The 113414-nt window shown below is 72.8% G+C and carries 103 protein-coding genes and 3 pseudogenes (1 of these 106 running past the window's edge); 61 read left to right on the top strand and 45 right to left on the bottom strand.

Going from position 1 to position 113414, the window contains the following annotated elements; all coding sequences use genetic code 11:
* Together LWC35_RS14860 and LWC35_RS14865 are read right to left on the bottom strand one after the other, a co-directional pair.
* Nucleotides 1–265, bottom strand: a pseudogene (locus LWC35_RS14860) (fumarylacetoacetate hydrolase family protein); the annotation flags it as partial.
* 56 nt (nt 266–321) lie between these two features.
* Nucleotides 322–1425 (bottom strand): cupin domain-containing protein, encoded by a 1104-nt coding sequence (locus LWC35_RS14865; protein ID WP_232870710.1) that lies wholly within the window; start codon nt 1423–1425, stop codon nt 322–324.
* 154 nt (nt 1426–1579) lie between these two features.
* On the opposite strand from LWC35_RS14865, the gene LWC35_RS14870 reads away from it, so the two are divergent.
* From LWC35_RS14870 to LWC35_RS14885, 4 genes are all read left to right on the top strand, one after another.
* Nucleotides 1580–2326 carry an IclR family transcriptional regulator gene (locus LWC35_RS14870; protein ID WP_232870711.1) on the top strand — a complete coding sequence of 249 codons (747 nt, stop codon included), beginning with the start codon at nt 1580–1582 and terminating at the stop codon, nt 2324–2326.
* A gap of 196 nt (nt 2327–2522) precedes the next feature.
* The gene (locus LWC35_RS14875; RefSeq protein ID WP_232870712.1) at nt 2523–3854 is read left to right on the top strand and encodes an MFS transporter; all 1332 of its coding nucleotides are present in this window, start codon (nt 2523–2525) and stop codon (nt 3852–3854) included.
* A 55-nt stretch (nt 3855–3909) separates the two neighbouring features.
* On the top strand, nt 3910–5031 hold the full coding sequence (locus tag LWC35_RS14880) for an LLM class flavin-dependent oxidoreductase (RefSeq protein ID WP_232870713.1): 1122 nt from the start codon (nt 3910–3912) through the stop codon (nt 5029–5031).
* 33 nt (nt 5032–5064) lie between these two features.
* The gene (locus LWC35_RS14885) at nt 5065–6309 is read left to right on the top strand and encodes a flavin-dependent oxidoreductase (RefSeq protein WP_232870714.1); all 1245 of its coding nucleotides are present in this window, start codon (nt 5065–5067) and stop codon (nt 6307–6309) included.
* 68 nt (nt 6310–6377) lie between these two features.
* Here the strand turns inward: LWC35_RS14885 and LWC35_RS14890 are convergent, their stop codons facing one another.
* Complete coding sequence (locus tag LWC35_RS14890) at nt 6378–7766, bottom strand: M24 family metallopeptidase (protein WP_232870715.1); 1389 nt, start codon at nt 7764–7766, stop codon at nt 6378–6380.
* Nucleotides 7767–7915: 149 nt separating this feature from the next.
* On the opposite strand from LWC35_RS14890, the gene LWC35_RS14895 reads away from it, so the two are divergent.
* A complete protein-coding gene (locus LWC35_RS14895; protein ID WP_232870716.1) occupies nt 7916–8767 on the top strand; it encodes an IclR family transcriptional regulator in 852 nt (283 codons plus the stop codon).
* A 131-nt stretch (nt 8768–8898) separates the two neighbouring features.
* Here the strand turns inward: LWC35_RS14895 and LWC35_RS14900 are convergent, their stop codons facing one another.
* Nucleotides 8899–9474: a TetR/AcrR family transcriptional regulator gene (locus tag LWC35_RS14900; RefSeq protein WP_232870717.1), complete on the bottom strand. Its 576-nt coding sequence runs from the start codon at nt 9472–9474 to the stop codon at nt 8899–8901.
* 204 nt (nt 9475–9678) lie between these two features.
* Here LWC35_RS14900 and LWC35_RS14905 point away from each other — a divergent pair, with 204 nt between their 5' ends.
* From LWC35_RS14905 to LWC35_RS14915, 3 genes are read left to right on the top strand one after another with little or no spacing between them, the layout of a single operon-like run.
* Nucleotides 9679–10131: a (2Fe-2S)-binding protein gene (locus tag LWC35_RS14905; protein WP_232870718.1), complete on the top strand. Its 453-nt coding sequence runs from the start codon at nt 9679–9681 to the stop codon at nt 10129–10131.
* The gene (locus LWC35_RS14910) at nt 10118–11092 is read left to right on the top strand and encodes an FAD binding domain-containing protein (RefSeq protein WP_232870719.1); all 975 of its coding nucleotides are present in this window, start codon (nt 10118–10120) and stop codon (nt 11090–11092) included. Before LWC35_RS14905 ends, LWC35_RS14910 begins: the two co-directional genes overlap by 14 nt.
* Nucleotides 11089–13272, top strand: coding sequence for a xanthine dehydrogenase family protein molybdopterin-binding subunit (locus LWC35_RS14915; protein WP_232870720.1), 2184 nt, complete (start codon nt 11089–11091; stop codon nt 13270–13272). The genes LWC35_RS14910 and LWC35_RS14915 overlap by 4 nt, the downstream gene beginning before the upstream one ends.
* A 257-nt stretch (nt 13273–13529) precedes the next feature.
* On the opposite strand, the gene LWC35_RS14920 is transcribed toward LWC35_RS14915, so the two are convergent.
* A complete protein-coding gene (locus LWC35_RS14920; protein ID WP_232870721.1) occupies nt 13530–15833 on the bottom strand; it encodes a hydantoinase B/oxoprolinase family protein in 2304 nt (767 codons plus the stop codon).
* A complete protein-coding gene (locus LWC35_RS14925) occupies nt 15833–17929 on the bottom strand; it encodes a hydantoinase/oxoprolinase family protein (RefSeq protein WP_232870722.1) in 2097 nt (698 codons plus the stop codon). The genes LWC35_RS14920 and LWC35_RS14925 overlap by 1 nt, the downstream gene beginning before the upstream one ends.
* A 146-nt stretch (nt 17930–18075) precedes the next feature.
* Between LWC35_RS14925 and LWC35_RS14930 the strand changes: the two genes are divergently transcribed.
* From LWC35_RS14930 to LWC35_RS14970, 9 genes are all read left to right on the top strand, one after another.
* Nucleotides 18076–19608 (top strand): FAD-dependent monooxygenase, encoded by a 1533-nt coding sequence (locus LWC35_RS14930; protein WP_232870723.1) that lies wholly within the window; start codon nt 18076–18078, stop codon nt 19606–19608.
* The gene (locus tag LWC35_RS14935) at nt 19605–21239 is read left to right on the top strand and encodes a (2,3-dihydroxybenzoyl)adenylate synthase (protein ID WP_232870724.1); all 1635 of its coding nucleotides are present in this window, start codon (nt 19605–19607) and stop codon (nt 21237–21239) included. Before LWC35_RS14930 ends, LWC35_RS14935 begins: the two co-directional genes overlap by 4 nt.
* Complete coding sequence (locus tag LWC35_RS14940) at nt 21236–21958, top strand: maleate cis-trans isomerase family protein (protein ID WP_232870725.1); 723 nt, start codon at nt 21236–21238, stop codon at nt 21956–21958. Before LWC35_RS14935 ends, LWC35_RS14940 begins: the two co-directional genes overlap by 4 nt.
* Before the next feature lie 22 nt (nt 21959–21980).
* On the top strand, nt 21981–22691 hold the full coding sequence (locus LWC35_RS14945; protein WP_232870726.1) for a TetR/AcrR family transcriptional regulator: 711 nt from the start codon (nt 21981–21983) through the stop codon (nt 22689–22691).
* A gap of 129 nt (nt 22692–22820) precedes the next feature.
* Complete coding sequence (locus LWC35_RS14950; protein WP_232870727.1) at nt 22821–23465, top strand: VOC family protein; 645 nt, start codon at nt 22821–22823, stop codon at nt 23463–23465.
* On the top strand, nt 23462–23710 hold the full coding sequence (locus tag LWC35_RS14955) for a hypothetical protein (RefSeq protein ID WP_232870728.1): 249 nt from the start codon (nt 23462–23464) through the stop codon (nt 23708–23710). The genes LWC35_RS14950 and LWC35_RS14955 overlap by 4 nt, the downstream gene beginning before the upstream one ends.
* Entirely contained in the window at nt 23707–24945 is a 1239-nt protein-coding gene (locus LWC35_RS14960; protein ID WP_232870729.1) for an alpha/beta fold hydrolase, read from the top strand. The genes LWC35_RS14955 and LWC35_RS14960 overlap by 4 nt, the downstream gene beginning before the upstream one ends.
* A 29-nt stretch (nt 24946–24974) precedes the next feature.
* Nucleotides 24975–26321 carry an MFS transporter gene (locus tag LWC35_RS14965; protein WP_232870730.1) on the top strand — a complete coding sequence of 449 codons (1347 nt, stop codon included), beginning with the start codon at nt 24975–24977 and terminating at the stop codon, nt 26319–26321.
* A gap of 48 nt (nt 26322–26369) precedes the next feature.
* Entirely contained in the window at nt 26370–26528 is a 159-nt protein-coding gene (locus tag LWC35_RS14970) for a hypothetical protein (protein WP_232870731.1), read from the top strand.
* A gap of 27 nt (nt 26529–26555) precedes the next feature.
* Here LWC35_RS14970 and LWC35_RS14975 read toward each other — a convergent pair.
* Both LWC35_RS14975 and LWC35_RS14980 read right to left on the bottom strand, forming a co-directional pair.
* Nucleotides 26556–27230, bottom strand: a pseudogene (locus LWC35_RS14975) (GDSL-type esterase/lipase family protein); the annotation flags it as partial.
* 295 nt (nt 27231–27525) lie between these two features.
* Nucleotides 27526–28299 carry an IclR family transcriptional regulator gene (locus LWC35_RS14980; protein WP_232870732.1) on the bottom strand — a complete coding sequence of 258 codons (774 nt, stop codon included), beginning with the start codon at nt 28297–28299 and terminating at the stop codon, nt 27526–27528.
* A 39-nt stretch (nt 28300–28338) separates the two neighbouring features.
* On the opposite strand from LWC35_RS14980, the gene LWC35_RS14985 reads away from it, so the two are divergent.
* The 3 genes from LWC35_RS14985 to dmpG are packed head-to-tail and all read left to right on the top strand — an operon-like array spanning nt 28339 to nt 31138.
* On the top strand, nt 28339–29160 hold the full coding sequence (locus LWC35_RS14985; protein WP_232870733.1) for a 2-keto-4-pentenoate hydratase: 822 nt from the start codon (nt 28339–28341) through the stop codon (nt 29158–29160).
* Nucleotides 29157–30116: an acetaldehyde dehydrogenase (acetylating) gene (locus LWC35_RS14990; RefSeq protein ID WP_232870734.1), complete on the top strand. Its 960-nt coding sequence runs from the start codon at nt 29157–29159 to the stop codon at nt 30114–30116. The genes LWC35_RS14985 and LWC35_RS14990 overlap by 4 nt, the downstream gene beginning before the upstream one ends.
* Complete coding sequence (gene dmpG, locus LWC35_RS14995; RefSeq protein WP_232870735.1) at nt 30113–31138, top strand: 4-hydroxy-2-oxovalerate aldolase; 1026 nt, start codon at nt 30113–30115, stop codon at nt 31136–31138. The genes LWC35_RS14990 and dmpG overlap by 4 nt, the downstream gene beginning before the upstream one ends.
* 352 nt (nt 31139–31490) lie before the next feature.
* Here dmpG and LWC35_RS15000 read toward each other — a convergent pair whose 3' ends face one another.
* Genes LWC35_RS15000 through LWC35_RS15025 form a run of 6 tightly spaced genes read right to left on the bottom strand, consistent with a single transcriptional unit; the run spans nt 31491 to nt 37078 of the window.
* Nucleotides 31491–31892 (bottom strand): carboxymuconolactone decarboxylase family protein, encoded by a 402-nt coding sequence (locus LWC35_RS15000; RefSeq protein WP_232870736.1) that lies wholly within the window; start codon nt 31890–31892, stop codon nt 31491–31493.
* Nucleotides 31889–32422, bottom strand: a complete 534-nt coding sequence (locus LWC35_RS15005; protein ID WP_232870737.1) for a type II 3-dehydroquinate dehydratase — start codon at nt 32420–32422, stop codon at nt 31889–31891. The genes LWC35_RS15000 and LWC35_RS15005 overlap by 4 nt, the downstream gene beginning before the upstream one ends.
* Nucleotides 32419–33375, bottom strand: a complete 957-nt coding sequence (locus tag LWC35_RS15010) for a hydroxymethylglutaryl-CoA lyase-like TIM-barrel protein (protein ID WP_232870738.1) — start codon at nt 33373–33375, stop codon at nt 32419–32421. Before LWC35_RS15010 ends, LWC35_RS15005 begins: the two co-directional genes overlap by 4 nt.
* A complete protein-coding gene (locus tag LWC35_RS15015) occupies nt 33372–34982 on the bottom strand; it encodes an AMP-binding protein (RefSeq protein WP_232870739.1) in 1611 nt (536 codons plus the stop codon). The genes LWC35_RS15010 and LWC35_RS15015 overlap by 4 nt, the downstream gene beginning before the upstream one ends.
* Nucleotides 34983–34984: 2 nt before the next feature.
* Entirely contained in the window at nt 34985–36010 is a 1026-nt protein-coding gene (locus LWC35_RS15020; RefSeq protein WP_232870740.1) for an LLM class flavin-dependent oxidoreductase, read from the bottom strand.
* A gap of 48 nt (nt 36011–36058) precedes the next feature.
* Nucleotides 36059–37078 carry an Ldh family oxidoreductase gene (locus LWC35_RS15025; protein WP_232870741.1) on the bottom strand — a complete coding sequence of 340 codons (1020 nt, stop codon included), beginning with the start codon at nt 37076–37078 and terminating at the stop codon, nt 36059–36061.
* Nucleotides 37079–37120: 42 nt separating this feature from the next.
* On the opposite strand from LWC35_RS15025, the gene LWC35_RS15030 reads away from it, so the two are divergent.
* Nucleotides 37121–37588 (top strand): MarR family winged helix-turn-helix transcriptional regulator, encoded by a 468-nt coding sequence (locus tag LWC35_RS15030; RefSeq protein WP_232870742.1) that lies wholly within the window; start codon nt 37121–37123, stop codon nt 37586–37588.
* 3 nt (nt 37589–37591) lie between these two features.
* Here the strand turns inward: LWC35_RS15030 and LWC35_RS15035 are convergent, their stop codons facing one another.
* Nucleotides 37592–38863: an MFS transporter gene (locus tag LWC35_RS15035; RefSeq protein ID WP_232870743.1), complete on the bottom strand. Its 1272-nt coding sequence runs from the start codon at nt 38861–38863 to the stop codon at nt 37592–37594.
* 206 nt (nt 38864–39069) lie between these two features.
* Here LWC35_RS15035 and LWC35_RS15040 point away from each other — a divergent pair, with 206 nt between their 5' ends.
* Nucleotides 39070–39576 (top strand): nuclear transport factor 2 family protein, encoded by a 507-nt coding sequence (locus tag LWC35_RS15040; RefSeq protein ID WP_232870744.1) that lies wholly within the window; start codon nt 39070–39072, stop codon nt 39574–39576.
* Nucleotides 39577–39617: 41 nt separating this feature from the next.
* Here LWC35_RS15040 and LWC35_RS15045 read toward each other — a convergent pair whose 3' ends face one another.
* The 3 genes from LWC35_RS15045 to LWC35_RS15055 form a co-directional block, all read right to left on the bottom strand.
* On the bottom strand, nt 39618–39917 hold the full coding sequence (locus LWC35_RS15045) for a hypothetical protein (protein WP_232870745.1): 300 nt from the start codon (nt 39915–39917) through the stop codon (nt 39618–39620).
* Between the two features lie 165 nt (nt 39918–40082).
* Nucleotides 40083–41579 (bottom strand): dihydrolipoyl dehydrogenase family protein, encoded by a 1497-nt coding sequence (locus LWC35_RS15050; protein WP_232870746.1) that lies wholly within the window; start codon nt 41577–41579, stop codon nt 40083–40085.
* A 1-nt stretch (nt 41580) separates the two neighbouring features.
* A complete protein-coding gene (locus tag LWC35_RS15055) occupies nt 41581–42153 on the bottom strand; it encodes a hypothetical protein (RefSeq protein WP_232870747.1) in 573 nt (190 codons plus the stop codon).
* Between the two features lie 316 nt (nt 42154–42469).
* Here LWC35_RS15055 and LWC35_RS15060 point away from each other — a divergent pair, with 316 nt between their 5' ends.
* From LWC35_RS15060 to LWC35_RS15115, 12 genes are all read left to right on the top strand, one after another.
* A complete protein-coding gene (locus LWC35_RS15060) occupies nt 42470–43822 on the top strand; it encodes an MFS transporter (protein WP_232870748.1) in 1353 nt (450 codons plus the stop codon).
* Nucleotides 43823–43853: 31 nt separating this feature from the next.
* The gene (locus tag LWC35_RS15065; RefSeq protein ID WP_232870749.1) at nt 43854–44480 is read left to right on the top strand and encodes a cysteine hydrolase family protein; all 627 of its coding nucleotides are present in this window, start codon (nt 43854–43856) and stop codon (nt 44478–44480) included.
* Nucleotides 44477–45229 (top strand): alpha/beta fold hydrolase, encoded by a 753-nt coding sequence (locus LWC35_RS15070; RefSeq protein ID WP_232870750.1) that lies wholly within the window; start codon nt 44477–44479, stop codon nt 45227–45229. Before LWC35_RS15065 ends, LWC35_RS15070 begins: the two co-directional genes overlap by 4 nt.
* Nucleotides 45226–46860 carry an FAD-dependent monooxygenase gene (locus LWC35_RS15075; protein WP_232870751.1) on the top strand — a complete coding sequence of 545 codons (1635 nt, stop codon included), beginning with the start codon at nt 45226–45228 and terminating at the stop codon, nt 46858–46860. Before LWC35_RS15070 ends, LWC35_RS15075 begins: the two co-directional genes overlap by 4 nt.
* A gap of 15 nt (nt 46861–46875) precedes the next feature.
* The gene (locus tag LWC35_RS15080; RefSeq protein ID WP_232870752.1) at nt 46876–48987 is read left to right on the top strand and encodes a hydantoinase/oxoprolinase family protein; all 2112 of its coding nucleotides are present in this window, start codon (nt 46876–46878) and stop codon (nt 48985–48987) included.
* Nucleotides 48988–48998: 11 nt separating this feature from the next.
* Entirely contained in the window at nt 48999–51302 is a 2304-nt protein-coding gene (locus LWC35_RS15085) for a hydantoinase B/oxoprolinase family protein (RefSeq protein WP_232870753.1), read from the top strand.
* Entirely contained in the window at nt 51299–52480 is a 1182-nt protein-coding gene (locus LWC35_RS15090; protein WP_232870754.1) for a cytochrome P450, read from the top strand. Before LWC35_RS15085 ends, LWC35_RS15090 begins: the two co-directional genes overlap by 4 nt.
* A 44-nt stretch (nt 52481–52524) precedes the next feature.
* Nucleotides 52525–53163, top strand: a complete 639-nt coding sequence (locus LWC35_RS15095; RefSeq protein WP_232870755.1) for a TetR/AcrR family transcriptional regulator — start codon at nt 52525–52527, stop codon at nt 53161–53163.
* Between the two features lie 278 nt (nt 53164–53441).
* The gene (locus LWC35_RS15100; RefSeq protein WP_232870756.1) at nt 53442–54239 is read left to right on the top strand and encodes an alpha/beta fold hydrolase; all 798 of its coding nucleotides are present in this window, start codon (nt 53442–53444) and stop codon (nt 54237–54239) included.
* 7 nt (nt 54240–54246) lie between these two features.
* On the top strand, nt 54247–55116 hold the full coding sequence (locus LWC35_RS15105; protein WP_232870757.1) for a VOC family protein: 870 nt from the start codon (nt 54247–54249) through the stop codon (nt 55114–55116).
* A complete protein-coding gene (locus LWC35_RS15110) occupies nt 55113–55361 on the top strand; it encodes an SDR family NAD(P)-dependent oxidoreductase (RefSeq protein WP_232870758.1) in 249 nt (82 codons plus the stop codon). Before LWC35_RS15105 ends, LWC35_RS15110 begins: the two co-directional genes overlap by 4 nt.
* Nucleotides 55361–55960, top strand: a complete 600-nt coding sequence (locus LWC35_RS15115) for a TetR/AcrR family transcriptional regulator (protein WP_232870759.1) — start codon at nt 55361–55363, stop codon at nt 55958–55960. Before LWC35_RS15110 ends, LWC35_RS15115 begins: the two co-directional genes overlap by 1 nt.
* Nucleotides 55961–56180: 220 nt before the next feature.
* Here LWC35_RS15115 and LWC35_RS15120 read toward each other — a convergent pair whose 3' ends face one another.
* The 8 genes from LWC35_RS15120 to LWC35_RS15155 are packed head-to-tail and all read right to left on the bottom strand — an operon-like array spanning nt 56181 to nt 63157.
* On the bottom strand, nt 56181–57020 hold the full coding sequence (locus LWC35_RS15120; protein WP_232870760.1) for an SMP-30/gluconolactonase/LRE family protein: 840 nt from the start codon (nt 57018–57020) through the stop codon (nt 56181–56183).
* A complete protein-coding gene (locus LWC35_RS15125; RefSeq protein WP_232870761.1) occupies nt 57017–58561 on the bottom strand; it encodes a class I adenylate-forming enzyme family protein in 1545 nt (514 codons plus the stop codon). Before LWC35_RS15125 ends, LWC35_RS15120 begins: the two co-directional genes overlap by 4 nt.
* Before the next feature lie 42 nt (nt 58562–58603).
* Entirely contained in the window at nt 58604–59320 is a 717-nt protein-coding gene (locus LWC35_RS15130; protein WP_232870762.1) for a GntR family transcriptional regulator, read from the bottom strand.
* The gene (locus tag LWC35_RS15135; RefSeq protein WP_232870763.1) at nt 59317–60399 is read right to left on the bottom strand and encodes a CaiB/BaiF CoA transferase family protein; all 1083 of its coding nucleotides are present in this window, start codon (nt 60397–60399) and stop codon (nt 59317–59319) included. The genes LWC35_RS15130 and LWC35_RS15135 overlap by 4 nt, the downstream gene beginning before the upstream one ends.
* Nucleotides 60389–61111: an SDR family NAD(P)-dependent oxidoreductase gene (locus tag LWC35_RS15140; protein ID WP_232870764.1), complete on the bottom strand. Its 723-nt coding sequence runs from the start codon at nt 61109–61111 to the stop codon at nt 60389–60391. The genes LWC35_RS15135 and LWC35_RS15140 overlap by 11 nt, the downstream gene beginning before the upstream one ends.
* The gene (locus tag LWC35_RS15145; protein ID WP_232870765.1) at nt 61108–61608 is read right to left on the bottom strand and encodes a hypothetical protein; all 501 of its coding nucleotides are present in this window, start codon (nt 61606–61608) and stop codon (nt 61108–61110) included. Before LWC35_RS15145 ends, LWC35_RS15140 begins: the two co-directional genes overlap by 4 nt.
* Nucleotides 61605–62759 (bottom strand): thiolase family protein, encoded by a 1155-nt coding sequence (locus tag LWC35_RS15150; RefSeq protein WP_232870766.1) that lies wholly within the window; start codon nt 62757–62759, stop codon nt 61605–61607. The genes LWC35_RS15145 and LWC35_RS15150 overlap by 4 nt, the downstream gene beginning before the upstream one ends.
* Entirely contained in the window at nt 62756–63157 is a 402-nt protein-coding gene (locus LWC35_RS15155) for a Zn-ribbon domain-containing OB-fold protein (protein ID WP_232870767.1), read from the bottom strand. Before LWC35_RS15155 ends, LWC35_RS15150 begins: the two co-directional genes overlap by 4 nt.
* Nucleotides 63158–63352: 195 nt before the next feature.
* On the opposite strand from LWC35_RS15155, the gene LWC35_RS15160 reads away from it, so the two are divergent.
* The 9 genes from LWC35_RS15160 to LWC35_RS15200 are packed head-to-tail and all read left to right on the top strand — an operon-like array spanning nt 63353 to nt 71489.
* Nucleotides 63353–64846: an aldehyde dehydrogenase family protein gene (locus LWC35_RS15160; protein WP_232870768.1), complete on the top strand. Its 1494-nt coding sequence runs from the start codon at nt 63353–63355 to the stop codon at nt 64844–64846.
* An 18-nt stretch (nt 64847–64864) separates the two neighbouring features.
* Nucleotides 64865–65980 (top strand): NDMA-dependent alcohol dehydrogenase, encoded by a 1116-nt coding sequence (locus tag LWC35_RS15165; protein ID WP_232870769.1) that lies wholly within the window; start codon nt 64865–64867, stop codon nt 65978–65980.
* 10 nt (nt 65981–65990) lie between these two features.
* Nucleotides 65991–66479, top strand: coding sequence for a nuclear transport factor 2 family protein (locus LWC35_RS15170; RefSeq protein WP_232870770.1), 489 nt, complete (start codon nt 65991–65993; stop codon nt 66477–66479).
* Between the two features lie 23 nt (nt 66480–66502).
* Entirely contained in the window at nt 66503–67270 is a 768-nt protein-coding gene (locus LWC35_RS15175; RefSeq protein WP_232870771.1) for an SDR family NAD(P)-dependent oxidoreductase, read from the top strand.
* Complete coding sequence (locus LWC35_RS15180; protein ID WP_232870772.1) at nt 67267–68556, top strand: MFS transporter; 1290 nt, start codon at nt 67267–67269, stop codon at nt 68554–68556. Before LWC35_RS15175 ends, LWC35_RS15180 begins: the two co-directional genes overlap by 4 nt.
* Before the next feature lie 27 nt (nt 68557–68583).
* Nucleotides 68584–69573, top strand: a complete 990-nt coding sequence (locus tag LWC35_RS15185; RefSeq protein ID WP_232870773.1) for an MFS transporter — start codon at nt 68584–68586, stop codon at nt 69571–69573.
* On the top strand, nt 69459–69995 hold the full coding sequence (locus LWC35_RS15190; RefSeq protein WP_232870774.1) for an MFS transporter: 537 nt from the start codon (nt 69459–69461) through the stop codon (nt 69993–69995). Before LWC35_RS15185 ends, LWC35_RS15190 begins: the two co-directional genes overlap by 115 nt.
* Nucleotides 69992–70765: an alpha/beta fold hydrolase gene (locus LWC35_RS15195; protein ID WP_232870775.1), complete on the top strand. Its 774-nt coding sequence runs from the start codon at nt 69992–69994 to the stop codon at nt 70763–70765. Before LWC35_RS15190 ends, LWC35_RS15195 begins: the two co-directional genes overlap by 4 nt.
* Complete coding sequence (locus LWC35_RS15200) at nt 70758–71489, top strand: SDR family NAD(P)-dependent oxidoreductase (RefSeq protein WP_232870776.1); 732 nt, start codon at nt 70758–70760, stop codon at nt 71487–71489. Before LWC35_RS15195 ends, LWC35_RS15200 begins: the two co-directional genes overlap by 8 nt.
* A 158-nt stretch (nt 71490–71647) precedes the next feature.
* On the opposite strand, the gene hmgA is transcribed toward LWC35_RS15200, so the two are convergent.
* Entirely contained in the window at nt 71648–72979 is a 1332-nt protein-coding gene (gene hmgA / locus LWC35_RS15205) for a homogentisate 1,2-dioxygenase (RefSeq protein ID WP_232870777.1), read from the bottom strand.
* A 225-nt stretch (nt 72980–73204) separates the two neighbouring features.
* On the opposite strand from hmgA, the gene LWC35_RS15210 reads away from it, so the two are divergent.
* Nucleotides 73205–74782, top strand: a complete 1578-nt coding sequence (locus LWC35_RS15210; RefSeq protein WP_232870778.1) for a Na+/H+ antiporter — start codon at nt 73205–73207, stop codon at nt 74780–74782.
* Nucleotides 74783–75435: 653 nt separating this feature from the next.
* Nucleotides 75436–75912, top strand: a complete 477-nt coding sequence (locus tag LWC35_RS15215; protein WP_232870779.1) for a GNAT family N-acetyltransferase — start codon at nt 75436–75438, stop codon at nt 75910–75912.
* Nucleotides 75913–76107: 195 nt separating this feature from the next.
* Here LWC35_RS15215 and LWC35_RS15220 read toward each other — a convergent pair whose 3' ends face one another.
* The 5 genes from LWC35_RS15220 to LWC35_RS15240 form a co-directional block, all read right to left on the bottom strand.
* The gene (locus LWC35_RS15220) at nt 76108–77010 is read right to left on the bottom strand and encodes an NAD(P)-dependent oxidoreductase (RefSeq protein ID WP_232870780.1); all 903 of its coding nucleotides are present in this window, start codon (nt 77008–77010) and stop codon (nt 76108–76110) included.
* A gap of 14 nt (nt 77011–77024) precedes the next feature.
* Nucleotides 77025–77240 (bottom strand): carboxymuconolactone decarboxylase family protein, encoded by a 216-nt coding sequence (locus tag LWC35_RS15225; RefSeq protein ID WP_232870781.1) that lies wholly within the window; start codon nt 77238–77240, stop codon nt 77025–77027.
* Between the two features lie 49 nt (nt 77241–77289).
* Nucleotides 77290–77682 (bottom strand): cupin domain-containing protein, encoded by a 393-nt coding sequence (locus LWC35_RS15230; protein WP_232870782.1) that lies wholly within the window; start codon nt 77680–77682, stop codon nt 77290–77292.
* Nucleotides 77683–77708: 26 nt separating this feature from the next.
* Nucleotides 77709–79067, bottom strand: a complete 1359-nt coding sequence (locus LWC35_RS15235; RefSeq protein WP_232870783.1) for an MFS transporter — start codon at nt 79065–79067, stop codon at nt 77709–77711.
* A gap of 66 nt (nt 79068–79133) precedes the next feature.
* A complete protein-coding gene (locus LWC35_RS15240) occupies nt 79134–80378 on the bottom strand; it encodes an alpha/beta fold hydrolase (protein ID WP_232870784.1) in 1245 nt (414 codons plus the stop codon).
* Nucleotides 80379–80476: 98 nt separating this feature from the next.
* On the opposite strand from LWC35_RS15240, the gene LWC35_RS15245 reads away from it, so the two are divergent.
* Entirely contained in the window at nt 80477–81379 is a 903-nt protein-coding gene (locus LWC35_RS15245; protein WP_232870785.1) for a LysR family transcriptional regulator, read from the top strand.
* 23 nt (nt 81380–81402) lie between these two features.
* Here the strand turns inward: LWC35_RS15245 and LWC35_RS15250 are convergent, their stop codons facing one another.
* Complete coding sequence (locus LWC35_RS15250; RefSeq protein ID WP_232870786.1) at nt 81403–82290, bottom strand: LysR family transcriptional regulator; 888 nt, start codon at nt 82288–82290, stop codon at nt 81403–81405.
* A gap of 390 nt (nt 82291–82680) precedes the next feature.
* Here LWC35_RS15250 and LWC35_RS15255 point away from each other — a divergent pair, with 390 nt between their 5' ends.
* Together LWC35_RS15255 and LWC35_RS15260 are read left to right on the top strand one after the other, a co-directional pair.
* Entirely contained in the window at nt 82681–83874 is a 1194-nt protein-coding gene (locus LWC35_RS15255) for a CaiB/BaiF CoA transferase family protein (protein WP_232870819.1), read from the top strand.
* A 108-nt stretch (nt 83875–83982) separates the two neighbouring features.
* Nucleotides 83983–84381: pseudogene (locus LWC35_RS15260) on the top strand (acyl-CoA dehydrogenase family protein); the annotation flags it as partial.
* A gap of 98 nt (nt 84382–84479) precedes the next feature.
* Here the strand turns inward: LWC35_RS15260 and LWC35_RS15265 are convergent.
* Entirely contained in the window at nt 84480–85322 is an 843-nt protein-coding gene (locus LWC35_RS15265; protein ID WP_232870787.1) for a helix-turn-helix transcriptional regulator, read from the bottom strand.
* A 223-nt stretch (nt 85323–85545) separates the two neighbouring features.
* Here LWC35_RS15265 and LWC35_RS15270 point away from each other — a divergent pair, with 223 nt between their 5' ends.
* Entirely contained in the window at nt 85546–86490 is a 945-nt protein-coding gene (locus LWC35_RS15270) for an SDR family oxidoreductase (RefSeq protein ID WP_232870788.1), read from the top strand.
* 239 nt (nt 86491–86729) lie between these two features.
* Here LWC35_RS15270 and LWC35_RS15275 read toward each other — a convergent pair whose 3' ends face one another.
* Both LWC35_RS15275 and LWC35_RS15280 read right to left on the bottom strand, forming a co-directional pair.
* Nucleotides 86730–87422: an SDR family NAD(P)-dependent oxidoreductase gene (locus LWC35_RS15275; RefSeq protein ID WP_232870789.1), complete on the bottom strand. Its 693-nt coding sequence runs from the start codon at nt 87420–87422 to the stop codon at nt 86730–86732.
* 97 nt (nt 87423–87519) lie between these two features.
* Nucleotides 87520–88566, bottom strand: a complete 1047-nt coding sequence (locus tag LWC35_RS15280; protein WP_232870790.1) for an alpha/beta fold hydrolase — start codon at nt 88564–88566, stop codon at nt 87520–87522.
* A gap of 119 nt (nt 88567–88685) precedes the next feature.
* Here LWC35_RS15280 and LWC35_RS15285 point away from each other — a divergent pair, with 119 nt between their 5' ends.
* Nucleotides 88686–89300 carry a cyclodeaminase/cyclohydrolase family protein gene (locus LWC35_RS15285; RefSeq protein WP_232870791.1) on the top strand — a complete coding sequence of 205 codons (615 nt, stop codon included), beginning with the start codon at nt 88686–88688 and terminating at the stop codon, nt 89298–89300.
* Nucleotides 89301–89303: 3 nt separating this feature from the next.
* On the opposite strand, the gene LWC35_RS15290 is transcribed toward LWC35_RS15285, so the two are convergent.
* Genes LWC35_RS15290 through LWC35_RS15315 form a run of 6 tightly spaced genes read right to left on the bottom strand, consistent with a single transcriptional unit; the run spans nt 89304 to nt 97734 of the window.
* Entirely contained in the window at nt 89304–91010 is a 1707-nt protein-coding gene (locus tag LWC35_RS15290; RefSeq protein WP_232870792.1) for a formate--tetrahydrofolate ligase, read from the bottom strand.
* A gap of 29 nt (nt 91011–91039) precedes the next feature.
* A complete protein-coding gene (locus LWC35_RS15295) occupies nt 91040–91954 on the bottom strand; it encodes a methylenetetrahydrofolate reductase (protein WP_232870793.1) in 915 nt (304 codons plus the stop codon).
* Nucleotides 91955–91967: 13 nt separating this feature from the next.
* Nucleotides 91968–92957 (bottom strand): electron transfer flavoprotein subunit alpha/FixB family protein, encoded by a 990-nt coding sequence (locus tag LWC35_RS15300; RefSeq protein ID WP_232870794.1) that lies wholly within the window; start codon nt 92955–92957, stop codon nt 91968–91970.
* Nucleotides 92954–93724, bottom strand: a complete 771-nt coding sequence (locus LWC35_RS15305; RefSeq protein ID WP_232870795.1) for an electron transfer flavoprotein subunit beta/FixA family protein — start codon at nt 93722–93724, stop codon at nt 92954–92956. Before LWC35_RS15305 ends, LWC35_RS15300 begins: the two co-directional genes overlap by 4 nt.
* A gap of 3 nt (nt 93725–93727) precedes the next feature.
* Nucleotides 93728–96271 carry a GcvT family protein gene (locus LWC35_RS15310; protein WP_232870796.1) on the bottom strand — a complete coding sequence of 848 codons (2544 nt, stop codon included), beginning with the start codon at nt 96269–96271 and terminating at the stop codon, nt 93728–93730.
* Between the two features lie 11 nt (nt 96272–96282).
* Nucleotides 96283–97734, bottom strand: coding sequence for a trimethylamine methyltransferase family protein (locus tag LWC35_RS15315; protein WP_232870797.1), 1452 nt, complete (start codon nt 97732–97734; stop codon nt 96283–96285).
* A gap of 96 nt (nt 97735–97830) precedes the next feature.
* Between LWC35_RS15315 and LWC35_RS15320 the strand changes: the two genes are divergently transcribed.
* From LWC35_RS15320 to LWC35_RS15365, 10 genes are all read left to right on the top strand, one after another.
* Nucleotides 97831–98601, top strand: coding sequence for an IclR family transcriptional regulator (locus LWC35_RS15320; RefSeq protein WP_232870798.1), 771 nt, complete (start codon nt 97831–97833; stop codon nt 98599–98601).
* Nucleotides 98601–99266: a cobalamin B12-binding domain-containing protein gene (locus LWC35_RS15325; protein ID WP_232870799.1), complete on the top strand. Its 666-nt coding sequence runs from the start codon at nt 98601–98603 to the stop codon at nt 99264–99266. The genes LWC35_RS15320 and LWC35_RS15325 overlap by 1 nt, the downstream gene beginning before the upstream one ends.
* On the top strand, nt 99266–100147 hold the full coding sequence (locus LWC35_RS15330; protein ID WP_232870800.1) for a dihydropteroate synthase: 882 nt from the start codon (nt 99266–99268) through the stop codon (nt 100145–100147). Before LWC35_RS15325 ends, LWC35_RS15330 begins: the two co-directional genes overlap by 1 nt.
* Nucleotides 100148–100149: 2 nt before the next feature.
* Nucleotides 100150–102033 (top strand): ASKHA domain-containing protein, encoded by a 1884-nt coding sequence (locus tag LWC35_RS15335; protein ID WP_232870801.1) that lies wholly within the window; start codon nt 100150–100152, stop codon nt 102031–102033.
* 7 nt (nt 102034–102040) lie between these two features.
* A complete protein-coding gene (locus LWC35_RS15340; RefSeq protein ID WP_232870802.1) occupies nt 102041–102634 on the top strand; it encodes a DUF1638 domain-containing protein in 594 nt (197 codons plus the stop codon).
* A gap of 166 nt (nt 102635–102800) precedes the next feature.
* Nucleotides 102801–104198, top strand: coding sequence for a YlbE family protein (locus tag LWC35_RS15345; RefSeq protein ID WP_372463051.1), 1398 nt, complete (start codon nt 102801–102803; stop codon nt 104196–104198).
* Between the two features lie 5 nt (nt 104199–104203).
* A complete protein-coding gene (locus LWC35_RS15350) occupies nt 104204–104938 on the top strand; it encodes an oxamate carbamoyltransferase subunit AllH family protein (RefSeq protein WP_232870804.1) in 735 nt (244 codons plus the stop codon).
* 26 nt (nt 104939–104964) lie between these two features.
* Entirely contained in the window at nt 104965–105633 is a 669-nt protein-coding gene (nthB, locus tag LWC35_RS15355; RefSeq protein ID WP_232870805.1) for a nitrile hydratase subunit beta, read from the top strand.
* Complete coding sequence (gene nthA, locus LWC35_RS15360) at nt 105630–106244, top strand: nitrile hydratase subunit alpha (RefSeq protein ID WP_232870806.1); 615 nt, start codon at nt 105630–105632, stop codon at nt 106242–106244. The genes nthB and nthA overlap by 4 nt, the downstream gene beginning before the upstream one ends.
* Nucleotides 106241–106636: a nitrile hydratase accessory protein gene (locus LWC35_RS15365; protein WP_232870807.1), complete on the top strand. Its 396-nt coding sequence runs from the start codon at nt 106241–106243 to the stop codon at nt 106634–106636. Before nthA ends, LWC35_RS15365 begins: the two co-directional genes overlap by 4 nt.
* A gap of 136 nt (nt 106637–106772) precedes the next feature.
* Here the strand turns inward: LWC35_RS15365 and LWC35_RS15370 are convergent, their stop codons facing one another.
* From LWC35_RS15370 to LWC35_RS15380, 3 genes are read right to left on the bottom strand one after another with little or no spacing between them, the layout of a single operon-like run.
* The gene (locus LWC35_RS15370) at nt 106773–107933 is read right to left on the bottom strand and encodes an MSMEG_0565 family glycosyltransferase (RefSeq protein WP_232870808.1); all 1161 of its coding nucleotides are present in this window, start codon (nt 107931–107933) and stop codon (nt 106773–106775) included.
* Nucleotides 107930–109462 (bottom strand): AllF/FdrA family protein, encoded by a 1533-nt coding sequence (locus LWC35_RS40275; protein ID WP_232870809.1) that lies wholly within the window; start codon nt 109460–109462, stop codon nt 107930–107932. The genes LWC35_RS15370 and LWC35_RS40275 overlap by 4 nt, the downstream gene beginning before the upstream one ends.
* Entirely contained in the window at nt 109459–110433 is a 975-nt protein-coding gene (locus LWC35_RS15380; protein ID WP_232870810.1) for a carbamate kinase, read from the bottom strand. Before LWC35_RS15380 ends, LWC35_RS40275 begins: the two co-directional genes overlap by 4 nt.
* A gap of 108 nt (nt 110434–110541) precedes the next feature.
* Between LWC35_RS15380 and LWC35_RS15385 the strand changes: the two genes are divergently transcribed.
* Nucleotides 110542–113414: the 5' portion of an ATP-binding protein gene (locus LWC35_RS15385; RefSeq protein WP_232870811.1), read on the top strand. The gene runs 304 nt beyond the window's last position; the window shows 2873 of its 3177 coding nt (coding positions 1–2873); its start codon is at nt 110542–110544; its stop codon lies beyond the right edge, outside the window.

The following is a 113414-nucleotide window of genomic DNA, read 5'->3' on the forward strand; positions in this document are numbered from 1 at the left end:
GGGTGGGGTGGGTGGGCAGGTCGCGGCCCATCTCGAGGATGTGCGTCCGGTAGTTCAGCCCGACGCACAGGATCTTGCCGGGACGCGGGACGACCGGGGCGACGTCCGCTCCGGCGATCTCGTGCCGGGTTCCGCCGGCCCTCTCCGCACGGGTGCGCCACCCCGGGTCGGCGAGCAGGGTCCCGACGTCCGGGGCGTCGATCTCGACCGCGTGCTCGCCGTCCGCCCGAGCGGCTCGGGTGCCTCCGCCGGTGCGCAGGGTCATCAGTCTCACGTGTGGTCCTCCAGGGCGTTCGGGGTCGGCGGGGTCGGCGCCGCTGCTCAGCCGACCTGGACGCGGTCGAGGTGCAGGCGCTCGAAGATCGGGGAGTCGGAGAAGCGGAAGAGGTCCAGGCCGGAGTCGGTGCCGATCGCCAGCGGCGCCCAGGACGGGACGACCACGAGGTCGCCCCGGGTGACCGTCCAGTCGCGCTCGCCGACGTGCACCTGGCCGGTGCCGTCGAACACCTGCCAGACGGCCGACCCGACCTCGCGGCGTGCTGCGGTCCGCGCACCGGGCGCGAGCCGGTGCATCTCCGCGCGCAGGGTCGGCATGACGTCGCCACCCGTCGTCGGGTTGGAGAAGCGGACCGCGGCGTGCCCGGGCTCGACGACCCCGGGATGCCCTTCCCGCTCCAGGGCGAGCTGGTCGTCCAGGGCGGCGTCGGTGTGCTCCCAGCGGTACGCCGCGATCGGCGAGTTCGGCAGCGGGTCGGGACGCGCGACCGGGCGCAGGCCGGGATGGGCCCACAGCCGTTCGGCCCGGGAGCGGTCGGGTGCGGAGCGGTCGCCGACCTGGTCCGGACCGGTCTCGAAGAACGCCGATCCCATGTGGTGGACGAAGGGGATGTCCAGGCCGTCCAGCCAGGCCATGGGCCGGTCGCTCTGGTTGTGGTGGCCGTGGAAGTGCCAGCCCGGCGTGAGGAGGAGGTCCCCGCGGCGCATTGCGACCGGATCGCCGTCGACGACGGTCCACACGCCCTCGCCCTCGACGACGAAGCGGAACGCGTTCTGGGTGTGCCGGTGGACCGGAGCGTCCTCGCGCGGCTTGAGGTACTGGATCGCGGCCCAGAGCGTCGACGTGGCGAAGGGGGCACCGCCCAGGCCGGGGTTCGCCAGGGCGATCGCCCGCCGCTCGCCGCCCCGTCCGACCGGGACGAGGTCGCCGGAGCGCTCGGCCAGGCGGAACAGCCGGTCCCAGCGCCAGACGTGGGGCCGCGCCGCCGGGCTCGGCGTCCGCGGCATCAGCTCGCCGATCTCGGTCCACAGCGGAACGAGCAGCTCGTCGGAGAACCCGCGGTAGAGGGCGTCGAGCTCCGCCGACGGCTCCGGCTGGCCCGGGCCCGCGCTCGCGCTCGGCGAGACCGGGGAGGAGAGGGAGGTCATGGTGAACGGTCCTTCCGGGCGACGGGTGTGGTCGCAGCGCCGACGCTACGGATGTTTTTCCCGTGGGTCGGTGATGTTCTGGAGTGAAGAACGGGGCAGCGCCGCCGAGCCCGACGCTGGACGGGTTCTGCCTGGCGCGAGTAGTAGTTCCGGCGTGCAGAACAAGCCGCGGTACAGCATCGAGTCGGTCAACCACGCGTTGATCCTGGCGACCGCACTCGCACAGGAAGGGCCGATGGGGGTCGCCGACGCGGCCACCCGCCTCGGCGTCGCCCGCTCCACCGCCCACCGCCTGCTGGCGATGCTCGTCTACCGGGGTTTCGCCGAGCAGGACGACGACCGTCGCTACGGGCCGGGGCCGATGCTGCGCGGGGAGCTCGGCGAGCCCGTGACCGAGCTGAGGCGCGTGGCGCTCCCGCTGCTCCAGGTACTGATGGCCCGGACCGGTGAGACCGTGCAGCTGCAGGTGGTCCGCGGCAGGCGCGCGCGGTTCGTCGCCTCCGTCGAGTGCGACCGGATCCTTCGTGTCGGCGACCGGGTCGGGCGCGAGCTGCCCGCCCATCTCACGTCCGCCGGGCGCGCCGTCCTGGCGTCCTGGCCGGAGGACCACGTCCGGGACCTGTACGACACGGGTGGCCCGCCGGAGGGCGGGCACCTCGACGTGCATGCCCTGATGCGCGACCTGCGCCGGGTCCGCAGGCAGGGGTTCGCGGTCAACGACGGCCTCACCGAGGAGGGGCTGACCGCCATCGGGCGCGCGGTGCAGGGGCTCGAGCAACCCCCCGTCGTCGGGATCGCCATCGCGATGCCGACCGCCCGCTACCGGGCCGCCCAGCTCACCGCCTACGTCGACGCCCTGACGGACACCGCCGAGCTCATCGAGGCCGCCCTCACCGGCTGACGAGGACCACATTCTTCAACGCAGAACTACGACGGGTGCCGCCCAGAACGTGGGTACCGTTCGATCCGGCCGAGCCGCACCACACCGCTGCGCACCCGCCGCCGGCGACGGCACCTCGGGCCGGCCCTCGCGGCCGCCCGGCCTCCCGATCGATGGTCCCTGCCACCACGCCCGATTGAGTCCAACGGAGTTCTCAATGACCAGAGTTCCGACCAACGCCGACGTCGCCGACGGCACGGCCCCGCCCAGCGCCCGTCGGCGCACGCTCATGCTCACCGCCGTCGGCAACGTCTTCGAGTGGTACGACTTCACGGTCTACGGCTTCTTCGCCCCCGCGATCGCCGCGACGTTCTTCCCCAAGCAGGACTCCCTCGCCGCCCTCCTCTCGACCTTCGTCGTCTTCGTCGTCGGGTTCCTGGCTCGGCCGCTCGGCGGCCTGATCTTCGGCCGGCTTGTCGACCGCAAGGGTCGCAAGGCGATCATGCTCTTCTCGATGTTGCTGATGGCGACCGGTTCGTTGCTGATCGCGCTCGCGCCGGGCTATGTCACCGCTGGTGTCCTCGGCACCCTCATCGTGGTCGTCGGCCGGCTGTGCCAGGGGCTCTCGGCCGGTGGCGAGCAGGGCTCCGCGGGGATGTTCCTCGTCGAGTGGGCCGGGACGGGGCGCAGGGCGTTCTTCGGCAGCTTCCTCAACTCCGCGGCGACGACCGGTGTCCTGCTGGGCGCGCTCCTCGGCGCCCTGCTGACCACCACACTCGGGACGGCGACCGTCAACGCCTGGGCGTGGCGCATCCCGTTCTTCCTCGGCGCCGCGCTGGCGCTGGTCGTCTTCTTCCTGCGCCGGGACGTCGAGGAGTCCCCGGTGTTCGAGGAGATCCGCGCCGCGCACCGCTCGGCGGAGGAGGCGCAGGCCGCTTCCTCGCCCGCGAATCGGCTGCCCAACGGCGCCGCCTTCTTCGTCGTCCTCGGGTTCATCGCGCTGTGGACCACGACGACCTTCATCACGCTGACGTACATGCCCACCTTCGCCTTTGCGATCGTGGGGGTCAACGCCTCTGGCTCGCTCTGGGCCACCGCACTCGGTGCCGGGCTGACGGCGGCGCTGATCCCGGTCGGCGGCTGGATCTCCGACCGGGTGGGCAGGCGGCCGGTGATCTTCTTCTCCGGCATCGGCTACCTCGTCCTGGCCGTCCCGCTCTTCACACTCGTCGCGACGACCAAGGAGTTCTGGGCGGTCCTGCTGCTCGAGTTCGTGCTCGCCTTCTTCTCGGCCCCCATCCTGGGCATGGGTGTCGCGCTGATCGTCGAGATGTTCCACGGGCGCAACCACGGCTTCCTCGTCACCGTCACCATGGCGGTCGGCGTCACCCTCTTCGGCGGCTTCGGTCCGTACATCTGCACCTGGCTGATCAGCATGACGGGCCAGCCGATCTCCGCGTCGTACTGGGTGGTCGCGGTGTCCGTCCTCACGCTCGTCTCGGCCCTCTTCATCCCGCGAGACCTGCACACGCGCCCGCTCTCACGGTGAGGCGCACCCCCCGCGCGGTCCGTACGCGCGCCGATCGACAAGGAGAGACGGCTACATGCTGAGCAAGAACGCCTTCCAGCTGGGACTGTTCGCCCTCAACTGCTCCAACGGCATGACCATGACCAAGGCCCCGGAGCGGTGGCAGAACACCTGGGACAACAATGTCCGGGCCGCGCAGCTGGCGGACGACGCGGGGCTGGAGTTCCTCCTCCCGGTCGGCCGGTGGCGGGGGTACGGCGGCGAGACGAACAGCCAGAACAGCAACTTCGAGCCGATCAGCTGGGCGACCGGCATCCTGGCCCACACCTCGCGGATCCGTGTGTTCAGTACCACCCACTGCGCGCTGATCCACCCCGTCTTCGCCGCCAAGCAGATGGCGACGGCGGACCACGTCGGCCGCGGGCGCTTCGGGCTCAACATCGTGGCGGGCTGGAACGCCGCGGAGTTCTCGATGTTCGGGCAGGCGCTCAAGGAGCACGACGACCGGTACGCCTACGCGCAGGAGTGGCTGGACGTCGTCAAGAAGGTCTGGACCGAGCCGGACCTGTTCGACCACCAGGGCCGGTTCTTCGATCTGAAGGGCGTGGAGGGCCAGCCCCACCCCGTCGGCGATCCGGTCATCATGAGCGCGGGCATCTCCTCCGCCGGGAGCGCCTTCGCCGCCCGCAACGCCGACGCGCTCTTCATGGTGATCAACGACCTCGACAGCATGGGGGAGAAGGTGGCCGAGGTGAAGCGCATCGACCCCGCCCGCCCGTTCGGTGTCTTCGCCAGCAGCCACCTGGTCTGCCGGCCCACCCGCAAGGAGGCGGAGGACTACTACCACTACATCGTCGACGAGATGGGCGACTGGGAGGCGGCGGACAACATGGCGGCCGGCCGCCTCACGGCCCAGTCGTCCACGGCGGAGCAGCTGCAGGCGCACGCCATGAAGCGGCGCAACATCGGCGGGTCCGGCACGTGGCCCGTCGTCGGCAGCTACGACGACGTCGTCGACATGTACGCACGGCTGAGCGCCGCCGGGCTGCAGGGCGTCGCCGTCGGGCTCGTCCACTACGTCGACGAGTTCCCCCACCTGCGCGACGAGGTGCTCCCGCGGATGGAGCGGATCGGCCTCCGGCAGCCGGTCGCTCCCCAGGGTCAGGACGACCCGGCGCGGACGAAGGCCTACGCGTAGGCGCCGGGACGAGGAGACAGGGAGGCCTCGCGAATGAAGGTAGTGGTTGTCGGCGGCGGCATCGGCGGGCTGACACTGGCGCTGTCGCTCCGGGCGCGCTTCGACGACGTGGACGTCCACGTCTACGAGGCGGCCCCCGAGTTCAAGCCGTTGGGGCTGGGCATCAACCTGATGCCGCACTGCGTCCGTGTCCTGACCCAGCTCGGCCTGGAGGACGCGCTCGCGGAGGTGGCCGTCGAGGCGCAGGAGTTCGTCTTCGCCACCCACAACGGTCAGATCATCTACCGCGAGCCGACCGGGCTGTACGCCGGGCACCCGTACCGGCACTTCTCGGTCCACCGCGGCGACCTGCACACGGTGCTGCTGAACGCCGTGCTCTCCCGGCTCGGGGGGGACCACGTGCACACCGACCACCGGCTGGTGGGCCTCACGCAGGACCAGGCCGGCGTCACGGCGACCTTCCAGGCCTCCGCGGGCAGCGCGATCGCGCCGGTCGAGGGCGACGTCCTGATCGGCTGCGACGGGGTGCACTCGGTGGTGCGCAAGACGTTCTACCCGGACGAGGGTGCCCCGGTCTTCCACGGCATCAACATGTGGCGGGGGGTGACCCGGATGCCGCCGTTCCTCAGTGGAGGGAGCGCGACCCGCATCGGGGCCCTCTTCCTGACGGGCAAGCTCGCCGTGTACCCGATCCGCAACGCCATCGACACCGAGGGCAACCAGCTCGTCAACTGGATCGCCGAGGTGAACACCGAGGTGCGGTCGCCCGTCGACTGGAGCGCGGCGGGCGACATCGACGACTTCCTGCACTACTTCGAGGACTGGAAGTTCGACTGGCTCGACTGCGGCGAGCTGCTCCGCAAGGGCGAGAACGTGCTCTCCTACCCGATGGTCGACCGTGACCCGGTCGACCGGTGGACCTTCGACCGCGTGACGCTCCTCGGCGACGCCGCCCACCCCATGTACCCGCGCGGCGGGAACGGTGGCGCACAGGCCATCCTCGACGCCGAGGCGCTCGCGAAGGCGCTCGAGGCGACGGCGGACCCGCGGGAGGGGCTGGTCGCGTACCAGGTGGAGCGGCTGCCGGTCGTCAACAACCTGGTGCTCACGAACCGCACCACACCGCCCGACACCATCATCGAGGTCGTGGAGCAGCGGACGAACGGCGAGCCGTTCGAGAACCTCCACGACATCATCTCGCAGGAGGAGATCGAAGAGATCAGCCACCGGTACCAGCGCGCGGCCGGCTACGACAAGGAGACCGTCGCGCGGAAGTGAGTCCGCCCCCGGCGAGAACGGAAGAGGGACGCAGCCTTCGGGCCGCGTCCCTCTTCCGTCCTCCGGGCTCAGCTGACCCCGAGCACCTTCGGGGGGTTCACGAGGACCTCGGCGCCGCCGGGACGGACGACCATGCTGCCGCCGTACATCAGGCCGACGTCGGAGCGCCAGGACCGGTCGTGGAGGTCGATGTTGTTGCCGAAGTGCATCCCCTCCTCGAGCACGAGGTGGCCGATCCGCGCGCCGTTGAGCGAGTCGGACCCGTATCCGGGCTGGTAGACGACGGTGGGGAACTCCGGCGAGGCCAGGCCCATCGCGTGGAAGCCGAGCTCGATCCAGTTGACCCCGGCCCGGTCGGCGGGCTCGCGGATCTCGCGCAGCGCCTCGTCGATCGTCCTGCCCGGCACGAGCGCGGCCCGGCTGGCCTCGAAGCACTCCAGCGCGATGTCGAAGAGCTTGTACAGCGGGTCGGGCACGCGGGACCCGATGTGGCAGCTGTACTCGGTGTGGACGAGGTAGCCGCCGTACTTGGTGTGCCACTCCGCGACGACGAGGTCACCCTCGTTCAGCGGCCGGGTCGTCGGGACCATCGGCTGGTCCGACCCGTGCAGCAGGTGCCAGAGCTCGCTGTCCGGGTGCTCGGCAGGGCCGGAGGCGAAGAGGTTGAAGATGTTCGGCTCGCCGCCGTTCGCGATCTGCGTCCGGATCATCTCGGCGTAGACCTCCGCCTCGGTGGCGCCGGCGCCCGCGGCGGTCACCAGGGCGTCGATGGTCTTCTCCGCGACCACCGCCGCGGAGCGGAGCATGCCGATCTCCTCCTCACTCTTGACCACGCGGAGCCGCTGGAACGCGTAGCCGAAGTCGACGAGCCGGGCGTCGGGGAGCAGCGCCTCCAGTGCCGCCTGCTCGCCGGACAGGATCGTGGAGGTGGTCTGGATGGTCGAGGAGAAGCCGACCAGGCCGATCCGCGCGCGACCGAGGCCCCGGTCCCTGAGCTCGGCGGCGAGCTCGGGGATCCCGTGACCGATCCGGATGTCGTCCACCCAGCCGTGCAGTGCCTCCTGGAAGTGGAAGGGCTGGCTCATGTGCGCCACCGCGTTGTACAGCACCGGGTCCCGGTCCAGGAAGAACAGCGCGCTCGAGCCCATCTTCGCGCCGGTGCCGGTGAGGTAGCGGATGTTCGCGATCCCCATGTCCCAGTAGATGTCGTTGCCGAGCAGGACGAGCGCGTCGACACCCGCCATCAACATGTCCTTGCGCAGCGCGTCCCAGCGCCGGTCCCGTTCCGCGAGGCTCAGGTGGGGGTGGTGGTCGCCGGGGACCTTCGACGGCCGTGCGCCCCGGGGGATCGGGTGGGGCGGGAACGGGGGGAGGAGGCCGAGCGCCGTGACCTCGGGTCCGAGGTTCGCCGGGATGCCGGTGACGAACTCGATGTTCTCGTTGCCTTCCGTGGCCATGGGTCCTCGTTTCCTGATCGATGTCGAGCCCTCTCATCGTGTCGGCGCGAGGGGTCGCGGGCGCCGAACTTCTGCTCGGTGGAATCGGGCCGGGGCCTGCCCTCGCGACGGCCCCGTCCTTGTCGCCGGGCCACCTGTGGGGGAGGATCGTGTTCACTTCCGGAAGGGAGGTCCGGGCCATCACGCAGGGCAACCTCGAGTACCACAGGCCGGCGTACGCCGTGAACTCGATCGACAACGCTCTCCGGGCCATCCACATCCTCCGCGACTTCGGCTCCGCACGGATCTCGGACGTCGCGAAGGTCCTGGGTGTCGCCGACTCGACGGCGCACCGGATCATGGCGATGCTCGTCTTCCACGGTTTCGCGGTGCAGGACGACGACCGGCGCTACCGCGCCGGCCCGGCCCTGAGCGCGCCGGTCATCTCCTCGGAGCTGGCCCGCGACATCCAGGAGCTCGCCCTCCCGACGCTCGGCGCGCTGGCGAACAGGTACGGCGAGACGGTGTGCCTCGCCACCCGCGTCGGCGTGCACACCCGCGTCCTCGTCTCCGCCGAGCCGGAGGATCCCGACCACGTGCCCGAGCGGACCGGGAACGTGCTCCCCGCTCACCTCAGCGCCGCCGGACGGGCGCTCCTGGCGCTGCTACCGGTCGAGAAGGTCGAGCACCTCTACCGCAGCACCGCCGCCGAGGCCCGCGGATCCCGCCTCTCGGACCGCGAGTACCGAATCCTGCTCGCCGAGTGCGACAGCACCCGCAGGCGCGGGTTCTCCCTCTGCCTGGAGAACATCAACAAGGGTATTTCGGCCGTCGCGGTCGCCGTCACCTCACCGCGTACGCCGCCCGTCGCGATCGTCGTCAGCACCCCGGCGGGCCGCCTGGTCGAGCTGTACCGGACGCCCGAGCGGCGCGCTCCGCTGTTCGACGCCCGGGACGAGCTGGCCGCGACGCTCGCGTTGAAGCTCGAGCTGAGGGAGCCGCCCTCGCCCCTGATCGCGTGAGGACCTTTCCCGGGACCGGCCCGTGAGACCCGCTCCGGCCCGCCTTCTACCGGCGACGGCGAGGATCGGCTCGGTGCGGATTCGGAGGAGCGCCCGGGTTCTGACGTGTCACCCCCCGCCGCGGCCCCGACTCAGTCGTCCGGGCGCAAGCCGCGCCACAGCAGGTCGACGAGCGCCTCGGTCTGACCGCGCCAGTCGCCCCGGGGGTCGAGGAACAGCAGGCCGCCCAGACCGCGCAGGACGGTCTCCGGGTCGAGGCCCGGGCGTACGGTGCCGGCCTCGACGTTGGCCTCGAGCAGGGTGCGCACCGCCTCGACCATGGCTTCGTACGCCTTGCCCGGGACGTCCTCGTCGTCGGCGCTCGTGGCGGAGCGCAGGGCGTCCGCGAGGCCGCGCTTGGTCATCATGTACCGCGCGAGGTGGTCTGTGGTCCACGCCCGGAGCGCCTCCGGCGGGGACTTCTCCCGCAGCAGGGAAGGGACCACGTCCAGCATCTGCTGCACCTCGTGCCGGTACACCGCGAGGACGAGGGCCCCCTGGGTCGGGAAGTGCCGGTAGACGGTTCCGACCCCCACCCCCGCCGCCTTGGCGATGGCGTTGAACGACAGCTCGCCCGTGTCGGCGAGCGATTCCGCCGCCGCCGCGACGATGCGCTCGTTGTTGCGGCGGGCGTCCGCGCGCCTCAGGTTCGCGGGTCCCGTCGTCATCGTCACCTCCCGGGCCTCCCGCAGGAATGTAATCCACGTCCGGCCGGGCGTCGGCCGGGGACGCTCGCCGAACGGATAGATATCCGCTAGGGTTCACCGGAGGACCGGATGATTATCCGGTTCCCAGTGTACGGACTGACGAGCCAGCACCCTCCGATGCCGCATCATCGTCTCGGCGGACATGCGGCGAGGAAGAGAATCCCCGTGGACATCTCACTCGAAGTGAACGGCAGGACCGAGAACCTCGACGTGGAGCCCGGCGTCACCCTGCTCGACGCGTTGCGCGAGCGGCTCGACGTGACCGGCCCCAAGAAGGGATGCGACCGCGGTCAGTGCGGCGCCTGCACCGTGCACGTCGGCGGCCGCCCCGTGCTGTCGTGTCTGACCCTGGTCGCGACCGTGCGCGAGCCGGTGACCACCGTGGACGGACTCGCCACCGGCGACGCGCTGCACCCGGTCCAGCAGGCGTTCGTCGACCAGGACGCGCTGCAGTGCGGCTTCTGCACCTCCGGACAGATCATGTCGGCGGTCGCCGCGGTGGAGCAGGACGTGGACGACGTCCGCGAGTTCATGTCCGGCAACCTCTGCCGCTGCTCGGCGTACCCGAACATCGTGGCGGCGATCGAGCAGGTGAGGAGGGCCGATGCAGTCGTTTGAGCTGACCGCGCCGACCACGGTCGACGACGCCCTTGCGGGCGCCGGCACCTTTCTGGCCGGGGGGACGACGCTGGTCGACCTGATGAAGCTCGACGTGCTGACCCCCCGGCACGTCCAGGACATCAACGCCGTCCCGCTGCGTGGCATCGACACCACCGACGGGCTGCGGCTGGGCGCGCTGGAGCGGATGAGCGACGTCGCCCGGCACCCGGGGGTGTACCCGATGATCTCCCGTGCTCTGCTGCAGAGCGCCTCCCAGCAGCTGCGCAACATGGCCAGCATGGGCGGGAACCTGTTGCAGCGCACCCGGTGCACCTACTTCCGCGACGTGTCGATGCCGTGCAACCGGCGCGTCCCCGGCAGCGGTTGCCCGGCTCGCTCGGGAGCCGGCCGGATGCACGCCGTGCTGGGAACGAGCGAGGCGTGCGTCGCGACGCATCCGAGCGACGTCGCCGTTGCGCTGGTGGCACTGGACGCACAGGTGTCCCTCGCGGACGCAGCCGGCACCCGCACGGTGCCGCTGCTCGACTTCTACCGCCTGCCCGGCGACACCCCGCACGTCGAGAACGACCTGCGTCCCGGCGAGCTGATCACCGAGATCGTGGTGCCGCGGTTGGACTGGGCGGCGAACTCGACCTACGTCAAGGTGCGGGACCGGCAGTCCTACGAGTTCGCGCTCTGCTCGGCGGCCGTCGCGCTGGACGTACGGGACGCCCGCGTCGTCGACGCACGCGTGGCCGTCGGCGGCGTCGCGACCGTGCCGTGGCGCCTGACCGCCGTCGAGGAGGCCCTGCGCGGCGCGCCGGTGACCGAGGAGGCCTTCCAGGAGGCCGCGGGAGTCGCGGCGGAGGGCGCGACGCCCCTGTCCGCGAACGGCTTCAAGGTCCCACTGCTGCGCCGGACCGTCGTTCGTGCCCTTTGCGAGCTGACCCAGGACGAACCGAGCGGGAGCCGAGGATGACCACCACACGGATCGACGCCCCGCTCAAGGTCACCGGCCGGGCCCGGTACGGGTCGGACCACAACCTTCCGGGCATGCTGTACGGCCACGTGATGACCAGCACGATCGCGAACGGCGAGATCGTGGCGATGGACGTGGCCGCGGCGCAGGCCGCGCCCGGGGTGGTCGCCGTCTACACGCCGTTCGATCCGCTCACGCTGCGCACCCCGACGACCCCCATGCTGGGCGACACCTGGGTGCCGCTGCAGGATCGGACCGTCACCCACTACGGCCAGCCGGTGGCTTTCGTCGTGGCGGAGACCTACGAGCAGGCCCGGGACGCGAGCGCGCTCGTCGAGGTGTCCTACGACGAGCGCCCCGCCCGCACGTCGCTGGCCGGCAACCTCGAGCTGGCCGAGGACGCGCCGCCCGGCCTGGACGGGGAGCCCTCGAGCTCCGTCGTCCTCGCAGAGGGGGTGGAGTCGATCGAGGACGCGCTGGCGAGCAGCCCGGTCGTGGTCGGTGGCCGGTACTCGACGCCCACCCAGAACCACGCGGCGATGGAGCCGCACTCCGCCGTGGCGCACTGGGACGCCGACGGCCTCACCGTCTACAGCGGCAACCAGGGCGCCTTCGTCCAGCAGGCGGACCTGGCAGCCGCACTGGAGGTCGACCCGTCCGCGGTGCACACGGTGAACCCGTTCGTGGGCGGTGCGTTCGGCGGGAAGGGGCGCACCTCCGTCCCGGCGTTCCTGGCCGCGGCAGCGTCGCGGGCCCTCGGGAGGCCGGTCAAGGCGGCGCTGAGCCGAGAACAGGTCTTCACCGCGACCGCCAACCGCCCGGAGACGCTGCAGGAGATCACGTTGGGGGCCGACCGCGACGGCACCCTGATCGCCGTGCGCCACGACTCCTGGTGCAGCGCGGACACCGACCGGTCGTTCGTGGAACCTACCTCGGCCACGTCCCGGGTGGCCTACCGCACCCCGAACCTGGCCGTCAGCCAGAAGGTGGTGCCGCTGCACATCCCCCGGACCACGTTCATGCGCGCACCGGGCGAGGCGCCCGGGTCGTTCGCGCTGGAGAGCGCGATGGACGAGCTGGCCGTCGCGCTGGACATGGACCCGATCGAGCTGCGGCTGCGCAACGGATCCCTCGGTCCCGCCGGCAGCGACCTGCAGTGGTCGAGCAAGTACCTCGACGACTGCTACCGGATCGGCGCCGAGCACTTCGGCTGGTCGAGCCGGACGCCCACCGGCAGGAGGGAGGGCGACTGGCTGGTCGGGATGGGGACCGCGACGGCGATGTTCCCGGCGCTGCGGTTCCCGACCACGACCGAGATCACGCTGCAGGCGGACGACACGGCCCTGGTCTCGGTCGGTGGCTCCGATCCCGGTACCGGCCTGCTGACGGTGATGGCGCTGCTCGGGGCGGAGGCGCTGGACCTCGGACCGGAGCGGATCACACCACGGCTGGGCCTGTCCGCCTACCCGCCCGGGGGCATGTCCGGCGGGTCGACCGCCACGGCGAGCGTGGGATCGGCGATCGTGGCCGCGGCCTCTGCGGTGCTCGAGGAGCTGCAGTCGCTCGCGAGCGCGCCGGACGCACCCTTCGCGGGCCAGGACGTGACCTACGCCGACGGCCGGGTGCTGGGTGGGGGACGGTCGATGACGTTCGGGGAGCTGCTGTCCGCGCTCGGCCGGGACACGATCTCCGCCATCGGCTCCGCGGCCCCCGGGGAGGAGATGACCAAGCACTCCTTCAGCTCCTTCGGCGCCCAGTTCTGCGAAGTCCGGGTGCACCGGTGGACGGGCGACGTGCGGGTGTCGCGGATGCTCGGCGTGTTCGACGCCGGCCGCATCGTGAACGACCAGGCCGCACGCAGCCAGCTGAAGGGCGGCATGATCTGGGGCGTCTCGGCGGCCCTGCACGAGGGGCTGGAGATCGAGGACGACGGCCGGCTCGCGAACGGCGACCTGGCCGGCTACCTGCTCCCGGTCAACGCCGACATCCCCGAGATCGACGTGCAGTTCGTGCAGCACCCGGACACGTTGCACAACCCCGTCGGCGCCCGGGGCATCGGCGAGATCGGCGTGGTCGGCATGGCGGCGGCCGTGGCCAACGCCGTGTACAACGCCACGGGCGTCCGGGTCCGACACACTCCCATCACCATCGAGGACCTCCTCGAAGGCCTGCCGTCCTAGGGCTCGCTCTCGCTCGTCGGGTCGGCGCGCACGGTCGAACCGAACCGGAACGCGCCGACTCGACGACCAGCGAGAGGCGCCGTACGTGCCGGTAGCCTCCGAGGACGGTTCACCGGCCGGTGGGATCGTCGGGCACCCGCCTCGTCGAGCTCCCACAGGTCGATGTCGTGGTCGGGAGCACCGCGTGGCCAGGGCGCCCGGGGGTGGGGGACGAGGGCGGGGTGGGGAGCGTGCCGCTCGCCCACCCCGGACCCGTGCTAGCCGGCGGTGACCGTCAGCCGCCCGAGGGTTGTGGCGGCGTCCGGGTGGTCGGCGGGAACGACCGCCGACGACAACGCGGTCCAACAGGACGGGCAGCAGTACTGCCGGAACACCACCGGCGCGTCGACGTAGTCGGCGGCGGTCGCGATGATCTGCGGGCCGGCATCCGTGGGGGCGCCGTCGTAGACCGCGAGGGCCAGTGGGCCGTCACCGGTGTCGCCCAGGACCTCACCGCAGTGCCTGCACGCGACGTCCGACCCCACCTCGACGAGGTTGTCGTCGATGCGCTTCGTCGACGCGAGGTCCACCGTGCCGCGGGTCTCGCCGACGATCCGGGAACGGTCGCGACGCGCATTCCGCAGCCGCGACCGCTCGGCCCGAGTGGCGGCGGTGTCCACCGAGCCGTCTCCCAGGACCACGCCGTAGACGGACTTCGCCGCCGCCTCGGTGATCTTCTCCTCCTGCACGTCCCGGGCGACTGCCTCGGGATCGCGGGTGAGCGGGTCGCCGTATCCACCGCCGCCCTGCCAGGTCATCGCGAAGACCTCGCCGGGGGCGAGGTAGCTCGACGCGTAGTTCTGGCCGGGCTCGAGGGAGTCCGACACCTCCTCCAGGGACGAGGGCATCGTGCCCGCCGCGAGGAGCGAGGCGATCCGGCTCTGCCGGGCCACGACGTCGAGCCCGGAGTTGCCCGGGTGTCCGCCCGACAGGCCGGTGTTCTGCGCGACGGCCTTGCCGTTCGAGGCGAGGACCAGGCCCATGGGAATGCTGGTGCCGTGCGGGGTGAAGGCCAGGGAGGCGCCGAGTCCACCACGGTGCCGCCCGGGGCCGCCGGAGTCCGGCACCTCGCGTCGCCACAGTGTCAGGAGCGGGTAGAGGAACTCGGTCATCTCGACGTCCGGCACCCGGCCCATCGGGATGCAGAACAGCCCGCCGGTGTCGATGCCGTCGGCGTGGGGGCGGGCGCCGTAGCCGCCGGCCATGGGCTCCATCATGATCGAGAGGAACGGGGCGGGTTGCTCCCCGCGCTCGTCGAGCCCGGCGATCACGGCGGTGTCCCAGGTGCCGCAGCAGGTGGCCTGGACGTTGCGGCCCAGCTCGAGGTCGCGGTCGAGCATCTGGGACAGGGTCTCGGCGATCAGGCTGCCGGTGAGCCAGGCCGGGCCGATCGGCCCGCGCCCGACGGCGGCGGGGAAGGTCGCGTTGTTGAGTGTGCCCTCCTCGGTGACCAGGTCGAAGCAGCGCATCAGGCCGCCGGCGGACCACGGGATGTCGTTGGCCAGGATCGGCAGCAGCGCGAGCATGACGCCGCCGCGCATGCCCGCGTAGGTGCAGTTGATGACGCCGGCCTGCGGGTCGGTGCCGGTGAAGTCGAAGGTCAGGTGGTCGCCGGTCTTGGTGGTGGTGACCGTGATCTTGTGCAGGCCGCGGTCGCCCTCGTGGGACTGGTCCTGATAGCCGGTGGCGCTCCACGAGCCGTCCGGGAGGGCGGCGAGCTTGTCGCGCAGGCGGTGCTCGGCGTCGGACATCATGCGCTTCATGACGGCCTTGACGGTGTCCGCGCCGTACTGGGCGATGAGTGCGGCCAGGCGCTCGCCACCGACGTTGTTCGCGCCGATCTTGGCCCGCAGGTCCAGCCCGACGAGCATCGGGACCCGCGAGCGGCGCACCCACAGGTCCGCGACGTCGCGCTGCAACTGCCCGCCCCGGACGACCTTCACCGGCGGGGTGGGCAGGGACTCGGAGAACACGTCCTGTGCCGCAGGGGAGAACGACCCGAGCCCTACCCCGCCGAGGTCCGGCTGGTGCGCGATCGCGCTGGTCCAGGCGAAGAGCTCGCCGTCGTGGAAGACCGGCTGGTAGACCATGACGTCGTTCTGGTGCAGTCCGCCGCCGACCCAGGGGTCGTTGCACAGGAACATGTCGCCGGACTCGATGCCGGGGTTGTCGGCCCGGTTGCGCAGCGTCCAGTAGATGGCCAGGTCGACGGCGCCGACGAGCATGGTGTTGTAGAGGCCGACCTGCACCTCCTGGCCGAGCTCGTCGGAGATGGCGAAGTCGAAGTCGTTGGCGTCGGTCACGATCGGCGAGCCGGACATGCGCTTGAGCGCCTCGCCCATCTCGTCGGTGACGGACCACAGGCGGTGCCGGACGACTTCGTAGGTCAGGGGGTCGAGCGCGTCGACCTGTTCCTGGGTGACGGTGTGGACCTTGAGCGACGTGGGCAGCGAGCGGGCGAGCTCGTCCGGGTCGACGGGGCGGCTGGAGAAGGCCTCCGAGCCGGGGATCGGCATGGTCATCAGGCGCTCCTGCGGATCGTGAGGTTGCCGAGCTGGTCGACGGTGCCGGTGGTCCCGTCGGGGACGACGACGGTGGTGGTCGGCACCTCGACGATCGCCGGGCCGGCCAGCACGTGACCGGCGCGGAGCTCGCGGTAGTCGTAGACCGGGGTGTCGACGTAGCCGAGGCGGGCGTCGAGCTGGACCGGGCGGGTCGCGAACGGGGTCGCGTCGCCCTGCGCCGCAGGCACTTCCGGGAGCTCGGGGCTGAACGGCAGCACGCCGACCGCGCGGACCCGGAAGGTGATGGCCTGGATGCCGGCCTCGCGGAACCCGGCGTCCTTGCCGAACAGTTCGGCGTAGCGCTTCTCGAACGCGGCCGCCGCGGCCTCGATCTCCGCCGTGCCCAGCGGGCCGTTCGCGACGGGGGCGGTGACCTCGGCGAGCTGCATCGAGTACCGCATGTCGATCTCGCGGAACAGCTCGACCTTCTCGAAGGTCACGCCCTGGCGCTGCAGGCCCTCGCGGACCTGCTGCTCCAGCTCGGCGAAGTTGCGCTCGGCCCGCTGCGGGTCGAACGGGACGACGGTCGGGTCGGACAGCTCCGCGGCCAGCACGATATCGCTCGAGGCCAACCCGAACGCGGAGAACGCGCTGGCCACCGGGCCGAGCGGGACCACCACGGTGTCGCAGCCGACCTCGGCGGCGTAGCCGGCGCAGTGCGCGGGGCCCGCTCCGCCGAAGGCGTAGAGCACGAACTCGCGCGGGTCGTGCCCGGCCTCGACGACGGTCTTGCGCAGCAGGTCACCGGTCTGCGCGTTCTGCACGGTGTAGATCGCGGCCGCGGCCTCCTCGACACTCAGGCCCAGCGGTTTGGCGATCTGGGTGTCGATGGCCTGCCGGGCGAGATCGAGCGAGAGCGGTTTGCGCCCGCCCAGCAGCCCCTTCTCCGGCAGGATGCCCAGCACGAGGTTGGCGTCGGTGTTGGTGGGCTCGGTCCCGCCATTGCCGTAGCAGGCGGGGCCGGGCACGGCCTGCGCGGAGCGCGGGCCGATCCGCAGGTTCCCGCCGGCGTCGAGCCAGGCGATGGCACCACCGCCGGAGCCGATCGCGTCGACCCGCAGCGTCGGGACGTTGATCGGGTGGTGGTTGATCACCGTGGTGGTGTCGCGGACCGGCTCGCCGTCCACGACCAGCCCGGCCAGGAACGTCGTGCCGCCGACGTCGGTGGAGATGATGTTGCGGTGGCCGAGCTGGCGGCCCAGCGCCACCGACCCGACCACGCCGCCGGTCAGCACCGACCCGACGGTGGAGATCGCCGCGGCGGGGGCCTCCTTGGCCGCCACCGCGCCGCCGTTGGACTGCATGACCAGCAGCGGGCCGGTGAGCCCGTTCTCGCGCAGCGAGGACTCCAGGGCGCCGAGGTAGTCCCGCAGGCCCGGCCCGATCTGGGTGGACATGATCGTGGTGGCGTTGCGGGCGAACTCCCGGATCCGCGGGCTGACCTCCGACGACAGCGCCACGAACAGGCCCGGCGCCTCCTGCGCGATCAGCTCGCGCAGCCGCCGCTCGTGCACCGGGTTGCGGAAGGACCACAAAAGCGACACGGCGATCGCCTGCACCCCGTCGGCGACCAGGGAGCGGATCGCCGCGCGCGCCTGCTCCTCGTCCAGCCCGACGACGACGGTGCCGTCGCGGTCGATCCGCTCGGTGACCTCGAGCGCGTGCCGCTTGGGCAGCAGCGCGTGGTCCTTGGACTGCCCGAGCACGTGCTGCAGCTCGTGCGGGGACCGGCCGAGGTAGCGGCCCTCCACGTTCATGATGAAGATCGAGTCCCGGTGCCCCTTGGTGGTGAGGAACCCGACCGGGGGCACGTTACCCATCACCAGCGCGTTGAGCGACGAGGTGGTGCCGTGCGCGATGTGGTGGGTCTCCGCCAGCATCTCGGGCAGGCTCTTCCCGAGCTGCTCGGCCAGCAGCGCCAGGACGTCGAGGACGCCCCGGGAGTAGTCCGGCGGGGTGGACGGGGACTTCGCGGCGAGCACGGTCCCGGCGTCGTCGTCGAGCACGGCGTCGGTGAACGTGCCGCCCACGTCCACGCCGATGACATAGGCCATGGCTGGCGCTCCTTCGCGCAATGAGGTGGCTGACGGTGGCGTAGACTATTAAACGCCAGAGATAAGAGTCAACCTTGACTTCAGGGCGTTCCTTGCCGTCGAATAGTCGACGCAACAGTCAATCGGACGCCATCGGAGGTTCGGTGATGCAGCCACGACGGGTCGCGGTGCTGGGCGGGGGCCCGGGCGGGCTCTACGCCGCGCGCCTGCTCAAGCTCGCGAACCCCGCCTGCGAGGTCCGCGTGTACGAGCAGGGCGATCCCGACACGACGTTCGGGTTCGGCGTCGGGCTCGCCGCGGGTACGCAGCGCAAGCTCGAGGCCGCGGACCCGGACACCTTGCGGGACATCGTCGCCGCGGGCCTGCGCCACGACATGACGATGCAGGTCGGGCGGCACGTGACCCGGGTGCGCAACGACCGGTTGATCGGCATCGCCCGCACCGAGCTCCTGGCCGTTCTCCAACGCCACGCCGAGAAAGCCGGCGTGGAGCTCGAGTTCGGCGTTCGCCGCGCCGCCGAGGAGCTGGACGCCGACGTGGTGGTCGCCGCGGACGGCGTCAGCAGCGCAACCCGCGAGAACGGCACGTTCGGCGGGCGGACCGAGGTCGGCAAGGGCCTCTACCTGTGGTGCGGGACCGAGTTCGCGCTCGACGCCGCCGTGTTCGCGCCGGTCGAGACCGAGCACGGCACGTTCGTCACCCACGCCTACCCGTACACGGGCGGCCGCTCCACCTTCCTGATCGAGACCGACGAGCAGACCTGGCGGCGCGCGGGATTCGACACCACGACCGCGTCGTTGGAGGCCCCCGGCACGCCGTTCGAGGCCTCGGACGAGACCTCCCTGCGCTACCTGGAGCAGGTCTTCGCCGAGCAGCTGCGGGGTCGGCCACTGATCGGCAACCGGACACGCTGGCTGCGCTTCCGCACCGTCCGCTGTGACCGCTGGGCGGAGGGGAACACGGTGCTGTTGGGCGATGCCGCGCACACCGCGCACTTCTCCATCGGCTCCGGCACCAAGCTGGCGATGGAGGACGCGATCGCCCTGGTGGACGCGCTGCGGGAGGCGAACGAGGCAACCGCCGCGTTCGCCCGGTACGAGGAGGTCCGCCGGCCCGCCGTCGAGCGGCTGCAGGAGCTGGCCCGGCGCAGCCAGCTGTGGTGGGAGTCGTTCCCCGCGCGGACCGGGCTGCCGGTGGAGCGGCTGATGGTGGCGTACATGTCCCGGGCCGGGAACGTCCCGCTGGACCGGTTCGGGCAGACCAGCCCGGACGTCGTCGGGGCGGCCGTGCGTCAGTACGGCGGCGGGCACCCGCCCGCGGACGATCTCGCCGGTTGGGTGCTGGACCGACCGCTCGCCCACGGGGACCGCGCGTTCCCGAACCGCACCACGGTCCCCGAGCTGGAGCGGCTGTGGGTCGACCTGGACGACCCCTGGTCGCCGGAGGGGGACGCGCTGGTGGCGCGGGCCCGGGGGACGGACGGCGTGCTGGTCACCGGCCCCGCAGCCCGCCCGTCCCTGCTCACCCGCCTCGACCTGGCCGAACGGGTCCGGCTGGAGACCGGCACGCTCACCGCGGTGGAGGGGCCGGCCGCGCTGCGCGACGATCTCGCCGCCGGGCTGGTCAGCGGCCGCACCGACCTCGTGGCGCTCACCGAGCTCACCGAGGAGACAGCATGACACTCGTCCCTTACCCCGAGCCCGCGGTCCGCCGCTACCGCGGGGCCGGCCTGTGGGGTACCGCCACGATCGCGACCGCGTTCCACCGGATCGCGCGCGCCAATCCGGGCCGCGACGCCGTCGTCGCGCTGGAGGGGCGGCTCACCTTCGCCGAGCTCGACCAGCGGACCGACCTCCTCGCGGCGGGGCTGGCCGGGTTGGGGCTGCGGCCCGGTGACCCCGTGCTGTTCCAGGTCACGAACCGGCTCGAGGCCGTGGTCGCCTGGTACGGCGTGCTCAAGGCCGGGCTCGTCCCCGTCGCCACCCTCGCCGCACACCGCGGCCACGAGATCGGCGAGATCAGCCGCCGCGTCGGCGCGGTCGCCCACCTGGTCGAGGCGGGAGTGCGCGGGTTCGACCTCGTCGGGTTCGCCCAGGAGCAGCGGCGGGACCACCCGACTCTGCGGCACGTGCTCGTCCTGGGCGACGACCCCCGCGGCGAGTCGCTCACCGCGCTCGGCCGCGACCAGGACGCCGCAGCGGCCCGCGCCCTGGTCGAGCGGATCCAGGCGGACATCGACCCCGACGCCGTCGCGGTCCACCAGCTCTCCGGGGGCACCACCGGGGTGCCGAAGGTGATCCCTCGTCGGCACGCGGAGTACTGGTACAACGCCGCGGAGTACGCCCGGTCCTGGGGCTGGACGGCGCAGACGCGGGTCGCGCACCTGATCCCCGTCATCCACAACGCCGGCATCGTCTGCGCGCTCCACGCCCCGCACAGTGTCGGCGCCTGCCTCGTCCTCGGCACCCCCGACCTCGACGAGGCGCTCCCGCTGATGGCCCGCGAGGGCGCCACCCACGTCCTGCTCGGGCACGGCCACTACCGCGCCGTCGACCATCCCGACTTCGACGCCGCCACCAAGGCGGTGACCCAGCTCGTCCTGTCCGGCAGCAAGGTCCCGCCCGCGCTGTTCGAGGCACTGGAGGCCCGCGGGCTCTGGTCGGGACAGCTGTTCGGGATGGGCGAGGGGCTGTTCCTGACGACCCGGCCCGGCGCACCGCGGGAGGCGCGCCTGACGACGGTGGGGACCCCGCTGTCCGTGCTCGACGAGGTGCGGATCCTGGATCCCGGTTCGGAGGCCGACGTCGCCGAGGGAGAGGTCGGCGAGCTGTGCGCGCGTGGCCCGTACACGCTGCCCGGCTACTTCGACGCACCCGAGCACAACGCCCGTGCCTTCACCTCCGACGGCTTCTACCGCACCGGCGACCTGGCCGCGTTCGTCAGGATCGAGGGCGAACGGTATGTCTCCATCGAGGGCCGCCTGAAGGACCTGATCAACCGCGGTGGCGAGAAGATCAACGCCGAGGAGGTGGAGCTGCTCCTGCTCCGGCACCCGCGAGTCACTGCGGCCGCGGTCGTGCCGATGCCGGACCCGCGGCTCGGCGAACGAACCTGCGCCTACGTGGTGGTGGAGGGCGCGCAGCTGACCCTGTCCGAGGTGCAGGAGCACTTCGCCGCGCTCGAGGTCGCCAAGTTCAAGTGGCCCGAGCGCCTCGAGCACCTTCCCGAGATCCCTCGCACCCTCGTCGGCAAGACGGACAAGAAGCGCCTGGCCGCCGACATCGCCCGGAAAGTGAGTGCCGCCCAGTGACACACCGGATCGGACTGGTCGTCCCCAGCTCCAACGTGACCGTCGAGACCGAGATCCCCGCCCTGCTCGGCCGCCACGCCGAGAGCTTCTCCTTCCACTCCAGCCGGATGCGGATGCACCAGGTGTCGCCGGAGGAGCTCAAGGCGATGAACGCCCAGCGGGAGCGCTGCGTCGACGAGCTGGCCGACGCCCACGTCGACGCCCTGCTGTACGCCTGCCTGGTCGCGTTGATGGCGCAGGGCCCCGGCGAGCACCGACGCGTGGAGAAGGCCGTCCGCGACCAGCTCCCGGACACCCCGATCCTCTCCAGCGCCGGTGCTCTGGTCGACGGGCTGGCCGCGCTCGGGGCGCGTCGGGTCGGACTGGTCACGCCCTACATGCGGCCTCTCGCCGAGCAGGTCGTCGCCTACATGGAGGCCGAGGGTCTCACCGTCGTCGACTGGGCGGCGCTCGAGGTCGGGGACAACACCGAGGTCGGGTGCATCCCCGGGGACCGGGTGATGGGGGCGGCCCGAGGCCTCGACCTCACCGGGGCGGACGCCCTGGTCATCTCCGCCTGCGTGCAGATGCCCTCGCTCGCCCTCGTCGTCCCGGCCGAGGAGGAGTTCGGGCTTCCGGTGCTCTCCGCCGCCACCGCCGGTGCGTACGCGCTGCTCACGGGCCTCGGCCTCGACCCCGTCCTGCCCGGTGCGGGACGGCTGCTCGCGAGGACGGGATGAGGTCGGCCCCTACCATCGGCACATGAGCGGCAACGGGACCGGGCGCAGACGCGGCGCGGCGAGCACCGCCCGCCGGGAGCTGGTGGAGAACGAGCTCTACGAGCACGCGACGCGGCTGTTCGCCGAGCGTGGCTTCGCGGGCACGAGCCTGCAGGACATCGCCGACGCCCTGGGCATCACCCGGCCCGCGCTCTACTACTACGTCAAGAGCAAGGACGAGCTGCTGGCCAAGCTGGTCACCGAGGTGACCAGCGGGCCGCTCGACGAGCTGACCGCGCTGGTCGCCCTGGACCTGGAGCCGATCGCGACCCTGCGGGGGATCGTCGAGGTCCTCGTGCGCCGCCGGGTGACCCAACCCGAGCGGTTCCGGCTGCTGATCCGCTCGGAGGCCGAGCTTCCGGAGGAGCTGACCGCGGCGTACGACGAGGGCCGCCGGGCGGTGCTGAAGACCATCGCCGGCGTGGTCGACGACGGGGTGCGCTCCGGCGTGTTCCGGCCGGTCGACGCCCGGGTCGCGGCGCTCGGGGTGCTCGGCATGTGCAACTGGGTGGCCTGGTGGTTCCACCCCGGTGGCCGCGACACCGCCGAGAGCGTGATCGAGCAGCTCTCCGACATGGCCGTCGCCGCCCTGCAGCGCCCCGACCACCAGGTTCCCGGCGGCGAGGGTCCCGCTGCGGCGATCAAGCTCCTGCGGCAGGACCTCGACCACCTCGAGCGCGTCCTCGACCTCTGAAGGCTCGCGCCGACGGGCCCAGGGACCCGTGCGCGCGGCCGATCGTCTTTCTTGTCAAACTATGGACTCAATCGTCAACACCGGCGTAGGGTCGTGGGTGAGCACCGCACGACCGTCATGGAGGTACTGATGACCGAGCTGGACCACCGGGTGCGGGGGGTCGACCACGTCGCGTTCCCGACGTTCGACCCCGCGGCCACCGTGCGCTTCTACCGGGACGTCCTCGGCTTCCCGGTGGTGCACTCGATCTGCGCCGCGGGCTGGGGCCCGGAGGACCACCCGGACTTCATCCACTTCTTCTTCGACATCGGCAACGACGACCGGATCGCCTTCTTCTACTACTTCGGGACCGATCCCTCGTTGGGTGGACCCGAAGGAGCGAAGGGCGACGTCCACGGCCGCTTCGGCGCCGACGTGCCGGAGTACTTCGTCCGCTCCCGGCACCTCGCGATCCACGTGGAGAACGAGGAGGACCTCCTGGAGTACCGTCGCCGGCTCGATGCCAGCGACTGGCCGGTGGAGATGCAGATCCAGCACGAGACGATCGAGTCGATCTACACCCACGACCCGAACGGGTACTTCTTCGAGATCACGAGGGCGATGCGGCCCGTCACACCGCAGGAGGACCTCGACGCCGCCCTCACGATCGACGCGCTGCTCGACGTCGTCGCACAGCCGGAGCCGACCTTCGGCAAGCTGCTGGCGCGCAAGGCCGAGCTGATCGTCGAGCGCGCCCCGGGCTGGGAGCCGGTCGGATCGGAGCCGGCGCGGTGACCGAGCTCTACATCCTCGACGTCCCGGAGAACACCGCCGTCGCGAAGGCCGCCGCCGAGGACCCGGCGGCCACCGTGGGGCAGGTCGGTCCGTACTTCGTGATCAGTGCGGAGGGCCCGATCGTGATCGACCGGCGCGCCACGGGTTGCCGGCACGCCGTCTGGTACTCGTGCGTCGCCGGGGTGGCCCGCACCGGCCGGATCACCCAGCACGACAAGGACGCACTGCGCGTGGAGCCGGCATGACCGGGCGGCTGGGTGCGGGCCGCTACCTCGCGGCGGGGGAGCGGCCCGCCTCGACGGTGACGTCCGTCCACGAGCTGACCACGGCCGACGGCGCCACCGTGCGCGGTGTGCTGGCCACCGTGCCCGGCGCGCGGACCGTGGTCTGCCTGATGCACCCGCGCCAGGACGTCACGCACCATCCGCTGGTCCCGCTGCTGCTGCAGGCCGGGGTCGCGGTGTGGACCCAGCACACCCGTTCGGTCAACAACGACCTGAACCTCGTCCACGAGCAGGCGCTGCTGGACGTCGCCGCGGGCCAGGTGTTCCTGCGCGAGCGCTACGACGACGTCGTGGTGCTCGGTCACTCCGGCGGCGGCACACTGTTCGCGTACTACCTGGAGCAGGCGGCGCTGTCGCCGTCGGAGCGGATCTCCCGGACCCCGGGCGGCCGGCCGGTCGACCTCGCGGGCGCGGACATGCCGGTCGCGGACGGCGCGATCTTCCTCGCCCCGCACCCCGGCCAAGGCCAGCTGCTGCTGGCCTGCATCGACCCGTCGGTCGCGGACGAGGCGGACCCGCTGTCCGTCGTCCCCGAGCTGGACCCGTGGAACCCGGCCAACGGGTTCGCGGAGCCGCCCGCGAGCTCGTCGTACTCCCCGGAGTTCCTGAAGCGCTATCGCGCGGCACAGCGGGCGCGGGTCGCCCGCATCGACGCGGTCGCCCGCGAGGCGTTGGCCCGCACCGCCGCGGCGCGCAGGGCGCACAAGGAGTCCGGCGCGGCCGCCGACCGTCGCCGTGCGCTGGCCCCCACCATCATGACGATCTTCCGCACGGACGCCGATCCGCGGAACGTCGACCTCTCGCTGGACCCGAGCGAGCGGCCGTACGGCTCGCTGTTCGGCAAACGCCCGGACCTGATCGACTACGGGCAGGTCGGCTTCGGCCGGCTCACCACGCCCGAGGCCTGGCTCTCCACCTGGTCCGGGCTCAGCTCGAAGGCGGACTTCGTCCGCTGCGCCGCCGGCGTCACGACGCCGACGCTGTTCATCGAGCTGACGGGCGACCAGGCGGCGTTCCCCGCCGACAGCCGCCGCATGATCGCCGCCCTCGGCTCGGCGGAGCTCACCGTCGCGCGCGTCCGAGGCCTGCACTTCGGCGGAGCCGTCGCCGACGGCGAGCCCACGGGCAACGAGCTGGCCGCCGAGGAGATCCGCGGCTGGCTGGACAAGCGCTTCCCCCTCGCACCGCCGGTCTGACCGGCCCTCCACGGAAAGGCACCGTCGCCATGTCCTCCTCTGTGCCCCCGTCGGCGGCCTCGCGGACACCGCCCGGCGTCCTGCTGCTCTGCCTCGCGTGCATGACGCTCGAGGGGTACGACGTCATCGCCTACGGCGCCGCCCTGCCGGCCATGCTCGCCGACCAGGACTGGGGCCTGACGGTGGCCCGGGCCGGGCTGCTCGGCAGCCTGACCCCGATCGGGATGCTGGTCGGCGCCGTCCTGGTCGGTCTGCTCACCGACCTGCTCGGGCGCCGACGGCTCGTCCTCGCCAGCGTCGCGGTCTTCTCCCTGGCGATGGTGCTGTGCGGCCTCGCCCCCGGGGTGACGCTGTTCGCGGTCGGGCGCGTCCTCGTGGGGATCGGCGTCGGGGGCGTGCTGCCCTCGATCGCGGCGCTCGTCTTCGAGTACTCGCCGCCGCAGCGGCGCAACCTCAACACGGCGCTCGCCTTCGTCGGGGTCGGGCTCGGTGGGGCGCTCGCCGCCGTCGTCGCGGCCACCCTCGTCCCGGAGCTCGGCTTCCGCGCCGAGTACCTCATCGGGGGCCTGGCCGCCCTCGTCGTGCTGCCCCTGGCGGTCCGCTTCCTTCCGGAGTCGCTGGTCTACCTGCGCGCGAGCGGCCGGGACCAGGCCGCCGAGCGGTGGATCCAGCGGCTCGGGCTCGACCCCGCCGTCATCGAACCCGCCGCCTCCACGATCGAGGAGCAGGCCGGGGGCCGTGGGCGGTTCGCCGCATTGTTCTCCCGTCGCCGCGCCGCGACGACGGTCCTGTTCTGCCTGACCACCTTCACGTCGCTGCTGGTGCTGTTCGGCCTCTACACCTGGCTCCCGCAGCTGATGCGCTCCGTCGGGTACGAGCTCGGCTCCGCGCTGACCTTCCTGATCGTGCTCAACGTGGGGACTGCGATCGGACCGGTCGCGGTCGGGCGCCTCGCCGACCGCATCGGCTCCAGGCCCGCGACGGCGGCGTCGTTCCTGCTCGCGGTGATCGGCATCGCGGTACTGAGTTACCCGCTGCCCCTCGGCGTGCTCTACCTCGCCGTCGTGCTCGCCGGTGTCGGCACGGTCGGGACGCAGATCCTGATCAACGTCTTCATCGCGAGCCGGTACCCGACCCGCGTCCGCGCCACCGCCATCGGCACCGCGCTCGCGGTCGGGAGGCTCGGCGGCATCCTCGGGCCGGTCTACGGCGGGATCCTGCTCTCCGCGCAGCTCCCCACTGCGGTGCTGTTCTACGCCTTCGCCGCGCCCGCGCTCCTCGGCGCGCTCCTCGTCGCCCTGATCCCTCGGGGGCACGCCGCCGCAGCCTCGGGCGAGGCCATCGAAGGCCCGACCACTGCTGCGCGCCTGTCGTGACATCGCGGCGCCCGAACCCCGTTCCATGACATGTAGGAGGGACGAGAGATGACCACCGCCCGTGACCTGCTGGACCTGATCGCCGAGTTCGCCGAGGCGCGGCGCTCGGAAGCGGACGAGTCGACGCTGCAGGCGATCGCCCAACGCTTCGACGTCATCTTGTCCGAGGCGATCGGGGACCGCGCCAGTATGCAGAGCGAGGCGTAACCGGACGAGCGGGACCGACGGTTCCGTTCAGCGCGGCGCACCGACCGATCCCCGGCCGAAAGGTCCGCCTTCCGCGAAGGCCGCGGCGGCGAAGCGCTCCCCGATGAGACGGTGGGTGGCGGGGTCGGGGTGGAGCGCGTCGGGCAGGGGGAGATCTCCCGCGTCGCTCTCGCCGTAGAGCCTCCGACCATCGAGGAGATGCAGGTGCGGGTCGTGCGGAGCGCGCTGCGCGACGATGCGGGCCAACTGCTCTCGCACCACCGCGAGGGTCAGTTTGCCCGCGGCTCGCTCGGCGGGATCCCCCGAGGCCCGAAACCTCAGGGTCCCGGTGGTGAGGTCGGCGACACCGGGCCCCGGAGTGTCCTCATGGATCGGGCAGAGCAGCGGGGACACCACGAGCAACGGGGTGTCGGGATGACCGTCACGGATGGTGTCGAGGAAGCCGTGCACCGCCGACCCGAAGGCCCGCAGCCGCATCACGTCGCCGTTGACCACGTTGATGCCGAGCTTGACACTGATCAGGTCCGCCGGGGTGTCACGGAGGACGCGAGCGGTGAACTGGTCCACCATGGCACTGCCGCCGAACCCGAGGTTGACGAGCTCGACCCCTCCCGCAGCGGCGGCCAGCGCGGGCCAGGTCGTCGACGCGCTCGCGGCGTTCGACCCGTGGCTGATCGAACTGCCGTGGTGCAGCCAGACCCGGTGCTCCAGCTCCAGCGCCCCGCGCACGAGCTCGGCGGTGATCGGTGTCGTCTGCATGGTCGTGTCGGTCACCTGGATCCGGGTCGGCGCGAGCGCTGGTCGCTGCCGGATGCCGAGTCGGTTCGGAGCGTCATCACAGACGGACCGTACGGCCCGCTCCCGTTGCCGCAGCGTGGAGGCCGTCCAGTTTCCGGCTCTGCTCCTGCACGAACGAGGCCGGCCGGGACGAGCAGGCTCGCCCGTGTGCGAGCCGGTTCGACAATCCTCGGCGCGGCGACCGGCTCGTTGCCGGGGATCAGCGGCGAGCGCCGAGAAGTGGGCCGCCGAGGGTCCGGGTCAGGGCACGTGCGGTGGTGGAGACGGCCGCTGTGACCCGCGCCGGCCTGAGCCGGTTCACCCAGCCGGCGATCGAGACGGCGGCGACCGCGGTCCCGGTCGGGCCGAGTACCGGCGCTGCGACACAGGCCACTCCGGGCGCGGATTCCTCGTGCTCCTCGGCGATCCCGCTGCGGCGGACCTCCTCGAGCTCACGGCCGAGAAGACCCGGGAGGATCACGGTGCGAGGGGTCCTCCTGGTCAGCCCGGCTTCGAGCACTGCCGTGAGGCGTTCCGGAGGCCCGAAGGCCAGCAGTGCCTTGCCGACGGCCGTGCAGTGGGCCGGCATGCGCCCACCGAGTCGCGACGGAATCTCCGGTGCGCCGGCAGCCGACAGCTTGTGGACGTAGACCACCTCGGCACCGTCCGGCACCGCGAGGTGAACGGTCTCGTGGGTGGCCTCGAACAGGTCCGCGAGGAAGGGACTGGCCGTCTCCTGCAGGTCGCGCTGCTGCGGGACGAGCTGGCCGAGCTCGAACAGCCGCAGGCCCAACCGATAGGCACGACCCACGCGCTCCACCATGGCCCAGCGCTCGAGCTCTCCGAGCAGGCGGTGCGCCGTCGGCTTGGCGATCCCGGTCCGCCTCGCGAGCTCCGCGAGCCCGAGCTCGGGCTCGCCCGGCCGGAATGCCGAGAGCAGGGTCAGCGCCCGACCGAGCATCGTCGGCGTACCGTTCCGTACCGTGGAATGCATTGCTTCAGGATGACCCGCGCCGCGGGGGAAGGTCCAGCCATGACCGGCACACTCCTCAGCAACGGAATCCGTGCCGCGGCCGATCAGCTCCTGCAGGCCGCGGCGACCGGGGTCCCGTGCGCTCCCGTCCGACAGCTCCTGCCCGAGCAGTCCGTCGAGATCGGCTACGCGGTACAGAGCACGCTCACACGGGCCCGCCTCGCTCAGGCGCGGCGCGTCACCGGGCGGAAGATCGGCCTCACCGCTGCTGCGGTCCAGGCGCAGCTCGGGGTCGACCGGCCCGACTTCGGCGTGCTCTTCGACGACATGGCCTGTGGGGAGGACGAGCCGATCGCCATCGAACGGCTGCTCCAACCACGGATCGAGGCGGAGATCGCCTTCGTCCTCGGCGCCGACCTGGCCGGTGAGGACATCGACACGGCGTCGGCCCGCGCGGCGGTCGCGGTGGTCGTGCCCGCGTTGGAGATCGTGGACAGCCGGATCGCGGGCTGGGACATCACGATCGTCGACACGATCGCCGACAACGCGTCGAGCGGCCTCTACGTGCTCGGTCCGGCGTACGGGCCGTTGGGCGACATCGACCTGACGACGGTGGAGATGACCCTGGTCGACGGCGAGGGCGACACCGTCAGCACCGGGACCGGCGCCGACTGCCTCGGCGACCCGGTCGCGGCACTGGTGTGGCTGGCCCGGACGGCGTACGAGCTCGGCGAGCCGCTCCGTGCCGGCGAGGTGGTCCTCTCCGGTGCCCTCGGCCCGATGGTCCCCGTCCGACCCGGTGCGTCCTACACCGCGACGCTCAGCGGCCTGGGCACCGTCCACGCCGCCTTCACCGCACCGACGACCGGAGGGCGAGCATGACCGACCAGGGAAGTGGCAGGACCCGCGTGGCGATCATCGGGTCCGGCAACATCGGCTCCGACCTGATGATGAAGGTCATCCGGCTGTCGGAGTCGCTCGAGATGGGCGCGATGGTCGGCATCGACCCGGCTTCCGACGGCCTCGCTCGGGCCACCCGCCTGGGCATCCCGGCCACGTCCGACGGTGTCGACGGGCTGATCGACCTGCCCGGCTTCGACCGGATCGACATCGTCTTCGACGCCACCTCGGCCCGCGCGCACGTCGCGAACGCGGCGAAGCTCGCGCCGTACGGCAAGGTCCTCGTCGACCTCACGCCCGCGGCGATCGGCCCGTTCGTGGTCCCGGCGGTGAACCTCGAGCAGCACGCCGGGGCGCGCAACGTCAACATGGTCACGTGCGGTGGGCAGGCCACCATCCCGATGGTCGCCGCCGTGTCGCGGGTCGCACCGGTCCGGTACGCCGAGATCGTGGCGTCCATCGCGTCGAGGTCCGCCGGACCCGGCACCCGCGCGAACATCGACGAGTTCACCGAGACCACGTCCAAGGCGATCGAGGTCGTCGGTGGGGCCGAGCGCGGCAAGGCCATCATCGTCCTCAACCCGGCCGAGCCGCCGATGATCATGCGGGACACCGTGCTCTGCCTGGTGGGCGACGCCGACCCCGAGGCGATCCGCTCGGCGGTGACGGCGATGGTCGAGGAGGTCGCGCGCTACGTGCCCGGCTACCGGCTCAAGCAGGAGGTCCAGATCACCGCGATCCCGGACGACGAGCCGCTGCACACCCTCGTCGGCTCCGAAGGACCGCGTCCGCAGTGGAAGGTGTCGGTCTTCCTCGAGGTCGAGGGGGCCGCGCACTACCTGCCCGCCTACGCCGGGAACCTCGACATCATGACGTCGGCCGCGCTGCGGACCGCCGAACTCCTCGCCACCGCCCGACAGACGGAGGTCGTCCGATGACCGCGAACGCGGCGCCGCTCCTCTACATCCAGGACGTCACGCTCCGGGACGGCATGCACGCCATCCGGCACCGTCTCGACCCCGCGGACCTGCGCAGGATCGCGGCCGCGCTCGATGCCGCCGGCGTCGACGCGATCGAGGTCGCGCACGGCGACGGCCTCGCCGGCGCGAGCCTCACCTACGGCCCGGGGAGCAACACGGACTGGGAGTGGATCTCCGCCGCGGCGGAGGTCGTCGAGCACGCCGTGCTCACCTCGCTCGTGCTGCCCGGCATCGCCACCGTCCACGAGCTGCAGAAGGCCTTCGACCTCGGCGTCCGCTCGGTCCGCGTGGCCACCCACGCCACGGAGGCCGACATCGCGATCCAGCACATCGGGAAGGCCCGCGAGCTGGGCATGGACGTCTCCGGGTTCCTGATGATGTCCCACATGGCGCCTGCCGCCGACCTGGCCAAGCAGGCGGTCATCATGGAGGACGCCGGCGCCCACTGCGTCTACGTGACCGACTCCGGCGGGCGGCTGACCATGGGTGATGTCCGCGACCGCATCCGGGCCTACCGTGACGTCCTCGACCCGACCACGCAGATCGGCATCCACGCCCACGAGAACCTGTCCCTGTCCGTGGCGAACTCCGTCGTCGCGGTCGAGGAGGGCGTGACCCGGGTCGACGCCTCCCTCGCCGGCCAGGGCGCCGGGGCGGGGAACTGTCCGATCGAGGCGTTCATCGCCGTGGCGAACCTGCACGGCTGGCAGCACGGGTGCGACCTCTTCGCGCTCCAGGACGCGGCGGAGGACATCGTCCGACCGCTGCAGGACCGCCCCGTCCGGGTCGACCGGGAGACCCTGACCCTCGGCTACGCCGGCGTGTACTCCAGCTTCCTGCGCCACGCCGAGCGCGCCGCTGCCGAGCACGATCTCGACACCCGGGACATCCTCGTCGAGGTCGGCAGGCGCGGTCTCGTGGGCGGGCAGGAGGACATGATCGTCGACGTGGCGCTGGACCTGGCCCGCCTCAAGGCATAGGTGTGGTGACACCGGGCGGCGTTCGAGGCCAGGTCGTGGTGGGTGAGCTCGGCGCCCTCGGGGTGCCCGTTGGTCCGGCGGAAGAGATGGGCGCTGATCCCGTCGTCGACGCCGGGCGCGCGCAGCATGCCCGGCGGAGCCGGCGGGGTTCGGCGGGGGCGGTGGTCGGCAACGTGGTCACCTTTCCGGCCGTCAGAGGGCCTTGACGATCGGGACGTGGCTGACCTCGAAGGCGCAGATCGCCGGTGAGCCCGCAGAGCAGGATGAAGGACATCGGGGAGAACGTCCCCTGAGTGCCGACGCGGCAGAGCGGTCGGCCGCACTGCGCGGCCGACCGCTCCGTCGTGGGTGGTCAGGGCCCCGTCGGACACTCGGCCTCGAACTCGGCCAGCGCCTCGGCGAGCAGGGGGTAGGCGACGAGGGGCACGTGGTAGCCGCCGGTCAGCCCGGTGAGCCGCAACGTCTCCACGATCTGCTCGGGCTCCACCCCGGCCCGCAGCGCCTCCAGCATGTGGAAGCGGCAGCCCCCGTGGAAGTGGGCGGCCGCGTCCAGGGCGAGCAGGACGAGCTGCCGCACCGGCTCCGACAGCGAGGTGCCGGGCCCCATCGCGTGCTGGTGGCTCGCGTGGAAGTCCAGCAGGGCCTGCGGATCGAAGCGGGCGGCGACCTCGAACACCTCGGGATGGTGTCCCCGGTCCTCGCGGATGCGGGCGAGGACGTCCTCGGCCGTGATCCCGTTGCTGATCGGGGTCACTCGGGCTTGGCGCCGAAGAAGGTCTCGTCGTCCAGTGCGAGCACCAGGGACAGCAGCGCGCCCGGGTAGCTGTACTCGCGCATGCCCATGAACTGGCCGGACACGTACGGGGTGAAGGTGGACTCGCCCGGGCCGTAGACCGGGCCGCGAGCGGTCGCCGCCGATGCCCTGATGTTGGCGAAGTGCACCTCGACCACGGGCTTGCCGGTGTCGTAGAGGGCGAACGGCACGGACTGGCTGGTAGTGGTCAGGCCGGCCGGGTTGACCAGGTAGCCGTCGACCCGATCACCCGACTCGTGGATGTATTCGAGGATGTCGCCCTCGTGGTTCGACAGGAACCGCTCGATCTCGACGCCGAGCCGCGCGCCCCACTCCTCGGTGAACTTCCCGAGGCCCTCCGCGGAGACGTCGGGGCCGTACATCCGCTTGCTCCGGCGCGCGAGGTTGGAGACGTTCGGTCCGTCGATCACCGAGATGAGGTAGCGCCGGTCTCCGGTCCGCAGGCCGTCGACGGTCGGGAGTGTCGTCACTGTGCTGGCTCGCTTTCGTGTGTCGGGTTGTTCCAGGCGAAGGTCAGTGCCGCCGGTGCCTGCGCCGATCGGGGCACCGGTCCGACGTGGCGGACGAAGCCCAGGCCGGGCACCCCGGCGTCCGCCAGCCAGTTGGCGGTGGCGACGAGGGCGGCGAGGTCGAGGCCGGTCTCGTGCCCGGTGAGCGCGAGGGCCTGTGCGGCGTCCTCGGTGCAGACCCCGCCGCCCCGTTGGCCCGGCATCGCGGGGTGGCCACCGCTCCCGGCGAGCGAGACGTCGATGGTGCCGACGCCGAGATCGGCGAGGGCGAGGACGTTCGCGACCCCGAGCCCCCGGTTGTCGTGGACCTGGACGGTGAGCGACTCCAGGGGCACGTGGCGGGAGGCCACGCCGACCAGCTCGCGGATCTGCGGCGGGGCGGCGTAGCCGAACGAGTCGGCGAGGACCCAGTCGGTGACCCCGACGTCGACGAGCCGGCGCGCGATCGGCTCGAGCTCCGCGGGGCCACGGGCGGGACCGGTGGGCCCACCCCACGCGAAGATGACGTAGGTGCCGAGGGCGATCCCCAGGTTCGCGGCGATGCCGGCGAGGCGTTCGAGCTCGACCAGGGACTCGGCGGTGCTGCGCCCGATGTTGGCCCGGGCGAAGCCCTCGTCCGCCGAGAGCAGGAAGGCGGCGGAGTCCGCGCCCGCGTCGGCGGCGGCGCGCAGACCGCGCTCGTTGCCGATGCAGCAGCCCAGGGTCAGCCCGGGCACCCCGCGCACCGCGCCGAACACCTCGGCGGCGTCGGCGAGGCCCGGGACGAGATCCGGGCGCACGAAGGAGGACAGCTCGAAGTCCCGGATCCCCGCGTGGACGAGCCGCCGCACGAGCTCGACCTTCAGCTCCGTGGGTACCGGATGGGCCTGGAAGGTCAGTCGGGGCGCGATCTCCCGCAGGCGCACGGGGTTCACCGGAGCCGGGTGGGGGTCAGGCCCGCGGCCTCGGCGTCCCACGAGTCGTCGGTGAGCCCGGTCTCCCGCAGCACCGCCTTGCGGACCTTGCCGGTGGGGGTGGCCGGGAACCGTTCGACGACCCGGTAGTAGCGGGGCACCATGAAGTGCGGCAGGGCCCGGTCGCAGTGCGCGAAGAGGTCCTTCAGGTCGAGCTCGGCGCCCTCGGCAACCTGGACCACGGCCATGACCTCCTGCTCCCCGAGGTCGGAGGCGACGCCGATGGCGGCGGCCTCGGCGACGGCGGGGTGGTCCAGCAGAACGGTCTCGACCTCCTGGGAGGACACGTTCTCGCCGCGGCGGCGCAGGGCGTCCTTCTTCCGGTCGACGAAGTAGAAGTAGCCGTCGGCGTCGGTGAAGCCGAGGTCCCCGGTGTGCCACCAGAGGTCGCGCGAGGTCTCCACGGTGGCCTCGGGCTGGCGGTGGTAGCCGGAGAACATGACGTGCGGGACGCGGGGTCGGTAGACGATCTCGCCGACCTGACCGGGCGGGACCGGGAAGCCGAGGTCGTCGTGCACCTCGAGCAGGGTCGTGGCGGACGGGAGGCCCATCGAGCCGATCTTGCGCTCCCGGATCGGGTTCCAGACGATCGTCTTGATCTCGGTGAGGCCGTAGCCCTCCACGACGTGCACCCCGAAGCGCTCCTCGGTGGCCGTGAGGACCGGGGGAGGGGCGGGAGCGGCGAAGACCTTCCGGGCAGGGTGGTCGCGGTCGCGGTCCGACCGGGGCCGGGCGAGCAGCATGGGCAGGATCGAGCCGAGGGCGTTGAACTGGGTGACCTCGTGCCGGCGGATCTCGTCCCAGAACCGGCTCGCGCTGAAGCGGCGGCCGAGCACGACGGTGGCGCCCGCGACGATGCCGTGCAGGGAGATGTTGACCTTCGCCGCGCCGTGGAACAGGGGCAGGCAGGTGTAGAGCCGCTCGTCGGCGGTGGTCTCCATCGCCACGGCGAACTCGTGGGCGGCGACGACGGGCATGAGCGACGGATAGATCGCGCCCTTGCTGCGGCCGGTGGTCCCGGAGGTCAGCATGATCCCCACGGGATCGTCGATGCCGACCTCGGGGAACACGCCTCCCGCGTCGCCGCGGGCGAGCATGGCGTGCCAGGTGAGGATCTCGACGCCGGGCAGCGACACCCCGGCCGGGACGGAGTCGGCGACGAGGACGACCGTGTGCAGGGCGGGAGGGCGCTGCGGCAGCTCGGCGACCAGGTCGAGCAGGCCGGGTTCGGTGAGCAGGACCTGCACGTCGGTGTGGCCCAGCGCGTGGTGGAGGAAGGTGCCCTTGTAGGCGGTGTTCACCGGGACCTCGACAAGACCCGCCCGGGCGATCCCGAAGTACGCGACGAGCGTCTCGACGCGGTTCGACAGGAACACCCCGACGGACGTGCCGGGCGCGACGCCCAGGCCGAGCAGGCCGCGGGCCACCGCGGACGCCGCGGCGTCGAGCTCGGCATAGCTGAGGTGCTCGTCCTCGAAGACCAGGGCCGGCTTGCCGGGAGTGCGGGACGCACGGTCGGCGAGCACCCCGCCGACGGTCCCGCCGCCCAGGGATTGCAGGTCGAGCACGGTCAGAGCTCCTTCTTGGCGCGCAGCAGGAAGTCCTCCAGTGCAGGATCCCAGCCGGCCTCCGCGCCGGTGGTCACCAGGAAGGTCCCGACCCCCAGGTCGTGGTAGGTGCCGAGGGTGTCCAGGACCTGCTCCTCCGTACCGACCAGCGCCTGGGAGTTGGCGAACCCGCCCAGCAGCTTGGTCAGCCCGGTCCAGAAGCAGGTGTCGTGCAGCTCCTCGTCGGTCAGCGCCAGCGCCCGCTGGCGTCCGACGGAGTTGTCGGTGGCCGAGGAGCGGAGGAAGGTGTGGCCGCCCTGGGCGTCGGCGATCTGCCGCTCGACGGCCCGGGCCTTCGCCCACGCGTCGTCCTCGGTCTCGCCGAGGAACAGCCGCAGGCTCAGCGAGAACTCCATCGGCCGCGCGTACCCGTCCGCGGCGGCGCGGACCCGGGCGATGCGCTCCCGCGTCCCGGCGAACGGTTCGCCCCAGAGCATGTACAGGTCGGCGTGCCGGGCGCCGAAGTCGATCGCGGCGTCGCTCTCCCCGCCCATGAAGATCGGGACCTGGCCCTGGACCGGCCGGGTGAGGATCTTGACGGCCTCCGCGCGGTAGAACCGGCCCTCGTGGTCGAACGACGACGGTTCGGTCCAGGTCCGGCGGACGAGATCGAGGTACTCGACCGCCCGCTCGTAGCGCTCGGACTTCGGGGTGTCGTCGCTCTCGCGGTGGAGGTCCCTGTCCGAGCCCCCGACCACGACGTTGATCGCCAGTCGGCCGCGGGCCAGCACGTCCAGCGTGGCGAAGTACCGGGCCGCCGCCGTCGGGGCCATCACCCCCGGGCGGTGGGCGACGATCGGCGAGAACTTCTCGGTCATCGCCAGCATGTACGGCGCCGTCGCATGGTTGTGCGGCCAGATCGACGAGTACCCGACCAGTACCCGGTCGATCGCCTCCGACGCATCGAGCTCACGGACCCGCTCGGCCAACCGGGCGGGGTCGCTCTCGCCCGGTTCGAGCGGCTGGAGCCCCGTGAAGAAGTCGACCATGACTCACCCTCCTTGTAGCAGAATGCTGTCACTATATAAGCATGCTGGCTATTTTTCGAGGGCCATCCGCCGCAGGGTGTCCACCACCGGCGCCGTCACCTCGATCGTCCCGCGGCGGCGGGTCGCCGTCCGGAGCGCGGCCGAGCGGTCGAAGGGAACCCGAACCGCCGCTCCGCCCTCGAGCGGACGGGTGGCGCGCACGGAGTCGGCGAAGGCCGCGGCGCGCGCACGGAAGTCCGCGGCGTCGCCGAGGGCGGCCGGGTCGACGATCACGGCCAGGAAGCCGCAGTCGGAGACGCCCTCGGGGGCCGCCGAGGCACCGGCGAGCATGCCGAGCAGGTGGACGACGAGGGCGAGACCGGATCCCTTGTGGCCGCCCCACACGGCGAAGGCGCCCTGCAGGGCCGCGGCGGGATCGGTGGTCGGGTGGCCCGCGAGGTCGTAGGCCTTCCCCTCGGGCAGCGGCTCGCCGACCCGCGCCGCGAGGGTGACCTCGGCATGGGTGATGGACGAGGTGCCGATGTCCCAGATGACTGGGCCGTCGGCGGTCGGGAAGCCGAAGGCGATCGGGTTGGTGCTGAACCGGGCCTCGCTGCCCCCGTACGGGGCGACGACCGCGGGGCCGCTGCCCGCGATCATCCCGACGAACCCGGCATCGACGACGCCCTCGAGGTAGTACGAGAACATCCCCGTGTACCAGGTCCGGCGGGCGCCGACCACGGCCATTCCCTGGGCGCGTGCCTTCTCCAGGCCGAGCTCGATCGCGTGGGCCGCGACGAGGTAGCCGACCTGGTCGCCGCCGTCCAGTGCCGCCGAGACAGGGGTCTCCCGCTCGACCCGGATCGGCTGCGGCGGCTCCGTGGTGCGGAGACGCTCGATGATCGACACCGCGCGGGCCAGTCCGGCGTAGGACAGCCCGCGCAGCTCGCAGTCCAGGAGATGGTCCGCGATGACGGCGGCCTCCTCCGCCGTGTAGCCGGCGGCGAGAAGTGCCTCGGTCAGGGTCCGGAGGGCGTCGTCGAGGGTGAGGTCAACCGTCGGTGCGGAGGTGGTGGTCGAGCCGGGCATGTCAGAACCTCCAGTTGTCAGGATGCTGTCTAAGCTTGTTGCGTGGACACAGCGGCGGGCCAGCCGGACTACCTCACCGATGCGGTCACCCGCCTCGAGAGGGCCGTGGCGAACATCGGAGCGATGCGGCTCAAGCCCTGGCGGATGACGCTGTCCGGCTATGCGGCCCTCAAGATCCTCGAGCGGCAGCCCAACCTCTCGCTGGCCCAGCTGTCCCGCCGCTGCTTCGTCAAACCCCAGACGATGACCCGGATCGTCGCCGAGCTCGAGCGCCGGGGGTGGGTGGACCGGAGCCCGCACCCCGAGAGCGAGCGGGCCATGTCGCTGGCGCTGACCGCGGAGGGCCGGACCAGTCTCACCGAGATGGCCGCCGAGGTCGACAAGATCGAGTCGACGCTCGGCGGCATGCTCGAGCCCGGCCAGTTCCCCGAGCTCGTCGCGACCCTGCGACGCTGTGCCGTGGCGGTCGAGACCGAGATCAAAGAGGCGCGCCGCGCGGGCCGCGACTGAGCGTCAGGCCCCCCCGGGCGCCACCGTCGCCGCCGTGCGCCGCACCCGGGGTGCCAGGACGGAGGGCAGAGCGAGTGCGGTCAGGCCGCTGAGCACGGCCGACCCGATCAGGACGAACGCGCCGGCCCGGTTGTCCCCGGTCGTCTGAACCAGCCACTGGGTCACGTACAGGACGGTTCCCCCGAAGACGGCGACCGAGATGTTGAAGGCCAGTGACACGCCGATGCCGCGGGCGTGCACCGGGAACAGCTCGATGTAGGTGATGGGGGCGATGCCCGTGTAGAAGGACGGGGCGGCGGCCAACAGCACCGCGAAGACCCCGAGCACCCACGGGTCGGTCGACGACGTCAGCCCGGCCATCAGCGGGTACGAGGCGACGATGATCACCGCGGTGGCGAGGAGCAGCGCGGGGCGGCGCCCGATCCGGTCCGACACCCGGCCTCCCGCGAGGACCAGCCCGATCCCGACGACCAGGGCGACGGCGATCACGACCGTCGCCGTGACGAGGGAGAACCTCAGCTGGATGATCAGGTTCTGCACGTAGGTGAACGCCAGGTAGAAGCCCACGGCGTGGGTGGCGGCCACGCCGACCAGCAGCAGGCCCCGCCACAGCTTCCGGTCGACCGCAGGTAGGTCCCGCGCGACCTCCTGGACCTCCGTGAACTCGGGGGTCTCGCCCAGCCGGCTCCGCAGGTAGAGCCCGATCGCCCCCAACGGGAGCGCCAGCAGGAACGGCACCCGCCAGCCCCAGGCCTGCATGGCCTCCGGCCCGAGGCCCAGGCTCAGCCCGACCACGATGATCGCACCGAGGAGCAGGCCGGTGAGGCTTCCCATCTGCACGCGGCTCGCCATCTCGCCCTTCCGGTTCGCGGGGGCGAACTCGGCGGCGTAGATGATCGCGGTGCCGTACTCCCCGCCGGCCGCGAGTCCCTGCATCGTCCGGAGGAGGACGAGCAGGACGGGCGCGGCGACGCCGATCGTCCCGGCGGTCGGCAGCAGGCCGATCAGCGTACTGACCACGGCCATGCCGACGAGCGTCAGCACCAGTGTGGGCTTGCGGCCGATGCGGTCGGCCAGCGGGCCCAGGAGCAGGGCACCGACCGGGCGGATCACGAACGCGGCGGCGAACACCGCGAACGTCGACAGCAGGGCGGCGCCGGGTGTCGAGTGGGGGAAGAAGTTCTTCGCCAGCACGGTGGCCACCAGGCCGTACACCGCGTAGTCGTAGTTCTCGACGGTGTTGCCGATCGCGGCGGCCAGGGTGGTGCGGCGCACCGTACTTGCACGTGGGGATTCCGCTTCGGACGGTGCCGACATGGCGACCTCTCCTTCGAGGCGATGAGGCAGGCGACGGGCGCGGCTGCACGGTCGACGGGACGCTAACCGAGCGGATACCCCAATGCAAGCATGCTTGTGATGTCTTCGGTAGCTGAATTAGTATCGCCGCGTGCCGACGGCACCCACGGAAGGAGAACGGCCGGATGACAGTCACCCCGTCGACGTCGACGAGAGCGGTGCAGGACGGCGACCTCATCGACCGGCTCGCCGTGCGCGAGGTCCTCGAGCGCTACACGCACGCGATGGACCGTCGGGACGAGGAGCTCATGCGGAGCTGCTTCACGCCGGACGCCGATCTGTCCTACTTCGGTGGTCTGCGCCGGTTCACCGGCCACGAGTTCGCGGACACCTTCGTGTCCTCCCTGGAGCCCTTCGGCTTCATCGACCACAGCATCAGCAGCCCGCGGATCACCGTCGACGGGGACACCGCGTCGCTGGACGTGCACCTCTGCGCCACGATGGCGCTCCGGGACGACCCGGTCGTGCTGGTGCGGTGGGTCCGGGTGACCGACGAGCTCGTCCGCGAGCCGTCCGGCTGGAAGGTCGCCAAGCGGCGGCACGTGCCGCAGCTGCAGTACGAGTCCCCGACCTCGCCGATCGACTTCCCCGGTGTCGGCGGCAAGGACCCGGCCGACGTCCCCGTCGTCTGACCGTAGCCGCGGCCCACCTGCCTGCGGGCCGCGGCCGCCGCTCACTCGATGTCGGAGAAGAGGCCCGTGAAGGTCACCTTGCTCTCCACGAGAGCGCCGAACAGCTGCGCCGCAGCGGGGGTGGCGGTGGCAGCGGACGCGTCGTCGTAGCTCTCGAAGTACAGGTCGAGCGTCCGGTACGCCGGCGTCGGCGTGCCGTCCTCCTTCGGCCAGACCTTGGCGGACTCGAGGCGCCGGAGCTTCGGGAACGTCGCCGCGATCGTCCGCACGTTCTCGTAGACGGGCTCGAACGCCCGGGGGGCCTCGGGATTGTCGATGACAAAGGTGATCTTGGTGGGCATGGCTCTCCCTCGATCTTCTGTGGATTGCGGTCAGTCTGAGCGGGTCTCGGCCCGCGACGGCGGTATCCGGGTCCGGAAGGGGCCGGTCGTCCGGGTACCGGCAACGGTGCCGGCCGGGGGCCGGAACCAGCCGGGGAGGTACAGGCTGCCCCGGGTGTGCCGGCGTCAGGCCGCCGCCGACTTCTTCTCGGCCCGGTCCGGCTCCTCGGCCCGGATCTGGCCCTCGTAGGTCTCGAGCAGCCGCAGCCAGATCTCGCTGACCGTCGGGTACGCGGGCACGGCGTGCCGGAGACGGGCGATCGGGACCTCGGCGGCGACGGCGATCGTCGCGGCGTGCAGGAGCTCCGCGACGTCGGGGCCGACGAAGGTCACACCGACGAGCACGCCGCGGTCCTCGTCGACGACCATCCGGGCCCGGCCGCGGTAGCCCTCGGCGTGCAGGACGGACCCGGCGACGGCGCCGAGGTCGTAGTCGACGACGCGGGTGCGCAGACCCGCGGCGGCCGCGCCGGCCGCGGTGAGGCCGACCGTGGCGACCTCCGGCTCGGTGAACACGACCTGGGGCACGGCCCGCTCGTCGGCGGTGACCGCCTGGGCGCCCCACGGCGCGTCGTCGATCCCGAGCCCTCGGGCGCGGGCGGTGATGATGTCGCCGACGACGCGGGCCTGGTACTTGCCCTGGTGGGTGACCAGGGCGCGCCGGTTGGCGTCGCCGGCGGCGTAGAGCCAGCCGTCGCCGAGCGGGGCGCCGGACTCGTCGAGGACCCGTAGGCTGCCGTCGACCGTGAGCCACTGGCCGGGCTCCAGGCCGACCGTGTCCAGGCCGATGTCCTGGGTGTTGGGCACGCGGCCGATCGCGACGAGGACCTCGTCGACGACGAACTCTCCGCCGTCGGTCACGGTGAGGTGCACCTCGCCGTTGCCGTCGCGGCGGACCTGGGTGACCTCGGCGCCCTCGTGCACCGAGACGCCTGCCTCGCGCAGCGCCGCCACGACCTGCTCGCCGGCGAAGGGCTCGTTGGTGGGCAGCACCCCGTCGCGGGCGAGCACGGTGACGGTGCTCCCGAGCGCGGCGAACGCCGTGGCCATCTCGCCGGCGACCACGCCGCCGCCGACGATGCCGAACCGGCGGGGCACCGACCGGGCGGAGACGGCCTCGCGGCTGGACCACACCTGGGCCTCGCGCAGGCCGGGGAGGTCGGGCAGCAGCGCGCTGCTGCCGGTGGCGACGACCACGGCGTGCCGGGCGGAGAGTGCCACGACACCACCGTCGGCATCGGTCACCTCGACGACTCGGGGGCCGGCCAGCCGTCCGTGGCCGCGGACGAGCGGGATACCCGCGCCGTCGAGCCAGGTGACCTGACCGTCGTCCTTCCAGTTCGAGGCGAACCCGTCGCGCCGGCGCAGCACGGCCGCGACGTCGACCTCGCCGGTGATCGCTTCGCGGGCGCCGGGGAGCCGGTTCGCCGCGCGCAGTGCCGAGGTGCTGCGCAGCAACGCCTTGGTGGGCATGCAGGCCCAGTAGGAGCACTCGCCGCCGACGAGCTCGCGCTCCACGACGGCCGCCGTCAGACCACTGCGGACGATCCGGTCGGCGACGTTCTCGCCCACGGGCCCCGCGCCGATCACGACGACGTCGAAGGTGGTGTTGGTGGTGCTCATGTCAGTGCTCCGGAGTGGTCGTGGGGCGAGCGGCGCGGCCGAGACGCAGCGCCGAGGCGAGGAAGAAGAGGCCGCCGAGCGTGGCGTAGCCGGCGATGCCCATCAGCGAGGGAGCCGACTGGCCGGCCATGAGGGCGAACGAGGCACCGGCGAGGACGGAGAGGGCACCGCTGAGGATCATCGGCCACTGCCCGCCCATCGCGCGGCGGCTGATGGCGACGATCAGCTGGATGAGGCCGGCGACGACGGCCCAGACACCCCAGACCCGCAGGACCGCGGGGATGCCGGAGGTCAGCGCGATGCCGAGGCCGATCGCAGCGAGCAGGCTCATCGCGATGTTCAGGTAGAGCCCGCGCGACGAGGGGCTGGACTTCGAGACCCGGGCGTCGACGACGGCGGCAGCGACGTCGAACAGCGGATACAGCACGACGAGGACGGCGACCACCGGCCCGAGGTGACCGCCGGTCAGGAACACGAGGACCGCCCACACGATGGCGAACCCGAACCGGACGAAATACAGCCGCCGCAGCGCGGGCGCGAACCCGGTGAGGGCGGGGGAGACGGCAGTGCTCACGACAGTTCTCCTTCGGTGAGGAGCGAGGCGGCGGGACGGCGAACAGCGCCGCATCGGCGACATGCGGGGAAAGAACGTTCTGTCTCGACCCTGGCAGAGCTGTTCGGCGCCTGTCAAGACCGAACGTTCTATCTCAACTGGACCTCAAGGGCTGGTCACGGGGACCGGAAGATTGTAGAGTGAGCGTTACATACAGAGGTTCGCCCTGCGTGTCGACCGACCTCCACCACCCGTGCTGCACCCGTGTGGCCCGGTTCCTGCGTCGCAACGAAGCGAGGTTCCTTTGAGCATTCTCGAGCAGGTCAAGAGCGCGCCCATGAGCAGAGCGCAGACCAGGGCGGTCGCCCTGTGCCTCGTGATGAACCTGGTCGACGGGTTCGACCTCCTGGTCACGTCGTTCGTCGGACCGACGGTCACCAAGGAATGGGGCCTGCAGGCCTCGCTGGTCGGGGTCCTGCTGAGCAGCGGCCTCGCGGGCATGGCGTTCGGGGCGCTGTTCCTGGCCCCGCTCGCGGACCGGGTCGGCCGGCGCAAGCTCGTGCTGGGCGGGCTGGTCCTGGCCTCGCTGGGCATGCTGGCCGCCGCGTTCGCGCAGAACTTCGGCCAGCTCGTCGCCACCCGCGTGGTGACGGGCATCGCGGTGGGGCTGATGGCGGCCTGCCTGCCGGTGCTGGCCTCGGAGTACTCGAGCCACAAGCGTCGTGGCCTCTCGGTCGCACTGATCACGTGCGGCTACGGGCTGGGCGCCATCATCGCCGGTATCGCCGCAAGCCTGCTGATCGGGCCGTTCGGGTGGCGCTCGGTGTTCGTCCTCGGTGCGGTGGCCACGGCCATCCTCTTCCTGGTCGGGCTGCGGGCCCTCCCGGAGTCGATGGACTACCTGGTCGCGGCGCGCCCGCGCGACGCCCTCGCCCGGCTGAACCGGATCCTCGTCCAGATCGGCCACGCCCCGGTCGAGGAGCTCCCGGCCGCGTCCGTGGCGCCGCGGAAAGTGGCTCTCGAGTCGCTGTTCCAGGGGCGCAACGCGGTGCGCACGGTGCTGGTGTGGATCGCGTTCATCGCGGCCCAGACCGTGTACTACTTCGCCAGCTCCTGGACGCCGACCCTGCTGCTGCAGGCGGGCCTGTCCGCGCAGCAGGGCATCAGCGGCGGCGTGCTGTTCAGCATCGGCGGAGTGTGCGGCGCGGCACTGCTCGGTGTCCTCGCCACCCGGGTCGAGCCCCGCATGCTCACCGCGGCCTACTTCGCCCTGGGGGCACTGGCGCTGGTGCTGTACTCGTTCTCGCTGGGCGCCCTGGCCACGGCGCTGATCGTCGGCGTGCTGGTCGGGCTGCTGCTCAACGGCACGGTGTCGGGTGTCAACGTCATCGTCCCGATCATCTACCCGGCCGAGTCCCGGGCCACCGCGCTCGGCATCGCGGTGGCGGTGAGCCGGCTCGGGGCGGTGTTCTCCCCGCTGCTCGCCGGGTTCCTGCTGCAGGCGGGCTGGGCGCCGGAGTCGATGTTCCGGTTCTTCGCGATCCCGGCGGTCGTCGGCGCGGTCGCGACGATCGCACTGCTCCGGGTCGCCCGGTCGAGCTCCTCCGCACCGACGACGCCCGCTGCGCCCTCGTCCGCGCCGACGACGCCCGCTGCGCCGGCGGTCGAGGGCACCCCGAGCCAGGCCTGAGCCCGAACCCACCCCTGACGAGGAGGTTGTCGTGAGCGCACCCGCGATCGACCCTGCGCGCACCGCATTGCTGGTCATCGACATGCAGAACGACTTCGTGGAGGAGGGCGCACCGCTGGAGTTCCCGGAGGGGCGGCGGATCCTGCCGACCCTCCAGAAGGTGCTCGACGCGGCCCGCACCGCAGGCATGCCCGTCATCTACCCCGCCCACGTGCACCGGCGGGGCGGGGCCGACATGGGGATCCACCGAGACCTGTACCCACCCGTCGGGGCGGGGCAGGCGCTGGTCGACGGCGAGCGCGGGGTGGAGATCTACCTCGAGGTCGCGCCGCGCGACGGCGAGCTGGTGATCAAGAAGCACCGGTACAACTCCTTCTACGCCACCGACCTGGAGATCGTGCTGCGCGGGCTCGGCGTCGACACCGTGGTCCTCACGGGAATGACGACCGAGTGCTGTGTGCTCGGCACCGCGCGCGGCGCGCTGGAGTGCGGGTTCCGCTCCGTGGTGCTCGCGGACGCCACCGCGTCCTGCGACTATCCGGACCTCGGTCTCGGCCCGATGCCCGCCGACGAGATGCACACGGCCGCGTTGCGGATCATGAGCCTGACCTCGTCCCGGGTCACCGACGCCGACACCGTCCTGGCCGAGCTGTCGTGACCGGATCGACCGAGCCCGTGCTGGTCCTGCTCCACGGCGGCGGGCCGGGGGTGGACGCCGCCAGCAACTGGGCGAGCGTCCTGCCCCGCTTCGAGAAGGAGTTCCGCTGCATCGCCCCCGATCTGCTCGGCTTCGGCACGCGGATCGGGGATGGCGGGGACCTCCACGGGCCGATCGCCTGGGCGCGGGCCCGCGCCCGCCAGGTGCACGAGCTGCTCGACGACCTCGGGCTCGCCCGGGTCCACCTGCTCGGCAACTCGGCGGCGGGCGGGGCGGCGGGCCTGGCCCTGCTCGCCACCGCTCCCGAGCGGGTCGAGCGGGCCGTCGTGATGGGCGGGGCGGGCACCGGTCCGGCCCCGCGCACCGTGCCGTTCTACGACGTCCCCACGAAGGCGTCCATGCGCGACACGCTCGCCCGCCTCGTCGCCGACGAGGGCGACCACACCGAGCTCCTCGACGACCTCGCGGACCTCCGGTGGGAACAGGCGCTACGACCTGGCGCCGAGAAGGCCTTCCGGTCCATGTTCGAGACGTCCGACGAGCCACCGGTGGATCCGGCGACCGTGCCCACCCCGGTGCTGGCCCTGCACGGGGAGCGCGACCGGGTCGGCCCGGTCGAGGTCTCCGCGCGCCTGGCCGCCGCGCTCCCGTGTGGGAGCCTCGGGGTCGTCGCGGGGGCCGGACACTGGATCCACGTCGACCGGCCGGACGAGTTCTGCACCCGCGTGGGGGAGTTCCTGACCGCATGAACCAGACAGACAACGGCACGAGCGGGACCGACACCGGCGTCCTGATCGTCGGCGCGGGACCCACGGGCCTCACCCTCGCCATCGACCTCGCCCGGCGCGGCGTGCCCAGCCTCGTCGTCGAGGCGACGACCGAGCGACCCGTGAATCCGCGGTGCAACACCACCTCGGCGCGGTCGATGGAGATCTTCCGCCGGCTCGGCGTCGCGGACGAGATCCGCCGGGCCGGCCTTCCCGAGGACTACCCCGGCACCATCCAGTACCGCACCACGCTGCTCGGCGAGGAGCTCTACCGCCTCGACCAGCTGTCGTCGGGCGAGGTGCTGGCGGGCAAGGGCCGGGAGGAGTGGCCGACGCCCGAGCCCCAGCACCGGGTGTCCCAGATCTTCATGGAGCCGATCCTCGAGCGGTACGCGCGGGGCCTCCCGGGGGTGACCGTCGAGCGCGGGAGCCGCCTGGTCGAGCTGCGCCCGCTCGAGGACCGGGTCGAGGTGGACCTCGAGTCGGAGGCCGGGACGGGGACCACGACACGGACCCTGAGCTGCGCGTACGTGATCGGGTGCGACGGCGCGCACAGCGCCGTCCGCCGGCAGCTGGGCATCCGCTACGAGGGCGTCGATGCCATCCAGAAGTTCGTCTCGACCTTCGTCCGCTCCCCGGAGCTCGGCCGGATCGCCGCCCGGGACCGGGCCTGGACCTACTGGACCTACGGCCGTCGCCAGGCCTCGCTGATCGCCATCGACGGCAGCGACCTGTGGCTCAACCACGTGGCCTTCGCAGCCGACCACGACACCGAGGCCGAGGACCCCGAGCAGCTGCTGCGCGAGGCCGTGGGCGCCCCGGTCGAGCACGAGGTGCTCGGCTCCGTCCGCTGGACGGGCCGTCAGCTGGTCGCGCAGCGCTACCGCGAGGGCCGGGTGTTCCTGGCCGGGGACGCCGCGCACATCTGGATCCCCGTCGCGGGCTTCGGCATGAACGCCGGCATCCAGGACGCGGCCACGCTCGGCTGGATGCTCGCCGCCGTGCACCACGGCTGGGCTCCATCGGAGCTGCTCGACGCCTACGAGCTCGAGCGCAGGCCGGTCGGCGAGCAGTTCGCGAGCGCGGTGGCGGCGGCGGCCAAGGTCTCCTTCGTCGAGGTCCCGCCGGAGCTCCATCTGCCCGGAGAGGAGGGGGAACGCGCCCGCGCCGCGATGACCGAGCGCCTCGCCGAGAACGAGCCCCGCCGCTACAACCCCAACGGGTTCAGCTTCGGCTATCACTACGCGGGCTCGCCGCTCGTCGTCGGTGCGACGCGGCAGGACGCGATCAGCATGGGCGGCTACGAGGACCGCGCGCAGGTCGGCTTCCGGCTGCCGCACGCCTGGCTCGAGGACGGCCGCGCCGTGTTCGACGTGCTCGGACCGGACTTCACCCTGCTACGGACGGACGAGTCCGCCGACGCGGCACCGTGGACGGACGCCGCCGCCGAGCTGGGCGTCCCGCTCACCGTCGTGGACCTGCCGGGGCTCCACCCCACACCCCTGCTGCTCGTGCGGCCGGACCAGCACGTCGCCTGGATGGGCGGTGCCGAGGGCCGGCCCGGCGAGCTCTTGCGGACAGTCACCGGGCGCGCGGCCGCCCACCAGCGGTAAGAGAGCAGGAGAGACATGCCCTACGCACTCGGCATCGACGTCGGCGGCACGTTCACCGACGCCGTCGCCTCGGACGGCGCCGGCCGGATCGTCTCGGCCAAGACGCCGACCACCCCGCCGCAGCGCGAGGTCGGCGTCATGCGCGCCATCGAGGAGCTGGCCGCGGAGCTTTCCATCGAGGTCGGCGAGATGCTCGCGCAGACCGACTTCATCGCCCACGGCACCACGGCGTCGATCAATGCCCTGGTCCAGGGGACGGTGGCCGACGTGGGGCTGATCGCCACCAAGGGCCACCGCGACTCGATCTACATCATGAACGCGGAGGGCCGCACCCTCGGCCGCTCCGCGGACGAGGTCCAGGACACCCTGCGTCAGCGCAAGCCCGCACCGCTGATCCCGAAGTACCGCGCGCTGGAGGTCACCGAGCGCGTCGACCACGCCGGCCGGGTCCTGGTTCCGCTCGACGAGGACGAGGTGCGCCGGGTCGCGCGCGCGCTCGTCGAGCAGGGGGTCGAGGCCATCGCCGTCTGCCTGCTCTGGTCGTTCAAGAACGGCGACCACGAGCGGCGGGTCCGAGAGCTGATCCACGAGATCGACCCGGACCTGTACGTCACGCTGTCGTGCGAGGTCAGCCCACGGATCCGGGAGTTCTCGCGGACGTCGACGACGATCATGAACGCCCAGATCGGGCCGCGGCTGCGGACCTACCTGACCCCGCTCCAGCGGCAGCTGGAGGAGGGCGGGCTCAAGGGCCCGCTGCTCGTCATGCAGAGCGAGGGCGGCACCATCACCGCCGACCGGGCGCCCGAGCACGCCATCACCACCGTCGGGTCCGTGCTCTCCGGCGGGGTGATCGGCGGCCAGCGGCTGGCCCGGCAGCTCGGGCACCGCAACGTCATCACCACCGACGTCGGCGGCACCACCTTCCTGGCCGGCCTGATCGTCGACGGCGAGCCGGTCATGGCGCCGGGCTCGATCGTCAACCAGTTCCCGATCAACGCGGCCACCATCCGCGTGCACACGATCGGCTCGGGCGGCGGCGCGCTGGCCTCCGTCGACGCCGGGGGGAACCTGCGGCTGGGCCCGCAGAGCGCGGAGGCCGTGCCCGGCCCGGCGTGCTACGCAGGCGGCGGCACCCGACCCACCAACACCGACGCCAACCTCGTGCTGGGCATCCTGAGCGAGCGCGGCCTGCTCGGCGGGCGCAAACCGCTCAGCACGGAGCTGGCGCGCGCGGCGATCCGTGAGCACGTGGCGGAGCCGCTCGGCCTGACCGTCGAGGAAGCGGCGATCGCGATCCACGAGGTCCAGAACGCGCAGGCGGGCGACCTGCTGCGCCGCGCCGTCGTGCAGGCCGGGTACGACCCGCGCGACTTCGTGGCCTACGCGTTCGGTGGGGCGGGCCCCGCCCACTGCGCCGGCTACTGCCAGGACCTCGGCGTGGCGGAGGTCGTCGTGCCGCTCGGCCCGGTCGCGTCCGCCTTCTCCGCCTACGGGCTCGCGGCGTCGGACGTCGCGCTCAGCGCGGAGCTGTCCGATCCCTCGTCGTTCCCGGTCGGGCACGACGTGCTCGCGGCGCACTTCGACCGGCTCGAGACGGACCTGCAGCGGGCGCTCGACCGGCAGAAGGTCAAGTTCCACGACGTGACGCTGCAGCGCGAGATCGACCTGCGCTACTCCATGCAGGTCAACGAGCTCGCGGTGACGCTGCCGGACACGGAGATCACCGAGGCCTCCGGGGACGAGATCGTGGAGCGCTTCGAGGAGCAGTACGAGCGGATCAACGGCTCCGGCGCGGGCTTCCGCGAGGCCGGGGTGCAGGCGATCACCTACCGGATGCGGGCGAAGGCCGGGCTGGGTTTCCCGGTCGTGCTCCCCGACATTCCCGAGGCGGACGGCCCCGACCCCTCGGCGGCCCTGCTCGAGGAGCGCTCGGTGTGCCTCGACTCGCAGATCGGCTACGTGCCCACCCCCGTCTACGACTACTCCCGGCTGCGGGCGGGCCACGAGCTGGTCGGCCCGGCCGTCGTCGACGTGCCGACCACCGTGGTCGTCGTGCCCGACGGCGTCACCGGCCGGGTCGACCGGCTCGGCAACCTCGTGCTGCGCTACCAGCGAGACCAGTGAGGACTGCTCCCATGACATCGAAGATCCCCGGGGCGGACGAGTTCACCAGCCGGCCCATGCCCCGCGCGGAGCTGCTCGCCCAGATCTCGCCGAGCCTGCCGCTGCACACCGGGGACGACGCCACCGAGGTCAACGCCCTGACCTACGAGGTCGTCCGGCACCGGCTGTGGGCCATCACCCAGGAGATGGGGGAGACGCTGCGCCGGATGTCCGGCTCGCACGTCGTCACCGAGTCCAACGACTTCAACTTCTCCATCTGCGACGAGCTGGGCGAGCAGGTCCAGGTGGGCACCTACAACATCGGGCTCATCGGGTCCATGGACCTCGCGATCACCTGGACCCTGCGGCACCGCAGCGACAACCCGGGCATCGAAGAGGGCGACATGTTCCTTTGCAACGACCCGTGGATCGGCGGCGGGCTGCACCAGAACGACGCCGCCGTCCTGGCGCCGATCTTCCACGAGGGCAGGCTGTTCGGCTGGACGACGGCCATCGCCCACCAGGTCGACCTCGGCGGCCCGCGGCCCGGGTCGTTCGACCCCGCCGCGCAGGACGTCTTCGGCGAGGCGCTCCCCACCCCGCCGATGAAGGTCGTGCGCGGCGGGGTCCTGCAGCGGGACGTGGCCGATGCCTGGGTGCGTCGTTCCCGGCTGCCGCACCTGGTCGGGCTCGACCTGCGCGCCAAGATCGCCGCGAACAGAGGTGCGGCCGAGCAGATCCTGCGGCTGATCGACAAGTACGGCGCCGACACCGTCAAGTCCGTGATGCGCCGGATGACGGACGACGCCGAGCGTCGCCTGCGGGCCAAGCTCGAGACCCTCCCGAACGGCACCTGGAGCGCGGTGGGCTACCAGGAGCAGTCGCGCTCGGGCGACCGCGGCCTGCACGCCATCAAGGTGGCGATGACGAAGGAGGGCGACAAGCTCGTCTTCGACTTCCGCGGGACCGCGGAGCAGACCGGCATCATCAACTGTCCCTACCCGGGGCTGCGCGCCGGGATCGTGTTCACCATGCTGCCGCTGCTGGCCGGGGACATCCCCTGGGCCGCGGGCGGGCTGATGCGGTGCTTCGAGATCGTCACCGACGAGGACACGATCACCAACGCGTCCTTCCCGGCCGCAGTGGGCAAGGGCCCCTTCGGTCCGGCCTGGGGCTCGGGCAACCTGGTCGCCGAGGTGCTGGCCAAGATGCTCGACGCCGAGCCGGACCACCGCACGGACGTCCAGTCCATCTGCAACGGCACCACGGACCTCTGCGTGGTGTCCGGGGTGGACACCCGGGGAGGTGGCAGCAAGGGCTTCGTCTCGCCGGTCTTCGACGTCATGGCCGGCGGCTACGGCGCACAGGTGCACCACGACGGTGTCGACACCGGCGGCCGGCTGATCATTCCCTCGGCCCGGGCCCCCGACGTCGAGATGACCGAGTACCTGTACCCGCTGGTCGCGCTGTGGCGCCGGGAACAGACCGACTCCGGCGGCCCCGGCCGCCAGCGGGGCGGGATGAGCGGCTCCGTCTGCTACGTGCAGCACCCCGATCAGCGCTCGTCGCTGTCGCTGGTGGTGTCGGGGACGGGCAAGGTCGCGAACCAGAACGTCGGGCTCGCCGGGGGCTACCCGGGCAACTCGCAGCTCGACCTCGTGGTCCGCGGCATCGGCGACCCGCAGCTCGCGAGCGCGTCGGCGATCCCGGCCGAGCTGGACGACCTCGGGGGCGAGATCGAGGTCCTGCCCTGCGAGGGGACCTCGAGCCTCGGCGCCGGGGACGCCCTCTACCTGCACTGGCAGGCGGGCGGCGGCTACGGCGACCCGCTGCTGCGGCCCGCCGAGGCCGTGCGCGACGACGTCGTGGCGATCCGCGTCTCGGCCGACGCCGCGCGGGAGGTCTACGGCGTGGTCGTGACCGACGGCGAGGTGGACGCCATGGCGACCGCGGAGACCCGCGAGAAGCTGCGCCGGCGCCGGGCGACCGGTGCGGGACGCGCCGACGCGGCCCCGGTCCCGGTGACCGAGCCCGCGCTCGCCGGTTCCCGGCGGCTCGACGACAACCTCGCGGTGCTGGACACGACCGTCGTGTGCACGCATTGCGGAACCGGCATCGGCCCGCTCGCGGGCGGTGAGTTCGTGGGGGCGCTGGCCCGCCGCGACACCGCGCCCACCGAGGCCGGCCCGCACATCTGGCGGGACCCGTCGGTGTACGTCGACGCCGAGATGGTGTTCCGGCAGCTGTTCTGCCCGGGCTGCCTGACGGCCGTCTACTCCCGGGTCGTGCCGGTGGACCATCCGCTGCCCGACGACGACTACGGCAGCCGGGCATGACGGCCGGCGAGACGCTCGCCCCGTTCGACCCGCTGTCCGGGGGCCCGCCCGGGCAGGTGCGCGAGGAGCTCGCGCGCCTGCGGGGCGGGTGCCCGGTCCACCGGGCCGGACCCGGGCCCGGGTTCGTCGGTCGGCACGAGCTGGTGCGGGAGGCGCTGCTCGATCCCGGGACCCTGAGCAACCACGGCAACTTCGTCCTCGACGCCGACGACGACGGTGGCGGCGGGCATCCCGAGCTGATCACGCAGAGCGACCCGCCCGCCCACACCGCCCTGCGCGCGCTGCTCCGCCCGGCCTTCACCCGGTCCGCGATCACGAGCGCCGCACCGTGGATCCGGGCGATCGTCGACGAGATCCTCGACGGCCTGCCCCCGGGCGGGCCCGCCGAGATCGTGGGGGACCTGGCGTTCCCCCTGACCTCCCGGGTGATCGCCCGGCTCGTCGGCGTCCCCGCCGCCGCCGGCGAGATCACCCGCCTCTCGCAGGAGATCTCCGACGCCCTGCCGGCGCCCTTCGTCGGGACGCCGGCCTGGACGCGGATCGAGGAGTATTTCGCCGCCGCCGCCCGGGAGCGGCGGGCGGGCCCCGGGACGGACGACGTGATCGGCCTGCTCGCCCGCGGGCGGGTCGACGGCCGGGCACTCGAGGACCGGGAGGTCGCCTTCCACGCGTGGCAGGTCTTCGTCGCCGGGCTGAAGACGACGGCCTTCACGATCGGCTCCACGGTGGCGCAGCTGCTCGCCGACCCGGGCCGGTGGGCGGCGCTGGTGGCCGACCCCACCCTGGTCGAGGGCGCGCGGGAGGAGGGCCTGCGGCATGCGACCGCGCTGCGCGGCGTGCTGCGGACCGTGGGCGCGCCGGGCGACATCGGCGGCGAGCCGGTCGCGCCGGGGGAGCGGATCCTGCTCAGCCTGGAGTCCGCGAACCTGGACGAGTCCGTGTTCGGTGCCGACGCGGCCGACTTCGTCCTGGACCGCCCGACGGCCCGGCGGCACCTCGCGTTCGGCTTCGGCATCCACCACTGCCTCGGTGCCGAGCTCTCCCGCACGGAGATCTCCTGCGTGCTGGAGGCGCTGGTCGAACGGATGCCCCGGCTCGCGCCGGCGCCGGGAACGCGGACCGGGGACACGGACGGCGCGATGTTCCACGAGCCCGGCCGGGTGGAAGTGGTGTGGTGAGCCGGCGTTCTCCCCCCGCGCGCCGGCGCGTCTATCATGGCGCCGTGGCCAAGGGTTCGGGTACGGCGTCGGCTGCTCGATCCGTGGCCACCGCGAGCAGCCGCGAGCTGATCCTCGACGCCGCGCGCGAGCTCATCGCGAGCCGCGGCTACGACGGGATGGTCATCTCGGACCTGTGCGCGCGGTCCGGGCTGCCGGCCAGCTCGATCTACTACCACTTCGGCAACAAGCTCGGTGTGCTCGCCGCGCTGCTCGACCGCACGTTCGGCGAGCTGCACGCGGCCTTCCCGGACCCGACGTCCTACGGCCCCGGCGATCCGCTGGAACACTTCGAGGCCTGGTTCACGGCGGCCTGCCGCTCGCTGGACCAGCGGCCGGAGTACCTGCGGCTGCTGCTCGCCATCAGCGTCGGCTCGCACAAGGACACCCAGCTGGTGGGGGACACCGTCCGGCGGATCCGGGACTACGCCCACGCGTCCTGGGTGGCCGCGCTGACGCCGGTCTTCGGCGAGGACGAGGCGGCGTTCGTGGACCAGCTCGCCGTGCTGGGCCGGGCGGTCACCGACGGGCTCGCGGTGACGAACAGCTTCGACGGCAAGAGCTACAGCTCGCACGTGGCGCCGTTCGTCGCCATGATCCGCGGGCTGGCCGAGCAGCGGGGCCGCGGATCCGTTCAGGAGTAGGGCGCTCAGCAGTCCGCCGGACCATCCCAGGGCCGGGCCGGTGCCGTTCGTGCCGTTCGTGCCGTTCCTCGGAGGACCCTTCGTGAGGTGAGGGCCCTAGCGGCCGTTCTCCCCGACCGACGTCAGGGAGCGCCCTTCTCCTCTCGCGGCGAGCCCGGTCCGACCGCGCTCGCCGTTCGCCGTGCTGGTCGAGCGGGGAGAAGGGCGCCGTCGCCGCTGTTCGATCCCCACCACGCGGCCTATAGTGAGCGTTACATACACGGAGACGGTGAGGTCTGATGACAAGTACCGTGGACGTCGGCGACGGAGTGCTCGCCTACACGGAGTCCGGCGCGGGCGATCCGGTCGTGTGGTTGCACGGCTCGGGCCCCGGGGCGACCGGCATGAGCAACTTCGGTGGCAACCTGGCGGCCTTCGCCGACCACCGCAACATCGCGGTCGACCTGCCGGGCTGGGGGGAGTCCGCGCGACCCGAGACGGACCAGCCGTTGATCTTCCATGCCGCCGAGCGGGTGGTCCGCGCGATGGCGGCCCTCGGGATCGAACGCGCCCACCTGGTCGGCAACTCCTACGGCGGCGGTGTCGCCATGCGGATCGCGGTGACGGAGCCGGAGCGGGTCGGCCGGCTCGTCCTGATGGCGCCCGGGGGCGTGCTCCCGACCGACGCGCCGCCATGGCCGGTCGGCCTGCAGCACCTGTTCGACTACATGGCCGCGGAGAAGCCCTCGCGCGAGGCGATGGCGGAGTTCGTGAAGCTGATGGTGTACGACGAGGCGCTGGCGACCGACGCGCTGGTCGACGAGCGCTACGAGTCCAGCCTGCGGGTGCACCCCGAGCTGCCCATCCCGCCGAACTTCGGTGATCTGACGCCCGACCTGCCGAAGATCTCCGCGCGCACCCTGCTGGTGTGGGGTCGCGAGGACCAGACCGTCCCGCTGACCTGGGCGCCGAGGATCCTGCACGGCATCCCGGACGCGGAGCTGCGGGTCCTGCCGCGCAGCCGACACTGGGTGCAGTACGAGCGGGCGCCGGAGTTCAACCGGATCGTCCGCGAGTTCCTCACGGACGAGGGGTAGGCGCACGGTGGGTATCCGCAGACTCGGGTATGTCGGCCTGGACGTCACCGACGTCGACGCCTGGACCGAGCTGCTCGGCCGCACCCTGGGCGTCGGCGTCACGGCCGACAAGATCGGTTCACGGGAGGTGCTGCTGGCCGAGCTCGACGAGTTCAAGTACCGCCTGGCGCTGTACCCCGCGGCCGAGGACGTCCCCCGGCAGATCGGCTGGATCGTCGACTCGGCCGGCGAGCTGGACCGGCTGACCCGTCGGCTGGAGGAAGCCGGGTACCCCGTCCGGGACGGCTCCCCGGAGGAGGCGGAGCTGCGCGGCGCGACCCGGCTCCGCTGGTTCACCGACCCGGTCGGCTACCGCGTGGAGCTCGCGGTCGGCGAGGCGAAGATGCGCTCCGCCCCCGCCCGCCCCGCCGACGGGGGCCGCGGGATCATCGGTCTCGGCCACCTCGTGCTGGCCGGGCCGGCCCTGGCCGAGCTGCGTGAGCTGTACGAGACGGTGCTGGAGTTCCGCCTCACCGACTACCGGGCACCGGGCCTCTACTTCTACCGGTGCAACCGGACCCACCACAGCATTGCGCTGGCCCGGGCGGACGCCCCGTCGATCCACCATCTCGAGCTCGAGCACGACTCCCTCGACGACGTCGGCCGCTCCTACGACCGGGCCCTGGCCAACGAGGTCCCGATCTCGATCAGCCTCGGCCGGCACATGAACGACAAGGCGATCTCGTTCTACGTGCAGAATCCCAGCGGCTTCCACCTCGAGATCGGGTGCGGCGGCATCGAGGTCGGCGACGACTGGGTCGCGCACGATTTCGGGACCTCCGACGTCTGGGGTCATCACCACTCCGCATCGAATCCGTTCGCGGGACCGGCGTCGTGAGCGCGTCCCTCGCCGGCCGCCGGACCGTCGGCACCGGAGCCGCGAGCGGCCTCGGCGCAGCGACCGCGACCCGGCTCGCCGAGCTCGGTGCGTCCGTGGTCGTGTGCGACGTCGACCGCACCGGGGCGGCGCGGACGGCCGAGCGGATCGGTGGCGAGCCGGACCAGGATGTCGGTGGCGGCCTCGGCGACGGGCGGCACCCGACAGGTGCGATACCGAACGTTCTATCTGATAACGTGGGGTGATGAAGGGTAGCGCGAGTACTCGGCCGTCCGAGGCGCGGTTGCGGCTCCTGGGTACGGCGAGCCGGATCTTCTACTCCGAGGGACTGCATTCGGTCGGGGTCGACCGCATCATCACGGAGGCGGACACGACCCGGGCCACGTTCTACCGGCATTTTCCCGGGAAGGAGGACCTCGTCGTCTCGTACCTGGAGGAGGCCGACCGCGCCCTGCGGGCCCGTTTCGCCGGGGCCCAGGAGACGGACGGGTCGGCCGAGGATGTGTTTCGCGCGGTCGCCGCGGACATCGCAGGGGACATTCGGGGGGAGGGCTTCCGGGGATGCGCCTTCCTCAACGCCGCCGCCGAGTATCCCGATCCCGAGCACCCGGTGCGCCGGCGCGTCGCCGCGCACCGCGACTGGTTCCTCGGCGCGGTGACCGACCTGTTGTCCCGGATCGGCGAAGGCCCGGCGGAGTCGGCGGGCCGGCACTTCGTCATGTTGCGGGACGGTGCGATGGCAGCCGGCTGTCTGGCGGACCCGGAGGTCGTGAGCAGGACCTTCCTCGACGGCGTCGAGGGGCTGTTGTGGTCCCGCTCGGTGCCCGGCACCCACCGGCCCTGAGCGCGCCCGAACAGCTCGGCTACCGCAGCTCCTCGTACGCCCGCATCAACTCCGGCTCGTTCCGGCGGAGCTCCTCGTAGCGCCCCCGGCCGGTCCGCGTGACGCACTCCAGCGCCATCGTGGTGAGGTCGCGGGGGTGGGCGGGTCTGCAGGCCTTCGGACCAGCCGATGCTGCGCACGGCCGCGCGCTGGAACGCCTCGGCGGTGGTGGACAGGTCCGTCACCCGGCCGCCCGCGCACCGAGAGGACGGCCCGGCGCGGCGCCGGGCCGGTCGAACGCGAGCACCCGTCCGCCCTTCGCCGCCGTCACGACCAGGACGTCCAGCCCGGGGCCGGCGAAGCAGAGGTTGGTGGGGAAGGTCGGCTCGGCGAAGTCGAGGCGCTGCGCGAAACGGCCCTCGTCGTCGAAGACCAGGATCGCGTCGGCGTCGGGGGCCGCGGCGTACACCCGGCCCTCGACATCCAGGGCGAGGCCGTCCGGTCCGCCCGCGGGCAGGACGAGGTCCGGACCGTCGGGTACCAGGCCGGTGCCGGTCCAGCGGTGGCGGGTCACCCGGCCCTCCTCGGTGTGCGCGAGGTACAACCGGTCGCCGGCGAAGGCGAGGCCGTTGGGGTAGTCGACGGCGGCGAGGACCACCTCGGTCTCGCCCGTCCCCGGGTCGAGCGCGCACAGCCGGCCGTCCGCGGTCGCGCCGGGCGGTCCCGGGTCGGTGAACCAGATCCGGCCGTCCGGACCCAGGGCCAGGTCGTTCGGCGCCTGCGCGCGGGCGACCGGGAAGTCCGTGACCGCCGTCCCGTCGATCCGGTGCAGGCCCGCGACCGCGGGCCGCGCCGATCCGCTGGCGCGGACCGCACCCCCGTTCTGCGCCACCCAGATCTCGCCCGCCGGGCCCTCGGCCAGCCCGTTCGGGCCGCCGCCGGTCTCGACGGAGCCGAGCACACCGCCGTCGAGGTCGATCTCGACCACCCGTCCCCGGGACATGGCGACGACCAGCAGCCGCCCGTCCCGGGTCCAGACCGGACCCTCGGTGAAGCCGATCCCGGCCGCCAACGTCCTCACGACAGACGCTTCCTGAGCAGCCGCTTGCTGATCTTGCCGGTGTCGGTGAGCGGGAGCTGCTCCTGGGCGAGCACCTCGATCCGGGACGGGACCTTGTAGCTCGCCGCGCGGCCGCGAACGTGGGCGACCAGGTCGACGGCCAGGTCCGGCGGCGGGCTCCCGCGCGGCACCACGGCCGCGACCATCTCCTCGGTGCCGTGCTCGTCCTCGACGCCCACCACGAACGCCTGGTCGACGGCCGGATGGGTGCAGAGCAGCTCCTCGACCTCGATCGGGGCGATGTTGATGCCCTTGACCTTGAGCATCTCCTTGCGCCTGCCCACCACGCGGAGCCTGCCGTCCGCGTCGAGCGTGCCGAGGTCGCCGGTGCGCAGCCAGCCGCCCTCACGGAAGGCGCCGTCGTTCAGCGCCGGGTCGCCGAGGTAGCCGTCCATGACGCAGCCGCGGAGCTCGATCTCGCCGGTCTCCCCGGCCGGCACGGGCCGGCCCGCGTCGTCCGTGATCCGCAGTTCCTGGGTGTCCAGTACCCGTCCGGCGGTGTGGAGCAGGACATCGAGCGGATCGTGTGCGTCTGTCATCGCGGAGTGGCCGTAGGCCTCGGTGAGCCCGTACACCCCACACACTTCGGTCACCCCGAGCTCCTCGCGGACCAGGCGCTTGTCCTCGGTGGTGAAGCCCGTGGTCCCGGTGCGCAGCGAGGAGATGTCGTGCTGCGCGAAGCCGGGCGCCGCGAGCAGGTTCCGCGTGGTCGGCCCGAAGCCGTAGTACACGGTGCACCGCTCCCGGGCGATGAAGGCCAGCGACGTGTCGCCCGCCGGGCGCTCCTCGACGCAGAGCGTGACGCCGTGGGTGAGGGCGACCGGCAGCGCGTTGGAGCAGCCGTACCCGAAGAAGAAGGGCGCCGAGAACCACAGCCGGTCGCCCCGGACCAGGTGTTGGCGGCCACCGATCGCACGGGCGTTGCGCATCAGGCGGTCGTGGCGCAGCGGGACCGGCTTCGGGCGGGAGGTGGAGCCGCTGGTGAACAGGACGTAGGCGAGATCGTCCGGGCGGGCGCCGGGCAGGTCCCGGGGCGGACCCGCCGGTGTCGGGTCCCCGGCTCGCCAGACGAGCGCCCGGTCGCCGGGCAGTCCGGCCGCCGCGAGCTCGGCGAGGGTGTCGCGGCCGAAGACCTGCTCCTCCGTCACGACGAGGCGCACCGCTGCTCCGTCGAGAACGTGCGCGATCTCGGCGGAGCGGTACCAGGTGTTGATCGGGACGACGGTGGCGCCGGCGCAGTGGGCGGCCAGGGCCGCGACGATCCACCGCAGGCCGTTCGGCAGCAGGACGCCGACCCGGTCACGGGGGCGGACCCCCCGGGCGACGAGGGCGGAGGCGCAGGCGTGCATGTCCTCGGCCAGCTCGGCCCAGGTCACCCGGCCCTCGGGGGCGACGATCGCCTCACCGGTCGGGGAGCTCGCCGCCAGGAGGCCGACGAGTGCGGGCAGGGTCTCGCCGATGTCGGTCGCGCCGGGTTCCTTCTCGTGCAGCGCATTGGGCACAGGACACCTCTGATCTTTGATACGTCCCGGGGGACGAAGAAGTCAGTCGGACAGGATGCCGCGGCGCTTGAGGGCGGCGACGACGTCGTCGCCCTCCGCGCGCACGTGATCCTGGTTGAGCCGGTCGGCGGCGGCGGCGTCGCCCGCGCGCAGCGCCGCGATGATCGCCGCGTGCTGGCGGTTCGCGGCCGCGCTCGCGGCCTGCGGGATGCGGTAGACCTCGCGGGGGAGGTTGTGCGAGAGCTGGCGGAGCACCGACAGGGTGCGCCGGCTGGCACCGGTGCGGTTGACCAGCGAGTGGAACTCCCAGTTGAGGTCGTGCACGAGATCCGTGTCGCGGCTCTCGGACATCCGGGCGTGGAGCTCGTCGAGCCTGGTCAGGACGGGTTCGGTGATCCGGCGGGCGGCGCCGGCGGCGGCGAGGCCCTGGGCCATGCCGTAGAGCCGGTAGTGGTCCTCGATGTCCTCGGCCCGGATCGGGACGACGAAGGTCCCGCGGTGGGGCTCGGAGGCCACCAGCCCGTCGGACTCCAGGGTGATCAGGGCCTCGCGAACGGGCAGCCTGCTCACCCCGAGCTCCTCGGCGATGGCGTCCTGCGGAACGCGCTGCTCGGCCTTCAGTCGCCCGTCGAAGATCATCGAGCGGATGTGCTCGGCGACCTCGACGGCCAGGGAGCGGCGCCGCATGCGCGGGCTCGCGGCCATCATCGCCTCCCGCCCTCGGATCGCCAGGTCCGGATAAACTATCAGCCCCCTCATCGCGCACCGGCCACGGCGAGCCCCCAGCGGTCGAGCGCGTCGCCGAGGTTCCCGGCCTCCCGCGCGCGCAGCGGGGTGCGGTCGAGTCGGGGGGCTGCGGCGGGCTGTGGGCCGTCGGGCCGCGGTTCGAGGGTGCCACGGGCGGCGAGGTGGGCGTCCCGGGGCGCTTCGGCGAGGCTCAGCACCGGGGTCACACAGGCGTCGCGGTCGGCGAACACGGCGGTCCAGTCGGCGCGGGTGCGCGTGGCGAAGGTGGCCGCGATCCGGGCCTTCATCTCCGGCCACCGCGCGCGGTCCCACTGCTCGGGGAAGGAGAGGGCCAGCCCGTCGAGCAGCCGGGCCCAGAACTGCGGCTCGATCGCGCCGACGGCCATGTACTCGCCGTCTGCGGTGGCGTAGACGTCGTAGAAGGGGGCGCCGGTGTCGATGTCGTTGGTGCCGGGGACATCGGACCAGCGGCCCTGCGCGGCGCGGGACCAGATCCCGGTCATCAGCAGGCTCACCCCGTCGACCATCGCGGCGTCGACGACCTGCCCGCGTCCGCTCGTCGCGCGTTCCAGCAGGGCGGTGACCAGGCCGAATGCGAGCATCATGCCACCCCCGCCGTAGTCGCCCACCAGGTTCAGCGGCGGCACGGGCGCCTCGCCACGGCGGGCGATGGAGCGCAGCGCCCCGGTGAGCGCGAGGTAGTTGATGTCGTGGCCCGCCTCCCGCGCACGCGGCCCGTCCTGTCCCCAGCCGGTCATCCGGCCGTAGACCAGGCGCGGGTTCTCGGCGAGGCACTCCCGAGGGCCGAGGCCCAGCCGTTCCATGACCCCCGGCCGGAAGCCCTCGACGAGGACGTCCGCGCGCCGGACCAGGTCCCAGGCGGTGGCGAGGCCCTCGGGGGCCTTCAGGTCGAGGCCGATCCAGGGCCGGCCGCGGGTGAGCGCGCCGCCGTCGACCGGACCGGCCGGGCGGTCGACGCGAATCACGTCCGCGCCGGCGTCGGCCAACAGCATGGCGGCGAAGGGCCCGGGACCGAGCCCGGCGAACTCGACGACCTTGAGGCCCGCCAGGGGCCCGTTCTCAGGCGACATGGGGATCTCCGATACTGCGGCCGCCGCAGGCGACCAGGACCTGTCCGGTGACGTAGCCGGCGCCGGCGAGGTAGGCCACCGCACCGGCGACGTCCTCGGGGGTGCCGGCCCGGCCGACCGGGATGGCGTCCAGCGTCCGGCGGCGGATCTTCGGTGGGAGTGCGTCCGTCATCGGGGTGTCGACGAACCCGGGGGCGACTGCGTTGACCGTGATCCCGGCGCCGCCGAGCTCGAGCGCGAGCGACCGGGTCGCCCCGACCAGCCCGCCCTTCGCCGTGGAGTAGGCGGTGGAGCCGAACGTGCCCAGCCAGGCGCGCGAGGCGAGGTTGACGATCGCGCCGCGGCCCCGCCGGGCCATCCCCGGCGCGACGAGCCGGGTGAGGGCGAGCGGGCCGAGCAGGTTGATCTCGGTGAGCCTGCGGAACAGCCCCGCCTCGAGCTTCCCGATCCGGGCGTCCCGCAGCACGCCGGCGCAGTTGACGAGCAGGTCCGTGTCACCGAGCTCGTCGGCGCGGGCCACGGCCGCCCGGCGGGACAGGGGGTCGGTGACGTCGAGGACCTGCGGCACCGCCCCGAGCTCGGCCGCCGCGGCGTCCGGCTCGAGATCGGCGAGGACGACGGTGTACCCGTCCGCGGCGAGTCGTGCGCAGATCGCCCGCCCGATCCCGCCTGCACCGCCCGTGACCAGGGCGATCCGTGATGTCGTGGTCATGGCCGCAACCTCCCCAGGTCCGCGCCACCGGTCAGGTAGATCTCCTGCCCGGTGACGCCCTCACCGCCCTCGCCGAGGAGCGCGCCCAGCTGCGGGCCGAGGCCCGCGGGATCGCTCACCGCCAGCACGTTCACGGTCACCTCGTCCCTGGCCAGCTCGATCGCGAGCGTGCGGGCCATCGACAGCACCCCGTTCGCGACGGCGGAGGCGCCTGCCTGGCCGGCGGCTCCCATGAGTGGGGTGGCGGGAAGGACGAACACCAGCCTGCGAAGGCCGTCGAGCACGGCCCGGACGTCCGCGAGGACGGCGTCGAGGCCGTCCCCGACGTCGGCGGCCAGCCGCTCGTCCGTCAGCTCGGCGAGGGGGGTCGGGTCCGGGACCGCGGGCACGACGACCGCCGCCCGGGCCACCGGGCGGATCCCCACCAGCGCCTCCCGGACGGCGGGGACGAGCGCGCCGATCCCCCGCAGCTCGACGTCCCTCGTGGAGAGCGTCACCGGGCCATCACCACCGTCGTGACGGAGCCGCCGTCCGTGCCGTTGACGGTGCCGCCCTTGCAATACGCCAAGCCGCTCCGCGCCCCCTCGACCTGACGGCCGCCCGCGGTGCCGCGCAGCTGCCAGGTCAGCTCGCAGACCTGCGCCGCGCCCGTCGCGCCGACGGGATGGCCGCGGGAGAGCAGTCCGCCACTGGGGTTGACCGGCAGCCGCCCACCGAGGGCGGTGCGCCCGTCGGCGGTCCATGCGGCGCCCTGCCCGTGCGGGACCAGTCCGAGACCCTCCATGCGGACGATCTCGGCGATGGTGAAGCAGTCGTGCATCTCGACGAGGTCGATCTCGTCCGGCCCGACGCCGGAGAGCTTCCAGGCCTCCTCGCCCGCCCGCCGCGACACGTCCTCGGCGTTCAGGTCGCCGGTCCCGGTCAGCACGGACCCGCTCACCAGGCCGACCCCGAGAACCCGGGGCACCGGGCCGACGATCCCGAGCCGCCGCAGCCCGCCCGGGCTGCACAGGACCACCGCCGCGGCGCCGTCGGAGATCGGGCTGCAGTCCAGCAGGCCCAGAGGTTCCGCGATCGGCCGCGCTCCCAGGACCTCCTCCAGGGAGATCGGCTTCTGGTACTGCGCGTACCGGTTGTGCACCGAGTGCGCGTGGTTCTTCACGGCCACCGCGGCGATCTGCTCGCGGGTGGCCCCGTGGTCGGCCATGTAGCGGCGGGCGCTCATCGCGTGCCCGGCCGCCATGACGTACCCGACGGCCGCGTCGAGGTCGCCCGGATCCGGCCGGACCCCGCCGGCGACGCGGTCCGTCATCTTCTCGACGCCGATCACCAGCACGACGTCGTGCAGGCCTGCGGCGAGCGCGACCCAGGCCTCCCGGATCGCGGTCGCACCGCTGGCGCAGTAGTTCTCGTGGTTCGACACCGGGGCCCCGTCCAGCCCGAGCTGGGCCGCGATCCGCTGTCCCGCGACGGGGCCGCCGAACACGTGGCCCACGTAGAGTCCGTCGACTGCGGTCAGCGCGGCCCCGGCGTCGGCCAGCGCCTCGCGGGCGGCGCCGGCCGCCATCCGCTCGAGCGTGACGTCCGCGGGGTACTTGCCGAACCGGACCATGCCGACCCCGGCGACATGGGCGGGCGCGAGGGTCATGCCGCCACCCCCGCCCGGAACCGGAAGCCGAGCAGGCCTTCGTCCGCGTCGCCGAAGGGTGTGAGCTCCAGCTGCACGGGCATGTCGAGCGCGACCTCCTCGGGCGCGGTGCCGACGACCTGCGCCATCAGCCGGACGTCGTCGGCGGGCAGGTCGACCCAGGCGAGCACGTACGGCACCTCGACCCCGGGCGGCGCCTGCCGAACCACGGTGAACGAGTGCACGCGGCCCTCCGTCGACAGCTCGGCCCGCTCGACGCCCTCGGCAGCCCGGCAGCCCGGACAGAAGTCACGGGCCGGGAAGGACGTGACAGTGCACGCGGGGCAGCGGGATCCGAGCAACCGCGGCGGATCGAGGGAGAGCAGACCCTCCCGGAAGGGGCGGGGTTCGCGGGGCATCGAGAGCCTCCTGACAACTGGTGAGGACCGTTCCGAAAGTAGATACTTGATACAACTTCGGCAAGATGCAAGGGTGCTTCCGGTCGCCGCAGGACTCCAGGCCGGTCGATCCTGCCGTTGAACGCAGCTCGAACCGACCCTTGTGCAGTACGCCACATCCGTGTTTTCGTATCAAATATCTACGAAGGGACGCTGATGACCCTCGCCACCGAGGTGCCACACCTCTCCTCCGCCGTCGCGGCCCGCCTGGCGCTGCCGCCCCACGTGTTCGTCGACGGGCAGGCGGTCCCCGCGCTGAGCGGGCGGACGATCCCCGTACTGGACCCGGCTACCGGCAACCGGATCGCCACCGCCGCGGACGGCGACGCCGTGGACGTCGACCGCGCCGTGCAGGCCGCGGTCCGGGCCTTCGATCCCGCGTCCCCGTGGCGGACCATGACCCCGCTGGAGCGGGGCAAGGTGCTGCACCGCATCGGGGACGCCATCCTCGAGCGGGCCGACGAGTTCGCCGAGCTCGAGGTGCTCGACGCCGGCAAGGTCCGCGGGGCGGCCCGCGGGATCGACGTCGACTTCGCGGCCCGCTGCTTCCACTACTTCGCCGGCTGGCCGACCAAGATCGTCGGCTCCACCGTGCCGACCTCGCATCCCGGCATCCACGTCGCCACCGAGAAGGACCCGGTCGGCGTGGTCGGGGCGATCACCGCGTGGAACTTCCCGCTGCTGCTCTGCGGCTGGAAGCTCGCACCGGCCCTCGCCGCGGGGTGCACCGTCGTGCTCAAGCCCTCGGAGGAGACCCCGCACTCCGCGCTCTGGCTCGCCGAGCTGGCCGTCGAGGCCGGGCTGCCCGCGGGCGTGCTCAACGTGGTCCCCGGGCGTGGCGCCGAGGCCGGCCGGGCGCTGGTCGAGCACCCGGGCATCGACAAGATCACCTTCACCGGCTCGACCGCGGTGGGCAAGGAGATCGCTCGCCGGGCCGCCGACCAGGTCAAGCGGGTCACCCTCGAGCTGGGCGGGAAGAGCGCGAACATCATCTTCGCCGACGCGGACCTGGACGCCGCCGTGACGGGTTCCGCGGGTGGCCTCTTCTGGCACTCCGGCCAGACCTGCTCCGCCCCCTCCCGGCTGTTCGTCCACCGCTCGGTGCACGACCAGGTCGTCGGGAAGCTCCGCGCGATCGCGGACGGGCTGCGTCCCGGCCACGGTCTCGACGCCGCCACCGAGCTCGGACCGCTGGTCAACGCGGCCCAGCAACACAAGGTCGAGGGCCACGTCCGGCTCGCGAGGGAGCAGGGCGCGACCGTCCACGTGGGACCCGCGGTGCCCTGCGCCGGGTTCTTCCACCCGGCCACGATCATCTCCGACGCGCGGGACGACATGGCCTGCGCCACGGAGGAGATCTTCGGCCCGGTGCTGACCGTCCTGCCCTTCGACGACACCGACGAGGTCCTCCGCCGCGCCGACGCCAGCGAGTACGGCCTGGCCGCCGGGATCTGGACCACGGACGTGGCCACCGCCCACCGCGCCACCAAGGCGCTCCGGGCCGGGACCGTCTACGTCAACGGGTGGGGCCTCACCGACCCCGCCGCGCCCTTCGGCGGCTACCGGCAGTCCGGCTACGGCCGCGACCTCGGTCCGGACAGCCTCGAGGGCTACCTCGAGACCAAGTCCGTCTGGACCTTCCACGGCTGAGAACAGGAGACCCGAGAGATGAAGACACGAGCCGCCGTCCTGACCGGCTACCACAAGCCCTTCGAGATCCGCGAGGTCGAGCTGGACGAGCCCCGCGCGGGCGAGGTCCTGCTCAAGATGTCCGCTGCCGGCCTGTGCCACTCCGACCTGCACATGGTCGACGGGGACAACGTCGTCCGGTTCCCGATCGTCGGCGGGCACGAGGCTGCCGGCATCGTCGAGCGGGTCGGCCCCGGGGTGACGAGGGTGCAGCCCGGCGACCACGTCGTCTGCAGCTTCATCCCGTCCTGCGGGGTGTGCCGCTACTGCTCCACCGGCCGGCAGAACCTCTGCAACCAGGGCGCGACGATCCTCGAGGGCTCGATGCCCGACGGGACCTTCCGCATGCACGATCCCGAGCTGGGCGACATCGGCGCCTTCTGCATGCTCGGTGCCTTCGCCGAGTACTCCACGGTGTCCGAGCTGTCCTGCGTGAAGGTCGACGAGTGGCTGCCGCTGGACAAGGCGGTGCTCGTCGGTTGCGGCGTCCCGACCGGCTGGGGGAGCGCGGTCAACGCGGGCGGGGTCAAGCCCGGGGACACCGTGGTGATCTACGGCCTGGGCGGCGTCGGCATGAACGCCGTCCAAGGCGCGGCGCACGCCGGCGCGAAGTACGTGATCTGCGTGGACCCGGTGGCGTTCAAGCGGGAGACCGCCCAGGAGTTCGGCGCCACGCACGTCTTCGCCACGGCCGAGGAGGCCGCGAAGGCCGTCACCGAGCTGACCTGGGGCGACGGCGCCGACCAGGCGATCTGCGTGGTCGGGGTGATGACCGAGGAGGTGATCAGGGACGCGTTCGACGTGATCGGCAAGGGCAGCACCGTCGTCGTCACCGGGGTGGCGAACCCCGCCGACCTCACCGTGCACGTGTCCGGGTCCGACATGGTGTTCAACCAGAAGACGATCAAGGGCACGCTGTTCGGCTCGTCGAACCCGCAGTACGACATCGTCCGGATGCTGCGCCTCTACGACGCCGGCCAGCTCAAGCTCGACGAGCTCATCACCCGGCGCTACACGCTCGACCAGATCAACGACGGCTACCAGGACCTGCGCGACGGAAAGATCATCCGCGGCGTCATCGACTACTCGAAGTGAGGACCAACCCATGAGCGACGTCGACCTCCGCCTCGATCGGCTCGAGAGCACTCTCGCGGTCCACCGCCTGATCTCCCAGTACGCCCACGCCTTCGACAGCCAGGACCTGGCCCTGCTGCGCTCGATCTGGCACGACGGCGCCGAGCTGCGCCTCGGCGAGCCCTTCGGCGACTTCGCGGGCATCGACGGCATCGTGGAGGCCGCGCACCTGCTCTGGTCCCAGAGCCCCCGCATGCACCACTGGATGAGCAACGTCGTCGTCGATCTCGGTACCGACGGCGACGACGCCACCGCGATCTCGGCGCTCGACTGCCTCGTCACCAACGTCGAGCTCGGACCGACCCAGGTCGGCGGCGTCTACCGCGACCGGTTCGAACGCCGCGACGGCCGCTGGGGCCTGACCGAGCGTGTCTTCGACCTTCACTACTTCACCCCGATCCCGAACTGGACCCCGGCCCACGGCAGCGAGACGGCCCCCCTCGTCGTCCCCAGCCGGTAGCCGGACCCGACGGAAAGCAGGCCATGAGCACTTCCCCCGCCGGACATCTCGCCGACCTGACCGGCAAGGTCGCGATCGTCACCGGCGCAGCCAGCGGAATCGGCCGGGCCACGGTCGAACTCTTCGTCGAGCGCGGCGTCCACGTCGTGGCGGAGGACCGCGATCGGGCCGTCGAGAAGCTGGCGGGCCCATCGGTCGCGCCCCTGGTCGCCGACGTCACCGAGGAGGACAGCGCCCGACACGCCGTCTCCCTCGCTCGGGACCGATTCGGCCGCCTGGACGTCCTGGTCAACAACGCCGGCGTCATCATCAACAAGACGGTTGCCGACATGACGCTCGACGACTGGAACGCGGTCCTCGCGGTCAACGCGACCGGCGCCTTCCTGCACTCCCGCGAGGCGGTCCGGGCAATGCTCCCCCAGGGCTCGGGGGCGATCGTGAACGTGGGCTCCTACGCCTGCTTCCAGGCCTTCCCGACCATCGCGGCCTACGCCGCGTCGAAGGGCGCACTCGCCCAGCTGACCAGGACGCTCGCCCTCGAGGTCATCGGGCACGGGATCCGGGTCAACGCCGTGGGCTCGGGCGACACCGTCACCCACATCCTGGACCACATCCACGACGACGGGCCCGGGTTCCTCGCCGAGCACGGCAGCGGGACCCCCATCGGGCGCGCCGCCCAGCCCCGCGAGATCGCCCAGGTGATCGCGTTCCTGGCCTCCGAGCAGGCGGCCTACCTCGTCGGGTCGATCGTGATGGCGGACGGCGGCATGAGCGTCGCCGCGGGCTCATGACGGCCGCGGTGCCGCGCCGGGTCGTGGTCGCGACCCTGGTCGGCAACTTCACCGAGTGGTTCGACTTCGCCGTCTACGGGGCGGTCGCCGTCACACTCGGCAAGGTCTTCTTCCCCTCGACGGACGCCGTCGGGTCGCTGCTGGCGTCCCTCGCCGTGTTCGGTGTCGCCTTCGTGTTCCGCCCGCTGGGCGGGGCGGTGCTGGGCTCGGTCGGGGACCGGTACGGCCGCCGGGTCGCACTGTCGGTCGCGGTGCTCGGCATCAGTGGGGCGACGACGCTGATCGCCGTGCTGCCGTCGTACGCGGCGATCGGGTTCTGGGCGCCGGTGCTGCTCGTCCTGCTGCGCTGCGTCCAGGGGCTGTCGGCCGGCGGCGAGTGGACGGGGGCCTCGGCGTTCCTCGCCGAGTACGCCCCGGCCGACCGGCGCGGTGCGCGGGCCGCGTTGATCTCGGCGTCGGGCGGGCTCGCGATCGTCGCGGGCACCGTGTCGGTGCTGGTCCTGGAGTCGTTCCTGGACCCGGCGCAGATGCAGTCGTGGGGCTGGCGGCTGCCGTTCCTGCTCGCCGCCCCGCTCGGGCTCGCCGGGCTCTACCTGCGTCTGCGGCTGGCGGAGACGCCGGTCTACCAGGAGCTCCGCGCCCAGGACGACGTCTCCGCCCGCCCACTGCGCGAGGCCCTGCGCACCGAGCGCAAGGCTCTGCTCATCGCGTTCGCGTGCGCGTCGATCACCGGCGTCGGCTTCTACTACCTGGCGACGTACTTCGCGAACGCGATGTCCGTGGGTGACGGGTCACGGCGGACCGCGCTGGTCGTCAGCTCCGCCGCCCTGCTGGTCTACGTGGTGCTCTGCCCGCTCGCCGGCCGGCTGTCCGACCGGATCGGGCGGCGCCCGGTCTACGTCGGCGGCGCGATCGCGCACGCAGTGCTGGCCGTCCCCGTCCTGCTGCTCGTCGGGTCCGGGTGGCCGTGGCCCGCCCTCCTGGGCATGGTCGTGTTCGCAGTCCCGCAGGCCGGGCTGAACGTCATGTCCTCCATCGTGCTCGTGGAGCTGTTCCCGGCCCGGACCCGCTCCAGCGGGGCCGCGCTGGCCTACAGCCTCGGGGTCGGCCCGATCGCCGGGACCGCCCCGCTGGTCGCCGCGGCGCTCGCCGCGGGCACCGGCAGCGCGGTCGCCCCCGCGCTCTACCTCGCCGCGATCGCCCTCGCCGTCGGGATCGTCCTGGCGCGGGTGCTCCCGGAGACCGCGGGCCGGTCGCTGACCGACCCGGTGCCCGTCACCGCCTGAGTCCCCACTCGACCAACGGAGGTCGACATGTCCTCGGATCCTCGGATCGTCGCGCGCCTCGAACGGCTGCCGATGGCCCGCCCGCAATACGGCATCCTGCTCGCGGGCGGCCTCGGGCACCTCTTCCAGGCGCTCGACATCGTGATCATCGGCTTCATGCTCCCGTACCTGAAGGTCGAGTTCGACCTGTCGAACGGGGAGATCGGCCTGATCGGCGGAGCCGCCCCGATCGGCATGATCATCGGCGCGGTCGCCGCCGGTCTGTTCGGCGACCGCCTCGGCCGCAAGAGCGTGATGCTGTACGCGCTGCTGCTGTTCTGCGCGGCCTCGGTCTCGATCGCGTTCGCGAACGGACTGGTCTTCATCATCGTGGCGCGGATCGTCGCCGGGCTCGGCGGAGGCGCCGAGGCCGCGATCGTGTCGCCGTACATCTCCGAGTTCGCCACCGGGCGCAACCGCGGCCGGTTCGTCAGCGGCGTCACCCTGTTCTTCTCGCTCGGCAACGTGGTCGCCGCGCTGCTCGGCTCGTTCGTCGTCCCGCTGGACGACGGCTGGCGGATCACGTCCGTCCTCTGCGGACTGCCCGTCCTCGTCCTGCTGTGGTGGCGGCGTTCGTTGCCGGAGTCCCCGCGCTGGCTGCTCAGCCAGGGCAGGGTCGCCGAGGCGGACGCGGTGGTCACCCGGCTCGAGGAGCGGGTCGTCGCCGCCACCGGCGGCCGCCCGTTGCCCCCGGTCCCGGCCATGGTCGACGTCCCGGCGGCACCGCGGGTGTCCACCTCGCCGTGGGAGGTCTGGCGCAACGGGCTCGCGCGGGTCACCACCGCGACCTGGCTGTCGTCGTTCGTGTTCCTGTTCGCGTTCTTCGGCTCACCTGGATGCCGTCACTGTTCCTGGAGATCGGAGTGGCCCCGGGGGTCGCCTCGCTCTACAGCTTCCTGCTGTTCGTGGCGCAGCCGGTCGGCTACCTCGCCGCCCTGGCGGTCAGCGACCGGTTCGAGCGGCGCACGCTGCTGGTGACGTTCTTCTCGGTCGCGACGGTCGCGTCCGTCGCGCTCGCCCTGGTACCGCGCGACAGCGTGGCGCTGCTGTTCATCGGCATGGCCCTGTCGATCTGCATCACGTGCATCTCGGGGATCTTCTTCCCCTACTCCTCGGAGGTGTACCCGACGGCGGTGCGTGCCACCGGTGCCGGGCTCGTCTCCACCGCGGGCAACGTCGGTGCGCTCGCCGCGCCCGTCGCGATCGGGTACGCGTTCGGGACCGTGGGTTTCGGCGGGGTCTTCCTGGCGATGGCGGCCCTGCTCGCGGTCGGCGCCCTGGTGATCCGCACGCTGGGCCCGCGGGTCACCGGCAAGACCCTCGAGCAGGTGTTCGCCGACGAGGCCGGCGAGGTGCCCGCGGCGTCCGCGCCGGTCGTCGAGAAGGAGGCGACGGCATGACGCTTCCGGAGTCCGACATCGCGGACGTCGGCCGGGGCCCCGCGGTGCTGTTCAGCCACGGCACGCTGCTCGACCGGACCATGTTCGCGCCGCAGACCGCGGTACTGGCGGAGCGCTACCGGACCCTCGCCTACACCAGCCGTGCCGGGACCAGCCGGTACGGCACCGAACGATCGCTCGACGACCTGGTCGACGACTGCCTCGCCGTCGCCGACGGCGCGCGGATCGAGCGGTTCGTGCTGGTCGGCATGTCCGTCGGCGGGTTCATGGCGGTGGAGCTGGCGCTCCGGTACCCGCAGCGCGTCGCGGGGCTGGTCCTCATGTCCACCCAGGCCGCGGCGTACACCGCCGAGGAACACGAGACGTTCGGCGCGCTGCTCGAGCCGCTGGACCGCGACGGGCCGATCCCGGAGCACGTCGTCGAGGCCTTCGTGCCGGTGATCTTCGGCAAGCAGGCGCCGGACGAGCTGGTCGAGCGCTGGACCACCCGATGGCGGCAGCGCCCGGCGCGGTCGCTGTACGGCGAGTACCGCTCGTGGATCGACAAGCCCGACCGGCTGCCGGACCTCGAACGGCTCACCGTGCCCACACTCGTGGTGCACGGCGAGGGGGACGACGGCATCGCCATCCGGCATGCCCACGACATGCACGCACGCCTCCCGCGGTCGACCTTCGTCCCGATCGCGGACTCCGGGCACCTCGTCACCGAGGAGCAGCCCGAGGCCGTCACGAGGGCGATCGCGAACTGGCTGGGGGAGATCCATGAGTGACCTCACGGGCGAAATCGCCGTCGTCACCGGCGGGAGCCGGGGGATCGGTGCCGCCGTCGTCATCGCGCTGGCCGGGGCGGGCGCGAGCGTCGTCGTCGCCGGGGGCTCGGAGAAGCACGGGCGAGCCCTCGCCGACGACGTCGGCGCCTGTTACCTCGCGCACGACGTCAGCTCCGAGGAGTCCTGGGAGCGTCTGCTCACGCAGGTCTCCACGGACCTCGGCGAGGTCACCGTGCTGGTGAACAACGCCGGCGTGCTCGACCCGGGGCCCGACATCAGCGACACCACCGTCGAGAACTTCGACCGGCACTACCGTGTCAACCAGCTCGGGGTGTTCCTCGGCATGCGGGCGGTGGCCGGGGCGATGAAGCGTGCCGGCTCGGGCTCCATCGTCAACCTCTCCTCGATCGGCGGGCACCGCGGCTACGCCAACCAGATCGGCTACTCGACCACCAAGTGGGCCGTCCGGGGCATGACGAAGTGCGCCGCCGTCGAGCTGGGCCCATACGGGGTGCGGGTCAACTCGGTGGCCCCGGGCTTCATCAGCACCACGATGATCGACGTCATGCCGGGGGAGCAGATCGACGCCGTCACGGCGGCCACGCCGCTCGGCCGCCGCGGCACCGCCGAGGAGATCGCCCGCGCCGTGCTCTTCCTGGCGTCGAAGGACTGCCCTTTCGCCACCGGAACCGAGCTGGTGGTCGACGGGGGCCTGGCCCTCTAGCGCGTCGTCCGCGGAGCCGGCGTCGTTGCAGAACTGAACCTGGACGAGCACTACCCGGACCAGAAGCTCGCGACGGTTCAGTGGCGCCGGAGCCCGGACTCACCCCGAAAGGCCCGCACCGTCCGGACGACCGAGCGAGGCGGAGGCGGGGCGAGGGATCAGCCCGTGAAGCCTCGCTCGATCCCTCGCCAGACGCCGTCGTAGTCGGCCTGGCGGTGGACGGCGGCGTGGGCGAAGTCGGGGACGGTGATGGGCCAGCGGGTCTCGAACATGAAGGCGAGGGTGTCGGTGATCTTCTGTGGGGCGAGCTCGGCGCTGCTGGCCTTGCGGTAGGTCTCGGCGTCGGGGCCGTGGGCGCTCCACATGTTGTGCAGGCTGGCGCCGCCGGGGAGGAAGCCTTCGGCCTTCGCGTCGTAGACGCCGTGGACCAGGCCCATGAACTCGCTCATGACATTGCGGTGGTACCAGGGCGGGCGGAAGGTGTCCTCGCCGACGAGCCAGCGCGGGGCGAAGACGACGAAGTCGGCTCCTGCCTGCCCGGGGGTGTCGGTGGGCGAGGTGAGCACCGTGTAGATCGACGGGTCGGGGTGGTCGTAGGAGACCGTGCCGAGCACGTTGAACCGTGCCGTGTCGTACTTGTAGGCCGAGTGGGTGCCGTGCCAGGCGACGACGTCGAGCGGGGAGTGGTCGTAGTCGGCGGCCCAGAGCTGACCGGCGTACTTCTGCACGACCTGGACGGTCTCCTCGCGGTCCTCGTAGGCGGCGACGGGGTAGAGGAAGTCGCGGGGGTTGGCCAGGCCGTTCGCGCCGATCGGGCCGAGCTCGGGCAGCACGAAGGGTTGGCCGTAGTTCTCGCAGACGTAGCCGCGGGCGGGCCCGTCGGGCAGCTCGACGCGGAAGCGGACCCCGCGGCCGATCACGGCGATCTCCCCGGGGGCGGCGTGGAGGCGGCCGTACTCGGTGTGCAGCAGCAGCGCGCCCTGCTGGGGGACGAGCAGGAGCTCGCCGTCGGCGTCGACGAAGTAGCGGTCGGTCATCGAGCGGTCGGCGGCGTAGAGGTGGATCCCGATGCCGGCACGTTGGCGGACGTCGCCGTTGGTGCCGACGGTGTAGAGGCCGTCGACGAAGTCGGTGGGCTGTTGCGGGAGGGGCAGTGGGTCCCAGCGCAACCGGTTGGGGTCGGTGATCCCGGTGGTGTCCGGGGCTGAGCGGAGCAGACCGGTGTCGATGCGGCGGAACGGCGGGTGCGCGGCCGAGGGCCGGATCCGGTAGACCCAGCTGCGCCGGTTGACCGCGCGAGGCTCGGTGAACGCGGTCGCGCTGTGCTGCTCGGCGTAGAGACCGCGCGGGGCCTGTTGCGGGGAGTTGCGCCCGACGGGCAGGGCGCCGGGGACGGCCTCGGAGGCGTGCTCGTTCCCGAAGCCCGACGAGTAGGTCAGCTCGGCTCCGGTACCGCGCGCGGCGGCCGGTGAGGGCAGTGTGCTGGTCATCGACATCCTCCTCCGTCGGTCGAATGTGCGAGTCGGTCCGAGGGTCTCAGAGGTGCGTGCCGGCGTCGACGACGATCTCGGTGCCGGTGGCCGGCCGAAGCCGGGTGACCGCACCGAGGACGGCGACGGCTCCGACGTCGGCGGTGGGGTGTGCGCAGCGGGCTGTTCGCCGCGCGACGGGAGAGCTCGACCGTCCCCGGCGCGCAAACCCGTCAGGATGTGTGCGTGCTGGGACTGGAGATGGCGGTCGTCCTCGGCGTCGCCTTGGTCATGTGCGGTGCGCTGGCGCGCCGCTACCCGATCGCGCCGGCGATCCTGCTGGTGCTCGTGGGTGTGCTCCTCGGTTTCGCGCCACACCTGCGGGAGGCCCAGTTGCCGCCGGAGGTCGTGCTGCTGGTGTTCCTGCCGGTGCTGCTGTACTGGGAGAGCCTGACCACCTCGCTCCGCGAGATCCGCAACAACCTCCGCGTCGTGGTCCTCACCAGCACCGTGCTGGTCTTCGCCACCGCGGCGGCGGTGGCGGCCGTGGCACACGCGATCGGCCTGGCGTGGGGGCCGGCCTGGGTGCTCGGTGCCGCGCTCGCGCCGACGGATGCGACCGCGGTCGGGGTGCTGGCCCGGCGGCTCCCTCGCCGGACCGTGACCGTGCTGCGCGCGGAGAGCCTGGTCAACGACGGCACCGCGCTGGTGATCTACGGCCTCGCGGTCGGGGTCACCGTCGGCGAGGAGTACCTGACGCCGCTGCACGTGAGCGGCCTGCTGGTCCTGGCCTACGGCGGAGGGGTGCTCGCGGGCGCGGTGACGGGGCTGGTGAGCTGGCAGCTGCGCCGCCGGATGGACGATCCGATGCTGGAGAACATCGCGATGCTGGTGACGCCTTTCGCGGCGTTCCTGCTGGCCGAGTCGGTCCACGCCTCCGGCGTGCTGGCGGTCGTCGTGTGCGGGCTGTTCCTCAGCCAGGTGACCCCGCGCATCACCAGCGCGGTCACCCGGCAGACCTCCGTCCCGTTCTGGACGGTCACGACGACGGTGCTCAGCAGCGCCCTGTTCGTGCTCGTCGGTCTCCAGGCCCACACCGCGATCCGCGGGCTCTCCAGCGTCTCGCCCCTGCGCGCGCTGGTCGACGTCCTGCTGGTCACCGCGGTGGTGATCGGGGTGCGCTGGGCGTGGATCTACACCACGCCGTACATCATCCGCGCGCTCGACCGGCGGCCTGTGCAGCGGTTGCGCCGGATCGGGGCCCGGCAGCGCTCCGTCAGCGCCGTGGCCGGGTTCCGCGGCGCCGTCTCGCTCGCCGCGGTGCTCGCCGTGCCGCAGACCCTGGACTCCGGGGCGCCCTTCCCCGACCGCGACCTCATCGTCGTGATCACCTCGGGAGTGATCGTGTTGACCCTGCTTCAGGCACTGCTGCTTCCGCGCGTGGTGCGGTTCGCCCGGCTCCCGGCCGACAACTCCGTCGCGGAGGAACGGCAGTACGCCGAGGTGTCCATCGCCGACGCCGCGATCGACTCGATCGCCGACACCGCGGCCGAGCTGGGCACCGACGAGCGCGTCGTCGCGCGGGTGCGCACCGAGATCGAGAAGCGGCGCACGCTGCTGGCGGCCGACGAGGCCGACGACGACCCGGTGACCCGGCACGACGACCAGTACGCCGGCCTCTGGCTCGCGCTCATCGCCCGTCAGCGCGAGGCGCTCCTCGAGCTGCGTGACGAGCAGCGGATCGACGACATCGTGCTGCGCCAGGTCCAGGCTCGTCTGGACATCGAGGAGGTCCGGTTCTCCCGGGCCAACCCGGGCGACTGAGCGGCGTCCCGACCACCCCGCCACGGCAGGCACGACGGGTCGGCGGTGCAGGGCGGCGGAGGTGAACCGGACGAGGACGACGGTCATCCGCGACGGCTCCCGGCCGCTGGAGACGGGATGATGGAGACGTCGCCGCTGAAGGTTCCTGCCGGTCGGGCCGACGGTCTCGAGCCCCCACGGGTACTCCTCGGCGGGGGAGCTCAGGGGTGCAGGAGGGTCTTGATGGCGCGGCGCTCGTCCATGGTCGCGATAGCCCTCGGCGGCCTCGTCGAGGGGCAGTTCGAGGTCGAAGACCTTCCCGGGGTCGACGGTCCGGTCGTAGACGAGGTCGATCAGGTCGGGCAGGAAGGTTCAGTGGGTTCGGAAGCGCTGCTCGGCCACGGTGATCAGGCTGCGTTCCTCGGGCGTGCGGTCGGTGCGCGGCCGGACCTGCCCGAACAGCACGTCGTCGCTCAGGCGGACAGCTCGGGCGCGACGTCGCGGAACGCCTTCGGCCCGCCGGACGGCTCGCTCTGGTCCTGCTCCTGTGCCGTGTCTGCCATGGGGTCGTTCCTTCCCGGTGGCGTCGGGTTCAGTCCTGCGGCGTTCCCGCGCGACGGCCGTGGCCGGAGATCCGTTGGTCCGCCACGACTCGTCCGACGCTAGGGTCTGCCATGATCACGACACGGCCGGCAGAGCGCCGGGACGTCGACGCAGCCGCGCGTCTGGCGCACGACGCCTATCAGCACTACGCGGCGCGGATCGGCCGACCGCCGGCGCCGATGGAGGCCGACTATGCGGCGGCAGTCGGCGACGGGACGATGTGGGTCGCGGAGGACGACAACGGTCTGCTCGGCTTCATCGTGCTCCTCGACGCCGATGACCACCTCCTGCTCGACAACGTCGCCGTGGACCCGCTCGCCCAGGGGCGGGGAGTCGGCGCGCAACTCCTCGCCTTCGCCGAGGTCGAAGCCTCCCGCCGGGGGTACGACCGGATCAAGCTCTACACGAACGAGGCCATGACGGAGAATCTCGACTACTACCTCCGGAAGGGCTACGTCGAGACCCGTCGTGGCGAGCAGGACGGATATCGCCGGGTCTTCCTCACCAAGACCCTCGGCGGTCGCTCCGAGGAGCGCCCGGAGTCGTAGGGTGTCACCCCTCCCGCGGCTCCTCCCGATCGAGGCGTCCGGCCGGTGTGGCCGCGACGAGGGATGTGCCGCCCGACGACGACGTGAAGTTCGCGCTCCGGCAGGTGAAATCGGGTCTTCGGGAGGAGCCCGAGGTTCCCGGTGTGGTCGTGGTGCCGGTGCGTCAGGACGACGTCGTCTCGTCGGTCTCGCCGTTCACGGCACGTCGCGCCCGGCGGCACGGACCTCGACCCCGGCCCACTCCTCGACGAGCCGGGCGATGCTGGTGAAGTCGGAGTCCGCGCCGAGCTGGTCACGGGCCTGCCGCCACATCTGGTGCACCACCGAACCGACCCAGGTCGGGACCCGGAGGTTCGCGGCCTCCTCGGCGAACAGCCCGAGGTCCTTCTCCATCAACCCGGTGGCGAAGCCGAAGTCGAAGCTCCCGGGCAGGACCGACCGCGGGAACTTGTCCTGGGTCGCGCTGTTGCGGCCCGAGCCGGCGTTGAGGACGTCGAGCATCGTCCGCGGATCCAGACCGGCCTTGGCGCCGACCGCCATCGCCTCCGAGGTGGTCGCCAGTGCCGCAGCGGACAGGTAGTTGTTCACCAGCTTCATCGCCTGCCCGAGGCCCGGCTCCATGCCGACGTGGAAGACCTTCCCGAGGACGGAGAGCACCGGCTGCAGCGCCGCGAAGTCCGCGGCCGGGGCGGACGCCATCACGGCGAGCGTGCCCTTCTCCGCGCCGCTCGTACCCCCGCTCACCGGGGCGTCGATCGCGGTCACGCCGCGGGAGCAGAGCTCCCCGGCGATCCGGCGGGCCGTGCGGGTGCCGGTGGTGGACAGCTCCACCACCCGCCGGACCGCGCCGCCCTGTGCGAGCCCGTCCGGCCCGAGCACGACGTCGAGCACGATCGCGGGCGTCGGCAGGCTGGTGAGCACCACCTCGGCACGGTCCGCGACCTGCTCGGCCGAGCCCGCCGCCGTCGCTCCGAGGGCGACGAGGGCCTCGACCGCCTCGGCGTCGACGTCGTGGACGACGAGGTCGTGCCCGGCGTCGACGAGCCGGGTCGCCATCCGTGATCCCATCCGGCCGAGGCCGACGAACCCGAGTTCCATCTCGCTGCCCTCCGTCAGGGAGTCGGGGCCGGGCGGGCGACGGGTCCGGTCTCGGCCTCGAGGATCGCCTGCCGGGTCTCGAAGCCGTCCGGTGTCGCCGGGAAGCCGCAGTACGCGGCGACCTGCAGGAGGACCTCGCGGATCTCCGCCGTGAGCGCGCCGTCGACGTACTCGTCGCCGACGACCGCGCGGCGGATCCCCATGCCCTGCGCGTAGGTGCTGTCGTTCATGATCCTCCTCGTCGTGGTCGGCGGGGCGGCTCGAGCGCGCGGAGGCGATTCACCACGACGCCGCGCGGAGGGCGCGTTCGTAGTCCTCGTCGGACACCTCGTGCAGCCATTCGGTGGCGCCGAAGGAGTACGCGGTCTGGGTCAGCAGGCTGTCCGGGCCGGCGCCGTGCCAGTGCACTTCGCCGGCCGGTGTCCAGACGCTCTGCCCCGCTCGGATCGGCCCGCCGAGCCCGTCCTCCCTGACGACGAAGCCGCTGCCGTGGGTGGCCAGGATGAGCTGGCCGCCCTCGTGCCGGTGCCAGTAGGTCCGGGCACGCGGGGCGAAGGCCACCAGGTTGACGACGGGGTCGTCGCCGGAGATCGGGTCGGCCCAGACCTCGCCGGTGAACGTCTCGGTGCGGCGGACGCTGGGCTTCCCCGAGCGTCCCGGGATCAAATGCATGCGTGCTCCCTGTTCTTCGGTGGGGATCAGGAGCGTGTCGTCGCGTTGTCCGGTGCGGACGCGGCGATCGGCCCGCGCTGCTCGCTCGGGCCGAGGTCACGCCGGCGCGTCTCCGGCAGCACCCGCCACAGAACGATCGTGCAGACGAGGGCGACGCCCGCCATGTAGACGGCCGGGAGCCCCACCCCGGCGCCCGCGGCGGCGAGCGCGGCGGCGATCAGTGGTCCGGGCCCGGCGATGAGGGCGGCGCCCAGGTTGTAGCCGATGGCGCTGCCGGTGGAGCGCATGTGCGCCGGGAACAGCTCGATGAGCATCACCGTCGTGGTGCTGTTGTGCATGGCCTCGAAGAGGCCGAAGAGCACCAGGCCGAGGACCGCGACGACCGGGTTGCCGGTCGCCATGAGCAGGAACGCGGGCACGGCGAAGAGCGCCAGACCTGCCCCACCGATGAGGGAGACCGGTCGCCGGCCGACCCGGTCGGACAGGGCGCCCATGACGGGGCACAGCGCTGCGTACAGCAGTGCCCCGACGGCGACGACGACCAGCGCCGCGAAGCGGTCCATCTTGACCGTGACCGTCAGGAAGGTCGTCACGTACGTCGCGATGTAGTAGAAGCCGAGCACCGTGATGGCGGAGAGGGCGAAGGAGATCGCGACGCTCCGGCCCTGCGAACGTCCCACCTCCCGGATCGGGGCGTCGGCGATGTCGCCGCGGGCCTTCAGCGCCTGGAAGACCTCGGTGTCCTCGAGCTTCATCCGCAGGTAGAGGCCCACGAGGGTGAGCGGGAACGCGGCGAGGAACGGGATGCGCCAACCCCAGCCGACGATGTCCTCGGGTGCGACGGTGGACTGGATGAGCAGCGCGGAGCCGGCGCCCACCGCGACGGCGAGGGCGGCGGTCATCGGGATGACGCTGGCGGTGACGCCCCGCCGGTTCGACGGCGCGCTCTCCACCAGGAACGCCGCCGAACCGGTCCACTCGCCACCCGCGCTGAAGCCCTGCACGCAGCGCAGCAGAACCAGCAGGACCGGCGCAGCGACACCGATCGCGGCGAAGGGCGGCAGCAGTGCGATGAGGGCGGTCGCCAGGCCCATGAGGACGACGGAGAGCATGAGCGCGAAGCGGCGGCCACGGCGGTCGCCGATGGCGCCGATGACGAACCCGCCCACGGGCCGCATCAGGAACGCGACGCCGTACACCGCGAGGGTCGAGAGCAACGACGCCGTGGGGCTGGAGCTGGGGAAGAAGTTCGCACCGATCGCCGTGGCGAAGAAGCCGTAGATGGCGAAGTCGAACCACTCCATGAAGTTGCCGACGGCGGCGGCGACGAGGCGCCGGCGACGGTCCGGCCCGGCGGTGCCGGTCCGGGTGACGGATGCTGACAAGAGACTCACCACTTCTCTGGGATGGCCTGGGGGCAGCGGCCGGCGGCGGAACCGCCGCCGGGTCGATCAGCGCTCGTACTTGTCGTGCAGCAGCGCGAGGACGGGGAAGAAGTACTCGGCGAAGCTGGCCGGGTCCTCGGACATCGGGAAGTGGCCCTTCCCCTCCATCTCGACCAGCTGCCCGCCCAGGCGCTCGGCCGCCGTCCGGCTCATCTCGGTGGTGGCCGAGTAGTCGTACTCACCGCTGAACACGTAGAGCGGGCAGCGGGCGGTGCCGAGGGAGTCGGCCACCCGGGGCAGGTCCTGCGAGTAGAAGTACGTGTCGCCCTGGTAGATGCCGGGGCCGGACTGCGCGTAGCCCCACAGGGTCTGGGCGGCCGGGCCCGCGGGGCTGGTGGGCGCGATCAGCCCACCCACCCAGCTGGTCAGGAACGACGAGTGGTCGACGTCCGTCCGGTTGGTCCAGTCGACGAACCGCGACGGGTTGCCGAGGCCGCCCTCCAGGGCGCACACGCCGGTGAACCGGTCGCCGTGCTCGGCGGCCAGGTACAGGGCGATGGCGCCGCCCATCGAACAACCGGCGAGCACCGGCCGCTCCAGCCCCAGGCCGTCCATGAACGCCAGCACCGTCGCGGCGTAGGTGGCGGTCGTGAGCCGGTAGGTCTGCCGCTGCCAGTCGGCGGGTGGCTCGGAACGACCGTGCCAGGGCATGTCGAACGCGTAGACGGTCCATCGTGCGGTGAGCTCCGGGTCCTCCAGCAGGTACCGGAACTGCCGCGAGTCCGCGCCTGCGGTGTGCAGGCACACCAGCGGGGGCCCGGTGCCGGCCGACTCGAAGTACAGGCGCTGGCGGCGGCCCTCGACCTCGACCGTGAGGTAGCGCCCGACGACCGGGCTCAGCCCGGCCGCGGGAGCTTCGGGATCCGGGCGGCGCTGCGGGGCCGGGGTCACCGTGTCACGCAGGGCGCCCAGGAGGCGGTCGACGACGAGCGCGGCGCGCGCCCACACCGCCCGGTCGCCCCGCACCGGCGCACCACCCGCGGTCGCGACGAGCGCCTGTGCAGTGGTGAAGCCGCGCGGGCACGGGCTGCTGCAGAACGCCGTCCACTCGGATTCGCCCACCAGGAACTCGAAGTCCCAGGCGTCGTTGATGCCGGTGGCGGGACGGACCTCGACCTCCGACCCGGTGCAGCGCAGTCCGAAGGACAGACCCGGCAGCTCGAACAGCGCGCTCCAGCGGCCGGTGGGCGGGAGGCCCGCGAGCAGGGTGCCGAGGTCGAGGCTGTGCAGGTCGTCGCGGCTGATCGCCATGGGTTCTCCTCGTCGCTGAGTTCGGCGAAAGGTTGCGACACATAGCTGCGACGTGTCCAATAGAGGAATTCTGTCGTATCCATAACTCGGAGTGATGCGTGGAGACCCGCCAACTGCAGCACTTCCTGGCGATCGCCGATGCCGGCACGTTCACGGCGGCGGCCGAGCAGTTGCACATCTCCCAACCCGGCCTGTCCTCGTCGATCCGGGCCCTCGAGCGTTCCCTCGGCACCCGCCTGTTCGTCCGGACCCGCAAGCGGGCGGAGCTGACCGAGGCAGGCCGGGAGCTCTACTCGGGCGCCCGACGCGCCCTGGCCACGCTCGAAGCGCTCGAGAGCCAGGTCCGCCGCGGGCCCGGCGTCACCAAGAGCACGCTGCGGGTCGGGTGCATCCCGTCGTTCGCGGGGCTGGACCTCGCGGCTCTGATCAGCCGGTTCATCGCGCGCAATCCGGATGTCGACGTCGACGTGGTCGTCGGCATGCCCTTGAGGCACTTCGCCGATCTCGCGAACGAGACCATCGAGCTGGCCTTCGTGACGATGCCGCTGGAGCCTCCCGAGGGCATCCGCCTGACTCCGCTGGCCACCTACCCCATGGTGCTCGCCTGTCCCGCGGGCCACCGGCTCGGCAAACAGACCTCCGTCGAACTGGCCGACCTCGCGGACGAGGCGTTCGTCGACTTCGACGTGGACCTGGCGGCGCGTCAGGTCACCGACCAGGCGTTCGCCGCCGCGGACATCACGCGCACCGTCCGCGTGACGTGCAACGAGATCGGTTCCCTGCTGGAACTGGTCGCGCACGGCCTCGGGATCGCGGTCGTCCCGCGTCCGCTCGCGATCGCCACCCGCGTGCCGGTGGCGATGGTGCCGCTGGCGAATGCCTCTCTGGTGTGGACGGTCGCTGCCGCCACCCGCCCGGCCGGGGTGACGACGGAGGCCGGCCAGGCCTTCTGGAACCTCATCGCCGACACCGCCACCCCGGTGAGCCAGAAGCGCGCCTGAGGGGCCGCCGCGTCGGGCTCACCTCACAACGCCGCCCACTCCTGCGCGACCACGAAGTTCCGGAAGCGGCGCACCACCGGTGTCTCGGGCTGGTCCGCCCGCCAGACCAGCCCGAGCACCCGGTGCGCCGCGTCGTCGGTCAGCGGGAGGTAGACCGCGTTGGGGTCGGCCCGGTGCGGCCGAGGCCGGGGTACGACGGTGACGCCGAGCCCCGCTGCGGCGAGGCTCTCCATCGTCGCGATCTCGGCGCTCTCGAACGCGATCTCCGGCTCCACGTCGGCGCGCCCGAGCAGGTCGTCGGTCAGCCTGCGGAGCCCGAAGTCGGGGCCCAGCATGACGAACGGCTCGCCCGCGGCCTCCGCGACCCCGACCCGACCGCGGTCGGCGAGCCGGTGACCGCGGGGGACGACCAGACACAGCTGCTCGGTGTGGATCGTGTGCCACGCCAGCTCCGCGGCGGCCGGCCGCGGGCCGGTGACGGCCAGGTCGACGATGCCGTCCGCGACCAGCGCCTCCAGTTCGTAGGTCGCCGCCTGGGTCAGCGCGAACTGCACCTGCGGCGCCCGGGCGCGGAACCCGCGGATGAGCTCCGGAGCCAGCCAGGTGGCGACCGAGTGCAGGAACCCGAGCCGGACCGTGCCGTGCTCCGGATCCCGCAGGGCCTGGATGTGCTCGGCCGCCGCCCGCAGCTCGAGCAGGCTGCGCCGCGCGTGCCGCAGCAGCACCTCCCCGGACGGGTTGAGCCGCAGGCGCCGGTTGACGCGGTCGAACAGGGGCGCCCCGATCTCGTGCTCCAGTCGTGCCAGGCTGCGCGACAGTGTGGGCTGGGTCGTGTTCAGCCGCTCCGCCGCCTGTGTCATGTGCGGGGTCTCCGCCAGCGCCACGAACCACGCGAGGTCCTCGACGTTCATGCGTCGAGCGTATCGACCTGATGAGAATGTTTCATTTCACGTATTGCCTCTGCTCGGTCACGATTCCCGGGACGTCGCCGAGGTCGACCGACGGAGGAGCAGCATGACCACACCGCACACCGACGGCGCCCTCGCCCGTTCCTGCCGCCGATCCCGGGCCGCCGACGGATGTTCGTGACCGTGCGCCACGAACTCTCCGCCGACGGTCGGCCGGTCGGGGCCGAGGAGCAGGGCGTCGTCCACCGGTCCGAGCCGGAGGGCGCCCCGCCGCGGACCATGACCCGCCCGGACGGCGACGGGCCGGAGCCCGCGGGGGAGTGGCGGCGCAGCCTGGCCCCCCGATCCGTCGCCGACCGCCTCGATCCGCCTCGCCGGAAGGACCCGACCTCGATGACGACCGAGACCTCCCTCCCGCCCCTGCACGGTCTGACCGTGGTGAGCCTCGAGCAGGCCGTGGCCGCGCCGTTCGCCACCCGCCAGCTCGCCGACCTCGGTGCGCGTGTGATCAAGATCGAGCGGCCCGGGGCCGGGGACTTCGCCCGCGGCTACGACGAGGCCGTCCACGGCAACTCCAGCTACTTCGTGTGGCTCAACCGCGGCAAGGAGTCGCTCACCCTCGACCTCAAGTCCGCGGACGGGCGGTCGGTCCTGGGCGAGCTGCTCGACCGCGCCGACGTCCTGGTCCAGAACCTGGGCCCGGGCGCCGCGGGACGGCTGGGCGTCGACGCCGGCTCCCTGGCCCGGACCCATCCCCGCGTCGTCCCGTGCACCGTCTCGGGTTGGGGCACGACCGGGCCCTGGGCCGACCGCAAGGCCTACGACCTGCTCGTGCAGTGCGAGACCGGGCTGCTGTCGATCACCGGGACCTGGGACGAGATGGCCAAGGTCGGGATCTCGGTCGCCGACATCGCCGCGGGCATGTACGCGTACTCGGGCATCCTGACCGCGCTGCTGCGCCGCGCGACCACCGGGCAGGTGTCCGCGGTGGAGGTGTCCCTGTTCGAGGCACTCGCCGAGTGGATGGGCTCGCCCGCCTACTACACCCGCTACGGCGGACGCCAGCCCGCCCGTGCCGGCGCCCAGCACGCGACCATCGCCCCCTACGGCCCGTACGACACCGCGGACGGCAGGCTCCTGCTGGCCGTGCAGAACGACCGCGAGTGGCGCGCGCTGTGCGCGGTGGTGCTCGCCGATGCCGCCGTCGCGACCGACCCCCGCTTCGCCTCCAACTCCGCGCGCGTCGCCCACCGCGAGGAACTCAACGAACTGATCGGCGGCCGGCTCGCGACGCTGCCGACCGCGGCTGCCGGGACGCTGCTCGACGAGGCCGGCGTGGCCAACGCCCGCATCAACCGCATCGAGGAGTTCCTCGACCACCCGGTGCTCGCCGGACGCGAGCGCTGGCACGAGGTCGCCGTGCCCGGCGGCACGGTCGCCGCGCTGCGGCCCCCGGCCGACCTCGCCGGCGTCGAGCCGGTGATGGGCGCGGTCCCCGCGCTGGGCGAGCACACCGACGCCATCCTGCGCGAGCTCGGCCGCACCGACGCCGACCTCGCCGACCTGCGCGACCGTGCCGTCGTCTGAGCCGTCCTCCGTGCCGTCGTCCGAGCGGTCGTCCGAGCTTCCCGAACCCCCGAGAGGACCCACATGAGCACGTTGAGCAGCGAGGAACGCGACGTGGTCGCCACCGTGCGCTCCGAGCTGATCGCGCTGCTGTGCAAGACCGACCCGAAGGCCGAGCCCAAGCACCGCGGCATCTCGGTGCTGCTGGTCGAGCACGGCCCCGGGCTCACGGTGTCCGAGGAGCTGCCCAAGCTGGGCTACAAGGGCGTCGAGTCCTGCGAGCTGATCTTCGACGACATGCGCGTGCCGACCGACGCGGTGCTCGGGGAGGCCGGGATGGCCAAGCTGTTCGCCTCCGAGACCGCGATGGAGATCGCACTGAACGCGGTGCGGATCCACGGCGGGTACGGCTACTCCACCGAGTTCGACGTGGAGCGCTGCTTCCGCGACGCGCCGCTGATGATCGTGAGCGAGGGCACGAACGAGATCCAGCGCAACGTGATCGCCGCACAGCTGGTCGAGCGGGGTGCTCGACTGATGCCCGGTGACGGGCGCGGTCCGCCGCTGCTGTTCTGCGACCGGGTGGCCGGCCGCGATGGGGCGCCGGCACCGAGCCCGGCTCGCGGCTAGGGGAGCGACTGCGCGCCGATCACGGAGAGGAGCTGCAGCTTCTCGTAGCTCTCGGTGCCGGGAACGGCCGTGTAGACCAGCAACGAATGGGACTGGTCAGGGTCGATCAGCCGCTGGCAGTGGAGCTCCAGCCGGCCGAGCTCGGGATGGACGTAGCGTTTGACCTCCCGCGGACGGATCCCCACCTCGTGGTCGTCCCAGATGCGCCGGAACTCCTCGCTGCGTGCGAGGAGCAGGTCGGCGAGCTCTGCCGCCCGGGATTCCCGGCCTCGGAGGGCGACGACCTCGCGCAGCCCCCCGGCGAACATCCGCGACAGGAACGCGTGGTCTTCCGGCGCGTGGAGCCGCCGGGACGACGGATCGGTGAACCAGCGGTAGCCGCTGCTGCGGGCGGGACCGGTGAAGCGGGTCGTGTCGCCGGTGAGCGCGACGCCCAGCGGGCTCTGGCGCAGCGTCTCGCCGAGTTCGGTGGTGATCTCCGCGGGCGTGTCGTCGAGCCGGTCGAGCACCCGCAGGAGGCCGGGGCTGACGTGCTCCCCGGCCGCGCCGCGGGTGGGCGGGTGGTGCCCGGCGAGCCGGAAGAGGTGGTCGCGCTCGTCGAGGGACAGGTGGAGCCCCTGCGCGATCGAGGCGATCATCTGCTCCGAGGGCTGCGGCCCGCGCTCACGCTCGATCCGCGCGTAGTAGTCGGTCGACATGTGACACAGCGAGGCCACCTCCTCGCGGCGAAGGCCGCTGGTGCGGCGGCGTCTCCCGCGTGCGAGGCCGACGTCCTCGGGCTGCAGCGACTCGCGACGGCGCCGCAGGAACTCCGCCAGCCCGCTCCGGTCGATCACCATCCGCTGCCTCTCCCCGTCGTCGTGCTGTTTCTACCGTCCCGGCGATGCGCTCAGCCACGGCCTGTCGATCCCCCCGTCCCGGCCGAGGACGGCCCCGCGAGCCACGGTTCGACAGGCCGTGGCTATCGCGTCCGCGACCTCGGAATCCTGGTGGGGTCACCTCGACACAGGGCCGCACGCCGCGAAAGCGGGGGCGGCCGCACCGACCGAAGGAGTCCGGAGCATGCCCCGTCGCCGCCCCGACATCGCCGTCCCCGACCTCTCCGGCAGGCGTGTCGTCCTCACCGGAGGCAGCGACGGGGTCGGCCTCGGTCTGGCCGTGCGGCTCGCCGCGGCCGGCGCCGAGCTGATCCTGCCGGTCCGCAACCCCCGCAAGGGCGAAGCGGCGCTGGCGAGGATCCGCGCGCAGGCTCCCGGCGCGCACGTCTCGCTGCGCGAACTGGACCTGTCCTCGCTCGGCTCCGTCGCCGCCCTCGGGGAGACCCTCCGCGGCGAGGACCGGCCGATCCACGTGCTGATCAACAACGCCGGCGTCATGACCCCACCGGACCGGCAGACCACGGCCGACGGGTTCGAGCTGCAGTTCGGCACCAACCACCTCGGGCACTTCGCGCTCGTCGCGCACCTGCTGCCCCTGCTCCGCGCGGGCCGCGGACGCGTGACGTCGCAGGTCAGCGTGGCTGCGGCCCGGGGCGCGATCCACTGGCCGGACCTGAACTGGGAACGCGCCTACGACGGCCGGCGCGCCTACGGCCAGTCGAAGATCGCCCTCGGGCTCTTCGGGCTCGAGCTCGACCGGCGCAGCCGGGCCCTCGGCTGGGGCATCACCAGCAACCTCGCCCACCCCGGCGTGGCGCCCACCAACCTGCTCGGCGCCCGGCCCGAGATCGGGCGCGCCGGCGAGACCGCAGGCCGCAGGTTCATCGGCGCCCTCTCGGCCCGCGGCATCCTCCTCGGGACGGCGGACAGCGCCGGCCTGCCCGCCCTCCACGCCGCCACCTCGCCCGGCGCCGAGCGCGGGCGGCTCTACGGCCCGAGCGGGCCCGGGCACCTCGGCGGCCCGCCTGCGCAACAGAAGCTCTACACCCCGTTGCGCGACACCGACGCAGCCACGCGCCTCTGGGAGATCTCCGAGGAACTCGCGAAGGTCACCGTCGCCGGCGCGTGAAAGGAGCTCCGCCGCCTCCGGCCGCTCCGGCCAAGGCCGAACGTTCTCTCTGGCACCGTCGACCCCATGGGGCGCACTGCCGGTGAGCGGCCGTCCGCGGCGCGTTCGCGGCTGCTCGGCACAGCGAGCCGGATCTTCTACGCCGAGGGACTGCACACCTCGACGGCGTCGCGGGGCCGCTGTGGTCCCGCACCGTCCCGGGGGCGCCACGAGGCTGAGCCTCGCACCGGGGCCGGTCCCTAGGCGTTCCCGTAGACCGGGATCCGGGCCCCGCTGATCGGGGCCGCGTCCGGGCCGGCGAGGAAGGAGATCACCCGGGCGATCGCTTCCGGGCTGACGGCGCGGGCGGCGAGGTCCGGTGACATCCAGGTGCGGTTGGCCGGGGTGTCGATCACCGACGGCAGCACGGCGTTGACCCGGATCCCCTGGGGGCGGAGCTCCTCGGCGAGGAGCTCGGTCATCCGCACCACCGCCGCCTTGCTCGTGGCGTGGGCGACCGGGGCGGCACCGCTCACGGCCGTCTTGGAGCCCACGGTGACGATGGCGCCCCCGCCTGCCGCGCCGAACCGGGCCGCCGCCTCCCGGGCGCACCACACCAGCGAGGCGACGTTGGACTGCCACATGGCGTCCCACACGTCCTCGGTGAGGTCGGCGAGCGAGCTGGGCCGGAACCCGCCGGCGAGTGCCACCAGGACCTGCGGGGTCCCGATCGAGTCGATCGTCTTCCAGGCCGTCGCCACGTCCTCGGACCGGGACAGCTGCGCCGCCACCGGGTGGACCCCGTCCTGGCGGCCGACCTCGTCGAGAGGGTCGCCCGGCCGGTCCAGGGCCACCACCTCGGCCCCCTCGCGGAGGAACTCGGCGACGACGGCCCGGCCCAGCGCCCCGGCGGCGCCGGTCACGACGACGAGCCGGCCTGGCGTGCTTCCCATCGGTCGCCCCTCCTGCTGGGTCTCGGACCTCGTGCGCGAGGAGTCTCCCAGAAGACGAGGACGCCGTGGGTGGTCTGCGGCGGGAGCGCGGCCGGGATCAGTCGACGTGCTCCTTGAGCAGGTCGCCGATGCACCTGTCGATCTGCTCCCGGTCGCGGTCGTCGATGCAGAACATCGCGAAATGGGCCCACAGCGAGTCCACGACACGGAACTCGCTGTCCGGGATGAGGCGCTGCTCGGCCTCGCAGTCCTCCGGCGGGAAGAACATGTCGCGGGAGAACGGGACGACGTACGTCTTCGCCGTGATCCGCCCCAGCGCGGCGGCCAGGTCCCCGTTCGTGTGGAGGCTGACGTCGCCGTGGCGCCACTTCCACCCCATCCAGATGAGGTTGTTCGGGTCCATGGGCGCGAAGTAGTTCACCCAGAACCGCTGCAGGAAGTCCTCGAGGGAGGTGAAGCCGTAGGCCCGGTAGGCCTCGGAGTTGTAGAACTCCGGGCACAGGCCCATCACCGACCAGGTCTGCGCGTGGCGGCGCAGGCCCACGTGGACGTCGCTCTGGTCCTTGTAGAACCCCCCGTCCCAGGCCGGGTCGGACTTCAGCGCGTCCTCGTGCGAGCGCACGAAGAGGTAGTCGTGCGCGGTGGTCCGGGCCGTGCCGGCGAAGGGGAGCGCTCGCTTGACCATGTCGGGGTACCGGACGGCCCACTCGTAGGTCTGCTCGGCGCCCATCGACCAGCCGAGCACGAGCTCGAGGCGCTCGATCCCGAGGACCTCGGTCACGAGCCGGTGCTGCGCCCGCACGTCGTCGCTGATGGTGACGTGCGGGAAGGCGCCGCCGTCGAACGGCGGCGGCGTGTTGCTCGGCGAGGACGAGAACCCGTTCGCGAACTGGCCCGGGAAGATGACGAAGTACTTCGACGGGTCGAGCGGACGGCCCTCCCCGACGAAGATCTCCATCGACGCCGACGTCCCGGACCACATGTGCGGGAACAGGACGGCGTTGTCCTTCGCCTCGTTCAGGGTGCCCCGCGTCTTGTACGCGAGCTTGGCGTTCGGGAGGGTGATCCCCCCGGCCAGCTCGAAGTCGCCGAGGTCGAGGTACTCGTGCGGGCCGTGGATCTCCTCCGAGTAGTAGTTGCCCATGGTTCTGCACTCCCTCCGGACGACCAGCAGTGACGGCGGTCACAGGTTCCCGCCGCCGACGGCCGGGAGGGACCGCCATCCATCGCAATGCCCGCGGTCGACCGCGTTAGCGTGGCGCGGTGCGGAGCTGGAGCATCGACGCGTACCTCGCACGCCTGGCGGCCCGGGACCCGACGCCCGCCGGCGCCGCCGTCGCCGCGCTCGACCTGGCCCAGGCCGCCGCGCTGCTGGTCATGGTGGCCCGGTTCCGCGTCGACCGGGACCAGCCGGTGGGCGACGTCGCGCGGGCCGTGCTCGCCCGGGCGGAGGAGCTGCAGCAGGCGGCGCTGCACCTGGCGGAGGCCGACCTCGGGGCCGTCGGCGAGGTCGCCGCGGCCTACGCGCTGCCCCGCGCCACCGAGGCCGAGCGGGCGCGGCGGGCCGACGCGATCGCCGACGCGCTCCTCGTCGCGGCGGGTCCGCCGGCCGAGCTGGTCGGGGTCGGCGCGGAGCTGGTCGGGCTGTGCGAGCGGATGGCCGGGGTCGCGAGCGGTGCCCTCCTCGGCGACGTGGCCGCGGCCGCCGACGCCGCGGCCGCGGCGCTGAGCATCAGCCGCACGAACGTCGAGGCCGACATCGCGCCCCGCCGCGGCGCCGCGGAGGCCGAGCGCCTCGCCGCCGCCGTCGGTCCCGTCGACGACCTCCTCCGGCGGGCCGCCCGCGTCCGCGACGACATCCGCCGTGCCCTCGGGTGACGCTCAGGAGAGGTTGACGATGTTGCCCTCCTGGTCGATGTCCACCAGATGGGCGGCCGGGGTGGCGCCGAGCCCGGGCATGGTGCGCATGTCGCCGCAGATCGGGTAGATGAACCCGGCGCCGACGGAGGCCCGCACCTCGCGGACGGGCAGGCGCCAGCCCGTGGGTGCTCCCTTGAGCGAGGCGTCGGACGACAGCGACAGGTGGGTCTTGGCGATGCACACGGGAAGGCGGCCGTAGCCGTTCGCCTCGTACGTCGCGAGCTGGCGGGCGGCGGCACGGTCGTAGTCCACCCCGGCGGCGCCGTAGACCTTCGTCGCGATGGTCTCGATCTTCTCCTCGAGGCCGGCCGAGTCCGGGTAGAGGAAACGGAACCCGCCGTCCGGCCCGGACGGCTCCTCCGCGGCCTCGGCGACCGCCTCGGCCAGATCCCGGGCCCCTCGTCCGCCTTCGGTGAAGTGCGTGCAGACCGCCACCCGAGCGCCCATCTCCTGCGCGATCTCGGCGATCGCCGCGTGCTCGGAGGGGTGGTCGCCGGGGAAGGCGTTGATCGCGACGACCGGCGACACGCCGTGCAACCGGATGTTCTCGATCTGCTTGCGCAGGTTGGCCCCGCCGATGTGGACCTCGTCCGGGTTCTCGGCGAGGAGCGCCTCCGGCAGCGGCCGGCCGGCGACGATCCGGTGGTGCCCCGAGTGCGCCTTGAGCGCCCGCACCGTCGCCACGACCACCGCGGCATCGGGGGTGAGGCCCGAGGCCCGGCACTTGATGTTGAAGAACCGCTCCGCGCCCATGTCGGCCCCGAACCCGGCTTCGGTGACGAGGAAGTCGCCGCCGTGGATCCCGATGAGGTCGGCCACGACCGACGAGTTCCCGTGGGCGATGTTGCCGAACGGGCCGGCGTGCACGAGCACCGGCGTGTTCTCCAGCGTCTGCATGAGGTTGGGCTTCAGCGCCTCGCGCATGATCACCGTCATGGCGCCGGCGCCGCCGATGTCCTCCGCCGTGACCGGCGTGCCCTGCCGGGTGTAGCCGACGACGATGCGGCCGAACCGCTCGCGCATCTCCTGCAGCGACCGGGCGAGCGCGAAGATCGCCATGACCTCGCTGGCCGCCGTGATGTCGAACCCGGTCTGGCGGGGGATCCCGTCCGTCCCGCTGCCCAGGCCGACGATGATGTTGCGCAGCGCGCGGTCGTTGACGTCGAGCACCCGGCGCCAGGTGATGGCGTGCGGGTCGAGGCCGGTGGCGTTGCCCTGGAAGAGGTGGTTGTCCAGGACGGCCGAGAGCAGGTTGTGCGCCGCGGTCACGGCGTGGAAGTCCCCGGTCAGGTGCAGGTTGAGCACATCCATCGGGATCACCTGGCTGTAGCCGCCGCCGGCCGCCCCGCCCTTGATCCCGAAGGTCGGGCCCATCGACGGCTGCCGGATCGCCACCGTGGTCTGGCGCCCCGTCTGGCACAGGGCCTGCCCGAGGCCGACGGTCGTCGTCGTCTTGCCCTCGCCCAGCGGGGTGGGTGTCACGGCGGACACCACGACGTACTTCGCGCGGGGTCGGTCCGCGAGGTCCTCGATCGCGGCGAGTTTGATCTTGGCCACGTGCTCGCCGTACGCCTCGAGCAGGTGCGGCCCGATACCCATGGCGGCGGCCACGTCGTCGAGCGGCTTCAGTGAGGCGGTCTGGGCGATCTGCAGGTCACGCGGAATCATCGACGGTCTCCTCGGTCGTGGCAGGGGCGTCAGGCGGTCACCCGCAGGCAGTCGCGCTCGTCCACCTCGAACCGGCCGTCGCGGATGTCCGCGGCCCAGGCGGCGGTGGGGACGAGCGCGCCGAACGGGAAGAAGTGCACGGCCCGCAGCAGGCTGTGGGGGTCGGCCGCCACGGCGGCGGCGAGGCCGAGCAGGGTCGTGTCGGGCGGGTGGACCGGCGAGGTCGCGAGCCTGAGCACCCCTCCGGCCTGTTGGCGGAGCACCTTGAGGGAGGGCCCCACCCCGCACCTCAGGCCGAACCGGAGCAGGCGGGCGGCCGAGGTGAGGCCGGGCAGGCCGACGTGGACCGGCACGTCGACGCCCGCGGCCCGGATCCGCCGCTCCCACGCGACGATCGGGTCGGCGGCGAAGCAGAACTGGGTGACGAGGTGCAGGTCGAACCCGCGCGCCCGGGCGATGCCGCACTTGGTGACGAGGGCCCGGAACAGCTCGTCGTCGTCGACGTCGGGGTGCCCCTCGGGGTGGCCCACGATGCCGACGCGCCGGATCCCGGCCTCCTCGAGGAGACCGGCGTCGAGGATCTGCGCCGTCTCGCCGAACTCCCCGACCGGGGTCGTCAGGGACCCGGCCAGGAGCAGGACGTCCTCGACACCGACCGCGGCGAGATCGGCCAGCATGCGCCGGAGCGCGGGCCGGTCGGGCACCGCACGGGCCGCGAGGTGGGGCACCGGGCGCATCCCGGCCTCGCGGACGGCGCGGGCGACCGCCACCGTCTCGCTCCACGGGTGGTGCGGCAGGAAGGTGAGGTAGACGGCCGTCCCGGCCGCCAGGTGCTCGGTCAGCGGCGGGAGCGCCGCCGCCTCGCGGGGCGTGATCTCCACGCTGAACGGGGACATCAGCCTGCGCACGGCGGTGCTCAGCTCGGCGTAGGTCGGTGTCGGCATCGCGCGGTTCCCTTCAGCCTCGACGTCGTCGGATCTCGGCGTTGATCGCGGGGACGACCTCGTGCATGTCCCCGATCACGGCATAGGTCGCCTTGGTGACCATCGGCGCGTTCTCGTCGGTGTTGACGGCCAGGATCGTCTTCGAGCTCGCGCAGCCGGCCCAGTGCTGGATCGCCCCGCTGATGCCGCAGGCGATGTAGAGGTCGGGGGAGATCCGGCTCCCGGTCTGGCCGATCTGCTCGTGGTGGGGGCGCCAGCCCATGCTCGTCACCACGCGGGAGACGCCGAGCGCCCCGCCGAGCAGCTCCGCGAGCTCGGCGACGTCCCCGAAGCCGGCCGCGCCGCCGGCCCCGCGCCCGGCGCCCACCACGACCCGGGCCGAGGTGAGCGCACCGGACAGGTCCGGCTCGGCGGGCTCGGTCGACACGACGCGCGTCACCAGGTCCGCCTCCGCGACCTCCGGGGAGAACTCGGTGACCGTCGCGGACACGGGCGGGACCTGCTCCGCCTCGACGGCGTGACCGGCGACCGTGAGCACCGCGGGGCGCCGGGGGAGGAGCATCTCCTCGAGCGCCGCCCCGCCCATCACCTGGCGGACGACCCGAAGCGCCCCGCCGTCGTCCCCGCCGTCGTCCTCCCCCAGACCGACGACGTTGGCCGCCATCGGCACGTCGAGGCGCGCGGCCAGATGGGCCATGACCTCGAGACCGCGCGGCGTCCCGGGGGCGACGACGGCATCGGCGTCCGCAGCCGCCACCACGGCCTGCACCGCGGCCGCCCAGACGGCCCCGCCGTAGGCCGAGAAGGCGTCGCCGGTGGCGTGGTGCACCTCGACGACGCCGTGGCCGGCGAGCTGGTCGACCAGCCCGTCCGGGAGCGGACCGACCACCAGGGCGTGCACCGGGCCCAGCGTCCGCTTCGCGAGGGCGCGCGCGAACGTGACGGCCTCCAGCGAGACCTCGGTCGCCCCGCCCGCGTCGGTCTGGACCACCGTGAGGATCATCGGGTCACCCCCAGTCGCTGCAGCAGGTCGACCACCGACGGTGCGGCGTCCGGGCCGCTGCCGAGCACCTCGACGGTGCTCGGCTGGGCGGGCGGCAGCGTGAGCCGCACGCGGCCCGCGCCGCGCGGCTCGTGCCGCGGCGCCACGGTCTCGATCGGGATCTTCTTCGCCTTCATCCGCCCGACGACCGACGGGTAGCGCGGCTCGACGCCGCCCTCGAGCACGGTGACGACCGCGGGCAGCGGCACCGCGAAGGTCTCGACGCCGTCCGGCCCGTCGCCGCGTGCCGTCACCACCCCGCCGTCGACCTCGACCGTGCGCACCCCGTTGACCACCGGCCGGCCCAGCGCGTACGCGAGCCGGACGCCGACCTGGAAGTCACCGGTGTCGGCGGCGTCGTTGCCGAGCAGGACCAGGTCGTGGGTGCGGCCCTCCGCCGCGTGCGTCTCCACGACGGCGGCGATCTCCCGGACCACGTCCGCCGGCCCGAACCCGAGCGGGTCGGCGTCGATGTGCACCGCCGCGGCGCAGCCGACGGCCAGAGCGGCACGGAGCTGCTCGACCGCCGCCTCGGGCCCCAGGGTGAGCACGGTCGCGGTGCCGCCGGTGGCCGCGGCGATGCGCACGGCCAGCTCGACGGCGCAGTTCTCGTGCGCGCTCACGGTGAAGCCGACGAAGCGGGCGTCGATCGCCTGCGCGTCGGGGGTCAGCAACACCTCGCCCGCGACGTCGGGCACCCGCTTGATGCAGACCAGCACGTCGGTCACGGCTCAGCCCCTGATCCGCTCGTTGGCCGGGTCGAACAGCGGCGTGGCGTCGGCCGACCCGACGGTCACCGGGTAGAGCTCCTCCATGTAGGACACGGCGAGCCGGTTGCCGACCACGGCCTGGTCCGGCGGCAGGTAGGCCATCAGGACGTGCCTGCCCAGGGACGGGGCCGACCCGGCCGAGGTGACGTACGGATGGTGGCCGTGGCCGTCCGTCAGCGCCCCGCCGTCGCGGGTCAGGATCGGTTCGCCGCCGAGCATGTAGCGGTTGCGGCCGCTCGCCGACCGGTGGTCGTCGACGGTGAGCGTGCACAGCACCGATTGGGGTTCGGCGGCCCGTTGGGCGAGGTAGGCCTCGCGGCCGACGAAGTCCGCGTCCTTCACCCTCGGGCGCGCCATGCCCGCCTCGACGATCGTGCGCTCGCCGTCGAGCTCGAACCCGAACGCCCGGTAGCCCTTCTCCAGCCGGCCGGTGGTGCCGTAGACGCCGATCCCGACCGGGACGGCGCCGTCCGGCCTCCCGGCCTCGTGCAGCAGCTCCCACACCCGCGCGCCCTGCTCCATGGGGACGTAGAGCTCCCAGCCCAGCTCTCCGACGTAGGAGATCCGCGAGGCGAGCACGCCGACGTTGCCGACGGCGATGCCGCGGCAGGTGAGGAACGGGAAACCGGTGTGGGAGATGTCGTCGTCGGTGAGGCGGCCGAGGATGTCGCGGGCCCGCGGGCCCCAGAGCCCGATGGTGGTGAACGCCGAGGTCTGGTCGACGACCGCGGCGCCGGCGGGCAGGTGGTCGGCGAACCACTTCAGGTCGGCCATGCCGTGCAGGCCGCCGGTGACCACGCGGTAGTGGTCGTGGGCCAGCCGCATCACCGTGAGGTCGGACCGGAAGCCGCCCCGGGCGTCGAGCACCGGCGTGTAGATCACGCGGCCCTCCGCCACGGCGGCCTGCGCGACGACGATGCCCTGGATCGCCTGCTCCGCGGCCGGCCCGACGACGTCGAAGACGGCGAAGGCGGACAGGTCGACGATGCCGGCGCGGTCCCGCATGGCGAGGTGTTCGGCATTGATGATCGGCGACCACCAGCGCGCGTCCCACTCGTGCTCGCGCGGCATCACCGCGTCCCCGTACTCGCCGAGCAGGGCCTCGTTCGACGCGTACCACATCGGCCGCTCCCAGCCGACGGTCTCGAAGAACTCCGCGCCCGCGGCCCGCTGCGCGGCGTGCATGGGGGCGAGGCGCTTGCCGCGCTCCCCGTTCCACTGCTCGCCCGGGTGCACGATGCCGTAGGTCTTGTTGAACGCCTCCGAGGTGCGCGAGCGCACGTGCGCGCGGGTGCGCTGGTGTGGGTAGAACCGCGCGATGTCGGAGTGGTGCAGGTCGATCTCGGAGTACCCGTGCGTCATCCACTCCGCGACCGCCCGGCCCACCCCGGGCCCTTCCTTGATCCACACCGCCGCAGCCGACCAGAGGCCCTGCACCTCGGGCGTCTCCCCGAGGATCGGGGCGCCGTCGGGGGTGAGCGAGAGCAGACCGTTGATGGCGTAGCGGATCTCGGCCCCGTCGGCGCCGAGGGCGTCGGGCATGAGCTCGAGCGCCTGCTCCAGCTGGGGGTCGAAGTCGTCGGCCGTGAACGGCGTCTCGGTGGGGGAGAGCCGCGCCTGGTCGATCGACGGGATCTCCTCCGGGTCCCACAAGATGGGACGGTGGGCGTAGGAGCCCACCTCCATGTCGGCGCCGTGCTGGCGCTCGTAGCAGAACGTGTCCATGTCGCGGATGATCGGGAAGGAGATCTCGCCGGGCCGCTCGGCGAGCTGCGGGATCGGTCCCACCGAGATCATCTGGTGGACGGCGGGGGTGAGCGGGATCGCCGCGCCCGCCATCCGGGCGAGCTTCGGGCTCCACACCCCGCAGGCGATCACGACGGTCTCGGCCTCGATGTCGCCACCGGTGGTGCGCACGCGCCGGATCCGCCCGCGCTCGACGTCCATGCCGAGCACCTCGACGGTCGACACCACGGTGAGGGCACCGAGGCCCTGGGCCGACTCGCGCATGAGCGTCCCCGCGCGCAGCGAGTCGACCACGCCCACCGAGGGCGTCCAGAACGCCCCGAGGATCTCGTCCTTGTCCAGGAACGGAACGCGCTCGACGACGTGGTCGGGCGTCACCAGCTCGGCCGGGATGCCCCACGCCCGCGCCGACGACATGCGCCTGCGCAGCTCCTCCATCCGCTCCTCGGAGCGGGCCACCTCGTACCCGCCCGACTCCGTGAAGACACCCAGCTCCTTGTACTGGCGCATCGAGTCGAGCGTGAGGTCGGTGATCTCGCGCGAGTGGTCGACCGGGAAGATGAAGTTCGAGGCGTGCCCGGTGGAACCCCCGGGGTTGGGCAGCGGGCCCTTGTCGATCTGCACGATGTCCCGCCAGCCGAGGCGGGCGAGGTGGTGCACGAGGCAGTTGCCGACGATGCCCGCGCCGATCACGACGACGCGGGCGGTGGACGGGAACGCACGAGCGGGGCGTGCGGAGCGAGCATCGGTGCTGGCCATGGGTGGTCCTCCTAGTCGCCCAGCTCGCGGCGGCGCCGGGTCACGTACTCCGTCAGCTCCTCGCGCACCGCGTCGTCCAGCGGCGGCGGTTCGTACTCGTCGAGCCGCTTCCGCGCGACGTCGCGGGCGCGGGCGGCGGTGTCCTTCGCCCCGTTGCGCATCCACCGCTCGTAGTTCTCGGAGCTGTTGAGGAACGGGCGGTAGAAGCAGGTGCGGAACCGTTCCATGGTGTGGGCCGCCCCGAGGAAGTGACCGCCGTGGCGGACCTCGTCGTGCGCGTCGAAGGCGAGCGACGCCTCGTCGATCTCCAGCGGCCGGAACTCGTGCTGCAGCATCTCCAGCAGCTGCACGTCGAGCACGAACTTCTCGTAGCTCGCGACCAGCCCGCCCTCCAGCCAGCCGGCCGTGTGCATCACCCAGTTGATGCCCGCGAGAAACGTCGGGAGCATGGTCATCAACGACTCGTAGCCGGCCTGTGCGTCCGCCGTCTGGCTCGAGGTGAGCCCGCCGCCGGACCGCACCGGGAGCCCGAAGCGGCGGGCGATCTGCCCGGTGCACAGCAGCCCGACCGCCGATTCCGGCGTGCCGAAGCAGGGCGAGCCGGACTGCATGTCGATGTTGGAGAGGAACGACCCGAAGATCACGGGGCAACCCGGTCGGACGAGCTGGGAGAGCGCGATGCCGGTGAGCGCCTCGGCGATCTGCTGGGTGAGCGCCGCCGGGATCGACACCGGCGACATCGCGCCCATCAGCAGGAACGGGGTGATGACGACCGCCTGGTTGGCCTCGCTGTAGGTGAGCTGCGCCTCCAACATCCGCTCGTCCCAGCGCAGCGGCGAGTTGCAGTTGATCAGCGAGATCGTGGCCGGGGTCGCCTCGATCGCCGCCCGACCACCGAAGAGGATCTCGGTCATGGCGATCGTGTCCGCGGCGTTGACCCCGGACACCACGTTGCCCATGTAGATCTTGTCGGTGAGCGTCTGCAAGGCGTAGGTCATGTCCAGGTGCCGCGAGTCCAGCGGGGTGTCCTCGGGCTCGCAGACCACCCCGCCCGCCGAGTCGAGGGCGGTGAAGCCCTGGGCGAGGCGGGTGAAGTTGCGGAAGTCCTCCATCGTCGCGTCCCGGCGCACGTCGCCCTCGCGGACGAACGGCGGGCCGTAGACGGCGCCGAACGCCATTGCGTCGTCGCCGATGTGCACCGTGTTCGCGGGGTTGCGGGCCTGCACCTCGAACGACCGCGGTGCCTTGGCGACCTGCTCGAGCAGGAAGTCGGGATCGAACCGGACGACACCCTGGCCGTCGGAGTCCTCGACCTTCTGGCCGGCCTGGCGGAACAGCTCCAGTGCCCGGGGCGAGCCGAACTCCACGCCGATGTCCGACACCAGCCGGCGCCACCCCGCCTCGAGGGTGCTCATCGCGTCCTCGGAGAGGATCTCGTAGCGGGGCATCGCGTTGCGGAACATGTGCTTCTCCGCTCTTGACGGACCGGGAGACCGGCGTCACAGTAGCCGCCATCGTCAGAACCCGGGTTCCATAATGTGAAACTTTGGACGGCTCTCATGGCGGCGCAGACGGGCAGTCAGTCGGTCGAACGCGCAAGTGCCCTGCTCGGCCTCATCGTCGAGTCCGGCGCGCCGCGCACCTTCAGCTCGCTGGTGGACGAGCTCGGGCTGGCGAAGTCCACCACCTCCCGGCTCCTGCAGGCCCTCGAGCGCAGCCGGCTGGTGTACCGCGACCGGGCCGGGGCGTTCCGGCCGGGCGCGTTGTTCTCGCTGCACGCCGCCCGGCCCAGCGCGCTGCACGACCTCGCGGAGCTCGCCCGTCCGACGATGGAGCACCTGTCGACGCTCTGCCGGGAGACCGTGAACCTCGCCGTGGCGCGCGGCGGCCAGCTCGTCGAGATCGACCAGGTCGACAGCCGGTACCTGATCGGGGCCACGAACTGGGTCGGCGTCGACGTGCCCGCGCACTGCACGGCGTTGGGCAAGGTGCTCTACGCCTACGGCGCGCTCGCGCTGCCGCCCGGCCAGCTGGAGCGCCGCACCGCGCACTCGCCGGTCGACCGCGCCCAGTTCGAGCACGCCCTCGTCGAGGTCCGGCGGCGGGGCTGGGCCGGCTCGCTGGACGAGCTGGAGCTCGGGCTCGCCGCCGTCGGCGCTCCCGTCCGGGCCGTGGACGGCACCGTCGTCGCCGCCGTCTCGGTCTCCGGACCCACGAACCGCATCAACGACTTCGGCATCACCAGGCTCGGGGACCTGCTCGTCACCGAGCTGCGCGGGCTGTCGGGGCTGCTGGGGCACCAACCCGGACGAAAGGGAGGCTCGGCCTGATGGATCACGACACGATCCTGCGCGGGCTCTACGACGAGACGCTCGTCGGCAACAAGCCGCGCGTGCTCGAGCTGACGGGGGAGGGGCTCGACGCTGGACTCACCCCGGAGACGATGCTGTTCGACGCGCTGATCCCCGCGTTGGAGGAGGTCGGCGCGCGGTTCGAGCGCGGTGACTTCTTCGTGCCCGAGATGCTGGTCGCGGGCAAGGCGATGAGCGGTGCCCTGGACATCCTGCGTCCGCTGCTCGCCGAGACCGGTGCGCAGACCGTCGGGACCTTCCTGATGAGCACCGTCAAGGGCGACGTCCACGACATCGGCAAGAACCTCGTGAACATCATGCTGGAGGGCGCGGGCTTCCACGTGATCGATCTCGGCGTGCAGGTGTCGCCGGAGAAGGTGATCGCCGGGATCCACGAGCACAACCCCGACATCGTCGGCTTCTCCGCCTTCCTCACCACGACGATGCCGATGTTCAAGGCCAACATCAATGCGTTGCAGAAGGCCGGGCTGCGGGACCAGGTGATCGTGATGGTCGGGGGTGCACCGGTCACCCAGGAGTACGCCGACGCCGTCGGGGCCGACGGTTACGCCGCCGACGCCGCCACGGCCGTCCGCAAGGCCAAGGAACTGCTCGCCGCCCGTCGCGCCGCCGTGGGGGTCTGATGCACCGGGAAGGAAGGCACACCGTCCTGCGCTCGGCGACCCGCGAGGTCGTCATCGGGCCGGACAGACCGTTCTGCCTCATCGGTGAGCGGATCAACCCGACCGGCCGGAAGATCTTCGCCGAGCAGCTGCGCCGCGGCGACCTCTCGCGCATCGAGGTCGACGTCGCGCAGCAGGTCGCCGGCGGGGCCACGATGCTGGACGTCAACATGGGCGTCCCGCTCGCCGACGAGGCGGAGCTGCTGGCCAAGGCCGTCACCACGGTGCAGGAGCTCACCGACCTGCCGCTGGTCATCGACTCGTCGGTCGTCGAGGCGCTCGAGGCCGGGCTCGCGGCCTACGAGGGCAAGGCGCTGGTGAACTCGGTGACCGGCGAGCGCGAGCGGCTGGACGCGATCCTGCCGATCGTGGCCCGGCACGGGGCGGCGGTGATCGCGCTGCCCAACGAGGAGGACGAGATCCCCGACGAGCCGGAGCGCCGGCTGGAGATCACCCGCAAGATCCTCGACATCGCCGTCAGCGAGTACGGCATCCCGCTCGAGGACATCGTCGTCGACCCGCTGGCCATGCCGGTCGGGGCGGACACCACGCTCGTGGGCACGACGCTGCGGACGATCGAGCTGATCGCCGACGAGCTCGGTCTGAACATGACCCTCGGCGCCTCCAACGTCTCCTTCGGGATGCCCGGGCGCCCGGCGCTGGGCGCGGCGTTCCTGCCGATGGCCATGTCGTGCGGGCTGACCAGCGCGATCATGGACGTGCGGTCGCCCCAGATCGTCGAGGCGGTCAAGGCCGCGGACCTGCTGCTGGGCAACGACGAGTGGGGCGCGGCCTGGATCGCGCGGGCGCGCGCCGCGGCCGCCGCGGGGAAGACGGCCTGACGGTGACCGCCCTCCCGGAACCGCCGGCGCAGGACCGGGTCCGCATCCGGTTCGACCCGGACGGCGCCCGGCCCCGCGAGGTCCGGGTCCCCGCCGGGGCGACGCTGTTCGACGCGGCGAGCTGGAACGGCATCGCCGTCGACTCGACCTGCGGAGGCCACGGCACGTGCCGCAAGTGCCGGATGCGGGTCGTCGAGGGCGACGTGCCGGTGTCCCGGCTGGACCCGCGCGCGTTCGGCCCGGAGGAGCTGCGCGCGGGCTGGCGCCTGGCGTGCCGCGCCCGGGCCGAGCAGGACCTGCGGGTGGAGGTGCCGCCGCTGGTCACCCGGCCGAAGGCGGCCACCGTCGGCGTCGGGCGCCAGGTGATCCTGCGACCCGCCCTGCAGAAGCGCTGCCTGACGCTGCCCGAGCCGTCCCTCGCCGACCAGCGCACCGACGTCGAACGCCTGCGCGACGCCCTGCCCGACCTCGAGCTGCGGGTGGACCTGCCGGCGATCCGGGGCCTTGCCGCCGCGCTGCGGGCCGCGGACCACACCGGGGACCGCGCGGTCACCGCGGTCGTCGTGGACGACGTGCTCGTCGACGTCGAGCCGGGGGACACGACCGCGCGGCTCTTCGGCATCGCCTTCGACCTGGGCACGACGACCGTCGTGGCGACGCTGCTCGACCTCGCCACCGGGACACCGGTCGCCGTCGCGTCGCGGCTGAACCCCCAGCAGTCGCACGGGGCCGACGTGATCACCCGGATCAGCGCGACGATGACCGACCCCACGGCGCTGGACCGGCTCACCGCGCTCGCCCACGAGGGCCTCGACCGGCTCACGGCCGAGGTCTGCGCCGACGGCGGCGTCGACCGCCGCGAGGTCTACGAGATCGCGGTGGCGGGCAACGCCACCATGACCCACCTCGCCCTCGGGCTGGACCCCGAGCCGCTGGGGGTGGCCCCGTTCGTCATGGCCTCCCGCTCGTTCGACGGCCTCACGGCCGCCGACCTCGGGGTGCGGGTGCACCCGCGGGCCAGGGCCTACGTGTTCCCGGCCCTCGGCGCCTACGTCGGCGGCGACATCGTCGCCGGGGCGCTCGCCTCGGGAATGGACCGCGACCGGCGCATCCGGCTCTTCATCGACATCGGCACGAACTGCGAGATCCTCCTCGCGGCCGGCGACCGCCTGCTGGCCACGGCCGCCCCCGCCGGGCCGGCGTTCGAGGGCGCCGCGATCCGCTGCGGGATGCGGGCCGCGCCCGGTGCGGTCGAGGGCGTGAAGATCAGCGACGACGACGTCGTCCTGCAGGTCATCGGGGACGTCGAGCCGGCCGGGCTGGCCGGGTCGGGCCTCGTCGACGCCGTGGCGGCGATGGTGGCCGCCGGCCTCGTCGACGCCTCCGGGCGGCTCGTCGCCCCGGACGCGCCGGGCGTGCCGCCCGGGTTGGCCACGCGGCTGCGGCAGGTCGGCCAGGAGCGGGTCTTCGTGCTGCACTTCCGCGGGCACGACCCGGACGGCGACCCCGCGGACGCGCTCTACCTGTCGCAGCGCGACATCCGCGAGCTGCAGTTCGCCAAGGCGGCGATCTCCACGGGCTGGCAGCTGCTGCTGGAGGAGCAGGGGCTGACCGCCGCCGACGTGACCCAGGTGCTGCTGGCCGGGTCCTTCGGCAGCTACCTCGCCCCGACCGCCGCGGTGCGGATCGGGCTGGTGCCCGAGGTCGCGCTGCTGCGCATCGTGAGCGCGGGCAACGTGGCGGGGGAGGGCGCCAAGATGGCGCTGCTGTCGGTGCGCGAGCGGGCGGCTGCACAGGCACTGCTGGAGGAGGTGCACTACGTCGAGCTCTCCGACCGCGCCGACTTCAACGACCGGTTCGTCGAGCGCCTCGCGTTCCCGGTCTGAACGCGCGGTGCACGAGGACCGGGTCGCGGTGGTCGCGTGCGGGGCGATCGCCCGGCACGTGGCCGTGGTCGCGGCCCGCCGCGGCTGGCCCGTCGACGTCGTGCCGCTTCCCCCGTTGCTGCACAACCGGCCCGAGCGGATCGCCGCCGCCGTCGAGCGCGAGGTGGCGCGCCTGCGGCCGCGGTATCCGCGAATCGCCGTCGGGTACGCGGACTGCGGCAGCCACGGCGCGCTCGACGACGTCTGCGCCCGCTGGGAGGTGCCCCGGCTGCCCGGCACCGACTGCTACTCGGTCTTCGCCGGCGCCGCCCGGATGCACGCGTTGCTCGAGGCGGAACCCGGCACCTACGTGCTGACCGACTACCTCGCGGCGTCCTTCCACCGCTCCGTCGTCGTCGAGCTCGGTCTGGACCGGTACCCGGAGCTGCGCGACGACTACTTCGGCCACTACCGGCGCGTCGTCTGGCTCGCGCAGCACCCGACCGCGAACCTTCGTGCGGCGGCGCAGCGGGCGGCCGGCGTCCTCGGCCTGCCCCTTGAGGAGGTCGCCGTCGGCGACCTCCTCCTGGAGCGGGCGGTCGAGGAGCTGGTGCACGCCTGATTCGCGTCGTCGCCCAGGCTCGTCCGGCGCCCGACGACGGCCGCACCGCGGCGGCCGTGACCCGGTGCCGACCGGGCGCCGTGGTGGGTCTCGCCTGCCGGCGGCATCTCCTATAGTGTCTTGCTTTCACTATAGGAATCGCAGAACGGAGGCGACGATGCCCCGCGTGGCACTCCCCGAGCAGGTCGAGGTGGTCAACGTCGGCCTGCCCATGTTCGCCGAGGCGATCCGCGAGCAGGGGGGTTCCGTCCAACAGGTCGACTGGCGGATCCCGGCCGGTGGCGACCCGGCCGCCGTCCGGCTGCTCACGGCGTTGTCCGGTCGCCACGCCGCGGTCGTCGACGAGGCGAACCGGGAGGTCGTGCGGAGGCTGGACGAGGGCGTGCCGCAGCTGGTCGCCATGGGTCGCGTCGCCGACGTCCCGGGCTACGCGGGCCGCACCCTGCTGCACTGCGGACCTCCCGTCGACTACGCGGACGCCTGCGACCCGCTGCGCCGGTCGATGCGGGCCGCGGTGGTCGCCGAAGGCTGGGCCGCCGACGTCGCGGAGGCCGACGGGCTGCTCGCCCGGGGCGACGTCGCGCTCGACGCCGCGAACCACCACGACACCGTGGTCCCGATGGCGAGCGCGGTCGGGCCGTCCCAGCCGGTGTTCGTCGTCGAGAACCGCGAGGGCGGGACCCGTGCGTACGCACCGGTGAACCAGGGGCCCGGGGAGGTCGCCTGGTTCGGCCGGGAGACGGACGCGGCGATCGCCCGGCTCCGGTTCCTCGCCGACGTCGCGGGGGACGCGCTGGCGCACGTGCTCGCGGGCTCCGGTCCGATCGACCTGCTGGCCCTCGCCGCCCAGGGCATCACGATGGGCGACGACCTCCACATGCGAACGCAGGCGGCGACGAACCTGTTCACCCGGGCGGTCCTGTCGCACCTCGCGTCCCTTCCCGACGCCGCACGCGGCCCCTTCGCCTCGTACCTCGCCGGCAACCACCTGTTCTTCCTCAACGCCGCGATGGCCGCCGCGAAGTCGCTGCAGCTGTGGGCGGAGCAGGTGCCGAACTCCAGCATCGTCACCACGATGTCCCGCAACGGCACGACGTTCGGGATCAAGCTGGCCGGGAGCCCCGACTGGCACCTCTGCGAGGCGCCTCCCGTGGGCGACGCGCTCTACTACTCCGGCTTCGGCCCGGAGACCGCCGCCCGGGACATCGGTGACAGCGCGGTCCTCGAGCTGACCGGCATGGGTGGCCCGGCGGCGGGCGGTTCGGCCGCGGTGGCGGCCTTCCTCGGCGGCACGATGGCCGGTGCCGCGGAGGCGACCCACTCCTTCCGGGCCATCTGCGCCGGGACGAGCTCGCGCTTCACCCTCCCGCCGCTGGAGTTCGAGGGCACCCCGCTCGGGATCGACGTGCGGAAGGTGGTCGAGACCGGGATCACCCCCAAGGTGACGACGGGCATCCTGCACGCCACCGCGGGGACCGGGCAGGTCGGAGCCGGGGTGGCGACCGCGCCCCCGGAGTGCTTCGGGGCCGCGCTGCGCGCCCTCGGGGAACGCCTCGGGAGCTGAGCCCGGTGGACGCCGCCGCGTTGCGGACCGTGGACCTCGGCCGCGGGGCGCGGTCACTGCTCGGGCGGCCGGGCGTCGCGAGGGTGCACTCGGTCCACCGCAGGGCGTTCTACCTCAGGATCCACGGTGGGCTCGTCGCGGTGACGGACCCGTCGGCGCCGCCCGGCCCGCTGCACCTGCGCTGCACCCCAGGCCTCCCGGCCGTGTCGCCCGGGCAGGCGGTGGCGGTCGACGGGGTGTCGGTGCGCGGCGTCGGCTGGTGCCTGTACCTCGATGCGCCGACCCCGCCCGCGGTGCTGCCTCCGCCCGAACTCCTGTCCGACGCCGTCCGCCCCGCCGACGTGCGGGAGGTCGCGGCGCTGATCGGCGGCCGCGGTCCGGGCCTCACACCCGCGGGAGACGACGTCCTCGCGGGGCTCGCGCTGGTCGCCCGCGCCCGCGGCGGACCGGCGGCGGAGGACGAGCTCCTCGCCTGTGTCGCCGCGGTCGAGACCACGAGCCTGGCCGCGGCGTTCCTGGGCTGGGCCGCACGGGGCGAGTCGATCGCCCCGGCCCACGAGGCCCTCGGGCACCTCGTGGGCCATCGCGAGGACCCGGGGAGCGAGGCGCGGCTCGCGGCGACGGGTGCGTCGTCGGGCGAGGCCCTCCTGCTCGGGCTCCGGCTGGGTGTCCGCCGAGGTCGCCTGCGGCCGGGTGGTGTCCTGGACCACAGGCTGTTCACTATAGTAGGAATCGACTGAAGCATCCGACACGTGGAGGTGGTCAGGTGGGCGGCATCGCCGACCTCGGAGGTCAGGAAGGCTGGGGCGCGGCCGCCCCGCCGCCGGCGGACGAACCGGTCTTCGCCGAGCCGTGGGAAGGCCGCGCGTTCGCCCTCACCGCGTTCACGATGGGCCGGATCTCCGGGCGCAACCTCGACGCGTTCCGGCACAGCCTCGAGCGGCTCGGGCGCGCCGCCTACTTCGACGACGGCTACTACGGACGCTGGCTCAACGCCGCCGAGCTGATGCTCACCGAGAGCGGCATCCTCGCGGAGGGTGCCGTCAACGCCCGCGCCCGGCGGCTGCGCGGCGAGCAGGTGGAGGAGCCACCGGCACCCGAGCCCTGCAAACCGGACTACGCGCCGACGGCGGCGGGCTCGCTCCGTGAGGTGGACGACGCACCCCGCTTCGACGTCGGGGACCGTGTGCGGGCCGTGGCCGCGGCCCCGTCGGAGTTCACGAGGCTGCCGAACTACACACGAGGACGCACCGGGACGGTCGAGATGGTGCAGCCCGCCCATCTCCTGCCCGACACCCACGCCCTGTTCCGGGGCGAGAACCCGCAGCACGTCTACTCCGTCCGGTTCGACTCCCGCGAGCTGTGGGGACCGGAGGCCGAACCCTTCCAGCTCACCATCGAGATGTACGACAGCTACCTGGAGCCCGCCTCATGACCACCCAGTACGACCCGGCCGACCTCGGCACCGAGCGGCTGTCCCCGGCACTGCGCACCGAGGCCCTCGAGCAGCTGCTCACCGAGCGGGGCCTCGTGCGGACGGACGTGATCGACGGCTTCGTCGCCAAGTACGAGTCCGATTTGGGCCCGCTCAACGGGGCCAGGGTCGTCGCGCGGGCCTGGGTGGACCCGGAGTACAAGGCGCGGCTGCTGAAGAACGGCACCGAGGCGATCAAGGAGGTCGCCTGGGGCGGCGGGGCGAACGGCGAGCACATCGTCGTCGTCGAGAACACGCCCACGCGGCACAACGTCGTGGTGTGCACCCTGTGCTCCTGCTACCCGTGGCCGGTCCTCGGGCTCCCGCCGTCCTGGTACAAGGACCCCGTCTACCGGGCCCGGGTGGTCCGCGAACCGCGCACGGTCCTCGCCGAGATGGGCCTCGAGCTCGACGACGACGTGGAGATCGTGGTCCGCGACTCCAGCAGCGAGGTGCGGTGGCTGGTCCTGCCCGAGCGGCCGGCCGGCACCGAGGACCTCACCGAGGAGGAGCTCGTGCCCCTCATCGGCCGCGACGCACTGGTCGGCGTCGCGAAGGTGGCCGCGCCGTGAGCGCGGCTGCGCTCGCGCCGCTGGCGCTCGACGGGCCGGGGGCGCCGCCGCGGTCGAACGGCGAGCTCGTGTTCGCCGAGCCGTGGGAGTCGCGCGCCTTCGGCATGGCCGTGGCACTGCACGACGCGGGGGCCTTCGACTGGCCGGCCTTCCAGGCCGCCCTGATCGCCCGGATCGCGGCGTGGGAGGCGGATCGCTCCGGGGACGAGACCTGGAGCTACTACGTGCACTGGCTCGGCGCGCTGGAGGACGTCCTCGTCGCCGACGGGACGCTGGGGAACCGCGACATCACCGAACGGGCCGGACGGCTCGCCGCGCGGCCCGCGGGCCACGACCACGACCGGGAGCACGGCCACGGTCACGGCGCCCCTGCCGATCACCGAGAGCACTGACAGCACTGACAGCACCGACAGCACTGACAGCACCGACAGCACCGACAGCACCGAGAGCCCCGACAGCACCGACGGGCGGACGCCCCCGCGGCGGGTGGACCCGCCGTGGGGGGGGCCCGACGGCGGGCCGGCGGTGTCAGACCCGGCTGCCGACCCGGAGCCGGTCGTAGATCTCGAGGTGCCGAGCGGCACTGGCCTCCCACGTGAAGCGCGGCAGGATCGCCGCGCCCGCCGAGGCGAGATCCGACCGGAGCCGCGGTTCGTCGAGGAGCCGCATCACGGCGTCGGCGATCGCCCCGTGGTCCCCGACCGGGGGCAGGAGTGCGTCGACGCCGTCGGTCAGGTACTCGCGGAAGACGGGGAGATCCGAGGCGACGACCGGCAGCCCCGCCGCAAGGGCCTCGAGCACCGCGAGGCCCCAACCCTCCTTGACGGAGGGGAAGCACAGCGCGTCGGCGGTGTGGAACCAGCCGGCGAGCTCCTCCTCGCCCACGGTCCCGGCCAGCACCACGTCCTCGCCGGGCACCAGCCCGAGGTCGGGCAGCATCCCGAGCGCGGCCTCCCGGTACGCCGCGTGGTCCTGGAAGGAGTGCCCGCCGACGACGACCAGGGTCGCCACCGGCCCGCGCTCCCGTTTCACCCGCGCGAGCGCCCGGAAGGCGTGGACGGTGCCCTTGCGCGGCTCGACACCTCCGACACCGAGCAGGACGAAGCGGCCGGCGGGCACCCGCGCCCGCAGTGCCGCCCGCAGTGCGGGTGCGGGTGCCGGCAGGCGGTCCGGGTCCACCCCGTTCGGGACCACGGCGGCCTCCCGGCCGGGGTCCGACCGCAGGATCCGCCGCCACTGCTCGCTGACGACCAGGACGACGTCGGGCTCGAGGATGGCCGCGCGTTGGCAGTCCCTCAACGTGCGGGTGGTGAAGTCGTCGACGTGGTGGACGGTGCGGACGACCGTCACGGGCGCACCAGCCTCCCGGACGCGCGCGGCGGCCCGGGCGGCGATGCAGTCCTGCGTGTGGACGACGTCGACCTGACCGACGAGCTCGGTCAGCCCGGCCTCCAGCGCGTCGATCGCGGCGAAGACGCGGTCGTCGAGCGTGGTCCCGGCGGGGGCGGGCGCGCGCAGGATCGTGTGCGGCACCGGCGTGGGGCGGAACAGCGGGACCTCGGGGTCGCCGAGCAGGACGAGCCGGACGTCGACGCCCTTCCGGTGCAGGGCCTCGGCCAGGGACAGCGTGTGGACGACGCCGCCGCGCGGCTTCACCGAGTAGGAGACGAGCGCGATCCGCGGGCTCACAGCGGCTTCTCCGCCAGCGAGGGGTCGCGCAGGGCGAGGGCGGCCGCGGCGAGGGAGGCCCTTGCGGCGGTCTCGGTGACCACGCAGCCCGCGTCGGCGAAGGCGCGGCGCTGTCGGTCGAGGCCCTGCGGGTCCCGGTCGGTGCCGAGCACGTAGACGACCACCCGGGGGCCGCCCGCGGCGGCGATCTCCGCGCAGACCGGACCGAGCTCCGCGGCGGGATCGGGGTGCGCGCCGTAGCCGAGGACGACGTCGAGCACGATCGCGGCCACCGCAGGGTCCGCGGCCTGCTCGCGCAGGAGCTCGATGCGGGCCTGCGGGTCGATCATCGGGTGCGGCCTGCCCTGCGTGTACTCCTCCTCGCCGAGGTCCAGGCAGACGTGCGCCCCGTCCGGGGCCGGCAGCCCGAGGCCGGAGCGCAGCGGGGTGTTGGAGTGCACGTCACCCAGGACGTCGGCGAGGATCACCAGCGACTCGAAGCAGAGCGTCCCCCCGGAGAACAAGCCGCGGACGAGGGTGCGCTGCGGTCCGAGGTCCGCGATCGCCTCGCGGATCCGGTCGGCCAGGCCGGGCGCCACGTCGGGATCGGGAAGACCCCGGGCCCGGACGGCCGCGCGTGCGCCGGCCTCCAGCGTCCGCGTCACGGTCACGCCCTCGGGTGCGGCGAAGTCCTCCGGCACCCCGATCAGGGCGGCGACCACGGGCTTGCCGCCGGCGGCCCGCACGACCTCGTGCGCGACGCCGACGTCCGGCGGCTTCGACACCAGCAGGACCAGCTCCGCCCCCGGGTCGGCGAGCAGGCCGTCGAGCGCCGCCCGGGCCATCCGCCCGCCCACCCGGGCGCCGAGGTCGCGCCCGCCCAGACCGACCACGTGGGACACCCCGCCGCCCCACCGGTCCACGAGCGTGGCGGCCTCCTGCGCGCCCGTGCCCGCGGCGGCCACCACCGCGACGGCGCCGTCGGCCACCACGTTGGCGAACCCGAGGCAGGTGCGGCCCAGCATCGCCGTCCCGGCACCGGGGCCCATCAGGAGGCGGCCGAGCCCCGCTGCGCGGTCCTTGAGCTCGATCTCGTCCTCGACCGAGACGTTGTCGCTGAAGAGCAGGACGTCGAGCCCCGCCGACAACGCCTTGTGCGCCTCGAGCGCGGCGTACTCGCCCGGCACCGACACCACGGCGAGGTTCGACCGCGGGGCCCGGCGCAGCGCGTCGTCGAGCGACCGCACGGAGGCCTCGACCTGCTCGCCGCCGCCGCGGCGCTCGAACATCGCCCGCTCGCCGGCGTCGACGGCCTCGGCCGCCGCCGTCCTGCTGCCCGCGCGGACGGCGATCACCAGGTCGTTGGCCGTCGCCGCCGCCAGGTCCTCGGCGTCGAACCCCTCGGCCAGCAGGGTCTCGACGTTGGCGGGCGTGGCCATCACGGCGGTGGCCCAGTCGACGTCGGGTGCGGCCCGCAGGGCGCGGGTGCCCGCGAGCTGGACGACCGAGTCGACGTAGGTGTCGCGGTGGATGCGGACGGACGTGGTCACGAGGCTGCTCCGAGCGGGGAGGCGACGGGGAGGACACGGGTGCCCTTGTCCTCGGCGGGGGCGCCGGGATCGAGCGTGGCGACGAGGTGCTCGGTGTCGGTGATGACCGCGGTGCCGCCTGTCGCGTCGACGAACCGGGTCGCGGCGCGGACCTTCGGGCCCATGCTGCCCTCCGGGAACTGGCCGTCCGCCGCGAGCGTGCGCAGCTCCGCGAGGCCCACGACGACGAGCGGCCGCGCATCGGGGGTCCCGAAGTCGACCATCACCCGGGGGACGGCGGTCACCAGCACCAGCGCGTCCGCGCCCAGCGAGGTGGCCAGGCGTTCCGCGGCGAGGTCCTTGTCGATCACCGCGTCGACCCCGCGGAGGGTGTGGCCCTCCCGGACCACCGGGATCCCGCCACCCCCGGCGGCGATCACGACCGACCCGCGGTCCACCAGGGACCGGATGTCGTCGAGCTCGACGATCTCGTGAGGTTCGGGCGAGGCGACCAGCCTGCGGAACCCCCGGCCGGAGTCCTCGCCGACGGTCCAGCCCCGCTCGCGCACGTGCCGTTCGGCGGTGTCCTCGTCGAAGAACGGACCGATCGGCTTGGTGGGGCGGCCGAACGCCGGATCGTCGGCCTCGACCCGGGTGTGGGTCACCACCGCGACGATCCCGGGGAGGTCCGGACCACCGCACTCGCGCAGGGCCAGGGTCAGCAGGCAACCGATCTGCCCCTCCGTCATCGCGTCGAGCCAGAACAGGGGGAGCTCCGGGACCCGGTCCGCGCCCTCCTCCTGCTGGATCGCCAGGTTGCCGATCTGCGGTCCGTTGCCGTGGACGACCACGACGTTCCATCCGGCGTCGCGCACCGCGCACAGCGCACCCGCCATCGCGCGGGCGTTCGCCACCTGCTCGGCGAACGTCCCCGCCTGGCCGCTGAGGGTGATCGCGTTGCCCCCCAAGGCCACCACGGCAGTCTTCGGCATGGCGTCGTTGCCTCCGGAACCTCGGCGAACTTCATCATAGGACACGGTTGTTTACCATAGTAGGAGAACGGCTAGGCCTCGTCGCCGATCTCCGGGTAGGCTCATCGGGTGGTCCCGGTCCTCCGGATCTGCGTGCTCGGACCCTTCACCGTCGAGGGCGGGCTCAACGCACCCGTGCCGACGGGAAAGGCCGCGCGCGTCCTCGCCGTCCTCGCCCTCCGGGCGGGCGAGCTCGTCCCCCTCGACCAGCTCGTCGACGCGGTGTGGCCCGACGCGGACCCGCCGGACCGGGTCGACCGGAACGTCGCCGCACTGGTCAGCAGGCTCCGGCGCGCGCTGGGCCGCGAGCGCATCGAGGGATCGCCCGCCGGCTACCGGCTGACCGCGGAGTCCGTCGCCGTGGACCTGAACGAGGCCGTGGAGCTGGTCCAGCAGGCGGACACGGAGCTCGGGAGGGGCCGCTTCGCCGTGGCCGCGGCCGCGGGGGAGCAGGCCGTCAAGCTCCTGGCGGCCGACACCCCGCTGGCGGGGGACCGGGCGGACCGATGGGTCCGCGCCCTGCGGGACCGGGTCTCGGCGCGGCTCCAGGAGGCCCGGCTCCTCTGGAGCAGGGCGGCGCTCGAGCTCGGTGCGTTCGACACCGCCGTCCAGGTCGGCTCCGCCGTCCTGCAGGCGGACCCGCTGGACGAGGAGGCCTGCCGGGTCGTGATGCTCGCCCATCAGCGCGCGGGCCGTCCCGGTGCCGCCCTGGTGATCTATCGCGCCCTGCGCGAGGCCCTCGCCGAGCACCTCGGCATCGATCCCTCGCCCGGCATCCAGGCGGTGCACCTGTCGGTCCTGCGCGCCGAGGCCGTCGGCGCCCGGTGGGCCGACCGCGACGGACCCACCGGCCGGTCCCTGGTGGGCCGGGACGCGGAGCTCCGCGCCCTGCGGGAGCGGTGGGCGGCGGCGAGCGCGGGCTCGCCGTCCATGGTGGTGCTCACCGGCGAGGCGGGGCTCGGCAAGAGCTCCCTGGCCCGTACCCTCCTGGCGGAGGCCGGCGACGCGGGGGCGACCGTGGTCCAGGTCGCCTGCTACGCGGCCGAGAAGTCCCTCTACCTGCAGCCCGTCGTCCAGCTCGTCGGGGCCCTCGTGCACCGGATGACCGCGACCGAGATCAGGGAGCTGGCGGGGGCCCGGCTCGGCACCCTCACGTCGCTGATCCCCGAGGTCGCCGACGTGGTCGGGGAGGCGCCGTACCAGCGCGCCGGCCCGGAGCTCGAGCACCTGCGCGGGCTCGACGCCCTCAGCGGGTTCCTCGTCCGGCTCGGGACGCGGCAGCCGCTGCTGCTGGCCGTGGAGGACGTCCAGCACGCGAGCGACTCCACGCTCCAGGCGCTGCACGTGCTGACCCAGCACTGGCGGGGCAGCCGGATGATGGTCCTGCTCACGGAGGACACCACCGAGGACCCGGCCGTCACGGCCGCGCTGCGCGACGTCGCCTCCGCCGTCGAGCTGCGGCCGCTGAGCCGGACGGACGTCGCCGATCTCGTCGCGCAGTCCGGGCTGGCCTTCGACGCCGACCGCATCTGGTCGTGGACGGGGGGCTCGCCCCTCTTCGTGACCGAGGTGCTGCGGGCCCCCGCGGTCGACGGGAGGACCGACGACCTCCCGATCCCGCACAGCCTCCACGACGCCGTCGCGGCGCGCATCGAGCACGCCGGCGCCGCCGTGGAGCGGCTGCTCGCCCTGGGGTCGATCTTCGGCACGACGTTCGGCCTCGACGAGCTGGCCGCCCTCGGCGAGACGGACGTCGAGGCGTGCGCCGAGGCGGCGTCGCGGGCGATCCGGGCCGGTCTGCTCACCGAGCAGGGGGCGGACTTCCGCTTCGCCAACGACGTCGTCCGTCAGGTGGCGTACTCGTCGGTGGCCCGACCGGTGCGGATCAGCCGGCACCGCCGCGCCGCCCGGCTGCTGGCGGCGAAGCCGGAGGCGGCCGCGGAGCAGCTCGCCGCCGCCGGCGACCATCGAGGGGCCGCCGCGGCCTGGGCGGCCGCCGCCGAGGCCGCGCACCTGGTGTTCGCCCAGTCCGACGCCGAACGGCTGCTCGACCGCGCCGTCGCGGCGGCGGCCGCGGGCGGCGACGCCGCGCAGCTGTTCGCCGTCCACCTGCGACGGGGTCAGGTCCGCTGCGACCTCGGCCGGTACGCCGACGCCCGCGCCGACCACGAGACCGCCCTCGAGCTCGCCCGCGACGCGGGGGACCTCGACCTGGAGGCCAGGGCGCTCGAACAGCTCGGCTGGGACGCCCTCTACGCCCGCGACGCGATGGGCGCCGTGGGGCTCGCCGAGCAGGCCACACACCTCGCCGAGACGGCGGCGGCGGCGCCCGGCGCCCTGCCCAGCGCGAGCCTGCTCCTCGGCCGCGTCCGGCACTGGGACGGCGACTACGCCGGCGCCGAGGCGGCCTACGACCGCGTCCTGGCGGCGAACCTCGAGGACGCCGCCGCGGCCGTCGCCCTCGCCTACCGGGGTGCGCTGCTCGAGCACCAGGACAGGTTCGGCGAGGCCCAGGACGTCCTGGCGCGGGCCGCGATGCTGTGCCGCCGGACCGGCGAGTTCCGGCCGCTGCTGCAGACGCTGTTCTTCACCGCCCTCGCCCGGGGCAACTCCGGCGACTTCGCCGGCGCCCTGCGGGCGCTCGGGTCGGCGCGCAGCCTGATCGACGCGGAGAAGCTGACGTTCTACCGCGCCGGTGTCGAGACCACGACGTCGTGGATGTGGCAGGAGCTCGGCCAGGTCGACCGCGCCCGGGAGCACGCCGAGGCCGCCGTCGAGCTCGCCCGGCGGGGCGGGGGAGCGCTCGAGCTCGAACAGGAGCTCCACGCCCTGCTCGCGATGGCGGACTGCGACCTCATGCGCGGCCGGACGGACGACGCCGCCGTGCTGGTCGAGTCGGCCCGCCCCATGCTGGAGGTGCCGCTCCCGTTCCGGCCCCGGGC

Origin of the sequence: Pseudonocardia kujensis (genome assembly GCF_021283305.1) — a bacterium.
GTDB lineage: Bacteria > Actinomycetota > Actinomycetes > Mycobacteriales > Pseudonocardiaceae > Pseudonocardia > Pseudonocardia kujensis.

What these genes read in the sequence shown, in the direction of transcription:
- LWC35_RS14865 (WP_232870710.1), bottom strand. Translation starts at nt 1,425, where the DNA reads ATGACCTCCCTCTCCTCCCCGGTCTCGCCGAGCGCGAGCGCGGGCCCG.
- LWC35_RS14875 (WP_232870712.1), top strand. Translation starts at nt 2,523, where the DNA reads ATGACCAGAGTTCCGACCAACGCCGACGTCGCCGACGGCACGGCCCCG.
- LWC35_RS14880 (WP_232870713.1), top strand. Translation starts at nt 3,910, where the DNA reads ATGCTGAGCAAGAACGCCTTCCAGCTGGGACTGTTCGCCCTCAACTGC.
- LWC35_RS14885 (WP_232870714.1), top strand. Translation starts at nt 5,065, where the DNA reads ATGAAGGTAGTGGTTGTCGGCGGCGGCATCGGCGGGCTGACACTGGCG.
- LWC35_RS14890 (WP_232870715.1), bottom strand. Translation starts at nt 7,766, where the DNA reads ATGGCCACGGAAGGCAACGAGAACATCGAGTTCGTCACCGGCATCCCG.
- LWC35_RS14900 (WP_232870717.1), bottom strand. Translation starts at nt 9,474, where the DNA reads ATGACGACGGGACCCGCGAACCTGAGGCGCGCGGACGCCCGCCGCAAC.
- LWC35_RS14910 (WP_232870719.1), top strand. Translation starts at nt 10,118, where the DNA reads ATGCAGTCGTTTGAGCTGACCGCGCCGACCACGGTCGACGACGCCCTT.
- LWC35_RS14915 (WP_232870720.1), top strand. Translation starts at nt 11,089, where the DNA reads ATGACCACCACACGGATCGACGCCCCGCTCAAGGTCACCGGCCGGGCC.
- LWC35_RS14920 (WP_232870721.1), bottom strand. Translation starts at nt 15,833, where the DNA reads ATGACCATGCCGATCCCCGGCTCGGAGGCCTTCTCCAGCCGCCCCGTC.
- LWC35_RS14925 (WP_232870722.1), bottom strand. Translation starts at nt 17,929, where the DNA reads ATGGCCTATGTCATCGGCGTGGACGTGGGCGGCACGTTCACCGACGCC.
- LWC35_RS14930 (WP_232870723.1), top strand. Translation starts at nt 18,076, where the DNA reads ATGCAGCCACGACGGGTCGCGGTGCTGGGCGGGGGCCCGGGCGGGCTC.
- LWC35_RS14935 (WP_232870724.1), top strand. Translation starts at nt 19,605, where the DNA reads ATGACACTCGTCCCTTACCCCGAGCCCGCGGTCCGCCGCTACCGCGGG.
- LWC35_RS14945 (WP_232870726.1), top strand. Translation starts at nt 21,981, where the DNA reads ATGAGCGGCAACGGGACCGGGCGCAGACGCGGCGCGGCGAGCACCGCC.
- LWC35_RS14950 (WP_232870727.1), top strand. Translation starts at nt 22,821, where the DNA reads ATGACCGAGCTGGACCACCGGGTGCGGGGGGTCGACCACGTCGCGTTC.
- LWC35_RS14960 (WP_232870729.1), top strand. Translation starts at nt 23,707, where the DNA reads ATGACCGGGCGGCTGGGTGCGGGCCGCTACCTCGCGGCGGGGGAGCGG.
- LWC35_RS14965 (WP_232870730.1), top strand. Translation starts at nt 24,975, where the DNA reads ATGTCCTCCTCTGTGCCCCCGTCGGCGGCCTCGCGGACACCGCCCGGC.
- LWC35_RS14970 (WP_232870731.1), top strand. Translation starts at nt 26,370, where the DNA reads ATGACCACCGCCCGTGACCTGCTGGACCTGATCGCCGAGTTCGCCGAG.
- LWC35_RS14980 (WP_232870732.1), bottom strand. Translation starts at nt 28,299, where the DNA reads ATGCATTCCACGGTACGGAACGGTACGCCGACGATGCTCGGTCGGGCG.
- LWC35_RS14985 (WP_232870733.1), top strand. Translation starts at nt 28,339, where the DNA reads ATGACCGGCACACTCCTCAGCAACGGAATCCGTGCCGCGGCCGATCAG.
- LWC35_RS14990 (WP_232870734.1), top strand. Translation starts at nt 29,157, where the DNA reads ATGACCGACCAGGGAAGTGGCAGGACCCGCGTGGCGATCATCGGGTCC.
- dmpG (WP_232870735.1), top strand. Translation starts at nt 30,113, where the DNA reads ATGACCGCGAACGCGGCGCCGCTCCTCTACATCCAGGACGTCACGCTC.
- LWC35_RS15020 (WP_232870740.1), bottom strand. Translation starts at nt 36,010, where the DNA reads ATGGTCGACTTCTTCACGGGGCTCCAGCCGCTCGAACCGGGCGAGAGC.
- LWC35_RS15025 (WP_232870741.1), bottom strand. Translation starts at nt 37,078, where the DNA reads ATGCCCGGCTCGACCACCACCTCCGCACCGACGGTTGACCTCACCCTC.
- LWC35_RS15040 (WP_232870744.1), top strand. Translation starts at nt 39,070, where the DNA reads ATGACAGTCACCCCGTCGACGTCGACGAGAGCGGTGCAGGACGGCGAC.
- LWC35_RS15045 (WP_232870745.1), bottom strand. Translation starts at nt 39,917, where the DNA reads ATGCCCACCAAGATCACCTTTGTCATCGACAATCCCGAGGCCCCCCGG.
- LWC35_RS15050 (WP_232870746.1), bottom strand. Translation starts at nt 41,579, where the DNA reads ATGAGCACCACCAACACCACCTTCGACGTCGTCGTGATCGGCGCGGGG.
- LWC35_RS15060 (WP_232870748.1), top strand. Translation starts at nt 42,470, where the DNA reads ATGAGCAGAGCGCAGACCAGGGCGGTCGCCCTGTGCCTCGTGATGAAC.
- LWC35_RS15075 (WP_232870751.1), top strand. Translation starts at nt 45,226, where the DNA reads ATGAACCAGACAGACAACGGCACGAGCGGGACCGACACCGGCGTCCTG.
- LWC35_RS15080 (WP_232870752.1), top strand. Translation starts at nt 46,876, where the DNA reads ATGCCCTACGCACTCGGCATCGACGTCGGCGGCACGTTCACCGACGCC.
- LWC35_RS15085 (WP_232870753.1), top strand. Translation starts at nt 48,999, where the DNA reads ATGACATCGAAGATCCCCGGGGCGGACGAGTTCACCAGCCGGCCCATG.
- LWC35_RS15090 (WP_232870754.1), top strand. Translation starts at nt 51,299, where the DNA reads ATGACGGCCGGCGAGACGCTCGCCCCGTTCGACCCGCTGTCCGGGGGC.
- LWC35_RS15100 (WP_232870756.1), top strand. Translation starts at nt 53,442, where the DNA reads ATGACAAGTACCGTGGACGTCGGCGACGGAGTGCTCGCCTACACGGAG.
- LWC35_RS15115 (WP_232870759.1), top strand. Translation starts at nt 55,361, where the DNA reads ATGAAGGGTAGCGCGAGTACTCGGCCGTCCGAGGCGCGGTTGCGGCTC.
- LWC35_RS15130 (WP_232870762.1), bottom strand. Translation starts at nt 59,320, where the DNA reads ATGAGGGGGCTGATAGTTTATCCGGACCTGGCGATCCGAGGGCGGGAG.
- LWC35_RS15135 (WP_232870763.1), bottom strand. Translation starts at nt 60,399, where the DNA reads ATGTCGCCTGAGAACGGGCCCCTGGCGGGCCTCAAGGTCGTCGAGTTC.
- LWC35_RS15140 (WP_232870764.1), bottom strand. Translation starts at nt 61,111, where the DNA reads ATGACCACGACATCACGGATCGCCCTGGTCACGGGCGGTGCAGGCGGG.
- LWC35_RS15150 (WP_232870766.1), bottom strand. Translation starts at nt 62,759, where the DNA reads ATGACCCTCGCGCCCGCCCATGTCGCCGGGGTCGGCATGGTCCGGTTC.
- LWC35_RS15155 (WP_232870767.1), bottom strand. Translation starts at nt 63,157, where the DNA reads ATGCCCCGCGAACCCCGCCCCTTCCGGGAGGGTCTGCTCTCCCTCGAT.
- LWC35_RS15160 (WP_232870768.1), top strand. Translation starts at nt 63,353, where the DNA reads ATGACCCTCGCCACCGAGGTGCCACACCTCTCCTCCGCCGTCGCGGCC.
- LWC35_RS15165 (WP_232870769.1), top strand. Translation starts at nt 64,865, where the DNA reads ATGAAGACACGAGCCGCCGTCCTGACCGGCTACCACAAGCCCTTCGAG.
- LWC35_RS15170 (WP_232870770.1), top strand. Translation starts at nt 65,991, where the DNA reads ATGAGCGACGTCGACCTCCGCCTCGATCGGCTCGAGAGCACTCTCGCG.
- LWC35_RS15175 (WP_232870771.1), top strand. Translation starts at nt 66,503, where the DNA reads ATGAGCACTTCCCCCGCCGGACATCTCGCCGACCTGACCGGCAAGGTC.
- LWC35_RS15180 (WP_232870772.1), top strand. Translation starts at nt 67,267, where the DNA reads ATGACGGCCGCGGTGCCGCGCCGGGTCGTGGTCGCGACCCTGGTCGGC.
- LWC35_RS15185 (WP_232870773.1), top strand. Translation starts at nt 68,584, where the DNA reads ATGTCCTCGGATCCTCGGATCGTCGCGCGCCTCGAACGGCTGCCGATG.
- LWC35_RS15195 (WP_232870775.1), top strand. Translation starts at nt 69,992, where the DNA reads ATGACGCTTCCGGAGTCCGACATCGCGGACGTCGGCCGGGGCCCCGCG.
- LWC35_RS15200 (WP_232870776.1), top strand. Translation starts at nt 70,758, where the DNA reads ATGAGTGACCTCACGGGCGAAATCGCCGTCGTCACCGGCGGGAGCCGG.
- hmgA (WP_232870777.1), bottom strand. Translation starts at nt 72,979, where the DNA reads ATGACCAGCACACTGCCCTCACCGGCCGCCGCGCGCGGTACCGGAGCC.
- LWC35_RS15215 (WP_232870779.1), top strand. Translation starts at nt 75,436, where the DNA reads ATGATCACGACACGGCCGGCAGAGCGCCGGGACGTCGACGCAGCCGCG.
- LWC35_RS15220 (WP_232870780.1), bottom strand. Translation starts at nt 77,010, where the DNA reads ATGGAACTCGGGTTCGTCGGCCTCGGCCGGATGGGATCACGGATGGCG.
- LWC35_RS15225 (WP_232870781.1), bottom strand. Translation starts at nt 77,240, where the DNA reads ATGAACGACAGCACCTACGCGCAGGGCATGGGGATCCGCCGCGCGGTC.
- LWC35_RS15230 (WP_232870782.1), bottom strand. Translation starts at nt 77,682, where the DNA reads ATGCATTTGATCCCGGGACGCTCGGGGAAGCCCAGCGTCCGCCGCACC.
- LWC35_RS15240 (WP_232870784.1), bottom strand. Translation starts at nt 80,378, where the DNA reads ATGGCGATCAGCCGCGACGACCTGCACAGCCTCGACCTCGGCACCCTG.
- LWC35_RS15250 (WP_232870786.1), bottom strand. Translation starts at nt 82,290, where the DNA reads ATGAACGTCGAGGACCTCGCGTGGTTCGTGGCGCTGGCGGAGACCCCG.
- LWC35_RS15255 (WP_232870819.1), top strand. Translation starts at nt 82,681, where the DNA reads ATGACGACCGAGACCTCCCTCCCGCCCCTGCACGGTCTGACCGTGGTG.
- LWC35_RS15265 (WP_232870787.1), bottom strand. Translation starts at nt 85,322, where the DNA reads ATGGTGATCGACCGGAGCGGGCTGGCGGAGTTCCTGCGGCGCCGTCGC.
- LWC35_RS15270 (WP_232870788.1), top strand. Translation starts at nt 85,546, where the DNA reads ATGCCCCGTCGCCGCCCCGACATCGCCGTCCCCGACCTCTCCGGCAGG.
- LWC35_RS15275 (WP_232870789.1), bottom strand. Translation starts at nt 87,422, where the DNA reads ATGGGAAGCACGCCAGGCCGGCTCGTCGTCGTGACCGGCGCCGCCGGG.
- LWC35_RS15280 (WP_232870790.1), bottom strand. Translation starts at nt 88,566, where the DNA reads ATGGGCAACTACTACTCGGAGGAGATCCACGGCCCGCACGAGTACCTC.
- LWC35_RS15290 (WP_232870792.1), bottom strand. Translation starts at nt 91,010, where the DNA reads ATGATTCCGCGTGACCTGCAGATCGCCCAGACCGCCTCACTGAAGCCG.
- LWC35_RS15295 (WP_232870793.1), bottom strand. Translation starts at nt 91,954, where the DNA reads ATGCCGACACCGACCTACGCCGAGCTGAGCACCGCCGTGCGCAGGCTG.
- LWC35_RS15300 (WP_232870794.1), bottom strand. Translation starts at nt 92,957, where the DNA reads ATGATCCTCACGGTGGTCCAGACCGACGCGGGCGGGGCGACCGAGGTC.
- LWC35_RS15310 (WP_232870796.1), bottom strand. Translation starts at nt 96,271, where the DNA reads ATGGCCAGCACCGATGCTCGCTCCGCACGCCCCGCTCGTGCGTTCCCG.
- LWC35_RS15315 (WP_232870797.1), bottom strand. Translation starts at nt 97,734, where the DNA reads ATGTTCCGCAACGCGATGCCCCGCTACGAGATCCTCTCCGAGGACGCG.
- LWC35_RS15320 (WP_232870798.1), top strand. Translation starts at nt 97,831, where the DNA reads ATGGCGGCGCAGACGGGCAGTCAGTCGGTCGAACGCGCAAGTGCCCTG.
- LWC35_RS15325 (WP_232870799.1), top strand. Translation starts at nt 98,601, where the DNA reads ATGGATCACGACACGATCCTGCGCGGGCTCTACGACGAGACGCTCGTC.
- LWC35_RS15330 (WP_232870800.1), top strand. Translation starts at nt 99,266, where the DNA reads ATGCACCGGGAAGGAAGGCACACCGTCCTGCGCTCGGCGACCCGCGAG.
- nthA (WP_232870806.1), top strand. Translation starts at nt 105,630, where the DNA reads ATGACCACCCAGTACGACCCGGCCGACCTCGGCACCGAGCGGCTGTCC.
- LWC35_RS15380 (WP_232870810.1), bottom strand. Translation starts at nt 110,433, where the DNA reads ATGCCGAAGACTGCCGTGGTGGCCTTGGGGGGCAACGCGATCACCCTC.